The sequence below is a fragment of the Streptomyces rishiriensis genome (assembly GCF_003112535.1).
GTDB classification, from domain to species: domain Bacteria; phylum Actinomycetota; class Actinomycetes; order Streptomycetales; family Streptomycetaceae; genus Streptomyces; species Streptomyces rishiriensis.
In genome coordinates this window covers 57,672-173,014 of the sequence record NZ_BEWA01000030.1, presented here as the reverse complement: position 1 = coordinate 173,014, position 115,343 = coordinate 57,672, and the positions used below count along the sequence as shown (strand labels likewise).

The window sequence follows — 115,343 nt, the reverse complement described above, 5'->3', positions numbered from 1 at the left end:
CAGGAGGCCGCGCCCGACCCCGACACCTTCTGGTCCACCCTGCGCGAGGACCTCGCGCAGGACCGCGAGATCACCGTCTTCCGGCCGGACGGCGGCACGCTCGGCCTGCCCGAGGGCGCGACCTGCGTCGACGCCGCGTACGCGCAGTACGGCGAGGACGCCCACGCCTGCATCGGCGCCCGGGTCAACGGCCGTCTGGCGACCCTCAGCACCGTTCTGCGGGACGGCGACACCGTGCAGCTCCTCATGGGCCAGGACCCGGCGTCGGAGCCGTCCAGGGAGTGGCTGGAGCACGCCCACACCCCGGCCGCCCGGATCGCCATCCAGCGGTGGCTGGCGACGCACCCGGCCCCGGCCGAGCAGGAGGACCCCGCACCGGCGGCCGACCCGGGGGCCGCCAAGGCCGCGGAGGCGACCGCCCGGTCCGCTGCCGACCCCTTCGGCGCCGACGCGCCCGCCGCCCGCCCCGGAGCCGCCGTCACGGTCGCCGACCGGCCCGACGCCGCCGTCCGGCTCGCCGGGTGCTGCACGCCCGTGCCGCTCGACGACATCACCGGGTTCCTGGTACGCGGGGGAGTGGTCACCGTGCACCGCGCGGAGTGCGACGCCGTGGCGCGCATGGCGAGCGCGGGGCGCGAGGAGGCCGAGGTGCGCTGGGGCGACACCACCGGCTGCCGGGTCACCCTGGTCGCCGAATCGTTCGGCCGACCGCATCTGCTGGCCGACCTCACCGAGGCGATGGCACTGGAAGGCGCCGAGATCGTCTCCGCGACCGTCGAGCCCCCGAGCCAGCAGCGGGTGCGTCACACCTACACCGTCCAGCTTCCCGACGCCGCGCACCTGCCCGCCCTCATGCGGGCCATGCGCAACGTGCCCGGCGTGTACGACGTGGACCGTGCGCAGCACCACGCGCAGGCCTCGGCGGAACAGGCGTAGGTCTCGGCGGAACAGGCAAAGGACACACCCGCGCGCGGGTGCGTGAGGGGCGTCCCCGCCTCCGGGGCGACCGCTCACGCGCGCGGGCGCCATCCGTTCGGGTGGGCCGGGAGCGCGTCGCCCACGCGGCCCGCGTCCGCGCTGGTAGCGGTGGTGCATGCTGCTCACCCCCCGCGTCCGGCTCAAGTCCGCGCTGCTCGCCTCGGCCGTCTCCGTCTGCCTCGTCGCCGCGAGCGCTCCGGCGGACCCGCTCGGCCTCGGCGACCGCCTCTTCCCGTACCTGGGCAATCCCGGGTACGACGTCGCCTCGTACGACCTGTCCTTCACCTATTCCGGCGTCAACAGCGAGCCCCTCAAGGCGGTCACCACCATCGACGCCTGGACCACGGCCGCCCTGGACCGGATCAACCTCGACTTCGCCCACGGCAAGGTCGACTCGGTCGAGGTCGACGGCAAGCCCGCCGCCTTCGCCGGCGCAGGCGACGACCTGGTGGTCACCCCGTCGAGCTCGCTGCCCCCGGGCAGCTGGGTCCGGATCACCGTGCGGCACACCAGTGATCCGGTGAGCGCCGACGACCGGGACGGCGGCTGGGTCAGGACCGCGGACGGCCTCGCCATGGCCAACCAGGCGGACGCCGCCCACCTGGTCTTCCCGTGCAACGACCACCCGTCCGACAAGGCGATGTTCACCATCCGCGTCACCGCCCCCAACGACTACACGGCGGTCGCCGGCGGCCTGCCGGCCGGGGTCGAACGCGTCGGCGCGGCGACCACGTGGACCTACCGCACCCAGCACCCCATGGCGACCGAGCTCGCCCAGGTGTCGATCGGCCGCTCCACCGTCGTGCACCGCGAGGGACCGCACGCCCTCCCCGTGAGGGACGTCGTGCCCACCAAGGACCGCGAGGCCCTGGAGCCGTGGCTGAAGAAGACCCCCGAGCAGATCGCCTGGATGGAGGGCAAGGTCGGTCCCTACCCCTTCGAGACGTACGGCCTGCTCATGGCCGACGCCTCGACCGGGTTCGAGCTGGAGACGCAGACCCTGTCCCTCTTCGAGAAGGACCTCTTCACCGAGCCCGGCTACCCCAAGTGGTACGTCGAGTCGATCATGGTGCACGAGCTCTCCCACCAGTGGTTCGGCGACAGCGTCAGCCCGCGCAGCTGGTCCGACCTGTGGCTCAACGAGGGACATGCCACCTGGTACGAGGCGCTGTACGCGCAGGAGAAGGCGGGCCGCACCCTGGAGACGCGGATGAAGGCCGCGTACGGCGCCTCCGACCGCTGGCGCGCCGCCGGAGGCCCCCCGGCGCTGCCCAAGGCGCCCCACCCGGGCCAGAAGATCAGCATCTTCCGGCCCAACGTCTACGACGGCGCGGCCCTCGTCCTGTACGCCCTGCGCCAGGAGATCGGCGTCCCCGCCTTCGAGCGCCTGGAACGTGCCTGGGTGAACAACCACCGCGACTCCACGGCGACCACGGCCGACTTCGAGCGCCTCGCCGAAGGGATCTCCGGCCGCGAGCTGAGCGGGTTCTTCAAGGACTGGCTGTACGGCGAGAAGACGCCGGCGATGCCCGGCCACCCGGACTGGAAGCCCGCGGCGCCGGTCGCCAGGGCCGAACCCAAGGCGGAACCCAAGGGCGTCTCCCACGCCGGACCGAGGACGTCGAAGCCGCAGCCGGCGGCCGCGCGGGCGTCGGAATAAGACGATGACGAGACGGGCCGTACCGTGCGACCATCGTGCGGTCGGCGCGGCACGGTGCACGGGAATCTCCCGGGGTGTTCGTGCGTTGTCCCTCATGAAGGCCGCCGAACCGGCATTCCCAACGACGTAAGGACCCAATGACCTCCTCTTCTTCCGCTTCCCAGGACACCACGCGCGTTGCGCACGCCTACCCCGAAGGTCTTCGGGCCGATGCCCTGATGGAAGAGGACGTCGCCTGGAGCCACGAGATCGACGGAGACCGGGACGGCGACCAGTTCGACCGCTCCGAGCGCGCGGCCCTGCGCCGCGTGGCGGGTCTCTCCACCGAGCTCGAGGACGTCACCGAGGTCGAGTACCGACAGCTCCGCCTGGAGCGCGTCGTACTCGTCGGTGTCTGGACCACGGGAACCTCGCAGGACGCGGACAACTCCCTCGCGGAGCTGGCCGCCCTCGCCGAGACGGCGGGAGCGCTCGTGCTCGACGGCGTGATCCAGCGCCGCGACAAGCCCGACGCGGCCACCTACATCGGCTCCGGCAAGGCGAACGAACTCCGGGACATCGTCCTGGAGACCGGCGCCGACACCGTGATCTGCGACGGAGAGCTCAGCCCCGGCCAGCTCATCCACCTCGAGGACGTCGTCAAGGTCAAGGTCATCGACCGTACGGCCCTGATCCTCGACATCTTCGCCCAGCACGCCAAGTCCCGTGAGGGCAAGGCGCAGGTCGCGCTCGCGCAGATGCAGTACATGCTGCCGAGGCTGCGCGGCTGGGGTCAGTCGCTGTCCCGTCAGATGGGCGGCGGCAAGGGCGGCGGCCTCGCCACCCGCGGCCCCGGTGAGACCAAGATCGAGACGGACCGTCGGCGGATCCGCGAGAAGATGGCGAAGATGCGCCGGGAGATCGCGGAGATGAAGACCGGCCGCGAGATCAAGCGTCAGGAGCGCAAGCGCCACAAGGTGCCGTCCGTCGCCATCGCGGGCTACACCAACGCGGGCAAGTCGTCCCTGCTCAACCGTCTCACGGGCGCGGGCGTCCTGGTCGAGAACGCCCTGTTCGCGACCCTGGACCCGACCGTGCGCCGGGCCGAGACCCCGAGCGGCCGTCTGTACACGCTGGCCGACACCGTCGGCTTCGTCCGGCACCTGCCGCACCACCTGGTCGAGGCGTTCCGCTCCACCATGGAGGAGGTCGGCGAGTCCGACCTGATCCTTCACGTGGTGGACGGCTCGCACCCCGCCCCGGAGGAGCAGCTGGCCGCCGTGCGCGAGGTCGTCCGGGACGTCGGCGCCACGGGCGTGCCCGAGATCGTCGTGATCAACAAGGCGGACGCGGCCGACCCGCTGACGCTCCAGCGGCTCATGCGGATCGAGAAGCGCTCCATCGCGGTCTCGGCCCGCACCGGCCAGGGCATCGCCGAGCTGCTCGCCCTGATCGACGACCAGCTTCCGCGGCCGTCGGTCGAGGTCGAGGCACTGGTGCCGTACACCCATGGCGGCCTGGTGGCCCGTGCCCACACGGAGGGCGAGGTGATCTCCGAGGAGCACACCGCGGAGGGCACCCTGCTGAAGGCCCGGGTGCACGAGGAACTGGCGGCGGACCTCGCGCCGTACGTTCCGGCGCCGGCCGTCTAGGCCGCCGCGACCGGCCCGGTCCGCTGTACGCCGAAGGCCCGTGCCCCGCTCACCGCGGGGCACGGGCCTTCGGCCTGTCCGGCTCACCGGCCGCCGTACGTCACGTTCCCGCCGAGGAGGAGACACTTCCGGGCGGTCGGCGCCGGCGGGCGGGACGAACTTCGGGACGAACGGCGGCGGGACGGCGCGGGCGCCCCCACGGGCCCCCTCGGCGCCCCACCGCCGGTCCGGCTACCGGTCGGCGAACTTCTCGCTCACCGAGTCGTAGACGCCCTTGGCCACGTCGCCGAGCCGCGGGCCGGCGAGCCACCCCGACTTCACCGGGCCGATCGAGGTGTTGGACACCAGCGCAGGCTTGCCGTCCGAGCCCGTCGCGACCCAGCCGCCGCCCGACGAACCGCCGGTCATCGTGCAGCCGATGCGGTACATCGTCGGGTCCGCGGAGTTGATCGAGAACCGCCCCGGCCTGTCCTGGCACTGGTAGAGCTTCTGGCCGTCGTACGGCTTGGCCGCCGGGTATCCGGTCGCCGTGATGCTGTCGACCTTCGGCACCGCCGGGGCCCTGAAGTTCACCGGGAGAGCCGAACCGACCGTCTCCTCCAGGGACTTGCCCGAGCCGCCCTCCTCCGGCGTCACATGGATGACGGCGTAGTCGTAGGAGGCGCCGTCGCCGCCGGTCTGACCGCCCTGCGCGATCCACTGGTCCGAGGTCTTCGTCCAGTCGCCCCACCAGACCCCGTACGGCGCGGCCTGCTCCTTGGTGGCCGTCTGCAACTGCGCGGACGACAGGCCCTGATCGTTGTACGACGGCACGAACGCGATGTTGCGGTACCAGCCGCCGCCCTTGCCCGCGTGCACGCAATGGCCCGCCGTCCACACGAGGTTGGACTTGCCCGGGTGGGCCGGGTCCCGCACGACGGTCGCCGAGCAGACCATCGTGCCCTCGGGAGAGTCGAAGAACACCTTGCCCGCCTCGGGGGCGTTGGCGTGGTACTTCGTCGGCACGGCCTTGGCGTCCACCGCCTGCGGCGTCGGGTCGGTCACGCCCTGGTCACCGGAGAGATCGCTGTCGTCGACGCTGCGGTCCGGGTCCTCCGCCTTGCGCATCCGGTCCGGGTCCCACAGGCCCTTGATGATCGGGTTGACGTAGTCCTGCGCCTCGCGCAGCCAGTCGTCCCTGTCCCAGTTCTTCCAGGCGCCGTTCTTCCACTTGTCGAGATCGATCCCGTGCTCTTTGAGCCTGTCCTTGATGTCGTCCGGGATCGTGATCTTTCCGTCGCCGGTGGCCGGCACGGTGGCTTGGGTCTGGCCGCCCGCGTCGGTGTCGCCCGAGTCGCACGCGGTCGCGGTGAGCGCGAGCACCGAGACGAGGGCCATGGCGCCCAGCACGGGGGAGGTTCCGCGGCGCGTGTTCCTCCTCCGGCGGACGGTGAACGACGGCCGTGTGGATCGCATGGTCTGACTCCCCCTGCTGTGAACGAACTTGAGACACCGGCCGTTCCCCCGGAGCGGAACTCACGGGTAGCGCGTCCCGGGTTCAAGCGGGCCGCGCGGCCAGGTGCGATGCCTCCACACGATATGCGCTCGCTGTGGGGGTCTCCTGACGGAACGGCAACTGTTCGGTCACAGCGGAGATCTTGCGGCAACCCGTAACCGCGAAGACGGTCCGGGGTTGGTAGCGGTGGGGGGTCCGCTGTCCGCGCCCGGCCCCTGAACTGCGGAAGGACGGGAAGCCGTGGTCGTGACCGAGTCAGTGCCCGAGGGCATCCTGAGGCGTCAGTCGGCGCGTGAGTCGGCGGCGCGCACCTATGCGCGTGCCCTGCCCATCGTGCCGGTGCGGGCACGCGGGCTGACGATCGAGGGCGCGGACGGCCGCCGCTACCTCGACTGTCTCTCCGGCGCCGGCGCTCTAGCCCTCGGGCACAACCACCCCGTCGTGCTGGAGGCCATCCGCAAAGTACTCGACTCGGGCGCGCCCCTTCAGGTGCTCGACCTCGCGACCCCCGTCAAGGACGCCTTCGTCACCGAACTCTTCCGCACCCTGCCGCCCGGCCTGGCCGACCACGCGCGCGTGCAGTTCTGCGGACCGGCCGGCACGGACGCGGTGGAGGCCGCTCTCAAGCTGGTCCGGACCGCCACCGGCCGTACGGGCGTCCTGGCCTTCACCGGCGCCTACCACGGCATGACCGCCGGATCCCTCGAAGTCTCCGGGGGCGCCGGCGACGTCCGGGTGGCACGGTTGCCCTACCCGCAGGACTACCGCTGCCCGTTCGGCGTCGGCGGCGAGCGCGGCGCCGAACTCGCCGCCCGCTGGACCGAGTCCGTCCTCGACGATCCCAAGTCGGGGGTGCGGCGCCCCGCCGGGATGATCCTCGAACCCGTGCAGGGGGAGGGCGGGGTGATCCCCGCACCGGACGCCTGGCTGCGCCGGATGCGACAGATCACCGCGGAGCGCTCCATCCCGCTGATCGCCGACGAAATCCAGACGGGCGTCGGGCGGACCGGCGCCTTCTGGGCGGTGGAGCACAGCGGCGTCACCCCCGACGTGATGGTCCTGTCCAAGGCCATCGGCGGCAGCCTGCCGCTCGCCGTCGTGGTCTACCGCGAGGAACTCGACGCCTGGCAGTCGGGCGCCCACGCGGGCACGTTCCGCGGCAACCAGCTCGCCATGGCCGCCGGTACGGCCACCCTCGCCTTCGTCCGCGAGAACGGCCTCGCCGACCGGGCCGCCGTCCTGGGCGCCCGCATACTGCGCGGCCTCCGGCGCCTCGCCGAGGAGTTCCCGTGCATGGGCGACGTACGGGGGCGCGGACTGATGATCGGGGTCGAGATGGTGGACCCGGAAGCGTCATGCGGGAGCCAGGGCGGCCAGGGGAGCCAGGGGATGGAGGGGATCGAGGGGATCCCGGGGAACGACGAGGCCGGTGGGGTCGGCGAGGTCCAGGGGCTCGGCGGTGCGCACCGTCCCTTCCCCGCCGCCCCCGCGCTGGCCCTGTCCCTCCAGCGGGAGTGCCTGCGGCGCGGCCTGATCGTGGAGCTCGGGGGCCGTCACGCCGGCGTCGTACGACTGCTTCCGCCGCTGACCATCACCGACGAGCAGGCCGCCGCGGTGCTGGACCGGCTCGCGGACGCCATGGCAGCGGTGGCCGCGAGCCACGCCCACGGCAGGGACGAGAAAGGGCGCAAGGGACGCGAGAGGCATAGGGAGCAGGCGGGGCAAGCAGAGCAGGCGGGGCAGATGGAGGCCCACTCTCCGAGCAGGCAGAACCCGCCGGACCGGCCTCCCGAGCCGGTCTCACGCCAGGGCAGCAGTGCCGACCGGGCGAGATGATCCGGCCGCCGCTCCCCACCGGAGTCACCGGAGACGGGCGCGCCTGGCGTCCCCCCCCCGGGGCCGGGAGCCGGGAGCGAGCGCGGGCTCCGTGTCAGCGCCTGCTCGCTTCTGCCCCTTCATTCCACGAGGACCGACCGAGGACCGACCTTGACCACCTTCCCGCAACCCGCCGACGCCGACCCCGCACGCCCAGCGGACGCCGCCCCCGCACCCCCCGCGGACGTACCTCCGGCGCCGCCCGAGCGGCCGTCCGCCCTCTCCGCAGGACCCGCCAACCCCTCCGCGCGGTCGCTGCCGACGCCGCGTGAGCCGGGAACGGTCCCACCCGCCGAACCGGCGCCCTCCGCCGCTGACGACCTCCTGGACCACCCCGATCCGCACACCGCCGCCCAGGCCGCAGCCGTGGAGAACCTGCTGCGCTGCTGGGTCCGCGAGACCGGACTGCCCGCCCCCGGCGACGGCGTTCTGCGCGTGCCGTTGCCCGCGAGCGGTGTCAGCCTGCTCGTGCCCGTCCACCACTGGTCCCCGACGGGCTGGCACCGCTTCGGCCTGCCGCGCCTGGCCGACGCTCCCGAGCAGGCCCCGCCCGCGGACGCCGTCACGGTCGCCGCCCTGCTGGCCCGCGAGACGCCCGCCGGCGATGGAGACGGAGGCGATGGAGACGGAGGCGGTGGAGACGGAGGAGGCGGAGGTGGGGGCGGCGAGGGCGTCGACCTCGTCGCGCGCGTCGCCGACTCCGTCCGCCGTACCGCCGTGTTCATCGCCGAGCGCAGAGCGAGCCCCGCCGACGGCCCCGACCTGTTCCTGGCCGCCGAGCAGGCGCTGCTGCTGGGGCACCCGTTGCACCCGACCCCCAAGAGCCGAGAAGGGCTCTCGGACGGCGAGGCGCGCCGGTACTCACCCGAGTCGCGCGGCTCCTTCCGGCTCCACTGGGTGGCCGTCGCTCCCTCCGTGCTCGCCACGGACTCCGCCTGGACCGAGGGCGGCCGCCCCGTCCCCGCCGCCCGGCTGACGGCGCGACTGGCGGCCACGGGACTGCCGCTGCCCGACGGCTTCACCGCCCTGCCCGTGCATCCCTGGCAACTGGCCGAGATGCGACGCCGTCCCGAGGCCGAGGCGCTGTTCGACGCCGGTCTGGTCCGGGATCTGGGCGCGCACGGCCTTCCGTGGCGCCCCACCTCCTCCGTGCGCACCGTGCACCGGTCCGGCGCCCCGGCCATGCTGAAGCTGTCCCTGAGCCTGCGCATCACCAACTCGCGTCGGGAGAACCTGCGCAAGGAGCTCCACCGGGGCGTGGAGGTGCACCGGCTCCTGCGCTCCGGACTCGCCGAGCGGTGGCACGCGGCCCACCCGGGTTTCGACATCGTCCGCGATCCCGCCTGGCTCGCGGTCGACGGCCCGGACGGCCGCCCGCTGACCGGACTCGACGTGATGATCCGCCACAACCCCTTCACCCCGGCGGACGACGTCTGCTGCCTCGCCGGCCTCGTGGCGCCCCGGCCGCACGCACGCGAGGCGGCCGACGCAGCCGACGCGACCGACCGGACGCGCGGGACGCCCCCGGCCCTCGCGGGTGCGGGTCCGGTCCCGCGCTCCCGGCTGGACGTGATCGTCACGCGTCTCGCCGGGCGCACCGGCCGGCCGCCGGGGGCGGTGGCGGCGGAGTGGTTCCTGCGCTACCTGGACCAGGTCGTCCGGCCCGTCCTGTGGCTCGACGGCGTGGCGGGGATCGCCCTGGAGGCGCACCAGCAGAACACGCTCGTCCTGCTGGACCCGGACGGCTGGCCCAGGGGCGGCCGCTACCGCGACAACCAGGGCTACTACTTCCGCGAGTCCCACCGCGCGGAACTCGACGCCCGGCTGCCCGGGGTCGGGGCGCGCAGCGACACCTTCGTCTCCGACGACGTCACCGACGAGCGGTTCTGCTACTACCTGGGGATCAACAACGTGCTGGGGCTCATCGGCGCGTTCGGCTCCCAGGGGCTCGCCGACGAACGCCTCCTGCTCGCGGCCTTCCGGCGCTTCCTCGCCGACGCCGACCAGCCCCGCGCCGACGCCGACGGCGGGGCCGCCTCCGGCCCCGGGCGGACGGGCGGCCGCAGTTCGCTGCCCGCCCGGCTGCTCGACGCACCCGTGCTGCGCTGCAAGGCCAATCTGCTCACTCGGCTGCACGGTCTCGACGAACTCGTCGGACCGGTGGACACCCAGTCCGTCTACGTCACCATCGCCAACCCCCTGCTCTTGTGAACGATCCGGGAGGAGTCAGCCGTGCCCCTTGCCGGGACGCCCGCCGGCCCCGGCGTGCCCCCTGCCCTCGCTCTCGCCCTCGCTCTCGCCGTCGGCGACCGGGGGCGTCGGCACGTCCGCCGGTGCGTTCCGACGCCCCCGGTCGCCGTGCGGATCGAGCGGGACCTCCCGCCCATCGGCCGGTGGAGGCGAGGGCTCTCGGTCCGCCGCTCGACGCCGTCGCCGATCTCATCCTTGACGGGACACCCGCGTGCACCCATGTCGTCGAGCGCCGGTTTCCGGTTCTCCGCGGAGCTCGATCCGCCCGCCGAGCGGGCGGTCCTGATGATCCGAGAACGTCATACGCGTGCTCTGCTGTGAAGCCACCCGGGCGGTGTCGGGCCGGATTCGGCCACCTCTCGCCGTCGAACAGTCACATTCCGCCACGTCCGGCGCGTTCCCTCCTCCACCACCAGGAGACCCACGGTCTTGATCCCTTCCCTCCCGCCCGCCTCGGCGACCCGTTTGTCAGTGCCGCGCCGTAGGGTGGTCGCGCTATGACGAAGCCCTCACTCCCCGAACTCCTGCATGCCGCCGTCGCCGCCGTCGGCGGCACGGAGCGCCCCGGCCAGGTGACCATGGCCGAAGCCGTCGCCCAGGCGATCGACGACGGCTCACACCTGCTGGTCCAGGCCGGCACCGGCACCGGAAAGTCACTCGGCTACCTCGTGCCCGCGCTCGCCCACGGGGAGCGCGTCGTGGTGGCCACGGCCACGCTGGCCCTGCAGCGCCAGCTCGTCGAGCGGGACCTGCCGCGCACGGTCGAGGCGCTGCATCCGCTGCTGCGCCGGCGCCCGGAGTTCGCGATGCTCAAGGGCCGGTCGAACTACCTGTGCCTGCACCGCCTCCACGAAGGCGTCCCGCAGGACGAGGAGGAGGGCCTCTTCGACCAGTTCGAGGCGGCCGCCCCCACCAGCAAGCTCGGCCAGGACCTGCTCCGGCTGCGCGACTGGTCCGACGAGACCGAGTCGGGGGACCGCGACGACCTCACGCCGGGTGTGTCCGACCGTGCCTGGGCCCAGGTGTCGGTGTCCTCCCGGGAGTGCCTCGGCGCCACGAAATGCGCCTATGGCGCCGAGTGCTTCGCCGAGATGGCCCGCGAGCGCGCCAAGCTGGCCGAGGTCGTCGTCACCAACCACGCGCTCCTCGCCATCGACGCCATCGAGGGCGCCCCGGTCCTGCCGCAGCACGAGGTGCTGATCGTCGACGAGGCGCACGAGCTGGTCTCCCGGGTCACCGGCGTCGCCACCGGCGAGCTCACCCCGGGCCAGGTCAACCGGGCCGTGCGCCGAGCGGCCAAACTGGTCGACGAGAAGGCGGCCGACCAGCTGCAGAGCGCCGCCGAGGGCTTCGAGCGGCTCATGGAGCTGGCCCTGCCGGGCCGCCTGGAGGAGATCCCGGAGGACCTCGGCTACGCCCTCATGGCGCTGCGCGACGCCGCGCGGACGGTGATCTCCGCCATCGGAGCCACCCGTGACAAGTCCGTCCAGGACGAGGACGCGGTCCGCAAGCAGGCGCTGGCATCCGTGGAGTCCGTGCACGACGTGGCGGAGCGGATCTGCAACGGCTCCGAGTGGGACGTCGTCTGGTACGAGCGCCACGACCGCTTCGGCGCCTCCCTGCGCGTCGCCCCCATGTCCGTGTCGGGTCTGCTGCGCGAGAAGCTCTTCACCGACCGGTCCGTGACCCTGGCCTCGGCGACGCTGAAACTGGGCGGGGACTTCAACGGGGTGGGCGCGTCGATGGGCCTCGCCCCGGAGGGCACGGAGGGCGACGACGTGCCGCAGTGGAAGGGCCTCGACGTCGGTTCGCCCTTCGACTACCGCAAGCAGGGCATCCTGTACGTCGCCAAACACCTCGCGCGCCCCGCACGGGACGGCGACCGGGCCGACATGCTCGACGAACTGACCGAGCTGATCCAGGCGGCCGGCGGTCGCACGCTCGGTCTCTTCTCGTCCATGCGCGCCGCGCAGCTCGCCGCCGAGGAACTGCGCACCCGTCTCCCGGAGTTCCCGATCCTCCTCCAGGGCGAGGAGACCCTCGGAGAGCTGATCAAGAACTTCTCGGCCGACCCGAAGACCTGCCTGTTCGGCACGCTGTCGCTCTGGCAGGGCGTCGACGTGCCCGGCGCCAGCTGCCAGCTGGTCGTCATGGACAAGATCCCGTTCCCGCGACCGGACGACCCGCTGATGAGCGCTCGCCAGAAGGCGGTGGAGGACGCCGGAGGCAACGGCTTCATGGCCGTCGCCGCGACCCACGCGGCGCTGCTCATGGCCCAGGGCGCGGGCCGTCTCGTTCGGGCGTCGGGGGACCGCGGTGTGGTCGCGGTCCTGGACCAGCGGCTGGCGACGGCGCGTTATGGGAGCTATCTGAAGGCCTCCCTGCCCGACTTCTGGTACACCACGGACCGCAACCAGGTCCGCAGGTCCCTCGCCGCGATCGACGCGAAGGCCAGGCAGTCGGAGTCCGAGGCCCGGACGCAGACGGAGGCGGCGACCGGACCGGAGGCGGCGACCGGACCGGAGGCGGATGCCCAGGCGGAGGCGGAGGCCCAGGCGGAGGCGGAGGCGTAGGGCCCGCGCCGGGGGAGGGGCGGGCCCGCCGGCGCAGCGCAGGGCCCCGGAACCGGCGCAGGGATCCCGGGGCCCAGTCAGGGGGTAGGGCGGGAGAGTCCCGCCCGTCGCCGCGTTCAGATGCGGCGGAGTACGGCCACCACCTTGCCGAGGATGGTCGCGTCGTCGCCCGGGATCGGCTCGTAGGCGGAGTTGTGCGGCAGCAGCCACACATGGCCGTCCTCGCGCTTGAAGCGCTTGACGGTGGCCTCCCCGTCGAGCATCGCGGCCACGATGTCGCCGTTCTCGGCGACCGGCTGGCGGCGGACGGTGACCCAGTCGCCGTCACAGATCGCGGCCTCGATCATCGAGTCGCCGACGACCTTCAGGACGAACAGCTCGCCGTCGCCCACGAGCTGGCGCGGGAGCGGGAAGACGTCCTCCACCGACTCCTCGGCCAGGATCGGACCGCCGGCGGCGATCCGGCCGACCAGCGGGACGTAGGACGCGGCCGGCTTCCCGGCGGTGTCCGTGGGCTGCACGGAGGCGGCCTGGTCGGAGCCGCGCACCTCGTACGCGCGCGGGCGGTGCGGGTCGCGGCGCAGGAAGCCCTTCCGCTCCAGTGCCATCAGCTGGTGGGCGACCGAGGACGTGCTGGACAGGCCGACCGCCTGACCGATCTCCCGCATGGACGGCGGGTAACCTCGCCGCTGTACGGAGTCCCTGATGACCTCGATCACTCGGCGCTGCCGGTCGGTGAGCCCCGAGCTGTCGGCGCGGATGCCTGGAGGTCGACCGGGCAACGAGCGCTTGTGCGCCTCGGGATTCATGGCTTCGTTCATCGCATGCACCGGCTCGAGTCGGCCCTGGGAGCGGTCCTGGGCAGTGATGGTGGCACTGTCTGCGGTGGTGGTCACGTCGGCCCCTCTCGGTTGTCTCCCTGCTGGACAACGGTAGTTGCTTTCGAAAGGTTGCGCCAAACACACGTTCGAGTGAAAAAGCGTGGATAAACGGACTTGATCATGTGTCTGGGTGTATGGCTAACGCGGTCTCCGACGGGCAAAAGGTCTCATTGTTGTAGCCTTCACCGCCGGAGACGGTGACCTTGTGAGGCGTGGCCCCAGTCTGCCATCCGGTCTCCGGCCGACCGAGGACCGGTCCCGCCACTGTGCGAGAGTCCCACTTCTCCTCCTCGTGGCGCTCACGGTATCGCCGTGAGCGCCGCCGCGATACGCCCGTACACGCGCGTGCCGGGGTGGATTTCGTGTGCTCGGCGTGACGGCCGGATCGCGTGCGGTGAGCGCGATGGGCGCGACACGCGATACGGCCTGGAAGGATGCGCCAAGCCCCACATGTAGTGGTTGGATTGGCGCAGCGGCCCAGAAGTTGTGGTCCCCGGTGTCTTCGGATGTCGACGGATCCCCTATGCTTGGGGCTGCTTCGAGGGGCCCGTGAGGCCTGGCGAGGCCATTGAGTCTGCTGTGAGGAGGGTTGGAGTTCATGCACTGCCCCTTCTGCAGGCACCCCGACAGCCGTGTCGTCGACAGTCGTACGACGGACGACGGCACGTCGATCCGCAGGCGGCGTCAATGCCCTGACTGCTCCCGTCGTTTCACGACCGTGGAGACGTGCTCGCTGATGGTGGTCAAGCGGTCCGGGGTCACCGAGCCGTTCAGCCGCACCAAGGTCATCAACGGCGTGCGCAAGGCGTGCCAGGGGCGGCCCGTCACCGAGGACGCTCTCGCCCAGCTCGGCCAGCGCGTCGAGGAGGCGGTGCGGGCCACCGGAAGCGCCGAGTTGACCACCCATGACGTGGGGCTGGCCATACTCGGTCCGCTGCAGGAGCTCGACCTCGTCGCTTATCTGCGGTTCGCCTCCGTCTACCGGGCGTTCGACTCGCTCGAGGACTTCGAGGCGGCGATCGCGGAACTCAGGGACCAGACGGGACCCCCCGCTGCGGACGACGACGACCGCGCGGACGAAGCAGGGGATGTCGTGGGGAGCCGGAAGGACGACGGAGGGCGCACGGGGACCGTTCAGGTCCCCGAGCCCGCCCGGGCCGCCGACTGACCGACGGCCGCACCCGATGCCTCGTCGAGGCGGCAGGGCGGCGGCGGACGAAGACCTGTTGTGGGCGGTAGCGCGTGGGTGCCCACAGCACCAGACAGAACAACGTGTCACGGGAACAACGTGGCATTTCAGGGCGTTTTCGCCCGTAGAGGGAGGCGGCATGACAGAGACGGCGAGCGGTCCGGCACGAGGTTCCCGAGCCAAGGGAGCCAAGAACACCAAGGGCCTGCGCATCGAGCGCATCCACACGACCCCCGGAGTGCACCCTTACGACGAGGTTGCCTGGGAGCGTCGTGACGTCGTCATGACCAACTGGCGCGACGGCTCGATCAATTTCGAGCAGCGTGGCGTCGAGTTCCCCGACTTCTGGTCGGTGAACGCGGTCAACATCGTCACCAGCAAGTACTTCCGCGGTGCCGTGGGCACCCCTCAGCGCGAGACCGGCCTCAGGCAGCTGATCGACCGCATCGTGAAGACGTACCGGAAGGCCGGCGAGGACAACAGCTACTTCGCCTCGCCCGCCGACGCCGAGATCTTCGAGCACGAGCTGGCCTACGCCCTCCTGCACCAGATCTTCAGCTTCAACAGCCCCGTCTGGTTCAACGTCGGGACCCCGCAGCCCCAGCAGGTCTCCGCCTGCTTCATCCTGGCCGTCGACGACTCCATGGAGTCGATCCTCGACTGGTACAAGGAAGAGGGCATGATCTTCAAGGGCGGCTCCGGCGCCGGCCTGAACCTCTCCCGGATCCGCTCCTCCAAGGAGCTCCTCTCCTCCGGCGGCAACGCCTCCGGCCCGGTGTCCTTCATGCGCGGCGCCGACGCCTCCGCCGGCACCATCAAGTCCGGTGGCGCCACGCGTCGCGCGGCCAAGATGGTCGTCCTCGACGTGGACCACCCGGACATCGAGGACTTCATCTCCACCAAGGTGAAGGAGGAGGAGAAGATCCGCGCCCTGCGCGACGCGGGCTTCGACATGGACCTGGGCGGGGACGACATCACGTCCGTCCAGTACCAGAACGCCAACAACAGCGTCCGCGTGAACGACGAGTTCATGACGGCCGTCGAGAACGGCGCCGAGTTCGGCCTGCGCGCCCGCATGACCGGCGAGATCATCGAGAAGGTCGACGCCAAGGCGCTGTTCCGCAAGCTCGCCGAAGCCGCCTGGGCCTGCGCCGACCCGGGCATCCAGTACGACGGTGTGATCAACAACTGGCACACCTGCCCCGAGTCCGGCCGGATCACCGCGTCGAACCCGTGCAGCGAGTACATGCACCTGGACAACACGTCCTGCAACCTCGCCTCGTTGAACCTGATGAAGTTCCTCACGGACGACGGCAAGGGCACCCAGTCCTTCCAGGCGGACCGCTTCCAGAAGGTCGTCGAGCTCGTCATCACCGCGATGGACATCTCCATCTGCTTCGCGGACTTCCCGACCCAGAAGATCGGCGAGAACACGCGCGCGTTCCGCCAGCTCGGCATCGGCTACGCCAACCTCGGCGCCCTGCTGATGGCCACCGGCCACGCGTACGACTCCGACGGCGGCCGCTCCCTGGCCGGCGCCATCACCTCCCTGATGACGGGCACGGCCTACCGCCGCTCCGCCGAGCTGGCCTCCGTCGTCGGCCCGTACGACGGCTACGCCCGCAACGCCGACGCGCACAACCGCGTCATGAAGCAGCACTCGGACGCCAACGGGACGGCCGTCCGCATGGACGACCTGGACACCCCGGTCTGGGCCGCCGCCACGGAGGCCTGGCAGGACGTCCTGCGCCTCGGTGAGAAGAACGGTTTCCGTAACGCCCAGGCGTCCGTGCTCGCCCCGACCGGCACCATCGGTCTGGCGATGTCCTGCGACACCACCGGCGTCGAGCCCGACCTCGCCCTGGTCAAGTTCAAGAAGCTCGTCGGCGGCGGCTCGATGCAGATCGTCAACGGCACCGTCCCGCAGGCCCTGCGCCGCCTGGGTTACCAGGAGGAGCAGATCGAGGCGATCGTCGCCCACATCGCCGAGAACGGCAACGTGATCGACGCCCCCGGTCTCGCGCACGAGCACTACGAGGTGTTCGACTGCGCCATGGGCGAGCGGGCCATCTCCCCGATGGGCCACGTCCGCATGATGGCCGCGATCCAGCCCTGGATCTCCGGCGCCATCTCCAAGACGGTCAACATGCCGGAGACGGCCACCGTCGAGGAGGTCGAGGAGATCTACTTCGAGGCCTGGAAGCTCGGCGTCAAGGCGCTCGCGATCTACCGCGACAACTGCAAGGTCGGCCAGCCCCTCTCCGCGAAGACCAAGGACAAGGAGAAGGCCGAGGTCACCGAGAAGGCCGAGGACACGATCCGCACCGCGGTCGAGAAGGTCATCGAGTACCGCCCGGTCCGCAAGCGTCTGCCCAAGGGCCGTCCCGGCATCACGACCTCCTTCACCGTCGGCGGCGCTGAGGGCTACATGACCGCCAACTCCTACCCGGACGACGGTCTCGGCGAGGTCTTCCTCAAGATGTCCAAGCAGGGTTCGACCCTCGCCGGCATGATGGACGCCTTCTCCATCGCGGTCTCCGTCGGCCTCCAGTACGGCGTGCCGCTGGAGACGTACGTCTCGAAGTTCACCAACATGCGCTTCGAGCCGGCCGGCATGACGGACGACCCGGACGTGCGGATGGCGCAGTCGATCGTCGACTACATCTTCCGCCGCCTGGCGCTGGACTTCCTGCCCTTCGAGACGCGCTCGGCGCTCGGCATCCATTCCGCCGAGGAGCGTCAGCGCCACCTGGAGACCGGCTCCTACGAGCCGAACCTCGAGGAGGAGGACGTGGACGTGGAGGGCCTCGCCCAGTCCGCGCCCCGCCAGACGGACCTGAAGGCCGTTGCCGCCCCGAAGGCCGAAGCCGAGGCGCCCCGACCGGTGCCGCAGCAGGCCCACACCAGCGCCGAGCTGGTGGAGATGCAGCTGGGCATCCAGGCCGACGCCCCGCTGTGCTTCTCCTGCGGGACGAAGATGCAGCGAGCCGGCTCCTGCTACATCTGCGAGGGCTGCGGCTCCACCAGCGGCTGCAGCTAGGTATTGCAGGCCGGGTCCGTGTGATCCGGCGAGGGCGGTGGAGCCGGTCTTCGGCTCCACCGCCCTCGGCGTTCCCGCTCGTTCGCGTCCTACGCGTGGACGTCCCGCCCGTTCAGGACCGGTGGACCTGGCCCATGACTCTGGTGAACGTGACCGGGTCGTCCTCGAAGCCGTGCACACCCGAGTGGAACGACCAGCTGTCGGACGTCTCGCGCACGAACTCCCCGACCGTCGCCGCGGTCGCACCGAGGACGTCGCCGAAGTCCCCCTCGTCCAGGACGGTGTAGCCCTCCCGTATGCGGTAGCCCGGGTTGAGCACCCCGACGAAGGTGCGGTGCTCGGGGTTCTGCTGGATGACGACGCCGAGGACCACGCGCGCGTACCGCGCGTCCAGACGGTCGAGCTCCAGCGTCATGACCTCGTCCCAGCCGAAGCCCTTGCCGTCCTTGCTGTCCCGGTTGAGATAGATCGTGCCGTCGGGCGAGCGGCTGTCGAAGTGCACCACGTAGGCGGGTTCGCCGTGCGGATCGCTCGCCAGATAGGTCGCCGCCACGACGTCCAGATCGGTGGGCGGCTGCCCCGCCGGACTGGGATCCCACTTCAGCGCCATCTCGATCTTGCGGATTCCCTTGTTGAGGCCGCTCACCGGACTTCCCCTCCCCGATTCCCCGTCTGCTGTCGCGCCCGAACGGCCCGTCTCTCACGGCCGGTTGTCCATCCTGCCACGCGCGCGTGCACCGTCGCAGCGGAGCACTGTGTACGAGAGTGACCAACGCCACGCCCGCTGGCCTTACCATGGCGCGGTGCTGGTCAAGTGGATTCGCTGCACCGTGGTGGACCGCCGCGGTTTCGAACGGGGACAGCGAAAGTGGGCGGGGCTTCTGGGGGAGCCGGGGTTCCGGGGGCAGGGCGGGGGCTGGAGCAGGGCACGGCCCTCCGTCGCGCATGTCTTCACGTTCTGGGAGAGCCGCGCCTTCTACGACTCCTTCATGGCCCGCTCCCACGACCGGCTGGCGACGGCCCAGTCGGGCACCTTCAAGGACCCCCAGGTTCGGCTGTTCGACTACCGCTTCGACGTCAAGACGGGCTTCGAGCCCCGCTTCACCGACTCCGACCTGGTGCGGGTCGCCCTCTGCCGGGTCCACGAGGAGCGCGCCGAGCACTTCACGCTCATGCAGGAGAAGGTGTGGAACCCCGCGATGGCCGGCTCTCCCGGCATGATCCGCGGGCTGTTCGCCGAGGGGCCCGGCCCCGAGTTCCTCGTCCTGTCGATGTGGCGCTCGCAGGCCGAGCACGGAAAGTACCGGACGGAACGCGTGGAACGGCTCGCGCTGCGCGCGCAGACGGAGGCCGACGTCTCCTCCCTGACCGGCGACATCGTCGAGCTCGAGGCTGCCTGGACGGTATGAGGGCGCGCTCGTCCGACGTGCGCCGTCCGGGGCCTTCCAGGACAGTATTTGTGTGACCTACGCCGTATGGAGGCCTTACCAGTGCTCGATCGGCCCTCGACCGATCTAGGGTTTTGGCATGGCACGACCACGGCGCATCGTCCTTGTCCGGCACGGGGAGTCAACGGGCAATGTTGATGACACCGTCTACGAGCGTGAACCCGACCACGCACTGGCCCTGACCGAGCGGGGCCGCAGTCAGGCCGAGGAGACCGGAAAGCACCTCCGGGAGGTCTTCGGCCGCGAACGGGTCAGCGTGTACGTCTCCCCCTACCGGCGCACGCACGAGACCCTGCAGGCATTCCACCTCGATCCCGAGCTGATACGGGTGCGCGAGGAGCCCCGGCTGCGCGAGCAGGACTGGGGAAACTGGCAGGACCGCGACGACGTCCAGCTGCAGAAGTCCTATCGCGACGCCTACGGGCACTTCTTCTACCGCTTCGCGCAGGGCGAGAGCGGGGCCGACGTCTACGACCGGGTCGGCGGGTTCCTGGAGAGCCTGTTCCGCAGTTTCGAGGCCCCCGACCACCCGCCGAACGTGCTGCTGGTGACCCACGGCCTGGCGATGCGCCTGTTCTGCATGCGCTGGTTCCACTGGACCGTCGCCGAATTCGAGTCTCTCGCGAACCCGGGGAACGCGGAGATGCGGATGCTCGTTCTCCAGGACGACGACAGGTACGCCCTCGACCGGCCCTTCGACCGCTGGCGGGAACCGGCGCCCTATGGGATCACGGGGGACAGAGTGGGGGAAAGATGACCGCTGACTCCTCTCCCGCCGGGCGCCTGGAGCGTGCCCTGGCCAGCCTGCGCGGCCTCGCCGTGGGCGACGCACTGGGCTCTCAGTTCTTCGTGCCGGTGAACTATCCGCTGCTGCAGCGCCGCGAGCTGCCGCCCGGCCCCTGGCAGTGGACCGATGACACCGAGATGGCCTGTTCCGTGGTGGCGGTCCTGACCGCTCACCACCGCATCGACCAGGATGCGCTGGCCCGCTCCTTCGCCGAGCACCACGACTTCGACCGCGGCTACGGCCCCGCCGTCAACCGGCTGCTCAGGCTCGTCCGGGAGGGCTCCGACTGGCGCGAGCTGTCGTCCGCCCTGTTCAACGGGCAGGGATCCTGGGGCAACGGCGCCGCCATGCGGATCGCGCCCCTGGGCGCCTGGTACGCGGACGACCCCGAGCAGGCGACCCACCAGGCGGAGATCTCCGCCTACCCCACGCATCAGCACCGGGAGGCCGTCGTCGGGGCCATGGCCGTGGCCGCGGCCGCCGCGCTGGCAGGAGCTCCGGACGGGCCGCCCGGAGCCGAGGCCCTGCTCGACGGTGTCATCGCACTGGTCCCGAAGAGCGCCGTGCGGGCGGGCCTCGGCCGTGCCCGGGACATGCTCGACTACGCCGACGCGGGCACCGTCGCGGCCGTGCTGGGCTGCGGCAGGCGCACGTCGGCCCATGACACCGTGCCCTTCGCGCTGTGGTCGGCCGCTCGCGCCCTGGCCGACTACGAGACGGCGTTCTGGACGACCGCGCAGGTGGGCGGGGACGTGGACACCACGTGCGCCATCGTGGGCGGGGTGCTCGCCGCCGGCAAGGCCGGGGCGCCGCCCGTCGCGTGGACGCAGCGGGTGGAGGACCTGCCGGGCTGGGTGTCCACCTCGCCCGTGTGAGGCGACAGCCGGGCGACGGAACGGTAGCGACCGCCCGTTGCGAACTCTGCGTGCTCGACGGGAACTCTGCGTGATGGCTCCGCGTTGTCCGGACGACCGCTGTGCGAGATGTGCCGGCACGGCGGTCGGGAAAGCGGGCGAGAGGGAGGGGGCGGAGTGTGCGGTTTGTGCTGTTCATGATCATGCTCTGGGCCCGGGGAGGCCGGGCGGGCCGACCAGGGAGCGGGGGACGCGCCTCCGCTGTGCGCGGTGGCGACACCCCGGGCGCGGCCCGTCGAGCCGTTCGGTCAGGCCGCCACGGGGTTCGCCGTGCCGGACAGCGCCTCCAGGTCGCTCTTGCGGACCCGGATCACGAACCAGGCGGTCGCCAGAGCGAGGACGGTCATCCCGGAGGCGGGGGCGAAAGCCGAGGAGATGCCGTGGGCGAGCATCTCGTGCCCCCAGGGCGCGGGCAGTTGACGCGTCCGGGCGGAACTCGGCCTTCTGTTCCGCCGAGCCCGCGGCGAGGAACTTGGGCAGTTGCTTCGTCGCCTCGTCCTTGGCGGCCGAGCCGAAGACGGTCGTCAGGATGGACAGACCGAGCGAACGTCCCACCTGCTGCATGGCGTTGAGCAGGCTGGAGGCGGCGCCGGCCTCGTGCGGGGCGACGCCCGCCACTGCGGTGACCGTCGCCGTCACGAAGTTCAGTCCCATCCCGAATCCGAAGATCGGCATCGGCCCGAGCGCGCCGCCGGCAGAGGAGCTGTCCGTCCTGCCGGCGCTGTGCCGCGACGTGCGCGACGTGATGTTCTCCCGGCTAGGCCTGGCGCTGCGCTCAGTGATTCACGAATGCGATCCACTCCAGGCGGAGCGCTTCCAGGTCCTGATCTTCGAGGGCGTGGTCGAGCCGACGGTCAGGCTCCTCCATGACGTCATCAGCAGGGAAATCGGGAGGGGTGAGGTGCGAGCCGACGCGGCGAACAGTTATGTCTTCGACGCCGTACCGGCCGTGATGATGTACCGCTCGAAGATATGCGCCTGCGAATGGAGTGATCGCGAACTCGAGGAGACGGTGGACCGGCTCATGCTGCCCCTGCTGCGGCCGGGCGCGCCCTGAGCGCGGTGCCGACGTCGATGCGGCCGGTCCGAGGGAGATCGGGACCGACCGGGGTGTCGCGACGGGAGGGAGGCGGCGTAATCTAAGGGCGCCATGCCGTACGAACCACCCACTCACACCGTCGAGCGCTCCCTTCGCGCCACGACCGGAGCCAAGGTCATTGCCGGCGTCGACGAGGTGGGCCGCGGTGCGTGGGCCGGACCCGTCACCGTCTGCGCGGCCGTCACCGGACTCCGTCGACCTCCCATAGGCCTCACCGATTCCAAGCTGCTCACCGTCAAGCGTCGCAATGAGCTTTCCGAGGAGCTGCTGAAGTGGGTGACGTCCTACGCCCTGGGGCACGCGTCGCCCGAGGAGATCGACGATCTCGGGATGACAGCCGCACTGCGGCTCGCCGCCGGCCGCGCTCTGGAGGCTCTCCCGGTCCGCCCGGACGCGGTGATCCTCGACGGGAAGCACGACTACCTCGGTTCGCCCTGGCGGGTCCGCACGGTGATCAAGGGCGACCAGTCGTGCGTGGCGGTCGCGGCGGCCTCGGTGATCGCCAAGGTCCGGCGCGACAAAATGATGGCCGAACTGGGTGCCGAACATGCAGACTTCGGCTTTGCGGCCAACGCCGGGTATCCGTCGCCCGTGCACAAGGCCGCACTGGAGGAGCGGGGGCCCACCCCGTACCACCGGTTGTCGTGGGCGTATCTTGATGCGCTGCCCCAGTGGCGGCACCTCAAGAAGGCCCGCAGCTGGGCGAACGAAAGCGTTCCGGAGGTCGAAGGCCAACTCGGTTTCGACTTCTGACCGTTCCGGTCGCACTGATGTGCCACCCGCTGGCGCGTGCCGCACCAAAGTTTGATAGACAACAGCTCATGCCTCTCATTCCCGAGGAGCCTCAGATTCACGAGAGTGCCCAGGGTCCCCGCGCCACTCCGGCCAGCGGCCGCATCGCGCCGACCCCTCGACCTGTACCCGGACCCCGTCCCGCGGCTCCGTCGCGTCCCGGTCGTCCCGGACCCCTCCGGCCCACGCCGCCGGCGCAACGCGCGCCGCGTGACACGGCCGCCAAGCCCGGGCCTTCGGCCCCGGCCGCTCCCGCCGCCGCGCCTGCTCCGGCGAGTGCTCAGGTCCAGCTGATCCCGGCCTCGGCCGAGGGCGCGCTGGACGCCGCCGAGGAGGCCGTGGACCTCCTCCTGGAATCCGGACGCGCTCCGGGGGACGTGCTGGTGGTCACCACCGGCGAACTGCACCCCTGGGCCGCTCACGAGCTGTCCTTCGGCGAAGCGTCCTACTGGGCGCAGCACGACGCCGGGGATGACGTCTTCTACGCCGATGCCGCCGCGGTGACCCGAGCGGGCGTGCGTCCGGTCGTCGTCGTCGCCGTCAACAGCGGATCCGACACCGTCGCCGCCACCGCTCTGCCGCTGGCCCTCGCGCGGGCCTCGGCCCTGCTGATCGTCTGCGGCGACCCGCAGCAGATCAACGGGGTACTGGGCGCGGGCGTCTGACCCGGTTCCGGTAGGCCGCGAGGTCCGGAGCCCAGAGAGGCGTCGCTGCTGCGGCGCCTCTTCGGTGTGCCCGGAAAGGGGGGCGCTTCCAAAGGCGGGCCTTCCCGGTGGTGGCCGTGGGAACCTGATTCCTTGCCGTCCCGGCCCGGTCCGGTCCCGGCCTCGGCCCGCGCCCTGGTGCCGTCGCCGTCGTGATCGCCGTCGTCGTTCCCGTCTGCGTCTGTCTTTGCGTCTGGGTCCATCCCCGCTTCGGCACCTGGTCCCGTCGCCGTCCCCGCCTGCGTCCCAGTCCCGTCGCTGTCCCCGATGGCTCTTCGTCGCCGTCGGCAGGGTCTCGTTCTGGACTGCCGCCGCGCTCCTGCGCCGTGCTCCTGCCGCCGCGCGCGTGTGGCGGCTCAGGCCGTGAGCTGGCGGGTCATGCTCCTCGGCGCTGGTCTCGGCGGGCGGGAGTACGGAGCCGCGAAAACCTTTCGGGCAACCGGTCGCCGTTCAGCGGGCGGCCGCGCGACGCATCACCTCGGAGGCGGAGCCGCCGGTGCGGGGGAGCGGCGGCGGAGCCTCGGACAGGGCGAAGGGCTCCGGAGTCGAATCCGCGTTGGGCCGTCGGCCCCCGCGTCCCTCGCCGAGGACCTGCCAACCGTCCCGGGTGAGAGTGATGTACGCCCCGCAGCGCAGGCCGTGCAACGTACAGGCGTCCCGCAGGCCCCACATCCACGCCCCGTCCTCCTCCGTCCAGCGTGCGTCGCCGTCGCGGCAGTAGAGCAGCACGGCGGTACGCACGGGAGTGCGCAGACGCAGGTCGTGGGGTATGACCCGGCGTAGCTGGGCGAGCAGGGCGTTGCGGAACACCCAGCCGTCACTCGACGCCTGGCGCCGGGTGAACGAAGCGCTGGCCCGCACCCGTTCGTCCGGGTCGAGGACGGCCACGATCGCCGTCGTCGGCCCCGGCCGGTGCCGCGAGTGCAGTCCGCTGACGACTTCCCGTGGGTTGCGCAGCAGGGGTATCCCGGCCGCGGCCCATTCGGCAGGCTCGAGCAAGCGGGTGGCGGAGGCGGCGGACGTGGACGTCGACAACGAAGCCGCCGAGGACGGAGCGAATCCGAAGGTCACGATCCTCCCTTCGGCTACGGCCCACACTGCGGGCGGGTCGGATTCGGGGGAGCGCACGCCGCAGCAGAGCCCAACCGGACTACGGACCGAGCCGTGCGGGGAGCGGACTTCAATTCTTCCTGCCGAACTTGGATGCGGCAACGAGCAATTGGGGCCACCGACCGTTATGTGGCGGTGAGTGGCTTATATCCCTACCCAGTGATTCACGGAAGGATGCGTGAGTCGACGTTCAAGCCTTGTACGTGCCTCAGAGATCAGGGATTCGACGTCAGCCTTGCATGGCCAGCACCAATGGCAACACCCCCTGCGCGCCGGCCCGCCGGAGCATCCGGGCCGCCACCGCGAGTGTCCAGCCCGTCTCGGTGTAGTCGTCCACGAGCAGAACCGGCCCCGGGTTCTCGGCGAGAGCGGCAGCGAGGGCCGGCGGCACCTGCAACATGCCGTCGAGCGCCTTGAGGCGTTGGGCGCTGTTGCTCCGGGAGAGCGGCGAGGCGTCGGCGGTGTATTCCACCGCACCCAGCAGGGGCAGCCGGCCGACGTCCGCGATCCGCGCGCCCAGCGAGTGGACCAGCCGCGGCCGCGTGCGGGAGGCGACGGTGACCACCCCGACCGGGCGCGGTGAGGCGTCGGCCGCTCCGGAGGCCCAACCGCCGGGCCCCTTCGCCCAGTCCGCCAGCACGTCCACCACGGCCCGGGCCACATCGTCCGGAACCTGCCCGTCCGGCGCCTGGGGGGTCAGCATCGGGCGCAGCCGGTTCCCCCAGCCGATGTCCGAAAGGCGCCCCAGGGCCCGCCCGGTCGCGGCCTGCTCGGTCGCCGGAATACGCCCCTTGAGGTCCAAGCCGATCGCCGCCAGGCCGGTCGGCCACATCCGGCGGGGCTCCACCTCCACGCCCGCGCGGCCCAGGTCCACCCGCGCGGCGTCCAGGGCGGCCGAGGAGGTGTCGGCGGTGTAGCGCGCTCCCGCGCAGTTGTCGCATCGTCCGCACGGCTTGGCGCCGTCGTCGTCGAGCTGGCGTTGGAGGAACTCCATCCGGCAGTCCGTCGTGGACGCGTACTGCCGCATCGCCTCCTGTTCGGTCCTGCGCTGGCGCGCGACCCACTCGTACCGCTCGGTGTCGTACCGCCACGGCTGCCCGGTCGACAGCCAGCCGCCCTTGACCCGCTTGACCGCCCCGTCCACGTCGAGGACCTTGAGCATGGTCTCCAGACGGGAGCGGCGCAGTTCCACCAAGGGTTCCAGGGCGGGCAACGACACGGGCCGTTCCGCGTGCGCGAGGACGTCCAGAGTGCGGCGCACCAGGTCTTCGGGCGGGAAGGCGAGCGAGGCGAAGTACTCCCAGATGGCTTCGTCCTCCCGTCCTGGCAGCAGCAGCACCTCCGCGTGCTCGACACCTCGTCCGGCTCGGCCCACCTGCTGGTAGTACGCGATGGGAGAGGACGGCGAGCCGAGATGCACGACGAAGCCCAGGTCGGGCTTGTCGAAGCCCATACCGAGAGCGGAGGTCGCGACCAGCGCCTTCACCTTGTTGGCCAGCAGATCCTCCTCCGCCTGCTGCCGGTCGGCGTTCTCGGTGCGGCCCGTGTACGAGGCGACGACATGACCGCGCTGCCGCAGGAAGGCGGTGACCTCCTCCGCGGCTGCCACGGTGAGCGTGTAGACGATTCCGGAGCCGGGAAGTTCGTCGAGATGGTCGGCGAGCCAGGCCATCCGGTGCGCGGCGTCCGGCAGCCGCAGCACGTTCAGGCTGAGGCTCTCGCGATCCAGCGGGCCACGCAGCACCAAGGCGTCCGAGGCGCCCCCGGTGCCGAGCTGTTCGGCGACGTCGGCGGTCACACGCGCATTCGCGGTGGCGGTCGTGGCGAGGACCGGCACGCCCGGCGGAAGGTCGGTGAGCATGGTCCGCAGCCGGCGGTAGTCCGGCCGGAAGTCATGGCCCCAGTCGGAGATGCAGTGGGCCTCGTCGACCACGAGCAGCCCGGTCGCTGCAGCCAGCGCGGGCAGCACCTGGTCACGGAAGTCCGGGTTGTTCAGCCGTTCCGGACTGACCAGCAGGACGTCGACCTCGCCTGCGGCGATCTCGCTCTGCACGGTCTCCCACTCCTCCGTGTTCGAGGAGTTGATGGTCCGGGCACGGATACCGGCCCGGGCCGCGGCCTCGACCTGGTTGCGCATCAGGGCGAGCAGCGGGGAGACGATCACTGTGGGTCCGGAGCCACGGGCGCGGAGCAGGGAGGTCGCCACGAAGTAGACCGCGGACTTCCCCCATCCCGTCCGCTGGACCACCAGGGCCCGGCGCCGGTCGGCGACCAGCGCCTCGATCGCCCGCCACTGATCCTCGCGCAGCCGGGCCACACCCGAGGCGTCGCCGACGAGGCGGGCGAGGACGGCGTCGGCGTCGGCCCGGAGATCCGTGTTGCTCGTGTGCTCCATGCCTCCATACAACAGGACGGCGCTGACAATCCGGTCACGGCCGTTGGGGGAGCGGGGTCCTCGGCTGGTTCCAGGCCCGACGAGCCAGTCTGCCTGGCATGTCCGTGATCGGAGTTATCCACAGGTCGAGCAGGATTTCGGCATTCGCGAGATCGTCTGCGCATGACGAATCACAGCGAATCCACTGGATCACCCGAAAACGGCGACATCACCCCACGTGACGATCGGGACGCACAGCACGCGCAGCACGCACGGGCCGCTCAGGACACCTCGCGGGAGGCGAGCGCTTCGGGAGCACCGGACGCATCCGGCGGCCCGGACGGGCGGGACGAGCGGGACCGGAAAGGGCGGCTTGACGGAGACCGCCGAGGGGACGGAGGCCTCGAAGAAGGGGGTGGACCAGGAGACGTCGGCTCCGGCGAAGACGAGCCCATGGGCTACCGAGCCCATGGAGCTCATGGAGGCCATGGAGGTGACGGGCGTGGCGGCGGCGACGGAGGTCCTTCCTATGTGAGTCACCCGATGTACGAAGGCGAGGCCGAGTACGGCACCGCTCAGACCGCCCATCAGGTCACCCTGCGCTCCCCGGACGAACTGGCCGATGCGCTGCCCTATCTGCTCGGGTACCGGCCGGAGGACAGCATCGTTCTGGTGGCCCTGCACGACCGCGGCGGACGAGGGCGGTTCGGAGGCCGCGCCCGGCTCGGCATCCCCGCGAACCCCGACGACTGGGGCGCCGTCGCGCAGCAGCTGGCTCAGGGCCTGGTCAAGGGCAGCGAACGCCGAGGCAACCGCCCCGCCCAGATGGTGGCCTACCTCTGTCAGGAGCCGGAGAGGGGAGAGACGGGCCGCCAGGTCATGGAACGGCTGAAACCGCTGGCTGAGCAGCTGCGTCTCGCATGCGGTCGTCTCGACATCCCGGTGATCGAAGCGCTGTGCATTGCGGACGGCCATTTCTGGTCGTACTGCTGCGCGGGCGAGGGCTGCTGCCCGGTCGAGGGCGTCCCGATGGGCCTGCCCGGCACCTCCGTGCTGGCCGCGGCCGCGACCTACGCGGGAATCCAGGTCCGAGGCACCCTGCGCGAACTGCGGGCCCGGCTGCAGCCGTTGGATACCGGCGCGGCGCAGGAGCAGGAGGTCGCCCTGGACACCGTCGCCATGGCGCTCGTCCCGAGGATCCTCGACGACGCGACCCGCGGGGCGGTGGCCGCCGAGACGCTTCAACTGGCCGGACGGGTCATGGGGCGCCTGGCCGTAGCGCCCGCGGTGCCGGGCGTGCTTCTCGCCGATCACCGGGACGACGAGCTGCTCGGATGCGACGAGGCCGCGGCTCTGATCCTCGGCCTTCAGGATCGCGTGACGCGCGACCGGGCGGCCGAGTGGATGGAGGGCGACGAGGCTGCTCCCGCGCTGCGCCTGTGGCGAGCGCTGGCACGGCGGTGCGTCGGACCCTACGGAGAACACGCGGCTGCGCCGCTGACTCTGGCCGGCTGGGTGGCGTGGTCCGGCGGCGACGAACTCGAAGCGAGGGAGGCGTTCGCCATGGCGTTGGGCGCGGACCCGGCGTATCTCTTCGCCCGACTGCTGCATCAGGCGTGCAACGAAGGCCTCGACCCCGAGTCGGTGCGACGTTGCCTGCGCGCCGAACGCGAAGGACGCGCACGGCGCGCAGGGGCGGAGAGTCCGGCCGGGGACGCGCCGACCGTAGGAGCCGCGTGGCCCCCGGACACGACGGCCATCGGCGCGACGTGCGGGACGGGCGCCGCAGGGGCGACCGCCGAGAACGCCGCGACCGCCGGGACCGCGGAGACCGCCGGGACCGCGGAGAACGACGCGACCGGTGAGAACAATTCGACCGGTAAGACAGGCGAGACAGGCGAGACAGGCGAGACCGTCGCGAACGGCTGGGCCGGCGATCCGCACGACGGGGACGACGTCGGTGCAACCGACGGCACGGTCCGCCCCCGCGACGTGAGGGACGCAGCGGACTCCGAGGCGCCCGGTTCACGGGTGGGCCCGCCGGCGCCACTGACGACCTCCGCGCGCCCGACTGCCCGCCGACGCCGCCGTCCCCGTCCCACCGCTGCTGGGGCGGGCCCTGCGCAGGCTACGGAAGGGGGTGTTGAAGGACCGGAGGCGGAGGATCTCCGCTCCCGCCCGACACGGACGCACGCGACACGCCCCACTGCTCCGAGCCGTGCAGGGTCCCGGACGCGCCCTGGAGGAAAACCCTCCGCTCGGCATCATGGCCAGGGCGTGGAAGACGCGCGGTCCCGCACGGGCGAAACCCCAGGCATGTTCTGAGGGCTGGACGGGCGGCTTCCCTGTCGGCTCCCTGCCGGTTCCCTGGCCGGTCCGGGTGGCTTTCGCGACCAGCCGTGCTCCGGCCCCGGTCCGCCGTTCACGGGGGCGACCGCCATTCGGTGGGGCCTGTGGGCCCGGGGCGTGACCTGGGGGAGTCCCGCCCCGTTCACCTGAGTGGCGGAACGCCCGCACGGGGCACGCCGCCACAGCTCACCCGCCCTGCCGGAGCCTTCCATCAGGCCTCGACCACGCCCGAGGCGCACAGAGAGCAGAAGAAGTCATCGCATGCATCAGCCGACTCCGCCCTCCGCCGCCGACGAAGACGTCCGCCCGCCCCGGTTCCTTCAGCCACCTGGCACAGTCGGTCGCCCGTCAGCGTCTGCGGCCAGAGGCAGCGCCCCACCGCCCGTCTCGTCGGCCCCGCCGCGCATCGCGGGCCTGCCGCCTGCTCACACGGCGATGATCTGTGTCGCTCTGCCCGGCCTCGTCATCTCGACGGAACAGGGGCAACTCACAGGACACGGCCTGGAGGGCTTCTACCGGGCGGGCCGGAGGGTCCTGTCCCGTTGCCGGCTGAGGGTGGCAGGACGCGAACCTCTCGTGGTCCAGGCCCGGATGACCTTGGCCGACTCCGCGCGCTTCGTCGGCACCTTGCGTGTCACTCCGCACGGCGGCCCGGACCCGGACGTGATCGTCGAGCGGATCCGGTCCGCGGACGGCACGGAGCGGATCACCCTGCGCAGTACGGCCGCCCGTCCGCTGCGCCTCCCGGTCGAGGTGGCCCTCGGGACCGACCTGGCCGACCTCGGGGCGATCGCCGCCGGCGCCGCCGGTCCCGAACTGCCCGCCAGCGTCTACGACTCGGGGCTGCGCTGGTCCTGTGCCGCCGGGACATCGAGCGTCAGCGCCGACCCCCCGCCCGCCGACGCGATCGCGTCCGCGGGACTGCTGCGCTGGGGATTCGACGTGCCACCCGGCGGCAGCGTCTGCGTGGAGCTGCGAATCCGCCTGGACGGCGCGGGTCCCGTCCGCGCCGTCGGCCGTGCGGCGACAAGCCCCCTGGCGCCCGCGCACGCCACGGGCGACGACCCGCGCGTCCGGGCCCTGCTGGCCACGAGCGTCCAGGATCTGCAGGCCCTGCTCGTGCGCGACCCCGAGCGCCCCGCGGACACCCACCTCGCGGCCGGCGCCCCCTGGCGCTGCGGTCTGGCCCCGGCCGAGGCGCTCGCCGCGGCCCGAATGACGCTGCCCCTGGGCACCCGTCTCGCCGCGGGCACGCTGCGCACCCTCGCCCGCACCCAGGTCACCCTGCCGGGACCGCGGTGCGGCATGATCCCCGGCCCGCGGCGCGACGCGGGCGTGCACCTGCCGCCGGCCTGTACGGGGACGGAGGCCACACTGCTCTTCCCGGTGGTTCTCGCGGAGGCCCGCCGATGGGGTCTGCCCGACAGCGAGACGGAGGAACTGCTGCCGGCGGCCGAACGCTGTCTGACCTGGCTGCGCACCTCGGTCGGCGACGGGCCCTACCTGCGGGACCCGCTGCCCAACGGCCCCGTCCGCTGCGACACCCAGGCCCATGCCCACCGTGCCGCGCTGCTCGGCGCCGATCTGCTCGACGCCTGTGGCGGTCCGGGCCACGGCGGGCTGCGGGAGTGGGCCCGGACGGCGCGCGCGGTGTTCCGTCGGGACTTCTGGATCGACGACCGGGCAGGCGGCCGACCCGCGGCCGCCCTCGGCCCCGACGGGCGGCCGCTGCCCCACCTCTGCGCGACCACCGTCCACATCCTCGACACCGGGCTGCTCGGGGGCGGCGTCCACGCGCCGGGGCTGCTGGACAAGGTGCAGACCGAACAACTGGCCCGGCTGCTCGGCAGCCCCGCCATGGATTCGGGCTGGGGGCTCCGCGGCCTCGGCGCGAAGGAGGCCGGCCACAACCCCTTCGGCCATCGCAGCGGCGCCGTCCGGGTGTACGAGACGGCGATCGCCGTCGCGGGACTGGCGGCCACGGGCTTCGAGAAGGAGAGCGTGGCCCTGTTGCGAGGCGTACTGGCGGCCGCCGACGCCTTCGGCCATCGCCTCCCGGAGATGTATGCGGGGGAGCAGCGCGGAGACGGAAGCGCGCCCCTTCCTCATCCGGCCGCCTGCCGTCCCGCCGCCACCGCGGCGGCCGCCGGGGTCCTGCTGCTGACCACGCTCGTCGGCGTCCGGCCCGACGCCCCGGCCGGAACCGTCACCCTGCGTCCCCTGCCCAGCGCGCCCCTGGGCGAGGTCGGTCTGACGGGTCTGCGGGTCGCCGGCGCGCCCTTCTCCGTACGGGTCAGTCGGCTCGGACTCGCCATGGTGGAGGAGGCGGCCGAAGGGCTTCAACTGGGAGTGTGAACCCATGTGACCTCGGACGACGTGGAGCAGGGCGGACGGCAGCCCGAACGGCGATGGCCGTGCTGGACGGCAGCGGATCAGGCATCGATGCGACCGGCGAAAGGAGTGTTTATCGTCAGGGAGACGACTATGATCACCGCATGCCCTACGACCCGTCAGCCTTTCCGCCTTTCGCCGTCACCGTGGACCTGGTCGTGCTGACCGTGCGCCGTCACGCCCTGTGCGCGCTGGCGGTGCGCAGGGGTGAGTCGCCCTACAAGGGGCGATGGGCGCTGCCCGGCGGCTTCGTGCGGGCCGACGAGGACCTGACGCAGGCCGCGGCGCGTGAACTGGCCGAGGAGACCGGTCTGCACGCCCACGATGCCTCGGCCTCCGCCCAGGACAACGGCGCCCACCTGGAGCAGCTCGCCACCTACGGCGACCCCGGGCGCGACCCCCGGATGCGCGTCGTCAGCGTCGCGCACCTGGCGCTCGCCCCGGACCTCCCGGCTCCGCGAGCGGGCGGCGACGCCAGCAACGCGCGCTGGGCGCCCGTCGAGGAACTGCTGGAGCAGGGAGGACACGGCCGCGACGGCGGGACGGAGGCGCCGCTCGCCTTCGATCATGCGCAGATCCTCGCGGACGGGGTGGAACGAGCCCGCTCCAAGATCGAGTACTCGTCCCTCGCGACCGCGTTCTGCCCCACGGAGTTCACGGTCGGCGAACTGCGCCGCGTGTACGAGGCGGTGTGGGGCGTGGCACTCGACCCGCGCAACTTCCACCGCAAGGTGACGGGCACGCCCGGCTTCCTGGTCCCCACCGGCGGCACCACCACCAGGCAGGGCGGCCGCCCCGCCCAGCTCTTCCGCGCGGGCGGCGCGACGCTGCTCAACCCGCCGATGCTGCGGCCCGAGGTCTGACAGCGGACCGCCGCGGAGACCCGCGCGCGGGAGCGGTGCACGGCAGGCCGGGCACGCTTGCGCGCCCGACCGTGCGGTGAACGGAAAAAACGGACATAGCGCGCTATCTTGCTTCGGGTGATCCAGGCCTTCGGACTGACCAGCAATTCCCGCAAGGCGCTTCCGCCCGCCGTCGACGACGTCTCCTTCGAGGCGCGCGCGGGCCGCGTCACCGTGCTGCTCGGGGCGCCGGGCGCGGGCAAGACCACCGTGCTGAGACTGATGCTCGAACTCCAACAGGGCCGTGGCCTCGCCTACTTCAGAGGCCGCCCCCTGCACCGCATCGCGCAGCCCTCGCGCGAGGTCGGCGTCCTCCTGGGTGATGTGCCGGGGCATCCCGCGCGCACGGTCCGCGGTCATCTGCGCATGCTGTGCGCGGCCGCCGGCGTCCCGGTCCGGCGGGCCGACGAGGTGCTGGAGGTCGTCGGTCTGGTCAGCCTGCGCGACGAGCGCCTCGGCGCCCTCTCCCGCGGCGTCGACCGGCGGCTCGGTCTGGCCTGCGCGCTTCTCGCCGATCCGCACACTCTCGTCCTCGACGATCCCGCCGACGGCCTCTCCGGGCGGGAGAGCCGTTGGCTGTTCGGCATGCTGCGCGCACACGCTGCCCAGGGCGGCACGGTCCTGACGACCACGGCCGACCCCAAGGAGGCGGCCCGCACCGCCGACCGCGTCGTCACTCTCGACCGGGGCAGGCTCGTCGCCGATCAGGAAGCCGCCGACTTCGCCCGCACCCGGCTGCGCCCCCGGGTGGCTGTACGCACCCCCCACGCCGCGCGCCTGGCCGCCCTGCTCACCCAGGAGGCCCGGGCCGGACGACGCTCGGTCGAGGTCGTGCAGGAGGACGGCAACCGGCTCTCCGTGTACGGCAGCACGTGCGCCCACGTCGGTGAGACGGCTTTCCGGCACGGCGTCCTGGTCCATCAACTGGCCGACGAGACAGGGGACATGGGTCCGGGAGCCGGGGCGGACGCGGTGGCCGGGGCGGTCGCGGTGGCCGGGACGGATGCGGGGGCTTCGCTCTCCGTGTGCGCCGAAGCCGGGTCGCGCCTCTCGGGGGCCGCGCAGCCGGGGCCGACGTCCGGCGAGCGAGCCGTCGTCGGCGTCTTCCCGAAGGGTTCGGACGGCCTGGAGTCGTCCGAGGGCGCCGGTGTCGAGGGCGACGCGCGGAAGGCCGCTGCCGCCGTCGCGACGGAGGCGTCCGACAGCGAACCGGCCCCGTTCTCCGTGACCGCGACGCACCGGCCGGCGGAGGGGCCTTCTTCGGACGTTTCCCAGGCCGGGGCGGGCGGCTCCCGGACCGGTCCCGCAGCGGCGGGCGAGGACGGCGCGAGCCCGGACGCGCCGAGCGCGACCTCCTCGGCCCTCGCGGCGTCGACCACGACCGCGTCTCTCGCCGTGGAGGAGCGTCGCCCCGCCGCCGCACCGCTCGTCCTGCCGTCCGCCCGGCGCACCCCGCGGGCCTCCGCCGCGCGCGGTCCCGACGCCCTGCCGGACCTGCCGCCCCCCATCTCCGTATGTTCCGCTCCCGGTCCCCTGCGGCCCCTGCGTTACGAACTCCGCCGCGCCACCGGGATCAGCACCGGCTTCGTCACCGGTGCCGTCGTGCTGCTCGTCTCCGCCCTCACCGCCCTGCTCCTGGCCCACGCCGGCCACACCCGGCAGTCACGTCTGCTGGCCGCGTGGCCCGTGGATCTGCCGCTCCCGCCGGCGGCGCTCGGCGCCGGGCTGCTCGGCGCGCTGGCCTTCGGTGACGAGTTCCGCCACCCCGCCCTGGCCGCGGACCGAGGCACCGTGCCCCGCAGGCTCGGGGTGCTCACCGCCAAGCTCCTCGTCGCCGCCTTCACCGCCCTGATGCTCGCCTTTCTCACGGTGGGCTGCGACGCCGAAGTGCTCTATCTCGTCTACGGACGGGAGCTCGCGCGAGTTCCCGCCGACTGGATGGCGCTGAGCGCGGGTTGGCTCGCACTCGTGGTCGGCTGCGCCTGGGCCGGTGTGCTGGCCGCCGGTGTCTTCCGTTCCACCACGGCCGGGCTGGCGGCGGTGGTGGCCGTGCCGGTGGTCGTCGTGCCCGTCGTACAGCAGCTCGTGGGGAGCACGTCCGTGCGGACGGCGGCCGGTCTGGCCGTGCGGTTGCGGGAGACGCTCCTGGTGCAGTGGCCCTTCGGGGGAGAGCGGTACCTGGCGGCCGCGGCACGCGTGATCGCCCAACCTGTCGGCGGGGCAATGACCTTGTCCCTCACCGCCCTGGTGTGCGCGTATGTGCTCACCACACTACGCAGCAAGGTCCGGTGACGACCGTCCCCGGCCGATCCCGTCCTGGCATGTGCGCAACTCCCCACAGAAAGCCCGTTTCTTTCCGATAAGGCGTCAATTGCGACGAGGTGAGCGATCACCCTTTCGTGTGCTTTTCACCAAAGACCTCAAGGCAGTTGGAGGCAGCGCCGACAAAGGATCCGTGAGTACCCTTGCGCACACCATGATGACCGCCGCCCGCTCTTCCGACTCCGGTCTGGCCGGCCCGGGCGGACTCGACCGCTACCCCTACGCCGAGGCCCCCGCCGCCAGCCGCGTCGGAGCTCCCGTCTGGGAGTCCGCCGATCCCGAACTGGGCCGCGTGGGGCGCCGCGCTGCGGGCAGCCGCGGACGCGGACTGCACGGCCAACTCGTCCAGCAGCTCGGCCAGATGATCGTCTCGGGCGACCTGGGAGCCGACCGCCCGCTGGTGCCCGAGGAGATCGGCCAGCGGTTCGAGGTGTCCCGCACCGTCGTCCGCGAGTCGCTGCGCGTCCTCGAGGCCAAGGGCCTGGTCAGCGCCCGACCGAACGTCGGCACACGTGTGCGTCCCGTGAGCGACTGGAACCTTCTCGACCCGGACATCATCGAGTGGCGGGCCTTCGGCCCCCAGCGTGACGACCAGCGTCGCGAGCTGAGCGAGCTGCGCTGGACGATCGAGCCGCTCGCCGCCCGCCTCGCCGCCGGGCACGGGCGACCCGACATTCAGCAGCGACTCTCCGACATGGTCGAGATCATGGCTCACGCCATGGGGCAGGGCGACGGTCTGACGTACTCCCGGGCCGACGCCGAGTTCCACTCGCTGCTCATCCAGGTCGCGAGCAACCGCATGCTGGAGCACCTCTCGGGGATCGTGTCCTCCGCTCTGCAGGTCTCCGGCGGCCCGATCGCGGGGTGCGAGCGCCCCACCGACGCGTCGCTCTCCCACCACGGCAGGATCGTCGACGCGCTCGCCGCGGGCGACGGGACCGCCGCCGAGACGGCCATGCGGCAGCTGCTCGCCGTGCATCCCGAGGTGGAGCGCGTCGTGCCGGCGCCGCGCGAGCACTGACCGCATCCGCGGGTGGCACGGCCCGCGGACGTCCTGTCCTGCCGCGTCATCCCCGGGCGACGCGCCCGCCCTCTCCGGACCCCGCAGGACCCGCCACGGGCCCTGCGGGGTCCGACGGCCGACAGGGGGAGATCAGGGGGAGACTCGGTCGGGGATGTATGTCGGGACACAAGGGGGATTCGGCCGCGGAGGCTCGGGTAGACACCACGGGTGACCGCCTCTGCCCGTGTCTGACCGTTTTTGCATGCTTACGGGGTGTGACTCGGGCCACGAAGATTGGGCGTAACGCTTGTGGAAACAACGCGATGACCTAAGAGGTGGCTGCCGCGGAGGGAATACGGACGCCGTTCAAGGCGCTGTGAATCCTCCCGGCCCCCGCCCGCACCGTCGGCCCATCCCCAGGCCGGTGGTCGGCTCCTGTTCGTCTGCGAACGGGGCCGGAAGCCGTTTTCCAACGTTCCGAGAGGTTGTTCGTGTCGGCCAGCACATCCCGTACGCTCCCGCCGGAGATCGCCGAGTCCGTCTCTGTCATGGCGCTCATTGAGCGGGGAAAGGCTGAGGGGCAGATCGCCGGCGACGATGTGCGTCGGGCCTTCGAAGCTGACCAGATTCCGGCCACTCAGTGGAAGAACGTACTGCGCAGCCTCAACCAGATCCTCGAGGAAGAGGGTGTGACGCTGATGGTCAGTGCCGCGGAGCCCAAGCGCACCCGAAAGAGCGTCGCAGCGAAGAGTCCGGCCAAGCGCACCGCCACCAAGACGGTCGCTGCGAAGACGGTGACCACGCGGAAGGCCACTGCCACCACCGAGGCCGCCCCTGCCGCCCCCGCTGTGGACGATCCCGCAGAGGAAGCCGCCCCCGCCAAGAAGGCGGCTGCCAAGAAGACGACGACCACGACCGCCAAGAAGGCGGCCGCCAAGAAGACCGTCGCCACGAAGAAGACGGTCGCCAAGAAGACGACCGCCAAGAAGGACGACGCCGAGCTGGTCGAGGAAGAGGTCCTCGAGGACGCTCCCAAGGCCGAGGGCGAGCCCGAGGGCACCGAGAGCGCCGGCTTCGTCCTGTCCGACGAGGACGAGGACGACGCGCCCGCGCAGCAGGTCGCGGCCGCGGGCGCCACCGCCGACCCGGTCAAGGACTACCTCAAGCAGATCGGCAAGGTCCCGCTGCTCAACGCCGAGCAGGAGGTCGAGCTCGCCAAGCGCATCGAGGCCGGTCTGTTCGCCGAGGACAAGCTGGCCAACGCCGACAAGCTCGCGCCGAAGCTCAAGCGCGAGCTGGAGATCATCGCGGAGGACGGCCGCCGCGCCAAGAACCACCTTCTGGAGGCCAACCTCCGTCTGGTGGTCTCCCTGGCCAAGCGCTACACCGGCCGCGGCATGCTCTTCCTGGACCTCATCCAGGAGGGCAACCTCGGTCTGATCCGCGCGGTCGAGAAGTTCGACTACACCAAGGGCTACAAGTTCTCCACCTACGCCACCTGGTGGATCCGGCAGGCGATCACCCGCGCGATGGCCGACCAGGCCCGCACCATCCGCATCCCGGTGCACATGGTCGAGGTCATCAACAAGCTCGCGCGCGTGCAGCGCCAGATGCTCCAGGACCTGGGTCGCGAGCCCACCCCGGAGGAGCTGGCCAAGGAACTCGACATGACCCCGGAGAAGGTCATCGAGGTCCAGAAGTACGGCCGCGAGCCCATCTCGCTGCACACTCCCCTGGGCGAGGACGGCGACAGCGAGTTCGGCGACCTCATCGAGGACTCCGAGGCCGTCGTCCCGGCCGACGCGGTCAGCTTCACGCTTCTGCAGGAGCAGCTGCACTCGGTGCTCGACACGCTCTCCGAGCGGGAGGCGGGCGTCGTCTCCATGCGATTCGGTCTCACCGACGGTCAGCCGAAGACCCTCGACGAGATCGGCAAGGTGTACGGCGTCACGCGCGAGCGCATCCGCCAGATCGAGTCCAAGACGATGTCGAAGCTGCGCCACCCGTCTCGTTCGCAGGTGCTGCGCGACTACCTCGACTAGGTCGCCCGGCTCAACCAGGTCGAAGGCCCGGCTCCCCTCAAGGGAGCCGGGCCTTCGGCGTCGGCGCGCGGGTGCGGGTCCGGGCGCGCTGAATCACTCTGGGTGTTCATCGATCACTTCGAGTGAGGAGCGCGCATGCGTCGTTGTCTGGTCCGGGCGCTGTCCCGGCCGTTGATCCTGGCGGCCGCGGTGATGGCCATACCGTTGGCCTCCGCCGCCCCGGCAGCCTCCGACGGCGTCGTCCTGGGGGGTGTCCCCATCGACGTCTCCCAGGCGCCGTGGGTGGTCGCCCTGTCCAGCCGTGACCGGTTCGGAGGTACGCGCTCGGGCCAGTTCTGCGGAGGCGTGGCCGTCGGCCGGTCCACCGTGCTCACCGCGGCCCACTGCATGGGCGAGGACGTCCTCGGAGCGTCGCCGGGGCAGTTGTCCGACCTGAAGGTCGTCGCGGGCCGTACGGACCTGTACACGAGCGTGGGGCAGGAGATCTCCGTGCGCAGCGTCTGGGTGAACCCGGGCTACGACAGCTCCAGCAACGCCGGCGACTTCGCCGTGCTGAGCCTTGCCGAGCCGCTCGCGGCGACGGCGGTCGCCCCCATGGCCGCCGCGGGCGACACGGCCTACGAGCCGGGCTCGGACGCGGTCGTCTACGGCTGGGGCGACACCTCGGGATTCGGCGCGTACGCCCACAGCCTGCGGGCGGCCCACGTCCACGTCCTGGCCGACACCCTCTGCGAGCGGGCATACCCCGGGTCCACCGACGGCACCTATCAGGCACGGAGCATGGTGTGCGCGGGGGAGGCACGGGGCGGCCCCGACGCCTGTCAGGGCGACAGCGGCGGACCGCTGGTCGCGCAGGGCCGCCTCATCGGGCTCGTCTCCTGGGGCAGCGGCTGCGGGCGCCCGGACAGCCCGGGCGTCTACACACGGGTCTCCGACGCCCTGCGGACACTGCACTGGGACGTCGGCACCCGAAGCCCCCACGAGGCCCCTGGCGGCGCCTGAGCGGGCCTTCTCGGCAAGGTCCGGGCTCCCGGCCGCGCCGTTGTCACACGAGCGGGCGGCCGCCCCTGGGAGCAGGGACGGCCGCCCGTACGCCGGCCTGTGCCGGTCTGGCTCGTCGTCGACGCGTCGGATCAGCGCTCTTCTTCGGAGGCGGACACGGGAACGGTAGTCAGCCGCTCCGTCTCGTCCTGTATCTCAGCGGCGATCTTCTTGAGTTCCGGCTCGAACTTGCGGCCGTGGTGGGCGCAGAAGAGCAGTTCTCCGCCGCTGAGCAGGACGACGCGCACGTACGCCTGGGCGCCGCAGCGGTCGCAGCGGTCAGCGGCCGTCAGCGGGCTCGCGGGGGTCAGAACAGTAGTCACGTCGCCTCTTCTCTAGCTCGACGAGCTGTCGTACCAGGGTCAACATCCAACCAGCCCCAAAACGTTCCCGCTCGTGGCTTTTCCTCGAAAAATCTTTCCGAGGTGGCCGTCTGCTGCCGTTTGGCGGCGAATGTGCCGTATTGCGTGGTCTTCGGTGCTTACGGTTTCGCGCTGTCGGTCAGGGTCCGGTCCTCCCGGCTGGCTTGCCGGTTTGTTCATGAGGACGTGCCCGGAGCCTAAATGGTTCATGCCTCGAAGGGAACGTGACATGTACTTCACTCCATCGAGGGATCGAACATGTATACGACGCTGGACTAGTGTGAGTTCAGACGCGAGGGTGGCGTGGCAACGGCTCTACCAGGCCTCGGTACCCTCGTGGCGGTAACCCAAGCCGCGCCCTTACCCCGAAGGGCCCCAACTGAAATTCAGCGAGGAGCGAACCGCGTGACCGCCGAAATGTCCGTGCCGTCCACAGCGCTGCTGGCAGGAGCAGACCGGGACGGTTCCAATTACACCGCGCGGCACCTGCTCGTCCTCGAAGGCCTCGAGGCCGTGCGGAAGCGCCCGGGTATGTACATCGGCTCGACCGACAGCCGTGGTCTGATGCACTGCCTGTGGGAGATCATCGACAACTCCGTCGACGAGGCCCTGGGCGGTTACTGCGACCACATCGAGGTGATCCTCCACGACGACGCCTCGGTGGAGGTCCGTGACAACGGTCGTGGCATCCCCGTCGACGTCGAGCCCAAGACCGGTCTGTCCGGCGTCGAGGTCGTCATGACCAAGCTGCACGCCGGCGGCAAGTTCGGCGGCGGCTCGTACGCCGCCTCCGGCGGCCTGCACGGCGTCGGCGCCTCCGTGGTCAACGCCCTGTCCGCCCGGCTCGACGTCGAGGTGGACCGCAGTGGCCACACGCACGCGATCAGCTTCCGGCGAGGTGTCCCGGGCTCCTTCGCCGCGATCGGTCCGGACGCCACGTTCGAGACCGGCGGCCTGCGCAAGGTCAAGCGGGTCGCCAAGAACCGCTCCGGCACGCGCGTGCGGTACTGGGCCGACCGTCAGATCTTCCTCAAGGACGCCAAGCTCTCCCTGGAGAACCTCCATCAGCGCGCCCGCCAGACGGCGTTCCTGGTGCCGGGCCTGACCATCGTCGTGCGCGACGAGTACGGGCTCGGTGAGGGCGGCAGCAAGGGCGAGGAGTCCTTCCGTTTCGACGGCGGCATCAGCGAGTTCTGCGAGTACCTGGCCGCCGACAAGCCGGTCTGCGACGTCCTGCGCCTCACCGGCCAGGGCACGTTCAAGGAGACGGTGCCGGTCCTGGACGAGCACGGGCAGATGACCCCGACCGAGGTCACCCGCGAGCTCGGCGTGGATGTGGCGCTGCGCTGGGGGACCGGTTACGACACGACGCTGCGGTCGTTCGTCAACATCATCGCCACGCCCAAGGGCGGCACCCATGTCGCCGGGTTCGAGCAGGCCGTGGCCAAGACGATGAACGAGGTGCTGCGGGCCAAGAAGCTGCTGCGCGTCGCGGAGGACGACATCGTCAAGGACGACGCGCTGGAGGGTCTGACGGCCGTCGTCACCGTGCGCCTGGCCGAACCCCAGTTCGAGGGTCAGACCAAGGAGGTCCTGGGCACCTCGGCGGCCCGGCGCATCGTGAACACCGTGATCTCCAGGGAGCTGAAGGCGTTCCTGACCTCCACCAAGCGCGACGCGGCCGCTCAGGCGCGGGTCGTGATGGAGAAGGCGGTCGCCGCCGCGCGCACGCGTATCGCGGCGCGGCAGCACAAGGACGCACAGCGTCGCAAGACGGCGCTGGAGTCCTCGTCCCTGCCCGCCAAGCTGGCCGACTGCCGCAGCGACGACGTCGAGCGCAGCGAACTGTTCATCGTCGAGGGCGACTCGGCGCTCGGTACGGCGAAGCTGGCCCGCAACTCCGAGTTCCAGGCGCTGCTGCCGATCCGGGGCAAGATCCTCAACGTCCAGAAGTCGTCCGTGACCGACATGCTGAAGAACGCCGAGTGCGGGGCGATCATCCAGGTCATAGGGGCGGGCTCCGGGCGGACCTTCGACATCGATGCGGCCCGTTACGGCAAGATCATCATGATGACCGACGCCGATGTGGACGGTTCCCACATCCGGACGCTGTTGCTGACGCTGTTCCATCGCTACATGCGGCCCATGGTCGAGTCGGGCCGGGTGTTCGCCGCGGTGCCGCCGCTGCACCGCATCGAGCTGGTCCAGCCCAAGAAGGGCCAGGACAGGTACGTGTACACGTACTCGGACCGGGAGCTGCGCGACAGGCTCATGGAGTTCCAGAGCAAGGGCGTGAGGTACAAGGACTCCATCCAGCGCTACAAGGGTCTGGGCGAGATGGACGCCGATCAGCTGGCCGAGACGACGATGGACCCGCGTCATCGCACCCTGCGACGCATCAACCTCTCCGACCTGGAGGCCGCCGAGCAGGTCTTCGACCTGCTCATGGGCAACGATGTGGCGCCGCGCAAGGAGTTCATCTCCAGCTCCGCGGCCACGCTGGACCGGTCCAGGATCGACGCGTAGCCGCGGCGAGGACCGCGCTGGGGCCCTTGCGCGCTCCGGTCTGTACGCGCTCCGGTCTGTACGGGCTCGGTCCTGTACGCGCTCGGCCAGAAGTCCGTGTGACGGTCTGGTCGGGCCCGCGAGCCGTACCGGTCAGGGGCGGCCGACGGGCGTCCGGTCGGGGGTCCGGTTGGCTTCTAGTCGGGCCTCCACCCGTGGGTGGAGGCCTCCGCCGGCGGAGATCCACCCACGTTCCACCCCGGCTCCGATCTGCGGACGGACGGATTTCCGTAGCGTCGAAGGCATCGGCGGCATTCGCTGCCGGCCCCCTTCCCGCTCACGGAGGCTGTGATGTCCGGGCTCGTCGACGCACTGGTGATCGTCGCCGTGATCGCACTCGTGATCGTGCGGCAGTTCCGCGCAAGCCGCGTCGGCACGGACCGGCGATGGTGGCTCCTGCCCGGCGTCCTGGCCGTCCTGGCACTGCGCGAACCGCAACTCCTCGACACGGGTCACCCCACCACGGCGGCGCTGGTGTTCGGTGCCGAAGTGATCGTCGGCCTGGCCATGGGCGCGGCCTGGGCTTGGACCACCCGCATCTGGGTGGAGCCGGACGGTGCCGTCTGGAGCAGGAGCACCAGGGCGAGCGTCGCCGTCTGGGCCGTCGGCATCGGCCTGCGGCTGGGGCTTTTCGGGATCGGCACGCTACTGGGCGTCCACCAGGACGGCTCCGCCCTGATACTCGCTCTCGCGGGCACCCTTCTGGTTCGCTCGGGCCTCCTGATCTGGCGTGCGCAGTCTCTGCGTCCGGCCCCCGTATCCGCCACGGCGTACCGTGACGGCGTGCTCCGGTCCGCGTGGAAGGAGCCGGTGTGACGGAGAACGGCTGGACCCGCTGGCCCTCGCGGGAGGCGCTGAGCCCCAAGGAGGTCTCACGGCCCAGGCGGCTGCTGGCCCGGGCGGTGCGGCTGCTGGTGCTGACCGCGCTGATGTGGGCGGCCTTCCACGACAGCCGTGTCCACGGGTGGATCGCGGTGGCCGGCGCCGTCGGAGCCCTGGTGGCCGGCGGGCTGGCATGGGCCCTGTTCCGGACCACGCTCGAACACCGGCTGTGGCCGTCCCTGGCACTCGTCGTCATGCTGCTGGGGCTGGCGGTCGGGTCCGAGGTTGCCGGATTCCGCTCGCCGGCCATCGTCCTGTGCTGCGGGTGCGCCATCACGGCCCTGGAGAGGCTGCCCTTGATCGCGGCGCTGCCGGTGGCCTCGGCCGGGTTCGCCGCCTTCGCGGCGGTCGACGACGGCAACGGTCTGACCTTGGCGTCCGTCATCGGGGGAATGGCCCTCGCCGGATACGCCCTGCGTCTGGACGCCGAAGCCCGAGGCAACGCGCAGCGACTGCTCGCCCAGGAGCGGGCGGCGCGCGCCGCCGAAGCCGAGTCCGCCGCGCTCGCCGAGCGGGCCCGTATCGCCCGGGAGATCCACGACGTCCTGGCGCACAGTCTCTCGGCGCAGCTCGTGCACCTGGAGGCGGCCCGGCTGCTGATCGAGCGAGGGGCGGACCGCGAGCAGATCCTCGCGCGCGTGGTGGCGGCCCGGGGGATGGCCCGCGACGGCCTGGACGAGACCAGACAGTCGCTGTCCGCCCTGCGGGGAGAAGTGACGCCGCTGGAGGACTTCCTGAGCGATCTCGTCCGCTCGTCCGACGGCGCCGAGGTCACCGTGGGGGGTGAACGCCGGCCGCTGCCGGCCGAGGCGTCACAGGCCGTGCGCAGGGTCGCCCAGGAGGCCCTGACGAACGTCCGGAAGCACGCGCCGGGCGCGAAGGTCTGCGTGCGGCTGGAGTACAGCCCGCGCGAAGTCACCCTGGACGTGCGGGACACGGGTGGCTCGCCGGGCGAACTCGCCGAGGTCGGGGGCGGGTACGGTCTGCTGGGCATGCGGGAGCGCGCCGAGTTGCTGGGCGGGTCGCTCGCCGCGGGACCGGGTGAGGAAGGGTTCGTGGTGACGTTGAAGGTGCCGGTATGACCGAGGAGCCGGAGAGGAAGCCCGCCCGGGTGGTGGTCGCGGACGATCAGACGGTCGTCCGGGAAGGCATCGTGATGCTGCTCGGGCTGCTGCCGGGAGTCGAGGTCGTGGGGGCCGCGGGGGACGGGGACGAGGCGGTGCGACTCGTCGCCGAACTCGCCCCCGACGTGGTGCTGATGGACCTGCGCATGCCCCGCTGCGACGGAGTGGAGGCGACCCGGCGCATCCGCGCGCAGCACCCGGGGACGCAAGTGGTGGTGCTCACGACCTACGCGGACGACGAGTCCCTGTTCCCCGCGCTGAAAGCGGGAGCACGCGGCTACCTCACCAAGGACGCCGGCGGGGACGAGATCGTACGGGCTGTGCACAGCGTGCTGTCGGGGGACGCGGGGCTGTCGCCGAGCGTCCAGCGAAGGCTGCTGGAGCGCCTGTCGGCCCCCGAGCCGGAACCGGCGGAGCCCGCGACCCCGCCCGACGGGCTGACCACACGGGAGGCGGAGGTGCTGATGCTGATCGCCGACGGGCTCAGCAACCAGGAGATCGCACGCAGGCTCAACGTGTCCACCGCCACCGTGAAGACCCACATCAACAACATGTTCACCAAGACGGGGCTCAAGGGCCGGGCCCAGGCGGTGCGTTACGCGTATCGAAAGGGGTTGGTACGACCGCCCACAGGGTGATTGGCCCATTGGTCACCTGATGGGGTGAAGTGTTCGGGGAAGAAGAGTCAGGGATCTTCCCGTTCTGTCCATCCTTGGGCATGCAGTCAAGCAACGGTCGTGCCCGTGCTGACGGGGACGGTGCCGAGACCGGCGTTCCCACGTCGCACGCGCGTGCGCAGCACGAAGATTTGGGCCGGGCATTCGGCGAGGCGGCAGGGGACCTGCACTACGAGGACCCGTGGTACGACGCTCTCGCCTCCGGCTGGGGCGAGTCGGCAGCTGCAGGCCCGCATGAGGGCGAGGTGCCGGCGGCCCGCCGGGAGCGGGAGCCCGGCGCCGCCGCGGCGGCCCAGGTCTACCTCGAGGTGCAGCGCAGCGCGGCCTTCCAGGAAGTCCGTCGCCGGTACCGGCGCTTCGTGCTGCCCGCCGTCCTCGGGTTCTTCCTCTGGTACGTGGCCTATGTCGTGGCCGCGACGACCGCGCCCGGGTTGATGGCGCGGCCCGTGGTGGGGGCGGTGAACATGGCGTTGCTCGCCGGCCTCGGGCAGTTCCTCAGCACGTTCCTGCTCACCTGGGCCTATGCCCGCCACGCGCGGTTGCGTCGGGACCGGGCGGCGCTCGAACTGCGCTGGGACACCCAGGAGCTGACCCGCGGAGCGAGAGGCGGTGTGTCGTGACCGGCAACCATCAGGCTCCGGCGTTGCTGCTGTTTGGCGTCTTCGTCGCGGTGACACTGGGGATCACCACCTGGGTGAGCCGCAACCGACGTGGTTCGGCTGAGGAGTTCTACGCAGGCGGACGGCTGTTCTCCCCGATAGAGAATGGTTTTGCCATCGCGGGCGACTACATGTCGGCCGCCTCCTTCCTGGGCGTCGCCGGGCTCATCGCGCTGTTCGGGTACGACGGGCTGCTGTACGTGGTGGGCTTTCTCGTCGCCTGGCTGGTGGTGCTGTTCCTCGTCGCCGAACTGGTGCGCAACTGCGGTCGGTTCACCCTCGCCGACGTGGTCGCCGCGCGCATGAGCGAGCGTCCGGTGCGCATCGCGGCGGGAACTTCCTCGGTCACCGTGTCCGTTCTCTACCTGGTGGCACAGATGGTGGGCGCGGGCAGTCTGGTCGCACTGCTCCTGGGCAACACGGGCGAGGCGGCACGGTCCTGGGCCGTCATCGGGGTCGGCGCGCTCATGGTCGTCTATGTGTCGCTGGGAGGGATGCGGGCCACCACCTGGATCCAGATCGTGAAGGCGGTGCTGCTGCTCGGCGGCACGGTCGTCCTCACCGTGCTCGTGTTGGTGCGCTTCCACGGTGACTTCGACCAGGTGCTGCGCACCGCCGCCGAGCGCAGCGGACACGGCGCCGCGTTCCTGGCCCCCGGGCTGAAGTACGGCGGGGACTGGACCGCGCGGTTCGACTTCATGAGTCTGGGGCTCGCGCTGGTGCTGGGCACGGCGGGTCTGCCGCACATCCTGTCCCGCTTCTACACCGTGCCGACCGCACGGGCCGCCCGGCGGTCCACCGTCTGGGCGATCGGCCTGATCGGCGGCTTCTACCTGATGACCATCGTGCTCGGCTTCGGCGCGGCGGCGATCGTCGGCCCGCAGGCCTTGCGCGGTTCGAACGCGTCCGGGAACACCGCGGTGCCCCTCCTGGCACTCGACCTCGGGGGCGGCGCAGACTCCACGGGAGGGACGGTGCTGTTCGCGGTCGTGACGGCCGTCGCCTTCGCCACGATCCTCGCCGTCGTGGCCGGCATCACCCTTGCCTCCTCGGCCTCGGTGGCGCACGACCTGTACGCCTCGCTGCGCCGACGGGACGCCGAGCCCCGCAGCGAGGTCACGGTGGCGCGGGTCGCCGCGGTGGGCGTCGGTGTGGTCGCGATCGGTCTCGGCCTGCTGGCCCGCGATCTCAACGTCGCCTTCCTGGTCGGGCTGGCCTTCGCCGTCGCCGCGTCCGCGAACCTGCCGGCCCTGCTGTATTCGCTGTTCTGGCGGAGCTTCACCACCCGGGGCGCCGTTTGGGCGGTGTACGGCGGGCTGATCCCCGCCCTGACGCTCGTCGTGCTGTCGCCGGTGGTGTCGGGCAGTCCCGAGTCGCTCTTCCCGGACATGGACTTCCAGTACTTCCCCCTGCAGAACCCCGGACTGGTCTCGATCCCGCTGGGCTTCGTGGCGGGCTGGCTGGGCACCGTGACCTCGACCGAGATCGCGGACGAGGCCAAGCACGCGGAGACCGAGGTGCGGTCGCTGACCGGGGCCGGGGCCGCGTGACGGGCGATGGACGACGGACCCGCCGGTCGTCGTGTCGTCCGGGTGTGCCGAGTCACGGCTACGGCGCAACCCACGCGTACCGGTGTTCCGGGCGGCCCGTGTCGCCGTACCGGAGGGAGAGGTGCAGCCGTCCGGCCTGTTCCAGCTGGCGGAGGTAGCGCTGGGCGGTGGAGCGGCTGAGGCCGGTCTCGGCGGCGACTTCGTGGGCCGACAGCGGGTGGCTCGCGCGGTGCAGGACGGTGCAGATCAGGTCGGCGGTGGGTTCGGAGTGACCGCTCGGCAGGCCTGGGGAGGACGGCCCCGGGCCGGTGCGCAGGGCGCCGAAGATGCGGTCGACCTGTTCCTGTCCGGCGACGCCGTGGCCGCCGACCCGGTCGACCGTGCGGCGCAGCGCCGCGTAGGAGTCCAGGCGGGTGCGCAGCGCTGCGAACGTGAAGGGTTTGACCAGGTAGTGCAAGGCGCCCAGCCGCATAGCGGTCTGCACCGTCGTCACGTCGCCGGCCGCTGTGATCATGATGACGTCGGTGCCGTGGCCCTGCTCCCGCATGCGGTGGACGAGGTCGAGACCGGTCCCGTCGGGCAGGTAGTGGTCGAGCAGGACCAGGTCGATGTTCCCGCGCTGCACGGAGGCGAGCCCCTGGGCAGCACTGTGGGCGCGGGCGGCGACCCGGAATCCGGGAACCTTTCCCACGTACTTGGCGTTGATCTCGGCGACACGGAAGTCGTCGTCCACCACCAGGACGTCAATCATGGGGCCTCTCTCCTGAGGGCCGGGCGGGCGTCGAGCCCGCGTTCCGGCCTCGCTGTTGTAGCGCGAGCAAAACGAGCACAACAGGCCTTTGCAGGCAAAAGAAGCGCATGCGCTCAGAAGGCTGATGCTGTCTCGCAGGTCACCTCTACCGTCCCCGGCCATGAGCGCACACACCAGCCCCGCCATCGAGATGCGGGGCGCGAGCAAGGTCTTCAGGACCCCGTCGGGAGCTCCGCACACCGCCGTGCGGGAACTCGACCTCACCGTCGGTCACGGCGAGTTCGTGGCCGTCGTCGGACCGACCGGTTGCGGGAAGTCCACCACGCTGACCCTGATCAGTGGGCTGGAGGAGCCCACCCGGGGCGAGGTCCTGGTCGCCGGGCAGCCCGTGCGTGGCGTCGGTGACAAGGTCGGCTTCGTCTTCCAGCAGGACGCGACCTTTCCCTGGCGCACGGTCCTGTCGAACGTCATGGCCGGCCCCCGCTTCCGCGGGGTGCCCAAGGCGGAGGCGAAGAGCAGGGCCCGTGAGTGGCTCGCCCGGGTCGGACTCGCCGCATTCGAGGACCGCTACCCGCACCAGCTCTCCGGCGGCCAGCGCAAACGCGTCGCCCTCGCCGCGACGTTCGTCAACGACCCCGAGATCCTGCTCATGGACGAGCCGTTCTCCGCGCTCGACGTACAGACCAGGGCACTGATGTCGGACGAGCTGCTCGAACTGTGGGAGGGCACGGGCGCCTCCGTCGTGTTCGTCACCCACGACCTGGAGGAGTCCATCGCGCTGGCCGACAGGGTCGTCGTGATGACCGCCGGTCCCGCGACCGTGAAGCAGGTCTTCGACATCGACCTGCCGCGGCCGCGCAAGGTCGAGTCGGTGCGCCTGGAACCGCGGTTCATCGAGATCTACCGCGAGATCTGGGAGTCCCTCGGCGAAGAGGTCCGCATCACCCGCGAAAGAGGTGCCGCTCATGTCGCCTGATCTCCTCAGCGCACCGGTGGCCGACGCGGTCCCGGCGCCGGATCGCGCCCGCTCGCGCGCACGTGCCGCACGCAGACGCAAGATCGTCGTCACGGTGTTCCGCGTCCTGCTCCTCGTCGCCGTGCTCGCCCTGTGGGAGGGGCTGTCCCGCGCCAAGGTCATCGATCCGTTCAACTTCTCGATGCCGAGCAAGATCTGGGATCAGATCTACACCTGGCTGACGCACGGAACCGCGCTCGGCTCACTGGGCGAACAGATCTGGTACACGCTCTACGAGGCGTTGCTCGGCTGGATCATCGGCGTGGTCGCCGGCGTCGTGTGCGGCATCGCGCTGGGGCGGATCACCTTTCTCGCCGACATTCTTGGTCCATACATCAAGGTGCTCAACTCCATACCCAGGATCGTGCTGGCCCCGATCTTCGTGATCTGGTTCGGGCTCGGCCCGGCCTCCAAGGTCGCCTCGGCCGTCGTCCTGGTGTTCTTCCCGGTCTTCTTCAACGCCTTCCAGGGTGCCCGCGAGGTCGACCGCAACCTGGTCGCCAACGCCCGCATCCTCGGCGCGAGCGACCGCAGGGTGACCCTCCAGGTGGTCATCCCGTCCGCCACCTCCTGGATCTTCACCAGCCTGCACGTGAGCTTCGGCTTCGCCCTCATCGGCGCGATAGTCGGCGAGTACATCGGCGCGACCAAGGGCATCGGGCTGCTCGTCGCCCAGTCGCAGGGCACCTTCAACGCGGCCGGCGTGTACGCGGCCATGGTCATCCTCGCCGTCGTCGCCCTGGTCGCCGAGGGGCTGCTGACCTTCGCCGAGAGCCGCATCTTCCGCTGGAAGCCGTCGGGCTCGGACGGCTGACCCTCCTCGAAAGCCCCCGGAACGCCCCCGGTGACCTCCTTCCCGCGCCGTTCCTCCCACGCGCCGTTCCTCCCGCGCGCCGTTCCCCATGCTCCGCATCGCCTTCTCACAAGGACGTGAACCCCGCCATGCGCACAACCGCCAGATTCGCGGCCGTGGCCGCCGCCGGCCTGCTCGGCCTCTCCTCGCTCACCGCCTGTGCCAACGACGCCGCCTCGGCGTCCAGCGGCGCCGACACCAAGGGCGACGGCAAGGGCACCAAGGTCAAGATCATGGTCGGCGGCCTGGACAAGGTCATCTACCTGCCCGCCATGCTCACCCAGCGGCTGGGCTACTTCGACGCCGAGGGACTCGACGTCGAGCTGCTGAGCGAACCGGCCGGTGTGCAGGCCGAGACCGCGCTCGTCTCCGGCCAGGTGCAGGGCGCCGTCGGCTTCTACGACCACACCCTCGACCTCCAGGTGAAGGGCAAGGAGGTGGAGTCCGTCGTCCAGTTCTCGCATGCGCCCGGTGAGGTGGAGATCGTGTCGACGAAGGCCGGGGGCGACATCACCTCGCCCAAGGACTTCAAGGGCAAGAAGCTCGGCATCACGGGCCTCGGCTCCTCGACCGACTTCCTCACCAAGTACCTCGCCGTCAAGAACGGCGTGAAGGTCAGCCAGTTCACCCCGGTCGCCGTGGGCGCGGGGCCGACGTTCATCGCGGCGCTGCAGCAGGGCGCCATCGACGGCGGTATGACGACCGATCCGACCGTCGCGACGATCCTGGACAAGAAGGCCGGCAAGGTCCTCCTCGACATGCGGACGCCGAAGGGCTCCCAGGAGGCGCTCGGCGGACCGTACCCGTCGTCGAGCCTGTACATGCAGACGAGCTGGGTCAACAGCCACAAGGACACCGTCCAGAAGCTGGCCAATGCATTCGTCAAGACGCTCAAGTGGATGTCCACCCACAGTGCGAGCGACATCGCCGGCAAGATGCCTGCCGACTACTCGCAGGGCAACAAGATGCTGTACGCGGTGGCCATCAAGAACACGCTGCCCATGTTCACCAAGGACGGCGTGATGCCCAAGAACGGCCCCGAGACCGTGGAGAAGGTCCTCAAGGCGTTCAACCCGAACATCCAGAACGCCGAGGTGGACCTCGACAAGACGTACACCACCGAGTTCGTCCAGAAGGCGACGGGCTGACGGTCGAGCGCCTCAGGCGCGGGTCGCCCACACGTAACGGTGTTCCGGGCGGCCCGCGTCGCCGTACTTCAGGGTCAGACGGGCCCTTCCCGTGCGCTCCAGAAGCTTCAGATAGCGCTGGGCGGTCTGCCGGCTCACCCCCGTCCGGTCGGCGATCTCCTGGGCCGACAGGGGCCCTTCGGCGCTCATCAGCGACTGGCGTACGAGTTCGGCGGTGGTGGGGGAGTGCCCCTTGGGCAGGCCGGGCTCCGAAGGGGCGGACAGGGCGCCGAAGATCCGGTCGACATCGGCCTGTTCGGCCTCGCCGCCGCCGTCCAGGGTGCGGCGCAGATCCGCGTACGCCTCCAGCTTGGCCCGTAGTCCGGCGAAGGCGAACGGTTTCACCAGATACTGCAGCGCGCCCTGGCGCATGGCGGCCTGCACCGTCCCGACGTCCCGCGCGGCAGTCACCATGATCACGTCGGTCTGGTGGCCGCGCCGGCGCATCTCCTGGACGACCGCCAGACCCGTCTCGTCGGGCAGGTAGTGGTCCAGCAGGACGAGGTCCACGCGGGGCAGCGTCTCCAGCCGGAGCAGCGCTTCGGCCGCGCTGTGGGCCTCGCCCACGACATGGAACCCGGGCACCTTCCCGACATAGGCGGCGTTGACGCGGGCGACCCGGGTGTCGTCGTCCACGACCAGGACCTCGATCATCACGGCCCCTCCTCGGCGGCGCCCGTCGCCGGTGCGGCCATGGCGCGTTCCGAGCCGGGCCGCGGACCGGGCGGACCCGGCTGGGGGCCGGGCTCGGTCAGCGCCTCCGGCAGGACGACGGTGAACTCGGCGCCCCCGCCGGCCGCTTCGCCCACCGTCGCACTGCCGCCCTGTCGCTCGGCGAGCCTGTGCACCAGGGAGAGTCCGATCCCGCGTTTGCCGTGCGCCGGCGGTTTCTTCGTGGACCAGCCCTCCGTGAAGATCAACTCATGCTGCTCGGCGGGGATGCCGGGGCCGGTGTCCCGCACCCGCAGCACGGCCGTACGGCCCTCGGTGCGCAGTTCGACCTCCACGCGCGCGTGCGGCTTGCCCGCGACGGCGTCGAGCGCGTTGTCCACGAGGTTGCCGACGACGGTGACCAGTCCGCGCGGGTCGACCAGCCGGTCGGGCAGCCGGGTCCGGTCGGAGACCCACAGGGCGACGCCCCGCTCGGCCGCGACGGTCGCCTTGCCCACGAGCAGGGCGGCGAGCAGGGGATCCCCGATCTTCTCGGTCACCTGCTCCGCGGTGGCCCGGTGATCGCCGACCACCTCGCCGACGAACTCCACGGCGTCGTCGTACATCTCCAGTTCCAGCAGGCCCAGCAACGTGTGCATACGGTTGGCGTGCTCGTGGTCCTGGGCCCGCAGCGCGTCGATGAGACCGTGCGTCGAGTCGAGTTCCCGGCCGAGCTGCTCCAGCTCGGTGCGGTCGCGCAGCGTGGCCACGGCGCCCCCGTCGTCGGTGGGCATGCGGTTGACGACCAGGACGCGCTGGCCCCGGACGGCGATCAGATCCGTGCCGGTCACCCGGCCGGCCAGCACGTCGGCCGTGCGCCCTTCGCCGAGCACCTCGTCGGGCAGCCCGCCCACGGCCTCGTCGCCGATGCCCAGGAGGCGCTGCGCCTCGTCGTTGAGCAGGCGGACGCGGCCGGCCCGGTCCAGGGCGACGACGCCCTCCCGGATGCCGTGCAGCATCGCCTCGCGCTCGGCGAGCAGGGCGGAGATGTCCGAGAAGGCCAGGTCACGGGTCTGCCGCTGAACCCGCCGGGAGATGATCCAGGCGGCCAGCGCACCCACGGCGAGCGCGCCTCCGGCATAGGCGAACAGTCCCGGGATCGCGTGGATGAGACGGGCGCGCACACTGTCGTACTCGATACCGACCGAGACCGCGCCGACGATCCTGCCCCGGTCGTCGCGCAGCGGCACCTTGCCGCGTGCCGAGCGGCCCAGGGTGCCGCTGTCGATCTCCATGACGTCCCGGCCGCTCAGGGGCTGACGCGGGTCCGTCGAGACATGGCCGCCGACCTGGGCGGGGTCCTTGTGCGACCAGCGGATGCCGTTCAGGTCCATCACGACGACGTACTCGGCGCCGCTGGCCTTGCGGATCCGCTCGGCCTCCCGCTGCACCGGCCCGCCGACCGTCGGCCGCGAACGCTGGAGGTCCTCGGCGATCTGCGGGACCGCCGCGGTCGTCTGCGCGATGGCCAGCGCGCGGCGCATCGCCTGGTCGTCCAGCTGGTTGCTGAGCGGGGCGAGGAACAGTCCGGTGGCGAGCACCACGACTCCCGCGGCGATCGCCAGCTGCATGAGCAGGAGCTGCGAGAACATGCGCCGCGGCATTCCGAGGCGCAGGCGACGAGCGGGGGGAGTGGGGCTCATACCCAAGACGGTACGTGGACGGTGCCGCGCAACCGTAGGGGCGGGTGGTGTGGATCTCTTGACTCGCTCAAGGGGAAACGGTTCGGCTGCACCGGCACGGAGCGCGGCACGTCCGCCGGGACGACGCGGCCGCGCACCGGGACACCCCTGCTCAGAGGGCGCTCATCCCGTCGACGCCGCGCCCGTCAGCTCCCGCACGGCCACGACATCCATCCGCGCGGGCGCTCCGAGGACCGACGTTCCACAGCTCTCCGGCCGGGGCGGCGACGAAGCGCTCTGGTCCACCGCCACCTCCCAGTGGCGTCCGTCCCTGTGCGCGACGGTCACCTCCCAGCGAGGCGCGCCCCCGGCGGTCCGCACGACGCTCAGCGCCTCCGCCGCGTCCTCGCCGGTCGCCGCGCGCACCGCCAGCTCCGCCGCCTGGCCGGGCCGCTCCCAGGCGGAGCTCCCCCGACAGCCCTGCAGGACGATCCGGCCCTCCTGGACACCGTGCAGGACGTCCTCGACGGTGTGGGCCCCGACGCGGCCGTACGCGTATCCGTGCGGCAGGACGAGCACGGTGGGGGAGAAGCGGTGGCCTCCCAGATGGGTGACCTCCCAGGCGCCCCCTACCCCGGAGGCGGCCAGCTGCGCGGCCAGCGGACGGCCGAGGAGCGCGCAGCAGCGGTCGCGTCTGCCGTTCGTGCAGACGAGGGCGAGCGGGTCGCCCGTGTGGGGTCCGCCCCGCAGCGCGTCGTCGAAGGTGCGGTGCTCGCCCCGGCCGAGCGCGGCGAAGTCGAGGTCCAGCAGCCGGTGCGGATCGTGGGTCGTGGCGCCGTGCAGCCACACCCGGCCGGGGACGGTGTGGGCCGCGTACACCTGCCGGAGCGCCGGACCGCCGAAGTCCGCGTGGCGGCCGGGACGCCGGATGAGCGCGACACGCACCCCGGTGCCGTGCGCGGCCGCTTCCAAGGCGCGGCCCAGGGAGGGATCCAGGTGGCTGGAGACCAGCGCTCTGGCGCCCCAGGGGCCGGGCTGCTCCAGGAGCAGCCAGGTGGTTGCCGTGGCCGCGGTTCCGGAGAGGGGCTCGTCGAGGTCCCGCGAGACGGTCGCGCACGTACTCACAGAGGTGAGCCTAACCTGACTCGGCTCGGAACGGCCTACGGCCCGGTCGGACGGCCGCCGTCTGCCGCGGCCGCGCGGGTGCGCGCACCCGCGCGTGCGGTTGCGGGGGCTACGCCTCGCCTGCGCGACGCGTAGCCCCCCGGGACGTGACGACCGGGACGACCGGCCTTCCGGATCCGGCAGACGAAACGGCGGGCCGTGGCGGAGCGTCCGCCGGGATCCGGCTCGCCGTCCTTCGCGGCTGCACTCGGTCGCCTGGTCGGCGTGCCCGTCGCGCCCGGGACGGCTCGCCGTCGTGCCCGTCTCGCCCCGGACGGCCGGCCCCTCACCCGGGCAGCGGTTGGGGCGGCCTCGGGCCCACGTAGTGTCCGCTCGGGCGCATCCTCAGGGGGCGTTCGCCGTACTCCTCCAGGGCGTGGGCGATCCAGCCCGCCGTACGGGCGACGGCGAAGATCGTCTCAGCGGCCGAGGCCTCCATGCCGCTCGACGCGGTGAGGACGGCGAGCGCCAGGTCCACGTTGGCGTGCAGCGGCGCGTGGCGGGCGGTGGTGGCCACGACGTCCCGGGCAGCGGCGAGGGCGGGCGCGGCCTCCGGAATCTCCTCCAGGAGGGCGAACAGGGCTCGCGCGCGCGGGTCCTCGCCGGGGTAGAGCCGGTGACCGAGGCCGGGGACGCGACGTCCGGCCCGCAGCTCCTGCGCGATCACGGGCCCGGCGCTGCCGAGGTCCAGCACGTCGAGCAGCATGCGGTGGGCGAGCCCACCGGCCGCGCCGTGCAGCGGTCCCTCGATCACGCCGAGGCCGGCGGACACGGCCGCGTAGGGGTGCGCGCGAGCCGAGGCGGCGACGCGCACCGCGAGCGTCGAGGCGGCGAGATCATGGTCGGCGAGCAGACCGAGAGCCATGTCGAGAACGCGCAGCTGCGCCTCGCCGGCAGGCCGCCCGCTGAGCCGCCCCCACAGACGGCCGGCGAGTGAGCCCCCGTCGCGGTGGGTGAGTCGCTTCGGACGCAGGGCGGCGACCAGAGTGGGGATCAGCACGCGCGCGGTGGCGAGCACAGCTTCCTCGGACAGGTCGAAACGCAGCGGGTCCGCGGCCGCGGCGGCGACGGCCGCCACCCGCAACCGGTCGGTGGGACCTGTGTGTTCGGGCAGCGCGTCCACGACCCGGCGGGCGGCCTCCACCGACGCCTCGGGCGCGGTGAAGGCGGCCCCGGCGTGCAGCCGTCCCGTCCACAGCCACTCCGCGACCTCCTCGTAGGAGTGCCGGGCGGCCAGGTCGACCGCGTCGACGCCCCGGAAGTAGTAGCGGTCCGCGTCGATGAGCGTGAGATGCGTGCGCACGGACGGCTCCGCCCCCGGACCCGGGCCCCCCTCGCGCCTGGTGCGCCGCGCGAGAGCCTCGACCTCCCGGGCGTCGAAGGTGCTGCCCCGGCCGCCGGGCGTGCGCCTGCTGCTCAGCCGGCCGCGGCTGACGTACGCGTACACGGTGTCGGGTTTCACCCCGAGCAGATCGGCGGCCTCCCTGGTGCTCAGCCGTCGTTCGGGGTGGCCGTGGCCGGGTTCCTGATCGCGCATGGGGATCACGGTATCCACAAGCGCAGGTGTGGATTCCGTGCCTGTGGACAACGGTGTTCGAGCGTGGGTCGTGCCTGGCTGCCGCGCGTCCCGGTGCGGGGATGCGGGGCCGACGGCGCACGGCGGACGTGCACTTCGTGGGGTTCCTCCGCGGCTCGTATTCTGGGCCGCAGTCCATCCTCGTGGGTGCGCCGGGCCGCGAACCGGCGCACGCGCAGGCGCAAGAGAGGTCGTACGTGTCACACAGCCGCAGTCCGCAGCAGATCCCGGTCGTCGTGCTCGCCGGATTCCTCGGCTCCGGCAAGACGACCTTGCTCAACCATCTCCTGCACCGCAGCGGAGGCAGCCGTATCGGGGCGATCGTCAACGACTTCGGCGCCATCGAGATCGACGCCATGGCCGTGGCCGGCGCGCTCGGCGACTCCACGGTCTCCCTCGGCAACGGCTGTCTGTGCTGCGCCGTCGACACCAGTGAGCTGGACGTCTACCTCGAACGGCTCGTCCGTCCGGCGGCGGGCGTCGACGTCGTCGTGATCGAGGCCAGCGGCCTCGCCGAACCGCAGGAACTCGTGCGGATGGTGCTGGCCTGCGAGCACCCTCGGATCGTGTACGGCGGACTCGTCGAGGTCGTCGACGCGGCCGAGTTCGACGGCACCCGGGTGAAGCACCCGGAGATCGACCGTCACCTCGCCCTGGCCGACCTGGTCGTGGTGAACAAGCTCGACCGCGCGCCCGACGCCGGCCGGGTCCTCGGGCTGGTCCGCTCGCTGACCGACCGCGCCGCCGTCGTCCCGGCCACGTACGGACGCATCGATCCCGAGTTCCTCTTCGACTGCAGGCCGAGTGAGGAGCGCGTCGGGCAGCTCACCTTCGACGACCTGCACGAGCGCGGAGCGGACGATCACGCCGACCATCTCCACACCGCCTACGACAGCCTCTCCTTCACCTCCGACGTGCCCTTGGGCCCACGTCGGCTGATGGAGTTCCTGGACAGCCGGCCGGACGGGCTGTACCGGATCAAGGGGTATGTCGACTTCGGCCCGCACGATCCGGCCAACCGGTACGCCGTGCACGCCGTCGGACGCTTCCTCCGCTTCCGCCCGGAGCCCTGGCCGGCCGGCGACTCCCGCCGCACCGAGCTCGTCCTGATCGGCTCCGGCATCGACGCCGCCGCCCTCGGCGGGGCGCTGGAGGCCTGCGTGAGTGACGCCCCACCCGCCGGCGAACACGACATGTGGGGCGTCCTGCGCTTCGTACAGGACCCCGAGGGCCTCGAGGGCCCCGCGGACCCTGAGGACCCGGATGATCCCGAGGACCTCGGGGAGCCCGACGAACCCGGCGGATTCGAACCGTCCGCGGAACCCGGCGGATCCGCGCCGTCCACGGAAGCCCGGGACGGCGCGTTCCAGCAGGCCGGAGGGGCCGGGGCCTAGACCGGTCCCGCCACCACCGACACCGTCTTCGGCAGCGACACGCCCGAGCCGTCACGGCGCGGGTCGATCTCCGGGAGGTCGGCCGGCAGGCCGTTCTTCTGTGCCGCCTTGGCCGGGACCGGGCCCGCCCAGGCCAGGGACAGACAGTCCTCGCCCTTCAGGAACCGCTGGCAGCGCACACCGCCGGTGGCCCGGCCCTTGCGCGGATACTGGTCGAAGGGGGTGAGCTTGGCGGTCGTCTGGACCGAGTCGTCCAGGGTTCCGCGCGAACCCGCGATGGTGAAGACGACCGCGTCCGCCGCGGGATCCACGGCCGTGAACGAGATCACCTTCGCGCCCTCGGTGAGCTTGATGCCCGTCATACCGCCCGCCGGCCGGCCCTGCGGCCGCACCTGCGCGGCCTGGTACCGCAGCAGTTGCGCGTCGTCGGTGATGAAGACCAGGTCCTCCTCGCCGGTGCGCAGTTCGACGGCGCCGACGATCCGGTCGCCGTCCCGGAGGCCGATGACCTCCAGTTCGCCCTTGTTGCTCGGATAGTCGGGCACGACGCGCTTGACGACGCCCTGTTCCGTGCCGATGGCCAGACCGGGGGACGACTCGTCGAGCGTGGTCAGACAGATCACCGTCTCGTCGCCCTCCAGGGAGACGAACTCCGCCAGCGGGGCGCCGCCCGAGAGGTTCGGCACCGACGCGGTGTCGGGGAGCTGCGGCAGATCGACGACGTTGATCCGCAGCAGACGGCCCGAGGAGGTGACCGCGCCGATCTCCCCGCGCGCGGTGGCCGGGACGGCCGAGACGATCACATCGTGCTTGGTGCGACGGCCGTCCGCGTCCTCCGAGTCCTCGGTGAAGGGCTCGCCGTTCGCGGTGCGGGCCAGCAGACCCGTGGAGGACAGCAGCACGCGGCAGGGGTCGTCGGCGACCTGCAGGGGCACGGCGGCGGCGGTGGCGCCGGAGGACTCCAGCAGCACCGTACGGCGCTCGGTGCCGAACTTCTTCGCCACCGCGGCCAGTTCGGCCGAGACCAGCTTGCGCAGCTCCGCGTCCGAATCCAGGATCCGGGTCAGCTCGGCGATCTCCTCGTTGAGCCGCTCCTTCTCCGCCTCCAGCTCGATGCGGTCGAACCGGGTCAGCCGGCGCAGCGGGGTGTCCAGGATGTACTGGGTCTGGATGTCCGACAGCGAGAAGCGCTCCATCAGGCTCTCCTTGGCCTGCGCGCTGTTGTCGCTGGACCGGATCAGCCGGATGACCTCGTCGATGTCGACGAGCGCCGTCAGCAGGCCCTCCACCAGGTGCAGCCGGTCGCGGCGCTTGGTGCGGCGGAACTCGCTGCGGCGGCGCACGACGTTGAAGCGGTGGTCGAGGTAGACCTCCAGCAGCTCCTTCAGGCCCAGCGTGAGCGGCTGGCCGTCGACCAGGGCGACGTTGTTGATGCCGAAGGACTCCTCCATGGGCGTCAGCTTGTACAGCTGCTCCAGGACCGCCTCCGGCACGAAGCCGTTCTTGATCTCGATGACCAGACGCAGGCCGTGCGCGCGGTCGGTGAGGTCCTTGACGTCGGCGATGCCCTGGATCTTCTTCGAGCCGACGAGATCCTTGATCTTGGCGATGACCTTCTCGGGTCCGACCGTGAAGGGCAGTTCGGTGACGACCAGACCCTTGCGGCGGGCCGTGACGGTCTCCACCGCCACCGTCGCGCGGATCTTGAAGGTGCCGCGGCCGCTCTCGTAGGCGTCCCGGATGCCGGAGAGGCCGACGATCCGGCCGCCGGTGGGCAGGTCGGGGCCCGGGACGAACTTCATCAGGGCGTCGAGATCCGCGCCCGGATAGCGGATCAGATGGCGGGCGGCCGCGACGACCTCGCCGAGGTTGTGCGGCGGCATGTTGGTGGCCATGCCGACCGCGATCCCGGAGGCGCCGTTGACCAGGAGGTTCGGGAAGGCGGCGGGCAGCGCGACCGGCTCCTGCTCCTGGCCGTCGTAGTTGGGCGCGAAGTCGACGGTGTCCTCGTCGATCGACTCCGTCATCAGGCTCGTCGCCGCGGCCTGGCGGCATTCGGTGTACCGCATGGCGGCCGGCGGGTCGTCGTTGCCCAGCGAGCCGAAGTTGCCGTGGCCGTCGACCAGCGGGAGCCGCATGGAAAAGGGCTGGGCCATCCGCACCAGGGCGTCGTAGATCGACGCGTCGCCGTGCGGGTGCAGCTTGCCCATGACCTCGCCGACGACACGGGCGCACTTGACGTAGCCGCGCTCCGGGCGCAGGCCCATCTCGTTCATCTGGTAGACGATGCGGCGGTGCACCGGCTTCAGACCGTCACGGGCGTCCGGCAGGGCGCGGGAGTAGATGACCGAGTACGCGTACTCGAGGAAGGAGCCCTGCATCTCGTCGACGACGTCGATGTCGAGGATGCGCTCCTCGTACGAGTCGTCGGGCGGCGGGGTCTTCGTGCTGCGGCGGGCCATCGCTGCCGGCTCCTTGCTGGGGCGTGTGACGGGATCTGATGCGGACCATTGTGGACCGTGGCACTGACAGAGCGGGCGAGGGCCCGGCGTCGGCTGTCCGGGCCCGTACGCAGAGGCACCTCCTCCACGGCTGCCCGCAGGCTACGCGATCTCGCTCTCGGCGTACGTCGCCCGGGAACTTCGCCGCCCGTCCGCACGCTTGCATACAGTGGCAGGACCGGCAGGAAAACCGCGGTTTCGACGACCGCGTCCGCGATCGGAAGGGACGTACATGCCCATGGGTCACACGGCCACAGCCCAGGCAGGCTCCGGGGGCCTGACAGCGACCGAGCACCGGCTGGCCAACGGCCTGCGCGTGGTGCTGTCGGAGGACCACCTGACCCCCGTCGCGGCGGTGTGCCTCTGGTACGACGTCGGCTCACGCCACGAAGTCAAGGGGCGTACCGGCCTTGCTCACCTTTTCGAGCACCTGATGTTCCAGGGATCGGGCCAGGTCAAGGGCAACGGACACTTCGAACTGGTCCAGGGCGCGGGCGGGTCCCTCAACGGCACCACCAGTTTCGAGCGCACCAACTACTTCGAGACCATGCCCGCGCACCAGCTGGAGCTCGCCCTCTGGCTGGAGGCGGACCGCATGGGCTCCCTGCTCACCGCGCTCGACGACGAGTCGATGGAGAACCAGCGCGACGTCGTCAAGAACGAGCGCCGCCAGCGCTACGACAACGTCCCCTACGGCACGGCCTTCGAGAAGCTGACCGCTCTCGCCTACCCGGACGGCCACCCGTACCACCACACGCCGATCGGCTCGATGGCCGACCTGGACGCGGCGACGCTGGAGGACGCGCGCGCGTTCTTCCGCACGTACTACGCGCCCAACAACGCGGTGCTCTCCGTGGTGGGCGACATCGACCCGGAGCAGACCCTCGCGTGGGTCGAGAAGTACTTCGGCTCCATCCCCGGCCACGACGGCAAGCCCGCGCCCCGTGACGGCGGGCTGCCCGACGTGATCGGCGAGCAGCTCCGCGAGGTCGTCGAGGAGGAGGTGCCGGCCCGCGCCCTGATGGCCGCCTACCGGCTGCCGGAGGACGGCACGCGCGCGTGCGACGCCGCGGACCTGGCGCTCACCGTCCTCGGCGGCGGCGAGTCCTCCCGCCTGTACAACCGACTGGTGCGCCGCGACCGTACGGCTGTGGCGGCCGGCTTCGGCCTGCTGCGGCTCGCCGGCGCCCCCTCGCTGGGCTGGCTGGACGTGAAGACGTCCGGCGACGTCGAGGTGCCCGTGATCGAGACCGCCATCGACGAGGAGCTCGCCCGGTTCGCCGAGGAGGGCCCCACGGCCGAGGAGATGGAGCGGGCGCAGGCCCAGTTGGAGCGCGAGTGGCTCGACCGCCTCGGCACGGTCGCGGGCCGCGCCGACGAACTGTGCCGGTTCGCCGTCCTGTTCGGCGACCCGCAGCTCGCCCTCACCGCCGTCCAGCGCGTGCTGGACGTGACGCCCGAGGAGGTGCGGGAGGTCGCCAAGGCCCGCCTGCGCCCCGACAACCGCGCGGTGCTCGTCTACGAGCCGACCGAGCCGACCGCCGCCGAAGCCCCCGCCGACCAGGACGAGAACGAGGAGGCGGCCCGGTGACCGAGCTCGCCACGATGGACTTCCACTCCCAGCCCCCGGCGGGCGAGGCCAAGCCGTGGGCGTTCCCGGCGCCCGAGCGCGGCACGCTGGCCAACGGCCTGACCGTCCTGCACTGCCACCGCCCCGGCCAGCAGGTCGTCGCCGTCGAAATCATCCTCGACGCGCCCCTGGACGCCGAACCGGCCGGTCTCGACGGCGTCGCCACGATCATGGCGCGCGCCTTCTCCGAGGGCACCGACAAGCACTCCGCCGAGGAGTTCGCCGCCGAACTGGAGCGCTGCGGCGCCACCCTGGACGCGCACGCCGACCACCCCGGCGTCCGCCTCAGCCTCGAAGTGCCGGCCTCGCGCCTGGCCAAGGGCCTCGGTCTGCTCGCCGACGCCCTGCGCGCCCCCGCGTTCGCCGACAGCGAGGTGGAGCGCCTCGTCCGCAACCGCCTGGACGAGATCCCGCACGAGCTCGCCAACCCGGCCCGGCGCGCCGCCAAGGAGCTCTCCAAGGAGCTGTTCCCGGCCGGCACGCGCATGTCGCGCCCGCGCCAGGGCAGCGCGGAGACCGTCGAGAAGATCGACTCCGCCGCCGTACGCGCCTTCTACGACCGGCACGTCCGCCCGGCGACGGCCACCGGCGTGATCGTCGGCGACCTCACCGGTGTCGACCTGGAGGCGCTCCTGGGCGACACCCTGGGCGCCTGGACGGGCTCCGCGGCCGAGCCGCGGCCCGTGCCGCCGGTGACCGCCGACGACACCGGCCGGGTCGTCATCGTGGACCGTCCCGGCGCCGTCCAGACGCAGCTGCTGATCGGCCGGATCGGCGCCGACCGGCACGACCGCGTGTGGCCCGCGCAGGTGCTCGGCACGTACTGCCTCGGCGGCACCCTGACCTCCCGCCTGGACCGCGTCCTGCGCGAGGAGAAGGGCTACACCTACGGCGTCCGCGCCTTCGGGCAGGTCCTGCGGTCCGCGCCGGACGGCTCGGGCGCCGCGATGCTCGCCATCAGCGGCTCCGTCGACACCCCCAACACCGGTCCCGCGCTGGACGACCTGTGGAAGGTGCTGCGCACGCTCGCCGCCGACGGTCTGACCGACGCCGAGCGGGACGTCGCCGTGCAGAACCTGGTCGGCGTGGCGCCGCTGAAGTTCGAGACCGCCGCGGCCGTGGCGGGCACGCTCGCCGACCAGGTGGAGCAGCACCTGCCCGACGCCTTCCAGGCGACGCTGTACCAGCAGCTCGCCGCGACGGGCACGGTGGAGGCCACCGCGGCGGCCGTGAACGCCTTCCCGGTGGACCGGCTGGTGACGGTCCTGGTGGGTGACGCGGCGCAGATCAAGGAGCCGGTCGAGGCCCTCGGCATCGGCGCGGTGAAGGTCGTCTCCGCGGAGTAGCCCGGCAACGGCACGCGCGCGGGGGCCCTGGTCGGCATGCACGCCACCAGGGCCCCCGCGTGTGGGAATTGAGACCTCCGTGTGTCCGAATTGGGGCGGAGACACCCGTCTGTGCTGTGGCATGCGCTACAAAACCCGTGATTCGTTTGAGGATTGAAACCCGTCCCGCTTAGCGTCATCCGGGCTGTTCGTCAGGCACTGCGCCGCACCCGCGGCACCGGACAGTCATCGCCGAGTCCCCGCATGGCGCGAGCCAGGGGAGCCGGGGACCCACTTGTGAAGTCCCTGGGGTGAATCGGACGCCCGCGCGCAGGCGAGGGGGTCCGTAGGAGACCTTCCTGCTCCGAACCCGTCAGCTAACCCGGTAGGCGAGAGGGAAGGAAAGGACACCGCTGACTTCATGGCGTTCACCTGCGCCACCGGGAAGCATCGTCGGCCCAGCCGGATGCAGCGCACCACGGCCCGCGCGGCGGGCGTCGCGGCGCTCACCACCACCGGTGTGATGGCCACCGTCGCCTCCGCCCCGGCTTTCGCCGCCGAGCCCGTCCCCGAGCAGACCGGGCTGATCCCCGTCGTCACCGCCGGCGAGTCCGTCGTCGAGCAGATCGACGACCAGGTCGCCGTGCAGAAGCAGGCGGCCTTCGAGGAGGCCGCCCGGCAGGCCGCCGTCAAGAAGGCCGTGGAGGAGCGCGAGGCGCGCGTGCGTGCCGCTCGTGAGGCCGAGCGCAAGCGCCTGAACACCTTCGTGATCCCGATCACCGGCTCCTACGTCTCCACCGGCTACCAGGCCAGCAGCTCGCTGTGGTCCTCCGGCAGCCACACCGGCATCGACTTCCACGCCGCCAGCGGCACCACCGTGCACGCGGTCGGCTCCGGCACCGTGGTCGAGACCGGCTGGGGCGGGGCCTACGGCAACCAGATCGTCATCCGGATGAACGACGGGACGTACACCCAGTACGGCCACCTGTCGTCGATCGAGGTGTCGGTGGGACAGCACGTCACCCCGGGGCAGCGCATCGGCCTCTCCGGTGCGACCGGCAACGTCACCGGCCCGCATCTGCACTTCGAGGCCCGCACCACGCCGGACTACGGCTCGGACATGGACCCGGTCGCCTATCTCCGTAAGCACGGCGTGAACGTCTGACGACGCACACGGCAGATCGTACGGCCCCGGCCCTTCGGCCGGGGCTTTGCCGTTTCCCGGGGCCCGCTGTCCAAAAAATATCCATGGATTCCGGCTCGCCATCGGAAATTCCCGTTCATTGCAATAGAGTCGCTGAACACACGTCAATCGTCGACGTTTCACGGGGATTAAGGCGGAGGTCCGTCATGCGTATTCCGGCGCACTCGGTGTGCACGGCCGTTCGGGACGACATCGTCGCGGGCGTCTACGAGCGCGGCAGCCGCCTCACCGAGGAACTCCTCGCCCGCCGCTACGGCGTCTCCCGTGTCCCGGTCCGGGAGGCGCTTCGCACGCTGGAGGCCGAGGGCTTCGTGGTCACGCGGCGGCACGCCGGCGCGTGCGTCGCGGAGCCGACCGAGCAGGAGGCCGGCGACCTGTTGGAGATGCGCATGCTGCTGGAGCCGCTCGGCGCCTCCCGGGCCGCCCAGCGGCGCACCGAGGCTCACCTGAAGGTGCTGCGCGGACTCGTCCGGCTGGGCCAGGAGCGGGCCAGGAGGGGCAGCAGTGACGATCTGCGCTCCTTGGGCGGCTGGTTCCACGAGACGCTCGCGCAGGCCTCCGGAAGCCCCGCCCTGACGTCGATGCTCACCCAGCTGCGCCACAAGATCGCCTGGATGTACACGGTGGACGCCCCGGCCGACCCGATGGAGTCCTGGGCGGAGCACGGCGCGATCGTGGACGCGGTGACGCGCGGGGACGGGGAGCGCGCGCGGGCGATCACGGCGCTGCACACCGAGCGCTCGACGCCGGCGCACCGACTGCGTTTCACCGTCGGTGCGGAGCGGGCCGACCGTGTGAGAACTTCGCAACCTCCCGTAAACATGTCGGGCCTGCGGCATTAACACGGGGGCCGTATACAAAGAAGGGGGTAATTCGCAGGGGATTATTTCCGCTGCCCGTCGACGGGAAATGCGAAGGGCTCGCCCGGTAATTCGGACGAGCCCTTCACTGAATATGGCGACGCGCTCAGACGGTTTCGGGGAGTTCCTCGAGACCCTCGGCGACCAGCTTGGCCAGCCGGTCGAGGGCGACGTCCGCACCCTCGGCGTCGGAGGCGAGGACGATCTCCTCGCCGCCCTGGGCGCCCAGGCCGAGCACGGCCAGCATGGAGGCCGCGTTGACGGGGTTGCCGTCGGCCTTGGCGATCGTCACGGGGATGCCTGCGGCCGTGGCGGCCCGGACGAAGATGGAAGCGGGGCGGGCGTGGAGGCCCTCGGCCCAGCCGACGTTGACGCGGCGCTCAGCCATGTGATGCTGCCCTTCAGTGTTCAGGTTGTCTAGACCAGTGTTCCACACGTGAAGCGTGTGAGGGAGAGTCCGGATCGTCCTCTCCCGAGCGGTCGTCGGATCGCGGCCTCGACCCGACGTCCGTCCTGCACAGACTGCCTCGCGCCGTTGTCGTACGCGAGCCGTACTCTGGGCCCCATGCAGAGCGCGTCGGACCGGCACGAGTACCCCTCCCACTGGGAGGCCGACGTGGTGCTGCGCGACGGCGGCACCGCACGCGTCCGCCCCATCACCGTCGATGACGCCGAGCGCCTGGTCAGCTTCTACGAGCAGGTGTCGGACGAGTCGAAGTACTACCGCTTCTTCGCGCCCTACCCGCGCCTGTCCGCCAAGGACGTCCACCGCTTCACGCACCACGACTTCGTGGACCGGGTGGGACTCGCGGCCACGGTCGGCGGCGAGTTCATCGCCACCGTACGCTACGACCGCATCGGGGCCGACGGCATGGCCGCCTCCGCGCCCGCCGACGAGGCCGAGGTCGCCTTCCTCGTGCAGGACGCCCACCAGGGGCGCGGTGTCGCCTCGGCGCTCCTCGAACACATCGCGGCCGTCGCGCGCGAGCGCGCCATCCGCCGCTTCGCCGCCGAGGTGCTCCCGGCCAACACCAAGATGATCAAGGTGTTCACGGACGCCGGCTACACCCAGAAGCGCAGCTTCGAGGACGGCGTCGTCCGCCTGGAGTTCGACCTCGAACCCACCGAGCGGTCCCTCGCGGTGCAGCGCGCGCGGGAGCAGCGCGCGGAGGCGCACTCCGTGGGACGGCTGCTGGCGCCGGGCTCGGTCGCCGTCGTCGGCGTCGGCCGCGGCCCGGGAGGCGTCGGCCGCAGCGTCCTCGGCAACCTCCGGGAGGCCGGGTTCACCGGCCGCCTGTACGCCGTGAACAAGGCCTTCCCGGAGGACCTGAAGGAACTCGACGGGGTCCCCGCCCACCGCTCGGTGCGTGACGTGGAGGCGCCGGTCGACCTCGCGGTCGTCGCCGTCCCCGCCGAGTACGTGCCCGAGGCCGTCGCCGAGTGCGGCGAGCACGGCGTCCAGGGGCTCGTCGTCCTCTCCGCCGGCTACGCCGAGAGCGGCCCCGACGGGCGCGAGCGCCAGCGCCGACTCGTGCGCCAGGCCCGCGCGTACGGGATGCGGATCATCGGGCCCAACGCCTTCGGCGTCATCAACACCTCCCCGCAGGTGCGCCTGAACGCCTCCCTCGCCCCGGAGATGCCCAGGGCCGGCAGGATCGGCCTGTTCGCCCAGTCGGGGGCCATCGGCATCGCCCTGCTGTCCCGCCTCCACCGGCGCGGCGGAGGCGTCACCGGCGTCACCGGCGTGTCCACCTTCGTCTCCTCCGGCAACCGCGCGGACGTCTCCGGCAACGACGTCCTGCAGTACTGGTACGACGACCCCGACACCGACGTCGCCCTCATGTACCTGGAGTCCATCGGCAACCCGCGCAAGTTCACCCGCCTCGCCCGGCGCACGGCGGCGGCCAAGCCCCTGGTCGTCGTCCAGGGCGCCGGATCCGCCCCGCAGGGCCACGCCGTGCGGGCCACCCGGCTGCCGCACGCGACCGTGTCGGCGCTGCTGCGGCAGGCCGGCGTGATCCGCGTCGACACCATCACCGAGCTGGTCGACGCCGGCCTGCTGCTGGCCCGCCAGCCGCTGCCGCCGGGACCGAGGGTGGCGATCCTCGGCAACTCCGAGTCGCTCGGACTGCTCACCTACGACGCCTGCCTGTCCGAGGGACTGCGTCCGCTGCCGCCGGCCGACCTGACGACGGAGGCCTCGGCGGAGGACTTCCACGCGGCGCTGGCGCGGGCCCTGGCCGACGAGACGTGCGACGCGGTCGTCGTGACGGCGATCCCGGCGATCGGGGAGCGCTCGCCCGGGGACGCGGAGCTCGCACAGGCCCTACGTTCGGCCGCCGCCGCCGCTCCCGCCAAACCGGTCCTCGTCGTGCACGTGGAACTCGGCGGCCTCGCGGCGGCCCTGTCCGCCGCGACGAGCACCGCACCACGCGCGGAAGGCGCCGCACGCACGCGTGCGGCGGCCGAGAACGCCACGACGTCCCAGCCCGCCGCCGTCGAGGCGCCCGAGGGAGCACACCTCATCCCCGCCTACCCCGCCGCCGAACGGGCCGTCCGCGCCCTCGCCGAGGCGGTGAAGTACGCCCAATGGCGACGCGAGGCGGCCGACCCCGGCAAGGTCCCCGAGTACGAGGACATCGACGAGAAGGGCGCCGCCCGGCTGATCGGCGGGCTCCTCGCGCGCGGGCAGGGTCTCACCCTCGGCGCCGAGGAGACCTGCGAGCTGCTCGGCCGCTACGGCATCAGCACCCGCCGGGCGATCCCCGCACCCACCCCCGACGAGGCCGCCCGGGCCGCGGGCGTCCTCGGCTACCCCGTGGCCCTCAAGGCGACCGCCCCGCACCTGCGGCACCGGGCCGACCTCGGCGGCGTACGCCTCGACCTGGCCGACGAGGAGCAACTGCGCAGGGCCTACGCCGAGTTGACCGAGCTCTTCGGCAAGCCGCAGGAACTGCGTCCGGTCGTCCAGGCGATGGCGCCGCGCGGGGTCGACACGGTCGTGCGCGCGGTGATCGACCCGGCGGCGGGAGCGGTGCTGTCCTTCGGGCTCGCCGGGGCCGCCTCGCAACTGCTCGGGGACATGGCGCACCGGCTGGTCCCGGTCACCGACCGAGACGCCACGTCGCTGGTCCGCTCCATCCGCACCGCCCCGCTCCTGTTCGGCTGGCGCGGCTCGACGCCCGTCGACACCCCGGCCCTGGAAGAGCTCCTGCTGCGCGTCTCGCGGCTGGTCGACGACCACCCCGAGGTCGTCGCCGTCACCCTGGAGCCGGTCGTCGTCGCCCCGCACGGAGTCAGCGTCCTCGGCGCGTCGGTCCGCCTCGCGCCCCCGCCCGCGCGCGACGACCTCGGACCGAGAACCCTGCCCACGTACTGAACGCCGGCGCGCTGAGCGGACCGGGCGGCGCTTCGCGCCGGGAGCGCGGTCCGCGCACGCGGTCCACGGACGCGGCCGCCGGAACGCCGGCGGAGGGACCGCGGGCGTTTCGGGCCCATCGGAGCCCTCCCGAGCGGTGCCTCGCAGTCAGTGGGTCCCCGTAGGATGGAGGGCATGGCCAAGACCAGTACGACGACCCAGGGGCTGCGCGCGGCGATCGAGCGCAGCGGCTACTACCCGGCCCTCGTGGCCGAGGCGGTGGAGGCCGCCGTGGGCGGCGAGCCGATCCGGTCGTTCCTGGTCCACCAGGAGACCACGTTCGACCAGAACGAGGTGCGCCGGCATGTGACCGTGCTGGTGCTCACCGGCAACCGCTTCATCGTCAGCCACACCGACGAGCAGGCCGCCGACAGCACCTCCCCGACGCCGTACGCCACGACGTCCACGGAGTCCGTCAAGCTCGGCAGGATCTCTTCGGTCGTGCTCAGCCGTGTGGTCGCCAACCCGGAGTCGTACACGCCGGGCTCCCTGCCGCGCGAGGTCGTGCTCACCATCGGCTGGGGCGCCGTCTCCCGCATCGACCTGGAGCCGGCCGCCTGCGGGGACCCCGACTGCGACGCCGACCACGGCTACACGGGCAGCTCGACGGCGGACGACCTCAGCCTGCGCGTCAGCGAGGCCGGGGACGGTCCGGAGACGGTGCGCCAGGCCCTCGCCTTCGCACAGTCGCTCTCCGAAGCCACTGCGGACGTCACCCGCTGATGGATCGGTCCGCCCCCTGGGACTACCCCGAACCGCTCGCCCTGGGCTCCGCACCCGTACCCGAGTACGGCTCCGGCTCTCTCGCCGACCTGCTGCCCACGCTGGCGGCGGGCATGTCCGTGCCCGGCATGACCGCGGCGATCCCGGAGCTCGTCCCGGCGGACCGCAACTGCGTCTTCCTGGTCGACGGCCTCGGCTGGGAGCAGATCAAGGCCCACCCCGACGAGGCGCCGTACCTGCACCGGCTGCTCGGCAGCTCGCGCGGCGGCACCGGACGCCCGCTGACCGCCGGTTACCCGGCGACCACCGCGACCTCCCTCGCCTCGGTCGGCACCGGCCTCCCGCCGGGCGCGCACGGTCTGCCCGGCTACACCGTGCGCAACCCGGCCACCGGCGAGCTGATGAACCAGCTCCGCTGGCAGCCGTGGACCGCGCCGGGCGCATGGCAGCCGTACCCGACCGTGTTCCAGCTCGCCCACCAGGCGGGCGTGCACGCCGCCCAGGTGTCGTCCCCCACGTTCCAGAACACCCCGCTGACGAAGGTCGCGCTCAGCGGCGGAACGTTTCACGGGCGGCTCAGCGGCGAAGAGCGGATGGACCTGGCAGCCGAACAACTCGCCGCCGGCGACCGCTCCCTCGTCTACACCTACTACGCCGAACTGGACGGCGCGGGCCACCGCTACGGCGTCGCCTCCGACACCTGGCGCGGTCAGCTCATGTACGTCGACCGGCTCGTCCAGCGTCTCGCCGAGCAACTGCCGCCGCGCAGCGCGCTCTACGTCACCGCCGACCACGGCATGGTCGACGTGCCCTTCGACGAGGAGCACCGCATCGACTTCGACGCGGACTGGGAGCTGCGCGCCGGCGTCGCCCTGCTCGGCGGCGAGGGCCGCGCCCGCCATGTCTACGCCGTTCCGGGCGCCGTGGACGACGTGCTGACCTGCTGGCGCGAGGTGCTCGGCGAGCAGTTCTGGGTGGCCTCGCGCGACGAGGCGGTCGCGGCGGGCTGGTTCGGTCCGCAGGTCGACGAGCGGGTGTACGCCCGCCTGGGCGACGTGATCGCGGCCGCGCGGGACGACGTCCTGATCGTCGCCTCCGAACGGGAGCCCAAGGAGTCGGCCATGGTCGGCAACCACGGTTCGATGACCCCTGCCGAGCAGTTCGTCCCTCTGCTCGAAGTACGCTCCTGAATCCGGACCGTCTCTTCCCGCTCCTCCTCCCTCTCCTTGACCGAAAGGCGCTCGACTTCCCATGCCCGAGCTGGTGTTCTTCTCCGGAACCATGGACTGCGGGAAGTCGACCCTGGCTCTCCAGATAGAGCACAACCGCTCCGCGCGCGGTCTGCAGGGCATGATCTTCACGCGGGACGACCGCGCGGGCCAGGGGAAGCTGTCCTCCCGCCTCGGCCTGGTCACCGACGCGGTCGAGGTCGAGGACGGCCAGGATCTCTACGCCTACCTGGTGGAACACCTCTCGCAGGGCGGCCGCGCGGACTACGTGATCGCGGACGAGGCGCAGTTCCTGGCCGAGGAGCAGATCGACCAGCTCGCGCGCGTGGTCGACGACCTCGGCATAGACGTCTACGCCTTCGGCATCACCACCGACTTCCGCTCCAAGCTGTTCCCCGGCTCCCAGCGGCTCGTCGAACTCGCCGACCGCGTCGAGGTGCTGCAGGTCGAGGCGCTGTGCTGGTGCGGCGCGCGCGCCACGCACAACGCCCGTACGGTGGGCGGCGTCATGGTCGTCGAGGGCGCGCAGGTCGTCGTCGGCGACGTCGACCAGGCCGACACGGTCGGCTACGAGGTCCTGTGCCGACGCCACCACCGGCGCCGGATGACGGCGTCGTCGGCGCGGGCGGCGGTCCTGTCGCCGGACGTGCTGCCGGTGCCCCCGGTCTAGCCCGGCGCATCCGGCAGGTCAGGCGGGTCAGGCGGGTCAGGCGGGTCAGGTGAGCGTGCTCAGCGCGCGTCCTGGACGAGGGAGAAGTGGGCCCCCTCGGGATCGGCCACGGCCGCCACACGCCCGTGCACGCTGTCATGCGCCGGTTCGAGGACGCGCCCGCCGAGACCCGCGACGAGGCTGAGCGCCGCGTCCACGTCGGCCACCTCGAAGTACGTCGTCCAGTGCGGTCCCAGATCCCGGGCCAGGCCGGCGCCCACTCCATGGACGCCGGCGACCGGCAGGCCGCCGACGCGCAGGGTCACGTGGTCGAAGTCGGCCGCCGGGGCCGCCTCCTCCTGGTAGCCGAACACCGTCGCGTAGAACTTGCGGACGCTCGCGGTCTCGTAGGTCGTCAGCTCGTACCAGACGGGCGTGCCGGGAACGCCGGCGATCTCGGTGCCCACGTGAGCGCCGGCCTGCCAGACGCCGAAGACGGCGCCGGAGGGGTCGGAGCCGATCGCCAGACGCCCGGCCTCGGCGGCCTCCAGCGGACCGACCCCGATCGTGCCGCCGCACAGCCGGACCGTTTCGGCGGTCGAGTCCACGTCGTCCGAGGCGAAGTAGGGCGTCCATGCGACAGGGAGATGACGGTCCGGGGCCAGCTGGCCGATGCCGGCCACCTCGCGGCCGTCGAGCAGCGCCCGCACATAGGGGCCGAGCTGCTGCGGACCGGGTTGGAACTCCCAACCGAACAGCTCACCGTAGAACTCCTGAGTCGCCGTCAATCCGTGCGCCATCAGACTCACCCAGCAGGGTGTACCGGGCGCATGGTGTGCGTGTGCTGCGCCGATCGGGCCGGCCGGCCCGCCTGCCTCGGTCATCGTCACTCTCTCCTCGGCCACTCGTGGTGGCCGTGTCGCTTCGGCCCTCGGAGGATGCCTGATGGGGGTACTCATCGGTTTACGCGCGGGTGTCGCCGTATGTCGATCGCGCGTACGGCACGTGTTCGTTCCCGCACGCCTCGTGATCGAGCGTGTCCGGCGGAGCAGAGTAGCCGGACCTGAGCGACGGGGCCACCCCGTACGCGAGGATGGGGGACATGAACGCCATCATCACCGCATCGGAACTGGCCGGCGAGCTGGCCGGGGACAATCCGCCCGTGGTCCTCGACGTCCGCTGGCAGCTCAGCGTGGCGAAGGCGGCCGGGGAGCCGCCCTTCGACGGCCGGGCCGCGTACGCGGCGGGGCACGTGCCCGGCGCGGTCTACGTAGACCTGGACAAGGAGCTGGCAGGACCGGCGGGCGACCGCGGCCGGCATCCGCTGCCGGACCTCGCGGAGTTCGGCGCCGCCATGCGCCGGGCGGGCGTCTCGGCAGGCACGCCCGTGGTCGTGTACGACGGCGGGCAGGGCTGGGCGGCGGCCCGCGCGTGGTGGCTGCTGCGGTGGACGGGTCACCCGGACGTGCGAGTCCTCGACGGGGGGTTGCCGTCGTGGCGGGGAGGGCTCTCGACCGACGTCCCCGCACGCGGGGAGGGCGACTTCGCGCCGGTGCCGGGCGCCGCGGGGCTGCTCGACGCGGACGGCGCGGCGGGCCTCGCCCGCACCGGCGTGTTGTTCGACGCCCGCGCGGGGGAGCGGTACCGGGGCGAGGTCGAGCCGATCGACCGGGTCGGCGGGCACATCCCGGGCGCGGTGTCCGCGCCCACCAACGACAACGTCGCTCCGGACGGCCGTTTCCTGCCCGCGGAGGAGCTGCGGGACCGCTTCAAGGCGCTGGGGGCCTCCGACGGCGTCGAGGTGGGCGTGTACTGCGGCTCGGGCGTCTCCGGCGCCCACGAGGTGCTGGCCCTGGCGGTGGCGGGCATCCCGGCGGCTCTGTACGTCGGATCCTGGTCGGAGTGGTCCGCGGACCCGGCCCGGCCGGTCGCCGTGGGCCCCGACCCTCGGTGACCCGTCACGCCTGAACCGCCGCACGGCCGGTTGCGGGACACACCGCCGCTATAGGGAGGCACGGCCGGTTGAGGGACGGACGGCCGGGTGAAGGACGGACGGAGAAGGGCCGGCGAGGGGGCGAAGGGCGGACGGCGGAACGACGGGCGGGAGAAAAGGGCCGCACCCGACGGGTGCGGCCCTTCGCGCCTGCGCGGGGGCGTGCGAACCGGCGCGCGCCCCGGGGGATTCGCCGCCCGGGGGCTTTACTCCTGCTTCTTCCGCCGGGTCCCGAACACGATCTCGTCCCAGCTCGGCACCGCGGCCCGGCGGCCCGGACGGACGCCGTCCGCCTCGGCCTGACGGTCGGTGGCGCCGGTCAACCGGTCGCGGTGACTGCCGACGGAACGCGGCATGAGGACGTCCGCGTATGCGGAACCGGCGGAGGCGGCGGGCGCCGGGGGCTCCTCGGCGACGGCCTCCTGCTCGTCGGGTTCCTCCGTGACGGGCTCCGCCGTCGGGCGCTCCGGGACGACCATGTCGCCGCGGAAGCTCGGCACCGCCTCCAACAGGCTGGTCAGCGAGTCGCGTTCGCGCTCGCCGGCGCTCTCGTCCGGCTCGGACGGCGGGGCCGGCAGGCTCGGTCGGTCGAGGGTGCGGTCCAGCGGGCGGTCGCGGGGCAGCCGGGCGATACGCGGGACGAACGGAAAGCTGGGTTCCGGGGCGGCCAGGTCGTCGGACTCGCCGATCAGCGAACGGGCCTCGTCGTCGACGGCCTGGACGAGCCGCCGGGGCGGGTCGTACGTCCAGCTCGCCGAGTGCGGCTCGCCCGCGACCAGGTAGACCAGCAGGACCTCCCAGGTGCCGTCGTCGCGGCGCCACGAGTCCCACTGGACGGTGTCCTTCTCGGCCCCGCGGAGCAACAGCCGTTCCTGGACGGCCTCGCCGAGCTGCGGACCGGCGTTCTCGCCGGGCCGGCGGACCGGCGTCTTGCGGGCGCGCTCGGCCATGAAGGCGCGCTCGGCCAGCACGGGGCCCTCGAACCGGCGCACGCGGTCGACGGGGATGCCGGCCATCTGCGCGACTTCTTCCGCTGTCGCACCGGCACGTATGCGCGCCTGGATGTCGCGGGGGCGGAGATGGCTCTCCACTTCGATCTCGATCTGGCCGAGGCGGGGACGGTCGCCGCGTACGGCGGCGCGCAGACGCTCATCGATCGGAAGCGTGTACTCCGTGCTGTCCGCAGCCTTCAGCACCAGCCGTGTGCCGTCATTCGAGACGGCCACGACACGCAGTTCGGGCATGGGGACCTCCCGGGTGGTGCCTGCCGACGTCACGTGCGTCGCTGCTTCCGCTAGTCGAGTGTGGCCTGCCCGGGTGCAGCCTGCCACAACCTTGCCGAGTTGCCCGGCGTGTCGGGCACAGGCCCTGCGTCGCCGTTATGGCACGGTCACCTATTCGCCACGCTGAGTGACCAACATCGTCACCCTGTGCGACTAGCCCCCTCCAGGCGGCCCAGCGAGGCCCCGGACATCCTGGCGGGAGACCGGGCCCAGGGCTCGCAACAGTACTCCATTTGGGCCACGTGCGTGGATTGGCGCGCCACCCAACTTCTGGCAAGAGAGGGGTTCTGGCCCTCCGTCACACGCCTTCCCGATCTTGGGCACGGCACACGTCCCGCGCTTCCCGCGGAGCCGGCCGACGGTTTCGTCCGGGCCGGGGACGTCATGGTCCGCGACGTGCGAGGGGGGCGACGGCCCTGCCGCCCGACGCGCCCGCGCGACCCGTCACGTCCCCAGAACCCTCCGCAGGTAGTCGTTCTGGAACAGGCGATCGGGGTCCAGCCGGTCCCTCAGCGCGGTGAACTCCCCGAAGCGGGGATAGACGCCGGCGAAGTACTCCGCGTCCCGCGTGTGGACCTTCCCCCAGTGCGGACGGCCCTCGTGCGCGGTGAAGATGCGCTCGGCCGCGGTGAAGTACCCCTGATAGGGCGTCCCCCTGACCATGTGGACGGCGATGTACGCGCTGTCGCGGCCGGAGGCGGTGGACAGGGTGATGTCGTCGGCGGGAGCGGTGCGCACCTCGATGGGGAAGCTGATCCGCAGCCCCGAACGCTCGACCATCGTCTTCAGCTCGCGCAGCGTCTCGGTCACCGCCTCGCGGGGGACCGCGTACTCCATCTCCACGAACCGCACCCGGCGCGGCGACGTGAACACCTTGTAGGGGATGTCGGTGTAGGTGCGCGCGGACAGGGCCCTGCTGGAGAGCCGGGCGATCGCCGGGACGGTGCCGGGCGCCGCCCGGCCGACCCACTGGGCCACCTGGAAGACGCCGTTGGAGAGGAACTCGTCCTCGATCCAGCCCGCGACCCGGCTCACCGGCTTCGCGGGGCCGGCGCTGCGGTTGTTGCGCTTGGTGTTGGTGCTGCCGGTGTGCGGGAACCAGTAGAACTCGAAGTGCTCGTTCTCGGCCCACAGCTCGTCGAACTCCGCGAGGACCTTGTCGAAAGGCATCGGCTCCTCGCGCGCCGTGAGCAGGAACACGGGCTCCACGGCGAAGGTGAGGGCGGTGACGACGCCGAGGGCGCCCAGGCCGATCCGGGCGGCCGCGAAGACCTCGGGGTTCTCCTTCTCGGAGCAGACGAGCACCGAGCCGTCCGCGGTGACGAGTTCGAGGCCCTTGATCTGGGCGGCGATGGAGGCGGACTCGCGGCCGGTGCCGTGGGTGCCGGTGCTGGTGGCTCCGGAGACCGTCTGCTCCATGATGTCGCCCATGTTCGTGAGGGACAGACCCTCGCGCGCCAGGGCCAGGTTGAGTCTCTTGAGCGGCGTTCCGGCCTCGACCGTGACCGTCATGTTGTCGCGATCAACCTTGCGGATGCCGGTCAGGAGTTGAGGGCGGATCAAGACGCCGTCGGTCGCCGCGATCGACGTGAAGGAGTGGCCGGTGCCGACCGCCTTCACCTTCAGACCGTCCTCGGCGGCCCGGCGCACCGCCTCGGCCAGCTCGTCGACGGAGGCGGGCGTGACCTCCCGCGCGGGGCGTGCGACGACGTTGCCGCCCCAGTTACGCCACGTGCCGTTCTTCGCGCTCGCTGTGCTGCTCAACGGTGCCTCCCCGACCCGGAGCCGGCCTGCTCAGCCGGCGGTAGCCCAGGAAACCGACCGCGACCGCGACGGCTCCGGACACCGCCGGAACCCCGTACCCGGCCCGCGCCCCGGCCGCGTCGATGACCCAGCCGGCGATGGAGGAGCCGAGCGCGACCCCGACCGCGAGCCCGGTGCTAATCCAGGTCATGCCCTCGGTCAGTTGTGCGCGCGGTACGTGCACTTCGATGAGGGACATGGTGGTGATCATCGTGGGAGCGATGGCCAGTCCCGCTACGAAGAGCGCCACGGCCAGGAACGGCAAGTTTCCGACCAGTAGGAGGGGGATCATACTCACGCCCATCATGAACACGCCCAGCAACCAGCGACGTTCCGGCGTCCCCTTCAACCGCAGCAGACCGAACACGATGCCCGCCAGACAGGAACCGGCCGCGTACACCGCCAGGACGACGCTCGCGGCGCCCTTGTGGCCGCGCTCGTCGGCGAAGGCCACGGTGACCACGTCGACCGCCCCGAAGATCGCTCCGGTCGCCACGAAGGTGGACACCAGGACCTGCAGCCCCGGTGAGCGCAGCGCCGAGCCCCGCTCGCGCTGCTCGCGCGGATGGGGCTCGGGCTCGGTGGCCCGCTGGGCGGTCAGCCAGAAGACGCCGACGGCCAGGAAGCAGGCCGCGAGCAGCGGCCCGGCCTCCGGGAACCACACCGTGGACAGGCCGATGGAGATGATCGGCCCGAAGATGAAGCACACCTCGTCCACCACGGACTCGAAGGAGTACGCGGTGTGCAGCTGCGGGGTGCCCCGGTACACGGCAGCCCAGCGGGCCCGGACCATGGCGCCGAGGCTGGGCACGGCGCCGACGCCCACGGCGCACACGAACAGCACCCAGTCCGGCCACCGGAAGTGCGAGGCCAGCAGCAGCCCGGCCGCGGCCGCGAGCGCGACCAGCGTCGCGGGGCGCAGCACCCGGCGCTGCCCGTGCAGGTCCACCATGCGCGAGATCTGCGGGCCGAGAGCCGCGGCCGCCAGCGCGATGGTCGCCGACAGCGCGCCCGCGAGCCCGTAACGGCCGGTGACCTGGGAGACCATCGTGACCACGCCGATGCCCATCATCGACAGCGGCATCCGGCCGAGGAATCCTGCGGCGGAGAAACCCTTGGAGCCGGGGGCTGCGAACAGAGCGCGGTACGGGCTGGGCACAGGGGTCTCCGGTGGTCCGGTCACGCGCGCGTGACGGCTCGGCGCGGCGTGAGGGAAGGCGGCTCGGCAGGACTCGGGGGCGTACGGGCCCGGCAGAACCGGTAAGGCGTGAATACAGCTCATACAGCTGACGAGCGAACTTAGGCAACCCTAACGCACCCTCGGGAGCCGGGTTCGCGTCCGGGCGCGCCGGGCCCCCGCCGTTTACCGGCCGCCGGAGCCGGGTGGCAGGATCGACTCATGCCAGACGCGCTCGATGCCACCCCCTACGACGCCCTGCTCCTGCTCTCGTTCGGCGGCCCGGAAGGCCCGGACGACGTGGTCCCGTTCCTGGAGAACGTGACGCGCGGGCGCGGCATCCCCAAGGAACGCCTCAAGGAAGTGGGGCAGCACTACTTCCTGTTCGGCGGGGTCAGCCCCATCAACGACCAGAACCGCGCCCTGCTGGACGCCCTGCGCAAGGACTTCGCCGACCACGGCCTGGACCTGCCGGTCTACTGGGGCAACCGCAACTGGGCCCCGTACCTCACGGACACCCTGCGCGAGATGACCGCCGACGGCCGCCGCCGCGTCCTCGTCCTCGCCACCAGCGCCTACGCCTCCTACTCCGGCTGCCGCCAGTACCGCGAGAACCTCGCCGACTCGCTGGCCGCGCTGGAGACCGAGGGCCTCGCACCGCCCCGGGTCGATAAGCTGCGGCACTACTTCAACCACCCCGGCTTCCTGGAACCCATGATCGACGGCGTGCTGCGCTCGCTCGCCGACCTCCCCGAGGACGTCCGCGACGGCGCGCACCTGGCCTTCTCGACCCACTCCATCCCGCTCACGGCCGCGGACGCCTCCGGCCCCGTCGAGGACCACGGCGACGGCGGCGCGTACGTGAAGCAGCATCTGGAGACCGCGCGGCTGGTCGCCGACGCCGTCCGCGAGCGCACCGGCGTGGACCACCCGTGGCAGCTCGTCTACCAGTCCCGCTCCGGCGCCCCGCACATCCCCTGGCTGGAGCCGGACATCTGCGACCACCTGGAGGAGCGGCACGCGGCCGGCGTCCCGGCGGTCGTCGTCGCCCCCATCGGCTTCGTCTCCGACCACATGGAGGTCCTCTACGACCTCGACACGGAGGCCGAGGCCAAGGCGCGCGAGCTGGGCCTGCCCATGCGCCGGTCCGCCACCGTCGGAGCCGACCCCCGCTTCGCCGCCGCGATCCGCGAGCTCGTCCTGGAGCGCGCCGCGGTGGAGAGCGGCCTGGACGTCACCCCGTGCGCCCTCGGAGCGCTCGGGCCGAGCCACCACCTGTGCCCGGTCGGATGCTGCCCCGCCCGCGCCCCCAAGCCCGCCGCCGCGGGCGCCGACAGCCCCTACGCGTGAGGAACGGCGTGACCGACCCCCTGCACACCGAACTGCTCGCACTCGCCCGGGAGGCCGCCCGCCGCGCCGGTGAGCTCCTGCGCGACGGCCGCCCGGCCGACCTCGCGGTCGCCGCCACCAAGTCCAGCCCCATCGACATCGTCACCGAGATGGACATCGCGGCCGAGAAGCTGATCACCGGCCTGATCTCCGACCGCCGCCCCGACGACGGCTTCCTCGGCGAGGAGGGCGCCTCCAGCGAGGGCAGCAGCGGCGTCCGCTGGGTGATCGACCCCCTCGACGGCACGGTCAACTACCTCTACGGGCTGCCCACGTGGGCCGTCTCCATCGCGGCCGAGCAGGACGGCGAGGCCGTGGTCGGCGTCGTCGAGATCCCCATGCGCGGCGAGACGTTCCACGCCGTGCGCGGCGGCGGCGCCCGGGGGACCGGCGCCTGGGCAGGGGAGCGCGTGCTGGCCTGCCGCGCGGCGGCCCCCCTCGACCAGGCCCTGGTCTCGACCGGCTTCAACTACGTCACCGAGGTCCGCGCCCACCAGGCGGACGTCGCTCAGCGGCTGATCCCGCTGCTGAGGGACATCCGGCGCAGCGGCTCGGCCGCCGTCGACCTGTGCGACGTGGCCGTCGGCAGGCTCGACGGATACTACGAGCGCGGTCTGCACGCCTGGGACCTCGCCGCGGGCGACCTGATCGCCCGGGAAGCGGGCGCGCTGACCGGTGGACGGCCCGCAGAGCGCCCCGGACGCGATCTCGCGATCGCCGCCACCCCGGGCGTCTTCGAGCCCCTCCAGCGCCTGCTGGAGGACTTCGGCGCCTGGCACGACTGAGCACGGCCGGGCCGCCGTCGCGCGGACACGCGGAGGGGCCCCGGCGCTGGATTCGCCGGGGCCCCTCCGCGTACGCGCCTACCGCTAGACGCTCGTCGCGCCGACCTCCACACCGTGCTCGGCGGCGAGGCGACGCAGGTCGTCGAGCTCGGCCTGCTCCACCTCGACGAGGAAGTCGTCGCCCTCGTCGCGAGCCCGCGTCAGGTCGGTCTCGGTCGCCCTTATGCGCTGCAGAAGTCCTGCGGTGAATGCGTCCATGCTGCGCCCCCTCGTCCTGGGTCGTGGGTCGGTGGCACGGGGGTGTGCCGGGTTGGGAAGGGGCGATCACGTCTCTCACAGGTGCCCAGCGCTGCCCTGCCGGGCGGCGACGGTGCCGGACACCCACGCCCGCTCTGCGGCAAGCGGATCGCGGAGTGCCACATGGTGCAGCGGCACATGCAGAGGGTGATCGCGGGATGTAAAGCCGTCCTCCCCTCGCTCCCTTCCGCGGAAACCTCAACCGGACGAGAAAATCTCGCATTCCCGGGCCTCACATCCGCCCTTCATGTACCGCCCACCCGTCTTACCGCCGACTTATGGCCGAAAAGGGCAGGATGGACGCAACACTCACCGAGACCCCCGCCCGCGTGCGTCCAAGGACGCTACGCGGGTGGACACAGGAAGGACTGCGACGTGCGCGTACTCGTCGTCGAGGACGAGCAACTGCTCGCCGATGCGGTGGCCACCGGACTGCGCCGGGAGGCCATGGCCGTCGACGTCGTGTACGACGGTGCGGCCGCCCTGGAGCGCATCGGCGTCAACGACTACGACGTGGTCGTCCTCGACCGCGACCTCCCCCTCGTGCACGGCGACGACGTCTGCCGCAAGATCGTCGAACTCGGCATGCCCACACGCGTGCTGATGCTCACGGCCTCCGGCGACGTCAGCGACCGGGTCGAGGGCCTCGAGATCGGCGCCGACGACTACCTCCCCAAGCCCTTCGCCTTCAGCGAGCTGATCGCCCGCGTGCGCGCGCTCGGCCGGCGCACCAGCGTGCCGCTGCCGCCCGTCCTGGAGCGGGCCGGCATCAAGCTCGACCCCAACCGCCGCGAGGTCTTCCGTGACGGCAAGGAGGTGCAGCTCGCGCCCAAGGAGTTCGCCGTCCTGGAGGTGCTCATGCGCAGCGAGGGCGCCGTGGTCTCCGCGGAGCAGCTCCTGGAGAAGGCGTGGGACGAGAACACCGACCCGTTCACCAACGTCGTGCGCGTGACCGTCATGACGCTCCGCCGCAAGCTGGGCGAACCGCCGGTGATCGTCACGGTCCCCGGTTCGGGTTACCGGATCTGACCGCCGTGGCATCGACACCCGCGCCGCCCCAGGCGCCCCCCAAGCCCACCTGGGACCCCCGGAGCCCGCAGCTGCCCTTTCCGTGGCTCCGCCCGACCATCCGCATACGGCTGACCCTGCTGTACGGCGGCATGTTCCTGATCGCCGGCATCATGCTGCTGTCGATCATCTACCTGCTGGCGGCGCAGGCACTCCACGAAGGCAGCGGCCAGGCGTTCACGGTGACCGGGAGCGACTACGACGTCAGCAGCCCCACGTGCCCTCAGCTGGACGCGGCGACCAGCCAGGCGCAGTTCAGCGCGTTCCTCAAGCAGTGCGACGCCGTCCAGCGCCAGCACGCTCTCGACGATCTGCTGAGCCGCTCCCTGCTCGCCCTCCTGGGCCTGGCGATCATCGCCTTCGCCTTCGGCTACGCCATGGCCGGCCGCGTGCTGTCACCGCTCGGCAGGATCACCCGCACCGCGCGCGCGGTGGCGGGCTCGGACCTGTCCCGTCGTATCGAGCTGGACGGCCCGGACGACGAGCTCAAGGAGCTGGCCGACACCTTCGACGACATGCTGGAGCGCCTGCAGCGCGCGTTCACCGCCCAGCAGCGCTTCGTGGGCAACGCCTCGCACGAGCTGAGAACACCGCTGGCGATCAACCGCACCCTGCTGGAGGTGCATCTCTCCGACCCGGGAGCGCCGGTGGAGCTGCAGCAGCTGGGCAAGACGCTGCTGGCGACCAACGAGCGCAGCGAGCAGCTCGTAGAGGGCCTGCTGCTGCTCGCCCGCAGCGACAACCAGATCGTCGAGCGCAAGCCGGTGGACCTCGCGGAGGTCGCCGAGCAGGCCGTCGACCAGGTGCACGGGGAGGCGGCGGCCAAGGGGGTGGTGATCCGCGGTGAGCAGAAATCCGCGGTCGTTCAGGGCAATGGCGTCCTTTTGGAGAGGATCGCGCTGAATCTCGTGCAGAATGCCGTGCGGTACAACGTGCCCGAGGACGGCTGGGTCGAGGTGACCACCGACGTCCGGCACGGCCAGGCGGTTCTGGTCGTGTCGAACACCGGCCCGGTCGTGCCGGCGTATGAGATCGACAACCTGTTCGAGCCGTTCCGTCGGCTGCGTACCGAGCGGACGGGCAGTGACAAGGGGGTCGGGCTCGGTCTGTCCATCGTGCGGTCCGTGGCCCGGGCGCACGGCGGCCATATCGTGGCCGAGCCGCGCGAGGGGGGTGGGCTCGTGATGCGGGTCACCTTCCCTGTCTGAGACCATGTCGCCGACACACGCGGGGATGTTCGCTTTGCGCGGAATTTTCCGGGCCTACGACCAGCCTCTCCATGTGTGATCGATCACAGGGGCGAATTTCCGGCCATCTACTCTCCGTGATCATTAAGGCCCGTGCAAAGCCCGGAAAATCCGGGTTTTCGGGGGTCCCGATCACGGGAAGTACACGGTGAGACGCCTTTGAAGTGCGGCATTCGGACCGTGTACGGTCCCGATCGCCATCCAAGCCGATCACTCGTGAGGAGTTCGGTTGGGTGTCGATTGAGTAACAGACCTTGATGTGAGGCAAAATCTCCGCCTCGAGGCGGGCACAAGTCCGGCCTCTCACGCGTTACGTGCGCTGGAGACACCGCAGACACCCAGAGGGGGAGAGGCGAAATGGCTACCGATTACGACACCCCACGCAAGACCGACGACGACGTCGACTCAGACAGCCTTGAGGAGCTGAAGGCCAGGCGGAACGACAAGTCCGCCTCCGCAGTCGATGTCGACGAATTCGAGGCCGCCGAAGGTCTCGAACTGCCCGGCGCAGACCTCTCGAACGAGGAGCTGGCCGTCCGGGTGCTGCCGAAGCAGCAGGACGAGTTCACTTGCATGAGCTGCTTCCTGGTGCACCACCGCAGCCAGCTGGCCCGGGAGAAGAACGGCCAGCCGATCTGCCGCGACTGCGACTGAGGCGGGGTCGGCCGTGACTGGCTCGACCCCTCCCCGGAAGCGCCGCTTCCCCCTGCGGGGAACGGACAAAGGGCCGTCCGACGGCCCTCACGGCGTGCGTGACGACGAGCGAGGCTCATCCGGTACGGGAGCAGTCCCGGCGGGATCTGCCTCGCTCGAACCCGCGGCGGACCGGAATGACCACCCGGCGCCCGCGCAGAGCGCCGCCCCCGTCGCAAGGCGGAGGGCGGCGGTCATCCGGGACAAGGCCACGGGCCTGGCCCGGGAAGGCGCCCGACAGGGCGGCAAACGGGCCAGGGCGGGCCTCGGGCACCTGGCCGACCGGATCATCGACATCGCCCCCCGGGTCCCCGTACGCGACCTCCAGACGCTTCGACGGCAGTTCCCCGGTCTGGGGCCGGAAGAGATCGCGGACAAACTCGTGACCGGCGCGGCCAACGCCACGTCCACCGTGGGCGCGGGCATCGGTGCGGCGGCGATGCTGCCCGTGCCGCCCGCGATGCCGACCGAACTGGCCGCGGAGATCACGGGGGTCGCGGCGATCGAACTCAAGCTGATCGCCGAACTCCACGAGGTCTACGGCCTGCGGCCGGCGGGCAGCCTCAAGGACCGCAGCACCGCGTATCTGCGCTCGTGGTCGGGCGAACGCGGAGTCGACGTGCTGAAGCCGTCCTCGATCAACTCGGCCCTGGGCGGCCAGATGAAGCGCGAGCTGCGGCAGCAGATCATGAAGCGCATGGTCCGCGACCTGCCGAACCTGATGCCCTTCATGGTGGGCGCCCTCGTCGGCGCGGTCATGAACCGGCGGGACACCAGAAGGGTCGCCGCGAAGGTCCGGGCCGATCTGCGCAAGATGCAGGTGCCCTGGGAGGAACTGCGGGAACTGCCGGCGCTGGAGAAGCCCGCGGACCCGCTGACCATGGAGGAGATCCCCGGAATCCGCGGGATCCCCGGAATCCCCGACGAGCCCGGCCGCTGACGTCCGGGGCCGCACGGGTCTGCCGACGGCGGCCGGGGTTCCCGGTTACGCCTTCGCTTCCCGTGCCGCCGCGAGGGCCTGCGCCAGGCGCTCCGGCTCCCGCGTCGACAGATACAGGTAGGGCGTGGGGTCGTCCGGGTCGGTGACCTCCACCTTCAGGGCCGTGGGGATGTACGAGCGCAGCAGCAGGAAGGCGCGGGTGTCCGCCTTGTGGGTGCGCCAGGCGCGCGCCTCCTCCGCGTCCAGGACCTCCGCCTCGCCCAGGGCGGCGACCGGGATCTTCGCCTCGCCCGCGATGAGGGAGTCGCCCACGACCCGGATGCGCAGGGAGCCGTAGGAACTGCCCACGACGGCCGCGACGGCGGTGCCGCCCACCAGGCCGCCCAGCAACGGCAGGGTGCCGAAGGGCAACAGGATCAGGGCCATGGAGACGCCCACCAGGAACGAGACGAACCACCACGAGCGCGGGGCCGTGAGGCGTTCTTCGTAAGGGGCGGCGGAGAGCTGCATGGAGCCAAGCTTGGCACGGTGTCCGGATATCACGGACGCGCGGGTAAGGTCTGCGGCTGTGAGTGGTACTTCCGCAGCTCTTGAGCCTCCGGCCGACGCCGTGAAACCCGTGCGTCACCCCGACGCTCCCGCACCCGGTGAGCTTCTCGGCGCCCACTACGAACACTGTTTCGGATGTGGCGGCGGGCAGGTTCACGGGCTGCACCTGGAGACGCGGGCCGGCGAGGGGGTGAGCGTCACCGCCGAGTTCACCGTGCAGCCCGCTCACCAGGGTGCGCCCGGTCTCGCGCACGGCGGGATCCTGGCGGCGGCTCTCGACGAGACGCTCGGCTCGCTGAACTGGCTGCTGCGGACGGTCGCGGTGACCGGACGGCTGGAGACCGACTTCGTGCGGCCCGTCCCCGTCGGCGCCACGCTCCACCTGGAGGCCGAGGTGACGGCGGTGGCCCGCCGCAAGATCTACTCGAGTGCCACCGGCCGGATCGGCGGGCCCGACGGACCCCTCGCCGTCCGCGCCCAGGCGCTCTTCGTCGAGGTCGCGGTCGAGCACTTCGTGCATCACGGCCGCGAGGAGGAGATCCGGGCCGCCATGAGCGACCCGGACCGGATCAGGCGCGCCCGCGCCTTCGAGGTGAACCCGTGAGCCGTGACGCGCTGAACGTCCTGATCCGGCGCGTCGACCCCGACGTACCGCTTCCGGCGTACGAGCACCCCGGGGACGCGGGGGCCGATCTGCGCACCACTCGGAGCCGGGAACTGGCGCCGGGGGAGCGGGCCGTACTGCCCACGGGGGTGTCCATCGCCCTGCCCGAGGGGTACGCGGCCTTCGTGCACCCCCGTTCGGGGCTGGCCGCCCGATGCGGCGTCGCCCTCGTGAATGCCCCGGGGACGGTTGATGCCGGGTACCGTGGGGAGATCAAGGTGATCGTGGTGAATCTCGACCCGCACGAGTCCGTGCGGTTCGAGCGCTTCGACCGGATTGCCCAACTGGTCGTCCAGCAGGTCGAGAGGGTCCGCTTCCAGGAGGTGGCGGAGCTTCCCGGATCGGCGCGGGCCGCAGGGGGCTTCGGGTCCACCGGCGGCCATGCCGCTGTGGGCGGTGCAAGCGGTACAAGCGGTCAGGCCGCCGAGGGCGGCGCGACGGGTGGGAATCGATACGCTTCGGTCGTATCCGACCGGGAAGGACAGTGACGTGTTCGGACGTCGCAAGAAGAAGGGTGCCGCCGAGGACGCGGCCGGCGAGGCCGAGCAGGTCGTCGACAGTGTCGACGCTGAGGCGGACGACGTAGAGGGCGAGCGCGAGCGCGTGCGGCTCGAGCCGGAGCCGCGGCCCGACGGGCCCTGGGACGACTCCGAGGTGCGCGACCCCGCTGAGGGCCGTGTCGACCTCGGCGGGCTCTTCGTGCCCGGGGTCGATGGCATGGAGCTGCGGGTCGAGGTCGCCGGTGACGCGATCGTCGCCGCGACCGTCGTGCTGCGCGACAGCGCCATCCAGCTGCAGGCCTTCGCCGCTCCCAAGCGCGAGGGCATCTGGGGTGAGGTGCGCGAGGAGATCGGCTCCGGCATCACCCAGCAGGGCGGCATCGTCGACGAGGTCGAGGGCCCGCTGGGCTGGGAGCTGCGGGCCCAGGTGCCGGTGCAGCTGCCCGACGGCACGAGCGGCTTCCATGTCGTGCGGTTCGTCGGCGTGGACGGCCCCCGCTGGTTCCTGCGCGGGGTGATCTCGGGTCAGGGTGCGGTGCAGCCGCAGGCGGCGGGTCTGCTGGAGCAGATCTTCCGCGACACGGTCGTGGTGCGCGGCGAGGGTCCGATGGCGCCTCGCGACCCGATCGTCCTCAAGCTGCCGAACGACGCGCAGATGGTGCCCGAGGGCATCCAGCAGCAGGACGAGAGCTCCCGCTTCTCCGGCGGCATGGGCCAGCTGCAGCGCGGACCGGAGATCACCGAGGTCCGCTGACCCGCCTGCCCACTGAAACGCCGACTGCCCGACTCGTCGGCGGAACGCACGGCTGACAGGGCCGCATCCCCACCGGGGGTGCGGCCCTTCGGCATGCTCCCCGCCGCCGTTGCACAACCGGCTGGGCATCGCGATGAGCCCGCGTGAACCGATGCGGGGGGCTCGACCGATGAAGGGCTGAGGGGCGCAGGCGTCCGCCAGGCGTCAGGGTTGCGTCAAAGGCGCGCCCCGCCCCTCGGCTCGCCCCTCGTCCCGGAAATGTTGGCCGTAAGGTCGACGCTGCGTAGGCAGCAATGACAGGAAGACAATGAGGCCATGGCACGCGGCAAGCTTCGGATCTACCTCGGCGCCGCACCTGGCGTGGGCAAGACGTACGCCATGCTGTCCGAGGCCCATCGCCGGGTGGAGCGCGGCACGGACTGCGTGGCGGCGTTCGTCGAGCATCACGGCCGCCGGCGCACCGAGGTGATGCTGCACGGGCTGGAGGAGATCCCGCGCCGCGAGCTGGAGTACCGGGGCGCCGTCTTCACCGAGATGGACGTGGACACCGTCCTCGCCCGCGCCCCGAAGGTCGCCCTGGTGGACGAACTCGCCCACACCAATGTTCCGGGCTCGCGCAACGCCAAGCGCTGGCAGGACGTGGAGGAACTGCTCGCCGTCGGCGTCGACGTGATCTCCACGGTGAACATCCAGCACCTGGAGTCCCTGGGCGACGTCGTCGAGTTCATCACGGGCGTCCGCCAGCAGGAGACGGTGCCCGACGAGTTCGTCCGGCGAGCCGACGAGATCGAGCTGGTGGACATGTCGCCGCAGGCCCTGCGCCGGCGGATGGCGCACGGCAACGTCTACCAGCCGGACAAGGTCGACGCGGCCCTGTCCAACTACTTCCGGCCCGGGAACCTCACGGCGCTGCGCGAGCTGGCCCTGCTGTGGGTCGCCGACCGGGTCGACGAGTACCTGCAGCAGTACCGCAGCGAGCACCGGGTGTCGGCGATCTGGGGTTCGCGCGAGCGGATCGTGGTCGGGCTGACCGGCGGACCGGAGGGGCGCACCCTCATCCGGCGGGCGGCGCGGCTGGCGGAGAAGGGCGCCGGCGGCGAGGTGCTCGCCGTGTACATAGCGCGCAGCGACGGGCTCACCTCGGCCTCGCCCAAGGAGCTGGCGGTGCAGCGCACCCTCGCGGAGGACCTCGGCGGCACCTTCCACCACGTGATCGGCGACGACATACCGGCCGCGCTGCTCGACTTCGCCCGCGGGGTCAACGCCACCCAGATCGTGCTCGGCTCCTCGCGCCGCAAGGCCTGGCAGTACGTCTTCGGGCCCGGGGTCGGCGCGACGGTCGCCCGGGAGTCCGGGGCCGACCTCGACGTCCACATCGTCACCCACGAGGAGGCCGCCAAGGGGCGCGGGCTGCCCGTGGCCCGCGGGGCCCGGCTCGGGCGGGCCCGGATCATGTGGGGCTGGCTGGTCGGCGTGGCCGGCCCGGCGCTGCTTGCGCTGCTGCTGAGCACCGTCCATCTCGGTCTCGCCAACGACATGCTGCTGTTCCTGGCGCTCACGGTGGCGGCGGCGCTGCTGGGCGGCCTGCTGCCCGCGCTGGCCTCGGCCGCCGTGGGCTCGCTGCTGCTGAACTACTTCTACACGCCGCCCCTGCACCGCTGGACCATCGCCGACCCCAAGAACATCGTCGCCATCGTGATCTTCGTCGGCGTGGGGATCTCGGTGGCGTCGGTGGTGGACCTCGCCGCCCGGCGCACCCACCAGGCGGCCCGGCTGCGGGCCGAGTCGGAGATCCTGTCCTACCTGGCGGGCAACGTCCTGCGGGGCGAGACCAGCCTGGAGGCGCTGCTGGAGCGGGTGCGGGAGACCTTCGGGATGGAGTCGGCGGCGCTGCTGGAGCGGGCGGACGACCGCTCGCCGTGGACCAGGGCCGGCCACGTCGGCTTCGGGCGACCGGTCGAACGGCCCGACGACGCCGACGTCGAGGTGCCGGTCGGCGACCGCACGGCCCTGGCGCTCACCGGGCGGGTGCTGCCCGCGGAGGACCGCCGCGTGCTGGCCGCGTTCGCCGCGCAGGCGGTCGTCGTGCTGGACCGGCGGCGGTTGCAGGAGGAGGCCGACCAGTCCCGCGCGCTGGCCGAGGGCAACCGCATCCGCACGGCGCTGCTGGCCGCCGTCAGTCATGACCTGCGCACACCGCTGGCCGGGATCAAGGCGGCCGTGTCGAGCCTCAGGTCCGACGACGTGGCCTGGTCCGAGGAGGACCGGGCGGCGCTGCTGGAAGGCATCGAGGACGGCGCGGACCGCCTCGACCACCTGGTGGGCAACCTGCTGGACATGTCCCGCCTCCAGACGGGCACGGTCACGCCGATCATCCGCGAGACCGACCTCGACGAGGTGGTGCCGATGGCGCTGGGCGGAGTGCCCGACCCGCAGGCGAGCGTCGAGCTCGACATCCCCGAGACGCTGCCGATGGTCGCCGTCGACGCCGGGCTGCTGGAGCGGTCGGTCGCCAACCTGGTGGAGAACGCCGTCAAGTACAGCCCGGGCGACGCACCCGTCCTGGTCTCGGCGAGCGCCCTGTCCGACCGGGTGGAGGTGCGGGTCGTGGACCGCGGGCCCGGCGTCCCCGACGAGGCCAAGGAGCGGATATTCGCCCCCTTCCAGCGCTACGGCGACGCTCCGCGCGGGGCCGGAGTGGGGCTGGGCCTCGCGGTCGCCCGGGGCTTCGCCGAGGCCATGGGCGGCACCCTCGAGGCGGAGGACACCCCCGGCGGAGGGCTCACCATGGTCCTCACCCTCCGCGCGGCCGGACGGGGCCCCGGGGCACCGCCAGGCCCGGACGCCGGGTCGCACCCCGGCCCGGACCCCGCGTCGCAACCCGTTGGACCAGTAAGGCCCGGAAGACCAGTAGGACCCGTAGGACCTGAAAGGCAGGCCTCATGCTGAGCCCGGCTGGGGGGACACCCCAGGCCCCCACGAGGGTGCTCGTGATCGACGACGAGCCGCAGATCGTGCGCGCCCTCGTGATCAACCTCAAGGCCCGCAAGTACGAGGTCGACGCCGCCCACGACGGCGCCACCGCCCTCCGGCTCGCCGCCGCCCGTCACCCGGACGTGGTCGTCCTGGACCTCGGACTGCCGGACATGGACGGCGTGGAGGTGATCAAGGGGCTGCGCGGCTGGACCAGGGTGCCGATCCTGGTGCTGTCCGCCCGCCACTCCTCCGACGAGAAGGTCGAGGCGCTCGACGCGGGCGCCGACGACTACGTCACCAAGCCGTTCGGCATGGACGAGCTGCTGGCCCGGCTGCGGGCCGCCGTCCGCCGCGCCGAGCCCGGCGGGGGCGGCGAGGACGAGGTCCTGGTGGAGACCGACGAGTTCACCGTGGACCTCGCCGCGAAGAAGGTCAACCGGGCCGGGAGAGACGTCCGGCTGACGCCCACGGAGTGGCATCTGCTGGAGGTCCTGGTGCGCAACACCGGCCGCCTGGTCAGCCAGAAGCAGCTGCTGCAGGAGGTGTGGGGGCCGTCGTACGGGACGGAGACGAACTATCTGCGGGTGTACATGGCACAGCTCAGACGCAAGCTGGAGGCGGATCCCTCGCATCCGAGGCACTTCGTCACGGAGCCCGGGATGGGATACCGGTTCGAGCGGTAGGTCGTGGGGAGGCCGTGCGGAAGGCCCCGTGGCCTCGGACCCGGACCCGGAGCCGGACCCGGACGCGGGACAGGGACACGGGTGCGGGTACGGCGGGCCGCCATGGCGACGGCCTCCGGTGCGGCAGGGGCGCGGCCGCGGGTACGGCTCTGTCGGCGGGCCCCGGTACGCTTCAGATATGAGCGCTGTTCCTCGTTCCGAAAAGCCGGTCGGCCGGTTCCGGCGCATGCTCGACCGGCTCTCCTCGTCGCAGGAGGACCTGGAGTCCGAGGAGCTGCGAGAGGACGCCGAGACGGCCGGCTGCACGCGGATCGGGGACTGCCAGGACCGGCAGATCGTCACCGTTACTGGTACCTTGCGCACGGTTACCCTGCGGCCGCGCGCCGGAGTCCCGGCCCTGGAGGCCGAGCTGTTCGACGGCACCGCGGCACTCGACGTGGTGTGGCTGGGCAGGCGCTCCATCGTGGGCATAGAACCGGGGCGCAAGCTCATCGCATCGGGCCGGGTCTCCATGAGCCGTGGCCGTCGGGTGCTGTTCAACCCCAAGTACGAACTGAGACCCCTGGGTAGGGAGTAGCCGGTGACGTCGCTCGACAAGCCGACCGAAGACACGACCGCGCAGGACGCGGCCGACGCCCGGGCGGTGACCGAGGCCGCGCTGTTCGAGGCGTTCGGCGGCGTCCGCGGAATGGTCGAGACGGTGGTGCCCGGCCTGCTCTTCGTCACGATCTTCACGATCAACAAGGACCTGCACATGTCCGCGATCGCCGCGCTCGCGGTGTCGCTGGTCCTGGTCGTGGTCCGCCTGGTCATGAAGGACACGGTCAAGCACGCGTTCAGCGGGGTCTTCGGCGTCGCGTTCGGCGTCGTCTTCGCGATGATGACCGGTAACGCCAAGGACTTCTACCTGCCGGGCATGCTCTACACGCTGGGCCTGGCCCTTGCCTACATCGTCACGACCCTGTGCGGGGTACCGCTGATCGGGCTGATCCTGGGCCCCGTCTTCAAGGAGAACCTCTCCTGGCGGACCCGCAATCCCGGGCGCAAGAAGGCCTACGCCAAGGCCAGTTGGGCGTGGGGGCTGATCCTGCTGGCCAAGTGCGCGATCCTCTTCCCGCTCTACTGGTGGGCGAACACCGCGCAGCTGGGCTGGGTGCTCGTGGCGCTGAAGATCCCGCCGTTCCTGCTCGCCGTCTGGCTGACCTGGGTGTTCCTGGCGAAGGCGCCCGCGCCGATCGACGTGTTCGCGGAGATGGAGGCGGAGGAGAAGGCCGCAGCCGCTGCCGCGGAGGCTGAGGCGTCGGAGGCCGGTGGGCGGCACCGTCGGGACGGATAGTTGCCGGTGGCCCGGTGGCCCGGTGGCCCGGTGGCCCGGTGGCCCGGTGGCCCGGTGGCCCGGTGGCCGTCCCCGGGGGCTGCCGCCCCCGGACCCTCGCTCCGGCCCTGAACGGGCCTCGTCCTCGATCGCCGGACGGGTTGAGCGGTGCGGATCGGGGCGCTGAAAGGGGCAGCGGCGAGGCCGCAAGGAAGACCGCATGACGAGGGGGCGCCCGGAGATCTCCGGGCGCCCCCTCATCGTCGTATCCCTCGGACCGGGCTCAGCCGCCGGTGTCCTCCTTGCGGACCGACAGCAGGTCCTCCAGCTGCTCCTCCCTGGCCTGGGCGGCCACGAAGAGCAGCTCGTCGCCCGGTTCGAGCGAGTCCTCCCGGGTCGGCGTCAGGACCCGGGTGCCGCGGATGATGGTGACCAGGGAGGTGTCCTCCGGCCACTCCACGTCGCCGACCTGGGTGCCGGCCAGCGCCGACTCCTCGGGCAGGGTCAGCTCGACGAGGTTGGCGTCGCCGTGGCTGAAGCGCAGCAGCCGGACCAGGTCGCCGACGCTCACCGCCTCCTCGACCAGGGCCGACATCAGGCGCGGGGTCGACACGGCCACGTCCACGCCCCAGGACTCGTTGAAGAGCCACTCGTTCTTCGGGTTGTTGACGCGGGCGACGACGCGCGGGACGCCGTACTCCGTCTTGGCCAGCAGCGAGACGACGAGGTTGACCTTGTCGTCGCCGGTGGCGGCGATCACCACGTTGCAGCGCTGGAGCGCGGCCTCGTCCAGCGAGGTGATCTCGCAGGCGTCGGCCAGCAGCCACTCCGCCTGGGGGACGCGCTCGACCGAGATGGCGGTCGGCGCCTTGTCGACGAGCAGGACCTCGTGGCCGTTCTCCAGCAGTTCGCCGGCGATCGAACGGCCGACGGCGCCGGCTCCGGCAATGGCGACCCTCATCAGTGACCGTCCTCCTTGGGGCCCTCGGCGAACGAGGCCTCGACCTTCTCGACCTCGTCGGTGCGCAGCATCACGTGCACCAGGTCGCCCTCCTGGAGGACCGTCTGCGAGGTGGGCAGGATCGCCTCGCCGAGGCGGGTCAGGAACGCCACGCGGACGCCCGTCTCCTCCTGCAGCTTGCTGATCTTGTGGCCGACCCAGGACGCGGCGGCGTGCACCTCGGCGAGCTGGACGCCGCCGGTGGGGTCGCGCCACAGCGGCTCCGCACCCGAGGGCAGCAGCCGGCGCAGCATCTGGTCGGCCGTCCAGCGGACGGTGGCGACGGTGGGGATGCCCAGACGCTGGTAGACCTCGGCGCGACGCGGGTCGTAGATACGGGCGGCGACGTTCTCGATGCCGAACATCTCGCGGGCCACGCGGGCGGCGATGATGTTGGAGTTGTCGCCGCTGGAGACGGCGGCGAACGCACCGGCCTCCTCGATCCCGGCCTCGCGCAGGGTGTCCTGGTCGAAGCCGACCCCGGTGACACGACGGCCGCCGAAACCGGAGCCGAGTCGTCGGAAGGCGGTGGGGTCCTGGTCGATCACGGCGACCGTGTGCCCCTGTTGCTCCAGGGTCTGCGCGAGAGCGGAACCCACTCTGCCGCAGCCCATGATGACGATGTGCACGACCGTCCTTCCGAGGTCAAGAAGTAAAGAAGTCCATAAGTTTTCTGGCCTGGCCATGGCGCTCGGCCCTGAACAGGGTCTCAGACCGCCGCCCAAGCTACACACGCGCGGTCCTCGCAGGGCACCCCTGTGCACGGTCGGCGCGCGGTTCGCCCGATCTAACGCCGGCTGATGCTCCAGACACTCAGGTAGGTAAGGATTCCAAGGCCGACGAGGGTGCCGACGGCGCCGATGATCTCCGCGGTCGTGTGCATGGACCCTCCGAAGGGCGTCAGCGGGCGGGGGATTGTCATATAGCCATGCCGATCGACGGGCCTGCGGAATCCGCAACCCGGGGCCGGCCGATTTCACTCGGGAGGCAGACGCGGCGACCTGTCACCCGGCTGAGCCCGGGGGAGGGTGGGCGGTCCCGTGTTCGAAGGCCTACGATCCTCTGTTGTGTCCAAACTGACCGACGTGCCCAAACGGATTCTGATCGGGCGTGCACTGCGCAGTGATCGACTAGGAGAAACGCTCCTGTCGAAGCGCATCGCCCTACCCGTTTTCGCTTCCGACCCGCTGTCCTCCGTGGCCTATGCGCCCGGGGAGGTGCTGCTGGTCCTGTCCATCGCGGGCGTGTCGGCCTACCACTTCAGCCCGTGGATCGCCCTCGCGGTCGTCGTGCTGATGTTCACGGTGGTCGCCTCCTACCGACAGAACGTCCACGCCTATCCCAGCGGTGGCGGCGACTACGAGGTCGCCACCACCAACCTCGGCCCCAAGGCCGGGCTGACGGTGGCCAGCGCGCTGCTCGTCGACTACGTCCTCACCGTCGCCGTCTCCATCTCCTCCGGCATCGAGAACCTCGGCTCCGCGATCCCGTTCGTCGTCGAGCACAAGGTGGCCTGCGCGGTCGCCGTCATCGTGCTGCTGACGCTGATGAACCTGCGCGGCGTCAAGGAGTCCGGCAAGCTCTTCGCGATCCCCACCTACGTGTTCGTCGCGGGCGTCTTCATCATGATCGCCTGGGGGGCCTTCCGCGGGCTGGTCCTCGGCGACACGATGCATGCCCCGACCTCCCAGTACACGATCAAGGCCGAGCACCAGGGCCTGGCCGGTTTCGCCCTGGTCTTCCTGCTGCTGCGCGCCTTCTCCTCCGGCTGCGCCGCGCTCACCGGCGTCGAGGCGATCTCCAACGGCGTGCCGGCCTTCCGCAAGCCCAAGTCGAAGAACGCGGCGACCACGCTCGCGGCGATGGGGCTGCTGGCCGTCACCATGTTCTGCGGGATCATCGTCCTGGCCCTGGTCACCAAGGTCCGGATGGCCGAGAACCCGGCCACCGACCTGCTGAAGAACGGGGTCGGCGTCGGCGCCGGCTACGTGCAGAACCCGGTGATCACCCAGGTCGCCGAGGCCGTCTTCGGCAAGGGCAGCTTCTTCTTCGTCGTGCTCGCCGCCGCCACCGCCCTGGTGCTGTTCCTGGCGGCCAACACCGCCTACAACGGCTTCCCGGTGCTCGGCTCGATCCTCGCCCAGGACCGCTACCTGCCTCGCCAGCTGCACACCCGCGGCGACCGTCTCGCCTTCTCCAACGGCATCGTGCTGCTCGCCGGCACGGCCATGCTGCTGGTCGTCATCTACGGCGCCGACTCCACCCGGCTGATCCAGCTCTACATCGTCGGCGTGTTCGTGTCGTTCACGCTGAGCCAGACCGGCATGGTCCGCCACTGGAACCGCCTCCTGGCCACCGAGACCGACCAGGCCAAGCGCCGTCACATGGTCCGCTCGCGTGCGATCAACACCTTCGGCGCCTTCTTCACCGGCCTGGTGTTGGTCGTCGTCCTCCTCACCAAGTTCACGCACGGCGCCTGGGTCGCCCTGCTCGGCATGGTGATCTTCTACGGGACGATGACCGCGATCCGCCGCCACTACGACGGCGTCGCCGCCGAGATCGCCGCCCCCGAGGGCCCCAGCGACGACAGCGTCCGCCCCTCGCGCGTCCACTCGGTGCTGCTGATCTCCAAGATCCACCGCCCGACGCTGCGCGCCCTCGCCTACGCCAAGCTGATGCGCTCCGACACCCTGGAGGCGCTCACCGTCAACGTCGACCCGACCGAGACCAAGGCGCTGCGCGAGGAGTGGGAGCGGCGCGGGATCGACGTGCCGCTGAAGGTGCTGGACTCGCCCTACCGCGAGGTCACGCGACCGGTCATCGAGTACGTCAAGAGCCTGCGCCGGGAGTCGCCGCGCGACGCGGTGTCGGTGATCATCCCCGAGTACGTGGTGGGCCACTGGTACGAGCACCTGCTGCACAACCAGAGCGCACTGCGGCTCAAGGGGCGGCTGCTGTTCACGCCGGGCGTCATGGTCACGTCCGTCCCCTACCAGCTGCAGTCGTCCGAGGCGGCGAGGAAGCGGGCGCGCAAGCGGCAGGAGTGGAACGCCCCGGGTTCGGTGCGGCGCGGCCCCGCGCAGGTGGGCCGCCCCAAGGAGCCGTCGGGTTCCGCCTCCGGCTCCGCCTCGGGCTCCGGCACCGCGCCGGGCTCCCCGGGGCCGGACGACAAGCACTGACCCCCGCGCGCACCGGCGCGTGGTGAACGGCCGGACGACAGCCACGTAGACTGGTGGGCTGTTGTCCGGCCGTTCCTCGTTCGACGTTGTGGAGTCCCCCCGCCATGCAGGCAGAACCGAAGAAGTCGCAGGCGGCGTCCCTCGTCGGCGAGGAGTACGAGGTCGAGGTCGGTCCCGTCGCCCACGGCGGCCACTGCATCGCCCGTACCGAGGCCGGTCAGGTGCTGTTCGTCCGGCACACGCTGCCCGGTGAGCGGGTCGTGGCCCGGGTCACCGACGGCGAGGAGGGCGCGCGCTTCCTGCGGGCCGACGCCGTACGGATCCTGGAGCCGTCCAAGGACCGCGTCGAGGCCCCCTGCCCCTACGCCGGCCCCGGCCGCTGCGGCGGCTGCGACTGGCAGCACGCCAAGCCCGGCGCGCAGCGCCGCCTCAAGGGCGAGGTGATCGCAGAGCAGCTGCAGCGGCTCGCGGGCCTCACGCCCGAGGACGCCGGCTGGGACGGCACCGTGATGCCGGCCGAGGGCGACAAGCTGCCCGCCGGACAGGTGCCGCAGTGGCGCACCCGCGTGCAGTACGCGGTGGACGCCGACGGCAACGCCGGCCTGCGACGCCACCGCTCGCACGAGGTCGAGCCGATCGAGCACTGCATGATCGCCGCGGAGGGCGTCAGCGAGCTGGGCATCGAGCAGCGTGACTGGTCGGGGATGGAGTCCGTCGACGCCATCGCCGCGACGGGCTCCCAGGACCGCATGGTGATCCTCGAACCCCGGCCGGGCGCCCGCCTGCCGCTCGTCGAGCTCGACAAGCCCGTCTCCGTCATGCGCGTCGAGGAGCACGACGGCGGCATCCACCGCGTCCACGGCCGCGCCTTCGTCCGCGAGCGCGCCGACGGCCGGACGTACCGCGTCGGCAGCGGCGGCTTCTGGCAGGTCCACCCGCAGGCCGCCGACACCCTCGTCAAGGCGGTCATGCAGGGCCTGCTCCCGCGCAAGGGCGACATGGCGCTCGACCTGTACTGCGGCGTCGGCCTCTTCGCCGGAGCGCTCGCCGACCGCCTCGGCGAGAAGGGGGCGGTGCTCGGCATCGAGTCCGGCAAGCGCGCGGTCGAGGACGCCCGGCACAACCTCGCGGGCTTCGACCGGGTGCGGATCGAGCAGGGCAAGGTCGAGAGCGTCCTCCCGCGCACCGGGATCACCGAGGTCGACCTCATCGTCCTGGACCCGCCGAGGGCGGGGGCCGGCAAGAAGACGGTGGAGCACCTGTCGTCCCTGGGCGCCCGGAAGATCGCCTACGTGGCCTGCGACCCGGCGGCCCTGGCACGGGACCTGGGGTACTTCCGCGACGGCGGATACCGGGTACGGACGCTGCGGGCTTTCGACCTGTTCCCGATGACGCACCACGTGGAGTGCGTGGCGATTCTGGAGCCAACCCGATAGGGCTTCTGACCTGGGGTCTTCTGGGTCTGCTCCGTCTGTTCGACCTGTTTCCGCCTGAGCGCGACGTGGAGCGAGTCGCTGGTTGAGCCTACGGTCCTGACCTGCGGTTTCACCCCGTGGTGGGGAGGATGCACCCGTGTGTCAGGGTGCCTAAAGGGGCGGCGTGGAGCATTCTTGACGCTCCGGCGACGCTCGTCCTGATGGAGTGTCATGACGGGATTCCGGGGCGATTTGTGACGCGGAAGGTGGCGGTCACCTGTTGACGGATGGGACTTCCTCGGGCCGGTGCTCAGTCGTCGGTGCTCCGCTGCGATACCTCACCGACCGTGCCATCCAGGCCCGCCACGACACCGTCTTCCCGGGGGACCTTCAGCGTCAACGTCGCCGCCTGCGCCGGCCTTGGCTTCCTCACCGGTGCCACGACCGCCGCCTCCGTCCCCCAAGCACTGCAGCATCTCACCGGCTCCTTCGAGAGCCTGCGCCTGGCCGAGACCGGCGCGAAGTACTCCGCCGCGGCCAACGCCGTCGTTAGCGTTGCCGAGGACGGCTGCTCCCAGGCCGGCGGACTGCTTCCACAGTGCTGGCCGCTCGCAGATGGCCGTCGGATTCCTCTCCCACCTCGCGGGCGACCGCATCGAGGTCCGCTCGCCGGATCCATCCCAGGCGACCTGGCCGATCCCGTCGCTGTCGAGACGATGGCCGCGGTCGGCATCGACATCTCCGCCACCACGCCGAAGATCCTCACCACCGAGGCCGTCCAGGCGCCGGTCACGCCACCACCATGGGCTGCGGTGACGCCTGCCCGTCCCCGGCAAGAAATACCTCGACTGGGCCCTGCAAGACCCGGCCGGTAAGGGCGTCGACGCCGTCCGCCCGAGCCGCGACGAGATCAAGACCAGCATCGAGGCCCTCGTCGCCGAGATCGATGCCAAGCAGGAGGCGTGAGCGCCGCGACGCAGCCCGGCCAAGTGCGCGAGGTAGTCATGATCGGCTCCGGCCCCGTCGGCTACACCGCCGCTCTCTGCACTGCCCGCGCCCAACTCAATCCCCTGCTCTTCGGCCGCTCCATCTTCGTCGGCGGCTCGCTGACGACCACGATCGAGGTGGAGAACTCCCCGGCTTCCCCGACGGTGTCGACGGCCCCGTCCTGATGGAAGACATGCCGGCCCCGGCCGAGAACCTGGGTGCCGACGACGACATCGCGGCCGTCGACCTCACCGGCGACATCAAGCTCCTCACTGACTCCGCAGGCACTGTGCACCGGGCCAGGACGGTGATCATCGCGACCGGTTCCCGCTAAACAGCTCCTTCGGCGGTGTCGTCCTGCGTGACGTCTTCACCGGCGCCACCCGCGACCTCGACGTCACGGGTCTGTCCATCGCCATCGGCCAAGACCCGTGCACCGAACTCTTCACCGATCAAACTCGACCTCGACGCGAGGGCTACATCATTGTCGCCTCCCCGACGACGCGCACCAGCCTGCCCGGGTGTTCGCCGCCGGCGACGTCGTCGACCACGCCTACCGCCCCTAAACCATCACCGCCGCAGGCACCGGCGCCGCCTCAGCCCTGGACGCCGAGCGCTACCTCGCCGCCCGCAGCGCAGCAGAGGTTCCCGTACGATCTCGTCGATCAGGGAGCGGGACTGCGTGGAGTCGTCGTCGGTGACTACGCTGAGCACGGGCGTGGCTTCCTGACCCGCGCTGCAACGCGGGCCTACTGAGGTTGAACTCGTGGTGTCGTAAGGGCTGATGGCTCGTCGCCCGTGCGGTATCACCGGGGCATGCGGTATCCACAAGGAGGCGGGCTGACTGCCGAACGGCAGCAGTTCCGCGAGGAGTTACGGCTCAAGGCGGCCGAGCGGTTCGCCCAAGGCGAGGCGAGCTCGGTCATCGCCAAGGCGCTGCGCGTCAACGTCCGCTCGGTACAACGGTGGCGACAGAAGTGGGAGGAGGGCGGTCCGCGGGCCCTGCGGTCGCAGGGGCCAGCATCGCTGCCGAGGCTGAGCCAGGAGCAGTTCGCGCAGCTGGAGGCGGAGCTGGCCAAGGGGCCGGCCGCGCACGGCTGGGAGGACCAGCGCTGGACACTGGCGCGGATCAAGACGGTGATCGGTCGGCGCTTCCACATCGCCTACACGATCCAGGGCGTGCGGAAACTGCTGGCGCGCAACGGCTGGTCCTGGCAAGTCCCGGCCCGACGGGCCATGGAGCGGGACGACGAGGCTGTGGCCGGGTGGGTCAAGGAGGTGTGGCCCTGCGCGGAAGACTCGCGGCGGCCCGTGGAGCCTGGCTCGTCTTCGAGGACGAAGCCGGATTCTCCATGACGCCGCCGCACGCGAAGACCTGGTCACAACGCGGCCGGACCCCGGTGGTGCGGGTCCGCGGCCGCTCCCGCAGACGGATCTCCATCGCCGCGCTGACCTGCTACAAACCCGGCCACCGCTCAAGGCTCATCTACCGGCCCCGCCATGACGACGGCCGTCGCGATGGGCGCAAGAGCTTCTCCTGGCGCGACTACCGGGACCTGTTGATCGCAGCACACCAGCAGCTCGGCGGCCCGATCGTGCTCGTCTGGGACAACCTCAACGTCCACAAGGCCGCCGACCTGCAAAAGTTCGCCGAGGCCCGGGACTGGCTGACCATCTACTATCTGCCGCCCTACGCACCCGACCTCAACCCAGTCGAGGGGATCTGGTCCCTCCTACGACGCGGCTGGCTCTCCAACGTCGCCTTCAGCACCCCCGAACACCTCGTCCAGCGCATCCGGCGCGGCCTACGGCACATCCAGTACCGCAGCGAACTCATAGACGGCTGCCTCGCCGAGACCGGCCTGACAATCAGACCCACCTGAGTGACCCGGCCACATCACAAGTTCAGCCTCAGTCATGCAGGGCGACCGCGAGTGCCTCGGCCAGGGTCACGGGCGGGCGGCCGATCAGGCGGCGCAAGTCGCCAGAATCGGTGTACATCTCGCCGCGGTTCATGCCGCGGTCAGCGTCGGCGAGGACCTCCGCCAGCTCGGCGGGTAGGCCCGCGGCGGCCAGTCCCTTGGCGAAGTCGGTCACCGGGAGGTGAGCGTAGGAAACCTGCTTCCCGGCCGCAGCGGAGATCGCGGCGGCGAGCTCAGTCAGGGTGAAGGATTCGTCGCCGCCGAGCTCGTACACGGCGCCGGTGTGGCCTTCGGCGGTGAGGACGACCGCTGCGGCCTCGGCGTAGTCGGCGCGGGACGCGGCGCTGATCCGCCCCTCGCCTGCGGCGCCGACGACGGCGCCGTTCTGCAGGATCTGCGGCAGTTGGCTGGTGTAGTTCTCCAAGTACCAGCTGTTGCGCAGCAGCACGCTGGGGATTCCGCGGTCCCGCAGATACTTCTCCGTCTCGCCGTGCGTGGCGCCGATGATGGTGGTGGCCGTGTCCGCGTGCGTCGTGCTCGTGTACGCCACCAGCGACACGCCTGCGGACGCTGCGGCGTCGATCACGCGGCGGTGGTTGGCGACCCGCTCGCCCACGGGGACCGAGGCCGAAATCAGCAGCAGCCTGTCCGCCCCCGCGAATGCCTCGGCCAGGCCGTCCGTGTCCGCGAAGTCGGCGCGGCGTACCGTGATGCCTCGGTCGGCCAAATCCTTGATCCCGGCGATGTCCCGGCCGGTCGCGATGATGTCCGCGGCCGGGATCCCGCGCCGCAGCAGTGCCTCTACGGTGAGCCTGCCCAGCTGGCCGGTGGCTCCGGTGACGACGATCGGCATGGTGGTCATTCCTTCCATCCGCGCGTGCCTCGCACGCCTGCCGCGGTCCGTCCGCGGCGGGATGGAAAACAGAATGACCTGGACACTCTCTGTTGGGGAGTAGCCACTTATTGGTAGGGTACTTACCCGACCGATAGCATTGAGGTGAGCCCTATGGCTGCTGTCGAGAACGTGAGCGGGCCCACACAGTCATTCGATCCGTACGAACGCGGGTGCCCGTCGCGGGACCTGCTCGACCAGATCGGCAGCAAGTGGGCGGTCCTCGTGCTGGGCGAACTCGGCCGGAACGGGACCTCCCGGTTCGGCCAGCTCCGGCAGGCGCTGGCGGGCGTGAGCGAGAAGATGCTCACCCAGACGCTGCGCACCCTCGAACGCGACGGGCTGGTCAGCCGGACCGTCTACCCAGAGGTGCCGCCGCACGTGGAGTATGAGCTGACCGCGCTCGGCCAGACGCTGCGGGAACCGCTGAAGTCGCTCACGGAGTGGTCCGTGCTGCACATCGAAGAAGTCATCACCGCCCGCGAAGAGTACGACGACCGCACTGAGCGCACCCGGTAATCGCGGCGGCCGACAGTCTGGTCATAGACGGCTGCCTCGCCGAGACCGGCCCGACAATCAGACTCACCTGAGCAACCCGGCGACACCACGAGTTCAACCTCAGTAGTCAGAGACCTTACGGATAATTCGGGAAGATACGCCATCCGCATGGCGCCCCGGAATCGATCCGTCCTGAGCATTGCTCTGCGGAGGCGTCATCGTAGGACAGGAAAGGAGTGTGCGTTGTCACAGGAGGTACGGATACAGCATGCGTGGACGCGAATCACCAAATGGTTGCAAGAAAATGCGCCGCGCCATGCTGAAGCAATTAATCCTGGGGTTGACCAGAGCATGATCGATGCGGCTGAGGAGGAAATGGCGACCACGCTTCCCCCCGAGCTTCAGGCGTGGCTGCTGCTGAACAATGGCAGTACTGCCAAGGACGTGCTGGAGGGATGCCTCTATCAACCGCACCCGGACTCGGTTTTCCTGCCCGGCGACAATGTCTTCCTCGACCTCGGCCAGGTCGTGGACGAGTATCGGGATCTCCTCGCTGGTGGGGCGGACTGGCAGCCCGAGTGGATCCCCTTTGCTCAGCAATCCGACGCCCCCTACGGATACTTTCTCGATTCCGGTGCGGGCTCGGCACAGGCTCCGGTGATGTACTTTGCGGAGGCAGCCCTTCCGAAGCTTGCCTTCCCCTCTCTGGCCGACTTCCTCGAGGCGACGGCCGACACCCTGGAGGGCAGGGGCGGGATCCGCGCTCTGGGGAATCGGGTTCCGTACGAGCCGGCCGTTGGCGAGGGATTTCTGCGCTGGAAGCGAGCGGAGACTGCTCCCTGAAGCTGCGTCAGAGGTTTCGCAGAAAAGGGCTCCGGAAGCACACTTGCACTTCCGGAGCCCTTTTCTATGCGTATGTCATATCACGTCGCAGACATCGGCGCTCATCGCGCAGTTGTCGAAACCCGGTAGGCCGACCCAGTAGTCGTCCTTGTTCTGTAGCCGGTTCCGGTTGATGAAACCCCCAAAGAACGACATCGACTGACTGTTCTGGTTACTGGACATGCTGGAACGGCCGCACACCTCCCCGCCGACTGGTAGGTCGTAGTTGTCGTCGCTGAGAAGCGTCCAATGTCCGCTCGACTGCTTGACCGCGTACGTCGAAAGACATTGAGCCTTTTCCAATCTCAGACCCATGTTATGTGAAGGGCGAGGACGGCCTGTACGAGGCCGGTAATGCGGGTGGTGCTGCACCGCAGTTTGCGCAGGAGACGCCAGCTCTTCAGGGTGGCCATGGCCTGTTCGCCGACGGCACGGATGCGCGCGTGGGCGACATTGACGGCCTGCTGGCCGACTGGAAGGTTACGGTGTTTGCCACGGAAGGGCACCCGTACGGTGCCGCCAGCGCCCTGGTAGCCCTTGTCTCCGTAGCAAACGAGGCCGACCTCGGCCAAGGCGTCGATGATGCCGTGGGTGCGCGCGGCCTTGATGTCGTGCACGGCGCCGGGCAGCGCGGCGGAGGCCCACAGCAGGCGGCCGAACGGGTCGGCGAGGACTTGGACATTCATGCCGTGCTTGCGGTGCTTGCCTGAGTAGAAGGGCCGGTCGGCGGCGATCCGGTCAATGGGCAACAGGGTGCCGTCCAGGATCACGAACGCCTTGGCTGCCGCGCGCTTGAGGGCCTGTTGAAGCGTGGGGACCAGCGCGGCCAGGAGGTCCACGGCCTCGCGGATGTAGCGGTAGACCGTGGCCACACCTATGCCGAAGGAGGCCGCGAGTCGGGTGTAGGTGTCACCGCAGCGCAGGTGGGCCAGGACGAGCAGGGCCTGCCGATTGGGGGGCAGGCGACGCCAGCGGGTGCCGACCTGTCGGCGGCGCTCGGCGAGCTTCCCGGTCAGGAAGCGCAAGTGTGAGCTGGACAGGTCGATCGCGGACGGGTAGGCAAGCACGACGGCGCTCCTGTTCAAGCGAGTGATCTTGGTTGTGAAGCCGCCTACCAGGAGCTTCATGTCTTTATGCGACCAGGACGCAGCTCAACTCACCGCAGTCGGCGTCAGGTTGAATGATGCGTGTATCGATCAATCCTCGTTGGGACGCGACAGCCAGCGCAGAGCGTCCGGAAGCAGGACCCCGCCGTGGTTGGGACTGTGTCCGCCGTCCCCCAGGACAAGGCGGAAGTCGTAGCCCGCTTCAGCGAGAGCGGCTGCCACGCGCAGGTTTTCGGCGAGCCAGTTCCACTGTGGCTCATTCCAGTGCAGGTCGCGGTGGCCGCCTTGCATGAAGATGCGCAGCGGCTTGCGGGGGACGCGGGAGATGAGGTCTGGGTAGGGGTTGCCGGCCGGCATCTGCGCGAAGCTGGAAAGGTAGCCGATGACGCGGCGGAACTTGTCCGGACGCAGCCAGGCGGCCGTGAAGGCGCAGTTGCCGCCGCTGCTCCCGCCGCAGATACCCCACCTTTCGGGCGACTGGGCGATGGTATAACGCTCCGCAACCTGCGGGATGATCTCGGTGAGGAGGAAGGTGACGTACCGGTCGTCGAAGGCGTCGTACTCGTTGTTGCGGTTCTTCGGCTTCTCCGCATCGGGGAAGACACCAGGATCGACGAACACACCGATGGTGACGGGGATGTCGCCGCTGTGGACGAGGTTGTCCAGGACGATCGCGCCGCGTACCTCCCCTGCGGGGTCCAGGTACCACCATCCGTCCTGGAACACGATCAAGGATGCCGGTACCGCTGGGTCGTACTGTGCAGGCAGGTGTACCCAGAACTTCCGGAAGGTTCCCGGGTAGACCTCGCTGGCCCTCCACTCGAACTCGACCGTCTCACCGGCGGGCACGCCCGGCTGTAGAGAGGAATCGGGCCCGTGAACGTAGCGCACGTCGGACTGGTCGATCGGAAGTGGCTGGTAGGGCATCTCCATGGTCACGGGGAGCAACCGTAGAGCGATCACCACCCTTGACCGCAAGGGATTTTCGTCCGGATGCTCCGCCTCGCAGCTTCAGCACGAGGTTGGAAAAGGCTCATTTAGTCGGGTCGTCCACCGGCTTGGTTCCGTCCTTGTTGGCAGGCATGCCCGCACTCTGGTAGCTGTTGGCGAAGGCGAACTCGTCGCAGGCTGAGCTGTCCTCGCCGGACGAGCTCAACTCCGGGGACATGCCGATGTCTGTACGCCGGATGTAGGCGGGCGTGGGCGGGCAGATCACGTTCCGGCTGTCTGTGGTAGTCGAGTCGTCTCGGTTCATGTATGTGAGCGACGTACCCCCGTTCTTGCGGCCGAAGTATTTGTTGTTGCGTGTCTGGACGAGCCAGGCATGGGCGGCGGCGGCCGGGAATTGTTTGGCGTTCATGACGTAGGTCGGCTTGTAGTACTCGAACACGCAGCCGGGATTGGTTGTGACCGTCCTGTCACAGCGAAGCTGCGAGTACCGGTCTGTGCTGACGGCGACCACGTTCTTGGACGGCGCCCCTGCGACGGTGGCTCCGAGCTTCCAGGTCACACCGACCAGCTCTGAGGTGCGGGCCTGCTGCCAGAACAACCCCATCTGCGCGTCGCCGACGTGCCGGTCGCCGGCTCCCCACTCCCAGGTGGAGGGGGTCTTCCAGATGACATTGCTGGTAGTGCAGTCGAACGCGCAGGTCTCGGCGAGGGTGATGGTGACCGGTGCCGTAGTCGCCACACCGGTGGCGCTGGTCGGGACGAGCTTCAGCGTGGTGTTCATGCCGTTCTCGTCGTTGTGCGCCTTGATCTCCGCCTGGACGTCGAAGTCCATGGTGCCGATGATCTCCCCGTCCTCGTTGCTGATGACGACGGGTATGTGCTCCTTCAGGCATGCTTCAGTGCGGTTGATCCACTGCACATGGTTGTTGAAAGGCTTCGCGTCGCACCATTCAACGAAGCTCCCGGAACCGGCCGCCTTGACGGCCGCGACAGAGGCTGCCGACGTGGCCGAGGGACCGGCCGGTCCGGTTCCGTTGATCACACTCAGGCTGACGTCGGTGGGAGTGGTGTCGTCAGCGGGCTGTTCGACGCTCTTGTCCGGATCACCGAAGATGACCTCTGGCAGCTTCGACTGGTCGCCAGGCGCGAAGGCGATCGCGTCCCACGCGATGTCCTTGTCGCCGGTGCCACCGCTGTTGAAGTTGGATAGCCGCACCTCGGGCAGCTTGTCCGGAAAGCGGTAACCACCCAGGGACTGAGGTTCCCCCGAGATGCGGAGTGTGTTGACAGAGGGTCAGATGGTTCTCATGAGAGGAACATCGACCATGGCTGCCCCCAGGAAGTACTCGCTGGAGTTGCGTGAGCGTGCGGTGCGGATGTACCGGGCCTCCGAGCCGAAGCCGCAGATCAAGAAGCTGGCCGTCGATCTCGGTGTGCGCCCGGAGGCCCTGCGGGGCTGGATCCGGCAGGCCGATGCCGGCGAGCGCGACGACCGGCTCACCACTGACGAGCGGGCCGAGCTCGTGGCGCTGCGCAAGGAGAACGCCCAGCTCAAGCGGGCCAACGACGTGCTGCGGACGGCCTCGGCTTTTTTCGCGGCGCAGCTCGACCCGACCCGGCCCAGGTGACGGGGCTCCTCGACGAGCATCCCCGCCTGGGGGTCGAGCGCGTACTGCGGGAACTGCACATCGCCTCCTCCGCCTACTACCGCTGGCGCCGCGCGGAGAAGGAGCCGTGCGAACGGCGTCGCCGCGACGTCGAGCTGACCGAGCGGATCAAGGAGATCCACGCGGAGTCCGGCGGCAACTACGGCTCGCCGCGCGTGCACGCTGTGCTGAAACGCGAGGGCGTCCATGTCGGCCGCAAACGGGTCGAACGCCTGATGCGCGAGGCCGACATCGCGGGCGTCAGCCCGCGGCGCAAGGGCTTCACGCGCCGGGATCCGCAGGCCACGCCCCGCCCCGGACCTGGTCGAGCGGGACTTCACCGCACCGGCGCCGAACCGGCTGTGGGTCACCGACCTGACAATGATCCCGACCGGCGAGGGACCGTTGTGGCTCTCGGCGATCCGGGACGCGTTCTCCCGCCGGGTGGTGGCCTGGGAGACCTCTGCCCGCGCGGACGCCGACCTGGTCCTGACCACGCTGGAGTACGCCCTCGCGTCCCGCGAGGCCGAGCCCGGCAAGCTCGTCCATCACGCCGACCACGGCTGTCAGTACACGTCCATCAAGCTCACAACTCGTCTGGTGCGAGCGGGGGTTCAGGCGTCCATGGGGTCGGTCGGGGACTCGTTCGACAACGCGCTCGCGGAGAACCTGTGGATGCTGATCAAGACGGAGTGCGTGCGCGGCCGGGTCTTCGCCACACGTGCCGAGGCGAACCTCGCGCTCTTCGAGTACATCGACGGTTTCTACAACTCCCGCCGCATCCAGGAACGGCTCGGCTTCCTCAGCCCGATCGAGTTCGAGGAGAAGCACTACGCCGAGCAGGCGACGGCCGATCCAACGAATCTGAACACCCGTCAACCCTCTCTGACCAGCTGATCAGCACCTCCCGCGTGACGGGGGAACCTCAACCCGGTGCTCGTGCTCGTGCAGCCCGGCTCGGCGCAGAGCCTGGGCGATCTGCTGGGCCACCGCTGTCACATCTCGGGAGCGGTCGGGCCGTCTGAGCCGTAGACGATCAGCATGCCCAGTTGGACGCCGTCCGCCTCCAGGGACAGGGCAAAGGGAACCGCGTCCGCGGCTTCATCGGGGAACGGGCCGTCCGAGGAAGAGGGCCGATCCAGGTCGGTCCAGCCGCCCGCGCCGGCCGGAAGGCCGTTGTCCTCCGGCTGCAGGGGCGGAACCAGCCGCGCCGAGTGCAGATAGAGCTCCGCCGCTGTGGCCCCCAGGGCGGCCGGCGCCACGTCCCTGACGGCGTGGGAAACCTGGGCGAGGGTGATCGCTCCGGCCAGGGCGGCTGTCAGGTCGTACAGGTGCTGCAACTGGGCGCGGGCGGCCTGTTCGGCGGCCAGCAGCCGCGTCCGGTCGACCTCGGTGGCCCAGCGGAACGCCACCTCCCGGTTCAGTGCCTCCACCTGCTGGCTGGGCACGACGAACCCGTCGGACGCTCCGGCCTCGACGAGATGCAGTTGCAGAGCCGGCTGTGGGCCGTCCCACCAGGTGGCCCGTGCCCCGTAACAGCGAAACCGCCGTATGCGGCCGTCGGCGTCCTTGAAGACCAGCGCGCCGGGCACGGGACTTCCGCTCCGTAGCCACGCAGCCAACTGCTGACGCAACTGCGCGGTGTCGTCCGGCCGTAGGTCGAACACGCCGGCGCCCGGGCGCAGCCGGTCGTCGCAGCGGACGGCTGCGGGGTTGGCGGCCAGGACGCGGCCGTCGGCCCCGCAGAGCAGCACCGGATGGGGCAGTGGTCTGGTGATGGCCCGGAAGAGGCCAAGGGTCATGGAGCCACAGCCCGGTCGCCGAAGTACTCACGGCCGCTCACCGTCTCGACGTCCACGTCGGGGACCAGGTGCACCACCAGGCACGGGCCTTCCTCTGTGCCACGCGACCGGCACGATCCGCCGGCTGCTCCTACGGCGGCGGCCGGTCGCGGTCAGCTGAGGGGGGAGGAGGCCGGCAGGTCCTGGTCGGCAGCCCAGGAGGCGAGGATGCGCAGTCGTTCGTGGGTGGGGGAGCCCGGGGCGGCGGTCCAGACGGTGAGGTGCTGGTCGGGGTCGGTGTTGGCGGTGAGGGTGTCCCAGTCCAGGACGAGTTCGCCGACGACCGGATGGTTGAGGGTCTTCGTGCCGACGGTGCGGGCGGCGACGTGGTGTTCGCCCCACCACCGGGCGAACTCCTTGTCGCGCAGGGATAGTTCACCAACCAATTCGATCAGGCGGGGGTCCTCGGGATACTTCGCGGCTTCCATCCGCAGCTGGGCAACGGCGATCTGCGCCGAGGTCTCCCAGTCGGCGTACAGGTTGCGCATCGCGGGAGTGGTGAAGATGATCCGCGGATAGTTGCGGTGCTTTTCCGGGACGCGGGAGAAGTCGGTGACCAGCGCGGCGGCCAGCGCGTTCCAGGCCAGGATGTCGCCGCGCCGGCCCTGCACGATGGCCGGGGTGGCGGTGAGGTCGTCCAGGACACGCTGGAGCTGCGGCTGGACCTTCTGCCGGCCTCGGCGCCGGGCGCGGGTGGTGGTCTTGCCCGCGAGCTGGAAGAGGTAGCCGCGTTCGTCGTCGTCCAGATGGAGCACCCGGGCGAGGACATCCAGCACGGGCGCCGATGCCTGCATGCGGCCCTGTTCGAGTCTGGTGTAGTAGTCGGTGCTGATGCTGGCGAGCTGGGCGACCTCCTCGCGGCGCAGCCCGGCAACCCGGCGGGGCTTGCCGGTTTCGGGCAGTCCGACCGTGCGGGGGCTCAGCTCGGAGCGGCGCTTCTTGAGGAATTCTCCCAGCTCATTGAGGGGGACGTTGGCGGTCATGCTTCCCAGCATGACACCGATTCCACCCGGAAAAGGGGGGAGGATTTACTCCCAGGATGTTCTCATCCCAGGATGAATTTCTCCGCTTTTCGTGCTTGCCCTCGCGTGTGAGGCTCGATGTCGAGCAGCCGATCGCGATCACCGGCTGCGCGCTCACCGATCCTCGCACCGAAGGAAGCCCCCCATGCGCGGAGCAGTCATCTACGCCCCCGGCGACGTCCGCTTCGAGAACCTCGACGACCCGAAGATCCTCAACCCGACAGACGCGATCATTCGCACGGTCGCCACCTGTGTGTGCGGCTCGGACCTGTGGCCCTACCGCGGCGCGGAACCCATCGGCGACCCGCACCCGATGGGGCACGAGTACGTGGGCATCGTCGAGGAGGTCGGCAGCGAGGTCGCCAACGTCAAGCCGGGCCAGTTCGTGGTCGGCTCCTTCGCCACCTCGGACAACACCTGCGTGAACTGCCGTAACGGCTGGCAGTCGTCCTGTCTGCACCGCGAGTTCATGAGCACCTGCCAGGCCGACTACGTGCGCATCCCCAACGCTCACGGCACCCTCGTCGCCACCGACGAGCACCCGGACGCCGAGTTCGTGCCGAGCCTGCTCGCCGTGTCCGACGTGATGGGCACCGGCTGGTACGCCGCCCTCGCCGCCGAGGTGAAGCCCGGCTCGACGGCCGTGGTCGTCGGTGACGGAGCGGTCGGCCTGTGCGGCGTCATCGCCGCCAAGGAGCTCGGCGCCGAGCGGATCATCGCCATGAGCCGCCATGCGTCCCGGCAGCGGCTCGCCCTCGAATTCGGCGCCACCGACGTCGTCAGCGAACGCGGCGACGAAGGCATCGCCCGCGTCAAGGACCTCACCGGCGGCATCGGCGCGGACTCCGTGCTGGAGTGCGTGGGCACCGCCGAGTCCATGCGGCAGGCCCTGCACTCCACCCGGCCCGGCGGCAACGTCGGCTTCGTCGGTGTCCCGCACGACGTGTCGGTTGACGGCGAGGAGCTGTTCTTCTCCCACGTCGGCCTGCGCGGCGGCCCCGCCCCGGTCCGCCGTTACCTGCCCGACCTGATCGACCGCGTCCTGTCCGGCCGGATCAACCCGGGCAAGGTCTTCGACCTCACCCTGCCCCTGGACCAGGTCGCCGAGGGCTACAAGGCCATGGACGAGCGCCGCGCCATCAAGGCGCTCCTCAAGCCCTGACCCCCACCCCCCCCCGTGACCGGCTGCCCCTGTCAAGCGCCACAGAAGTGAGACAAGAATGCCTGCAGCAGACAACTACATCTTCGACCTGGACGAGAACGTCACCCGCAAGCCGGTGTCGTACGAGAACAGGTACGGGATCACCATCTCCGCGGACCACTACCAGCCGAAGGACTTCGACGCCTCGCAGGAACACCCCGCGATCATCGTCGGCGCGCCGTACGGCGGCGTGAAGGAGCAGGGCCCGGGCATCTACGCCCAGAACCTGGCCCGGCGCGGATTCGTGGCCCTCGCCTTCGACCCCTCCTACAACGGCTACAGCGGCGGCGACCCGCGACACGTCTCCTCCGCCGACGTCTTCAGCGAGGACTTCCATGCGGCCGTCGACTACCTGGGCACCCGTGACTTCGTGAACCGGGACCGTATCGGCGTCGTCGGCATGTGCGGCAGCGGCGGCTTCGCGCTCAGCGCGGCCCAGGTCGACCGGCGCATCAAGGCGGTCGCCACGGTCGTCATGTACGACATCGCCCGGATCGCCTCGGAGGGCTGGCAGGGCTCTCTCACCGCGGAGGAGCGAGGCGCCATGCTCGACGCGATCGCCGAGCAGCGGTACGCGGACTTCGAGGCCAACGCCCCCGCCCTGACCCCGCGCGGCGCGCCCATCGGATTCGACGAGAACAGCAACCCGGTCGGCCGTGAGTTCGGCGAGTTCTACTCCACTCCCCGGGGCTACCACCCGAACTCCATCACCCAGTTCACGCTGACGAGCAGCATGTCGCTGATGAACTTTCCGCTGCTGTCGAAGATCGAGTGGATCTCGCCGCGACCCATCCTGTTCATCGTCGGCGAGAAAGCCCACTCGCGGTACTTCAGCGAGGACGCCTACGAACTCGCGGCCGAGCCCAAGGAGTTCTACGCCGTCCCGAACGCCGGCCACGTCGATCTGTACGACAGGACGGACCTGATCCCGTTCGACAGGCTGGAGGAGTTCTTCAGCAAGAACCTCGCCTGATCGCACGCCGCCCTCGCGTACGGCCGCACCGGACGGCGCCGGGCGCACATCGTCCCTGCCTCGGCCCCCTCCCGCCCAGCATCCACACCGTCGGGCCCGCATCACGGTAGCGCGAATGCGGGCGGGAGCCACCGCCTCACACAAGGAACGACGAACCCCATGACGACCTTCGCTCTCATCGGCGCCGGCCCCGGTCTCGGGCTGGCCACCGCCCGCCGCTTCGGAAGCGCCGGACACGCCGTCGCCCTCATCGCCCGCAACGCCGAGCGTTTGGAGGAGATGACCACCGAGCTGGCCCGTGACGGTGTTCAGGCGCGCGGTTTCCCCGCCGACGTCCTCGACATCGAGTCACTGGACGCGGCCCTGTACGCGGCCGCCAAGGACCTTGGCCCCATCGAGATCCTCCAGTACAGCCCGGTGCCGCGCGCCGACTTCATGAAGCCGGTCCTCGACACCGGCGCCGACGACCTGGACGCGCCGCTCGCCTTCTCCGTCAACGGCCCCGTCGCCGCCGTGAACGCCGTTCTGCCCGGCATGCGCGAACTCGGCCGCGGCACCCTGCTGTTCGTCAACGGCTCCAGCGCCGTACGCCCCAACCCGAACGTCGCCGGCACCTCGATCGCCTTCGCCGCCGAGAGCGCCTACGCCCGCATGCTCCACGACACGCTGGCCGCGGAGAACATCCACGCCGCCCAGCTGATCATCCCCGGAGCCATCCGGCCCGACGCCGAGCACAGCAGCCCCGACGCCCTGGCACAGCGGCTGTACGACATCCACCAGCAGCGGGACGGCTTCCGCCACTACTGCGAGCCCCTGCCCGACTAGGCCACAGGACGACCCGTGAAACCGGCACCCCGTCGCGCTCTCGCGCGTGTGGTCCCGGCCGCCGCCCTGCTGCTGGTCGCGACCGCCTGCACCAACGATTCCTCCTCTTCCTCCTCTTCCTCCTCTTCCTCCTCCTCTCCTTCCGAGCCCGCGTCGCCGCAGGCTTCGACAGCTGCGGCCGCCACCACCTCACCCAGCAGGACAACCGCCATGAACATCCGGCTCACGCTCAACGGCCACCACGTCGCCGCCACCTTGAACGACAGCCCCACCGCCCGCGACTTCGCCGCCCAGCTCCCCCTCACCCTGTCCCTGCGCGACTTCAACCAGGCCGAGAAGATCGCCGACCTGCCGCGAAAGCTGTCCACCTCCGGCGCCCCGGAAGGCGCCGACCCCGAGGTTGGTGACCTGGCGTACTACGCGCCCTGGAACCAGCTCGCCACCTACTACCGCGACGCCCCCTACGCGGCCGGCCTGGTCCCCCTCGGGCACATGGCCGACGGCGGCACCGAGCAGCTCGCCACCGCCGACGAGATCACCATCGAAGCCGCGCCCTGACCCACCCCACCTCTCGCCCGTCACGGAGAGCAGCCGAAAGAAGGGGGAGGAGATCATCCCCTTTTCGCCCGTTCCGTTCCATGGAACCGTCGAAGACCTGGCTGCGCCGTCCGTCCATCCGCCGTGACGACTTCAGCCGCCCCCGATCCGCCGAATTCCACCCAAGGAGTGACCACACGTATGCCTTCCGCGTCCGGGACCACCCCCGGCAAGCTTCCCTTCGTCGTCTGGGTGCTCGCCGCCGGCACGTTCCTGATGGGGACCACCGAGTTCGTCGTCGCCGGACTGCTGCCGGAGCTGGCCGGTGACCTCGGAGTCAGCGTCTCCCACGCCGGCCTGCTGATCACCGCCTTCGCCGTCGGCATGATCATCGGCGCACCCGCCATGGCCATGGCGACCCTGCGCCTGCCTCAGCGCCGGACGCTGGTCCTGGCCCTGTCCGTGTTCTGCCTCGGACATCTGGTCGCCGCCCTCAGCGCGTCCTTCACGATCGTTCTCGTGGCCCGGGTCGTCACGGCCCTTGCCACCGGTGCGTTCTGGTCAGTCGGGTTCGTCGTCGCCACCAGCGCCGCGGGCCCGCACAGCGCCACCCGGGCCACGGGCGTCATGATCGGCGGCCTGACCCTGGCCAACGTCGTCGGCGTGCCGGTCGGCTCCTTCGCCGGACAGTTCACCGGCTGGCGCGGCCCCTTCTGGGCCCTGGCCGTCCTGTCCGGGCTCGCCGCCGTGTTCATCGGGCGCTTCATCCCGGCCCAGCAGGAGCGCGCCGAGGTGTCCATGCGGGCCGAGGTCCGGGCTCTGCGGCACGGCAGGCTGTGGCTGGCGCTGGGCGCCGCGATGCTGATCATGGGCGGTGTGCTGGCGACGTACACCTATGTCACGCCGCTGCTGACCGACCGCGCGGGCATCCCGGCAGACGCCGTACCGCTCGTCCTGATCGCCTTCGGTGTCGGCGCGCTGGGCGGCACCACCACGGGAGGCCGCCTGGGCGACCGACGTCCGACGGTCACCACCATCACGGCCGCCGCGGCCACCGCCCTGGTCCTGCTCCTGATGATCCCGCTGTCCGGCAACCCGGTGACGGCCACCCTGCTCGTCTTCCTCATGGGCCTGACCGGCTTCACGGTCAACCCGGTCGTCACCGCGCTTGCCATGCGCTTCGCCGGCGACGCCCCCACCCTCACCTCGGCGCTGACCACCTCCGCCTTCAACACCGGTATCGCCGCGGGCTCGGCGATTGCCGGTACGGCCCTGGACTCCTCCCTCGGCCTGACCGGGCCGCCCCTGGTCGGCACCGTCATCGCCGCCCTCACACTGCTGCCCCTGATTGCCCTCGCCGTCCATGGCACTTCCCGCAAGGGCCGGATCGTGGCCCGGAGCAGCGCTCCCACGCAGACGCGACACGACGAACCCGCGCAGGTGTCGTCGCAGCACTGACTCAAGCCCGGATCCGCGTCCTGCCGATCCGAACCCGACGATGTACCAGCATGCGAGAGGAATCTGCACATGACTGCGAACACCGCGGACTTCACCGGCAAGGTGGCCTTCGTGACCGGAGCCGGCTCCGGCATCGGCCGAACCACCGCCGTCGCCTTCGCCCGCGCGAGCGCCCGCGTCGCCCTCGCCGACCGGTCCGAGGACGGCCTGCGGGAGACCGCACGGCTCATCGAGGAGGCGGGCGGGCAGGCTCTGGCCCTCACCTGTGACGTCACCAGCGAAGACGACGTGCGGTCCGCGCTGGACGACACCATTCAGGCATTCGGACGCCTGGACGTCGCCTTCAACAACGCCGGCGTCGAGCAGCCAGTCAAGCCGGCGGTGGACATTGCGAAGGACGAGTGGGACCGCGTCATCGGCGTCAGCCTGACCGGGATGTTCCTGTGCATGAAGCACCAGATCCCCCTGCTGCTCCAGCAGGGAGGTGGCGCGATCGTCAACGCCTCGTCGGGCGCCGGCGTCAAGGGTTTCAAGGGACAGGCGGCCTACGCCGCGGCCAAGCACGGCGTCATCGGCCTGACCCGTTCGACCGCCCTCGACTACGCGTCGTCCAACGTCCGGGTCAACGCCGTCTGCCCCGGCATCATCGACACCGAGATGATCCAGCGCTTCGCTGAAAGCACACCCGGAGGACGGGAGGCCCTGATCGCGGATGAGCCCATCGGGCGCCTCGGCACACCGGACGAGATCGCGGCCGCCGTGCTCTGGCTCTGCTCGGACGCCGCCTCCTTCACCACCGGCCACGCCCTGGTCGTCGACGGCGGCCAGACCGTCTGACGGGGGTTCATGGCCAGGCGTCGTGCTGCCGCAGCGCATCCGGGCAGCCCGACGCCACTCGCGCCACCCGTACCTCTGCACTGAACGGAGACCACGACGTGAATCCCACCTACGACTTCACCGGCCAGGTCGCCCTCGTCACCGGGGCAGGCGCCGGCATGGGCCTGGCGACCGCCCGCGCGTTCGCCGAGTCCGGGGCCGCCGTCGCCCTCACCGACGTCGACGAAGCGGCCCTGAACGCGGCCGCGAAGGAACTCGCCGACGCCGGGCACCAAGTCCTCGCCCGCACCTGCGACGTCAGCGACGAGGACCAGGTCGCCGCCGCGGTCGACCGCACCGTCGAGACCTTCGGGCGCCTCGACATGGCCTACAACAACGCCGGCATCCAGATCCCGCCGAGCGACGCGGCCGACGAACCCGCCGAACGCTTCGACCGCGTCAACGGAATCAACCTCCGTGGCATCTGGGCCTGCATGAAGCACGAACTTCGGCACATGCGCGCCCAGAGCAGCGGAGCCATCGTCAACTGCTCCTCCCTCGGCGGCTTGGTCGGCCTCCCCGGCCGAGCCTCGTACCACGCCTCCAAGCACGGCGTGATCGGTCTGACGAGCAGCGCGGCACTCGAATACGCCCCGCGCGGCATCCGCATCAACGCCATCTGCCCCGGCACCATCGACACCCCCATGGTCAGCGACATGATCGCCAAGGGAGAACTCGACCGCGCCGAGGCCGAGGCCAACCAGCCCATCAACCGGCTCGGCACCGCCGAGGAGATCGCCCAGGCGGTCCTGTGGCTGTGCAGCCCCGGAGCCGGCTTCGTCGTCGGCGTCGCCCTTCCTGTGGACGGCGGCTACGTCGCCCGCTAGGGAAACCACCGGCGAAAAGAGAGCGGAGAGACACCATGGAATTCATCAAGCAGCAGCCCAGCAGCAAGGCCCCGGCGGACTGGTTCACCGGCGACGTGTGGTGGGACGTCATCGTGGCCGGCCAGGCCCCGTCTCGGATGCGCGCCAACCTGGTCCGCTTCTCGCCGGGCGCCCGCACGAACTGGCACTCCCATGCCTTGGGCCAGACCCTGCACGTGGTCTCCGGTATCGCCCTGATCGGCACCCGGGACGGCACGGTCTTCGAGGCCCACCCCGGCGAGACCGTAGCCTGCCCGCCGAAGGAGGAACACTGGCACGGCGCCGCCCCCGACCGGTTCATGGAGCACATCGCCCTGTGGGAGGGCACGGGCGACGACACCCCCGAGACCGCTTGGGCCGAGCCGGTCACCGACCAGCAGTACAACGGCCCCCGCACCCGCAACCAGTAACCCCGCCCCTCGATCACTCACCCCGGGCCGACACCGGATGTCACGGTGTCCCGGGGGAGGGGCCGTGTCGGCGACCTGCTCGGAGCAGACGATCAGCCCGTCACACGCGACGACGTGGTGAGCGACGCGGACGCACCCATAAGCGGGGAGGCGACGCGGTTCTGTCCGCCTCGCCCCGCGCGCAAGTACCCCCGATGACGTGGGCCACTCGCTCCTGACGGAGCGTAAAGGGGGAGGAAAGTCTCCCTGCCACGAGGGT

At 71.1% G+C, this 115,343-nt stretch carries 95 protein-coding genes, 6 pseudogenes and 1 riboswitch (1 of these 102 only partly in view); of the genes and pseudogenes, 73 read left to right on the top strand and 28 right to left on the bottom strand.

Going from position 1 to position 115,343, the window contains the following annotated elements; genetic code table 11:
* From Sri02f_RS38090 to hflX, 3 genes are all read left to right on the top strand, one after another.
* Nucleotides 1-936 carry the 3' end of a RelA/SpoT family protein gene (locus tag Sri02f_RS38090; protein ID WP_109005876.1) on the top strand. 1,251 nt of this gene lie to the left of the window's left edge, so the window shows 936 of its 2,187 coding nt (coding positions 1,252-2,187); its start codon lies beyond the left edge, outside the window; the stop codon is at nt 934-936.
* 157 nt (nt 937-1,093) lie between these two features.
* A complete protein-coding gene (locus Sri02f_RS38085; RefSeq protein WP_109005875.1) occupies nt 1,094-2,638 on the top strand; it encodes a M1 family metallopeptidase in 1,545 nt (514 codons plus the stop codon).
* A gap of 137 nt (nt 2,639-2,775) precedes the next feature.
* Nucleotides 2,776-4,269, top strand: a complete 1,494-nt coding sequence (hflX, locus tag Sri02f_RS38080; protein WP_109005874.1) for a GTPase HflX — start codon at nt 2,776-2,778, stop codon at nt 4,267-4,269.
* A gap of 231 nt (nt 4,270-4,500) precedes the next feature.
* Here the strand turns inward: hflX and Sri02f_RS38075 are convergent, their stop codons facing one another.
* Nucleotides 4,501-5,724: a trypsin-like serine peptidase gene (locus Sri02f_RS38075; protein ID WP_109005873.1), complete on the bottom strand. Its 1,224-nt coding sequence runs from the start codon at nt 5,722-5,724 to the stop codon at nt 4,501-4,503.
* 280 nt (nt 5,725-6,004) lie between these two features.
* Here Sri02f_RS38075 and Sri02f_RS38070 point away from each other — a divergent pair, with 280 nt between their 5' ends.
* The 3 genes from Sri02f_RS38070 (at nt 6,005) to Sri02f_RS38055 (ending at nt 12,462) form a co-directional block, all read left to right on the top strand.
* Nucleotides 6,005-7,600, top strand: coding sequence for a diaminobutyrate--2-oxoglutarate transaminase family protein (locus Sri02f_RS38070; RefSeq protein ID WP_109005872.1), 1,596 nt, complete (start codon nt 6,005-6,007; stop codon nt 7,598-7,600).
* 150 nt (nt 7,601-7,750) lie between these two features.
* Nucleotides 7,751-9,850, top strand: coding sequence for an IucA/IucC family protein (locus tag Sri02f_RS38065; RefSeq protein ID WP_373865167.1), 2,100 nt, complete (start codon nt 7,751-7,753; stop codon nt 9,848-9,850).
* A gap of 536 nt (nt 9,851-10,386) precedes the next feature.
* On the top strand, nt 10,387-12,462 hold the full coding sequence (locus tag Sri02f_RS38055) for an ATP-dependent DNA helicase (RefSeq protein WP_167467698.1): 2,076 nt from the start codon (nt 10,387-10,389) through the stop codon (nt 12,460-12,462).
* Between the two features lie 116 nt (nt 12,463-12,578).
* Here the strand turns inward: Sri02f_RS38055 and lexA are convergent, their stop codons facing one another.
* Nucleotides 12,579-13,358, bottom strand: coding sequence for a transcriptional repressor LexA (gene lexA, locus Sri02f_RS38050; protein ID WP_109005871.1), 780 nt, complete (start codon nt 13,356-13,358; stop codon nt 12,579-12,581).
* Nucleotides 13,359-13,941: 583 nt separating this feature from the next.
* On the opposite strand from lexA, the gene nrdR reads away from it, so the two are divergent.
* The gene (gene nrdR, locus Sri02f_RS38045) at nt 13,942-14,511 is read left to right on the top strand and encodes a transcriptional regulator NrdR (RefSeq protein ID WP_109005870.1); all 570 of its coding nucleotides are present in this window, start codon (nt 13,942-13,944) and stop codon (nt 14,509-14,511) included.
* Nucleotides 14,512-14,671: 160 nt separating this feature from the next.
* Nucleotides 14,672-17,572, top strand: a complete 2,901-nt coding sequence (locus tag Sri02f_RS38040) for a vitamin B12-dependent ribonucleotide reductase (protein ID WP_109005869.1) — start codon at nt 14,672-14,674, stop codon at nt 17,570-17,572.
* A gap of 112 nt (nt 17,573-17,684) precedes the next feature.
* On the opposite strand, the gene Sri02f_RS38035 is transcribed toward Sri02f_RS38040, so the two are convergent.
* A complete protein-coding gene (locus tag Sri02f_RS38035) occupies nt 17,685-18,218 on the bottom strand; it encodes a TerD family protein (RefSeq protein ID WP_109005868.1) in 534 nt (177 codons plus the stop codon).
* Between the two features lie 157 nt (nt 18,219-18,375).
* Between Sri02f_RS38035 and Sri02f_RS38030 the strand changes: the two genes are divergently transcribed.
* The 3 genes from Sri02f_RS38030 to Sri02f_RS38020 all read left to right on the top strand — a co-directional run bounded on the left by Sri02f_RS38030 (nt 18,376) and on the right by Sri02f_RS38020 (nt 20,682).
* Entirely contained in the window at nt 18,376-18,981 is a 606-nt protein-coding gene (locus tag Sri02f_RS38030) for a YdbC family protein (protein ID WP_109005892.1), read from the top strand.
* 118 nt (nt 18,982-19,099) lie between these two features.
* Nucleotides 19,100-19,777: a histidine phosphatase family protein gene (locus Sri02f_RS38025; RefSeq protein WP_109005867.1), complete on the top strand. Its 678-nt coding sequence runs from the start codon at nt 19,100-19,102 to the stop codon at nt 19,775-19,777.
* A complete protein-coding gene (locus tag Sri02f_RS38020; RefSeq protein ID WP_109005866.1) occupies nt 19,774-20,682 on the top strand; it encodes an ADP-ribosylglycohydrolase family protein in 909 nt (302 codons plus the stop codon). Before Sri02f_RS38025 ends, Sri02f_RS38020 begins: the two co-directional genes overlap by 4 nt.
* A gap of 287 nt (nt 20,683-20,969) precedes the next feature.
* Here Sri02f_RS38020 and Sri02f_RS43945 read toward each other — a convergent pair.
* Nucleotides 20,970-21,432, bottom strand: a pseudogene (locus tag Sri02f_RS43945) (MFS transporter); the annotation flags it as partial.
* Here Sri02f_RS43945 and Sri02f_RS38015 point away from each other — a divergent pair.
* From Sri02f_RS38015 to Sri02f_RS38005, 3 genes are all read left to right on the top strand, one after another.
* On the top strand, nt 21,344-21,778 hold the full coding sequence (locus Sri02f_RS38015; RefSeq protein ID WP_307721071.1) for a TetR-like C-terminal domain-containing protein: 435 nt from the start codon (nt 21,344-21,346) through the stop codon (nt 21,776-21,778). The pseudogene Sri02f_RS43945 and the gene Sri02f_RS38015 sit on opposite strands and share 89 nt — an antisense overlap.
* Before the next feature lie 93 nt (nt 21,779-21,871).
* Nucleotides 21,872-22,573 carry a ribonuclease HII gene (rnhB, locus tag Sri02f_RS38010; RefSeq protein WP_109005865.1) on the top strand — a complete coding sequence of 234 codons (702 nt, stop codon included), beginning with the start codon at nt 21,872-21,874 and terminating at the stop codon, nt 22,571-22,573.
* A 68-nt stretch (nt 22,574-22,641) separates the two neighbouring features.
* Nucleotides 22,642-23,277, top strand: coding sequence for a hypothetical protein (locus Sri02f_RS38005; RefSeq protein ID WP_109005864.1), 636 nt, complete (start codon nt 22,642-22,644; stop codon nt 23,275-23,277).
* A gap of 489 nt (nt 23,278-23,766) precedes the next feature.
* Here the strand turns inward: Sri02f_RS38005 and Sri02f_RS38000 are convergent, their stop codons facing one another.
* A complete protein-coding gene (locus Sri02f_RS38000; RefSeq protein WP_109005863.1) occupies nt 23,767-24,387 on the bottom strand; it encodes a hypothetical protein in 621 nt (206 codons plus the stop codon).
* A gap of 268 nt (nt 24,388-24,655) precedes the next feature.
* Nucleotides 24,656-26,821, bottom strand: a complete 2,166-nt coding sequence (locus Sri02f_RS37995) for a RecQ family ATP-dependent DNA helicase (RefSeq protein ID WP_109005862.1) — start codon at nt 26,819-26,821, stop codon at nt 24,656-24,658.
* A gap of 352 nt (nt 26,822-27,173) precedes the next feature.
* Between Sri02f_RS37995 and Sri02f_RS41520 the strand changes: the two genes are divergently transcribed.
* From Sri02f_RS41520 to Sri02f_RS37955, 8 genes are all read left to right on the top strand, one after another.
* Nucleotides 27,174-27,335, top strand: coding sequence for a hypothetical protein (locus tag Sri02f_RS41520; RefSeq protein ID WP_159106855.1), 162 nt, complete (start codon nt 27,174-27,176; stop codon nt 27,333-27,335).
* Between the two features lie 8 nt (nt 27,336-27,343).
* Nucleotides 27,344-29,125, top strand: a complete 1,782-nt coding sequence (locus Sri02f_RS43375) for a DUF4192 domain-containing protein (protein WP_245970976.1) — start codon at nt 27,344-27,346, stop codon at nt 29,123-29,125.
* A 459-nt stretch (nt 29,126-29,584) separates the two neighbouring features.
* Nucleotides 29,585-31,504: a glycogen debranching N-terminal domain-containing protein gene (locus Sri02f_RS37980; RefSeq protein ID WP_245970968.1), complete on the top strand. Its 1,920-nt coding sequence runs from the start codon at nt 29,585-29,587 to the stop codon at nt 31,502-31,504.
* Between the two features lie 140 nt (nt 31,505-31,644).
* Complete coding sequence (locus tag Sri02f_RS37975; protein ID WP_109005860.1) at nt 31,645-32,403, top strand: NUDIX hydrolase; 759 nt, start codon at nt 31,645-31,647, stop codon at nt 32,401-32,403.
* A gap of 117 nt (nt 32,404-32,520) precedes the next feature.
* Entirely contained in the window at nt 32,521-34,734 is a 2,214-nt protein-coding gene (locus Sri02f_RS37970) for an ABC transporter ATP-binding protein (RefSeq protein ID WP_109005859.1), read from the top strand.
* 163 nt (nt 34,735-34,897) lie between these two features.
* Nucleotides 34,898-35,785, top strand: coding sequence for a FadR/GntR family transcriptional regulator (locus tag Sri02f_RS37965; protein WP_109005858.1), 888 nt, complete (start codon nt 34,898-34,900; stop codon nt 35,783-35,785).
* Nucleotides 35,786-36,258: 473 nt separating this feature from the next.
* Nucleotides 36,259-37,809, top strand: coding sequence for an RNA polymerase sigma factor (locus Sri02f_RS37960; RefSeq protein WP_109005889.1), 1,551 nt, complete (start codon nt 36,259-36,261; stop codon nt 37,807-37,809).
* A gap of 135 nt (nt 37,810-37,944) precedes the next feature.
* A complete protein-coding gene (locus tag Sri02f_RS37955) occupies nt 37,945-38,811 on the top strand; it encodes a serine protease (protein ID WP_109005857.1) in 867 nt (288 codons plus the stop codon).
* A gap of 131 nt (nt 38,812-38,942) precedes the next feature.
* Here the strand turns inward: Sri02f_RS37955 and Sri02f_RS37950 are convergent, their stop codons facing one another.
* Nucleotides 38,943-39,173, bottom strand: a complete 231-nt coding sequence (locus Sri02f_RS37950; RefSeq protein WP_069767438.1) for a DUF7455 domain-containing protein — start codon at nt 39,171-39,173, stop codon at nt 38,943-38,945.
* A 444-nt stretch (nt 39,174-39,617) separates the two neighbouring features.
* Between Sri02f_RS37950 and Sri02f_RS37945 the strand changes: the two genes are divergently transcribed.
* From Sri02f_RS37945 to Sri02f_RS37920, 6 genes are all read left to right on the top strand, one after another.
* A complete protein-coding gene (locus tag Sri02f_RS37945; RefSeq protein ID WP_109005856.1) occupies nt 39,618-41,738 on the top strand; it encodes a DNA gyrase/topoisomerase IV subunit B in 2,121 nt (706 codons plus the stop codon).
* A 330-nt stretch (nt 41,739-42,068) separates the two neighbouring features.
* Nucleotides 42,069-42,593 (top strand): DUF1453 family protein, encoded by a 525-nt coding sequence (locus tag Sri02f_RS37940; RefSeq protein WP_109005855.1) that lies wholly within the window; start codon nt 42,069-42,071, stop codon nt 42,591-42,593.
* Entirely contained in the window at nt 42,590-43,741 is a 1,152-nt protein-coding gene (locus Sri02f_RS37935; protein WP_109005854.1) for a sensor histidine kinase, read from the top strand. Before Sri02f_RS37940 ends, Sri02f_RS37935 begins: the two co-directional genes overlap by 4 nt.
* Nucleotides 43,738-44,421 (top strand): response regulator transcription factor, encoded by a 684-nt coding sequence (locus Sri02f_RS37930; RefSeq protein WP_109005853.1) that lies wholly within the window; start codon nt 43,738-43,740, stop codon nt 44,419-44,421. The genes Sri02f_RS37935 and Sri02f_RS37930 overlap by 4 nt, the downstream gene beginning before the upstream one ends.
* Before the next feature lie 80 nt (nt 44,422-44,501).
* Complete coding sequence (locus tag Sri02f_RS37925; protein ID WP_109005852.1) at nt 44,502-45,080, top strand: DUF485 domain-containing protein; 579 nt, start codon at nt 44,502-44,504, stop codon at nt 45,078-45,080.
* Complete coding sequence (locus Sri02f_RS37920) at nt 45,077-46,669, top strand: monocarboxylic acid transporter (protein WP_109005851.1); 1,593 nt, start codon at nt 45,077-45,079, stop codon at nt 46,667-46,669. Before Sri02f_RS37925 ends, Sri02f_RS37920 begins: the two co-directional genes overlap by 4 nt.
* Before the next feature lie 58 nt (nt 46,670-46,727).
* Here the strand turns inward: Sri02f_RS37920 and Sri02f_RS37915 are convergent, their stop codons facing one another.
* Nucleotides 46,728-47,420, bottom strand: coding sequence for a response regulator (locus Sri02f_RS37915; RefSeq protein WP_109005850.1), 693 nt, complete (start codon nt 47,418-47,420; stop codon nt 46,728-46,730).
* A gap of 160 nt (nt 47,421-47,580) precedes the next feature.
* On the opposite strand from Sri02f_RS37915, the gene Sri02f_RS37910 reads away from it, so the two are divergent.
* The 3 genes from Sri02f_RS37910 (at nt 47,581) to Sri02f_RS37900 (ending at nt 50,436) form a co-directional block, all read left to right on the top strand.
* Nucleotides 47,581-48,396: an ABC transporter ATP-binding protein gene (locus Sri02f_RS37910; RefSeq protein ID WP_109005849.1), complete on the top strand. Its 816-nt coding sequence runs from the start codon at nt 47,581-47,583 to the stop codon at nt 48,394-48,396.
* Nucleotides 48,386-49,249 (top strand): ABC transporter permease, encoded by an 864-nt coding sequence (locus tag Sri02f_RS37905; RefSeq protein ID WP_109005848.1) that lies wholly within the window; start codon nt 48,386-48,388, stop codon nt 49,247-49,249. The genes Sri02f_RS37910 and Sri02f_RS37905 overlap by 11 nt, the downstream gene beginning before the upstream one ends.
* Nucleotides 49,250-49,377: 128 nt before the next feature.
* On the top strand, nt 49,378-50,436 hold the full coding sequence (locus Sri02f_RS37900) for an ABC transporter substrate-binding protein (RefSeq protein ID WP_109005847.1): 1,059 nt from the start codon (nt 49,378-49,380) through the stop codon (nt 50,434-50,436).
* A gap of 12 nt (nt 50,437-50,448) precedes the next feature.
* Here Sri02f_RS37900 and Sri02f_RS37895 read toward each other — a convergent pair whose 3' ends face one another.
* The 4 genes from Sri02f_RS37895 to Sri02f_RS37880 form a co-directional block, all read right to left on the bottom strand.
* Complete coding sequence (locus Sri02f_RS37895; protein ID WP_109005846.1) at nt 50,449-51,129, bottom strand: response regulator; 681 nt, start codon at nt 51,127-51,129, stop codon at nt 50,449-50,451.
* Nucleotides 51,129-52,829 (bottom strand): ATP-binding protein, encoded by a 1,701-nt coding sequence (locus Sri02f_RS37890; protein ID WP_245970966.1) that lies wholly within the window; start codon nt 52,827-52,829, stop codon nt 51,129-51,131. The genes Sri02f_RS37895 and Sri02f_RS37890 overlap by 1 nt, the downstream gene beginning before the upstream one ends.
* 162 nt (nt 52,830-52,991) lie before the next feature.
* Nucleotides 52,992-53,933, bottom strand: a complete 942-nt coding sequence (locus tag Sri02f_RS37885) for a ferredoxin family protein (RefSeq protein ID WP_109005845.1) — start codon at nt 53,931-53,933, stop codon at nt 52,992-52,994.
* A gap of 325 nt (nt 53,934-54,258) precedes the next feature.
* A complete protein-coding gene (locus Sri02f_RS37880) occupies nt 54,259-55,509 on the bottom strand; it encodes a citrate/2-methylcitrate synthase (protein WP_109005844.1) in 1,251 nt (416 codons plus the stop codon).
* 236 nt (nt 55,510-55,745) lie between these two features.
* On the opposite strand from Sri02f_RS37880, the gene Sri02f_RS37875 reads away from it, so the two are divergent.
* Nucleotides 55,746-56,942: a CobW family GTP-binding protein gene (locus tag Sri02f_RS37875; RefSeq protein ID WP_245970965.1), complete on the top strand. Its 1,197-nt coding sequence runs from the start codon at nt 55,746-55,748 to the stop codon at nt 56,940-56,942.
* On the opposite strand, the gene Sri02f_RS37870 is transcribed toward Sri02f_RS37875, so the two are convergent.
* A complete protein-coding gene (locus Sri02f_RS37870; protein ID WP_109005842.1) occupies nt 56,939-59,404 on the bottom strand; it encodes a DNA gyrase/topoisomerase IV subunit A in 2,466 nt (821 codons plus the stop codon). The two genes, Sri02f_RS37875 and Sri02f_RS37870, sit on opposite strands and share 4 nt — an antisense overlap.
* Nucleotides 59,405-59,675: 271 nt before the next feature.
* Here Sri02f_RS37870 and Sri02f_RS37865 point away from each other — a divergent pair, with 271 nt between their 5' ends.
* From Sri02f_RS37865 to Sri02f_RS37850, 4 genes are all read left to right on the top strand, one after another.
* Entirely contained in the window at nt 59,676-61,034 is a 1,359-nt protein-coding gene (locus Sri02f_RS37865; protein ID WP_109005841.1) for a M16 family metallopeptidase, read from the top strand.
* Entirely contained in the window at nt 61,031-62,419 is a 1,389-nt protein-coding gene (locus Sri02f_RS37860) for a M16 family metallopeptidase (RefSeq protein WP_109005840.1), read from the top strand. Before Sri02f_RS37865 ends, Sri02f_RS37860 begins: the two co-directional genes overlap by 4 nt.
* A 219-nt stretch (nt 62,420-62,638) precedes the next feature.
* Nucleotides 62,639-62,805: riboswitch (cyclic di-AMP (ydaO/yuaA leader) on the top strand.
* A gap of 14 nt (nt 62,806-62,819) precedes the next feature.
* Nucleotides 62,820-63,563: a M23 family metallopeptidase gene (locus Sri02f_RS37855; RefSeq protein WP_109005839.1), complete on the top strand. Its 744-nt coding sequence runs from the start codon at nt 62,820-62,822 to the stop codon at nt 63,561-63,563.
* A 185-nt stretch (nt 63,564-63,748) separates the two neighbouring features.
* A complete protein-coding gene (locus Sri02f_RS37850) occupies nt 63,749-64,444 on the top strand; it encodes a GntR family transcriptional regulator (RefSeq protein ID WP_109005838.1) in 696 nt (231 codons plus the stop codon).
* 124 nt (nt 64,445-64,568) lie between these two features.
* Here Sri02f_RS37850 and Sri02f_RS37845 read toward each other — a convergent pair whose 3' ends face one another.
* A complete protein-coding gene (locus tag Sri02f_RS37845; RefSeq protein WP_069767459.1) occupies nt 64,569-64,850 on the bottom strand; it encodes an HPr family phosphocarrier protein in 282 nt (93 codons plus the stop codon).
* Nucleotides 64,851-65,027: 177 nt separating this feature from the next.
* Between Sri02f_RS37845 and Sri02f_RS37835 the strand changes: the two genes are divergently transcribed.
* From Sri02f_RS37835 to Sri02f_RS37820, 4 genes are all read left to right on the top strand, one after another.
* Nucleotides 65,028-67,841 carry a bifunctional acetate--CoA ligase family protein/GNAT family N-acetyltransferase gene (locus Sri02f_RS37835; RefSeq protein ID WP_109005837.1) on the top strand — a complete coding sequence of 938 codons (2,814 nt, stop codon included), beginning with the start codon at nt 65,028-65,030 and terminating at the stop codon, nt 67,839-67,841.
* Between the two features lie 165 nt (nt 67,842-68,006).
* Entirely contained in the window at nt 68,007-68,603 is a 597-nt protein-coding gene (locus tag Sri02f_RS37830; protein ID WP_109005836.1) for a DUF5998 family protein, read from the top strand.
* A complete protein-coding gene (locus Sri02f_RS37825; protein WP_109005835.1) occupies nt 68,603-69,793 on the top strand; it encodes an alkaline phosphatase family protein in 1,191 nt (396 codons plus the stop codon). Before Sri02f_RS37830 ends, Sri02f_RS37825 begins: the two co-directional genes overlap by 1 nt.
* 61 nt (nt 69,794-69,854) lie before the next feature.
* Nucleotides 69,855-70,502 (top strand): thymidine kinase, encoded by a 648-nt coding sequence (locus tag Sri02f_RS37820; RefSeq protein ID WP_109005834.1) that lies wholly within the window; start codon nt 69,855-69,857, stop codon nt 70,500-70,502.
* A 59-nt stretch (nt 70,503-70,561) separates the two neighbouring features.
* On the opposite strand, the gene Sri02f_RS37815 is transcribed toward Sri02f_RS37820, so the two are convergent.
* Complete coding sequence (locus Sri02f_RS37815) at nt 70,562-71,365, bottom strand: VOC family protein (protein WP_109005833.1); 804 nt, start codon at nt 71,363-71,365, stop codon at nt 70,562-70,564.
* A gap of 218 nt (nt 71,366-71,583) precedes the next feature.
* Here Sri02f_RS37815 and Sri02f_RS37810 point away from each other — a divergent pair, with 218 nt between their 5' ends.
* Nucleotides 71,584-72,435 (top strand): sulfurtransferase, encoded by an 852-nt coding sequence (locus Sri02f_RS37810; RefSeq protein WP_109005832.1) that lies wholly within the window; start codon nt 71,584-71,586, stop codon nt 72,433-72,435.
* Nucleotides 72,436-72,680: 245 nt separating this feature from the next.
* Here the strand turns inward: Sri02f_RS37810 and sepH are convergent, their stop codons facing one another.
* The 3 genes from sepH to Sri02f_RS37795 form a co-directional block, all read right to left on the bottom strand.
* The gene (gene sepH / locus Sri02f_RS37805) at nt 72,681-73,718 is read right to left on the bottom strand and encodes a septation protein SepH (protein ID WP_109005831.1); all 1,038 of its coding nucleotides are present in this window, start codon (nt 73,716-73,718) and stop codon (nt 72,681-72,683) included.
* A gap of 483 nt (nt 73,719-74,201) precedes the next feature.
* A complete protein-coding gene (locus tag Sri02f_RS37800; RefSeq protein ID WP_109005830.1) occupies nt 74,202-75,521 on the bottom strand; it encodes a D-arabinono-1,4-lactone oxidase in 1,320 nt (439 codons plus the stop codon).
* Nucleotides 75,481-76,719 (bottom strand): MFS transporter, encoded by a 1,239-nt coding sequence (locus Sri02f_RS37795; protein ID WP_109005829.1) that lies wholly within the window; start codon nt 76,717-76,719, stop codon nt 75,481-75,483. Before Sri02f_RS37795 ends, Sri02f_RS37800 begins: the two co-directional genes overlap by 41 nt.
* A gap of 240 nt (nt 76,720-76,959) precedes the next feature.
* Between Sri02f_RS37795 and Sri02f_RS37790 the strand changes: the two genes are divergently transcribed.
* A complete protein-coding gene (locus tag Sri02f_RS37790; protein ID WP_109005828.1) occupies nt 76,960-78,087 on the top strand; it encodes a ferrochelatase in 1,128 nt (375 codons plus the stop codon).
* Between the two features lie 8 nt (nt 78,088-78,095).
* Nucleotides 78,096-78,911 (top strand): inositol monophosphatase family protein, encoded by an 816-nt coding sequence (locus tag Sri02f_RS37785; protein WP_109005827.1) that lies wholly within the window; start codon nt 78,096-78,098, stop codon nt 78,909-78,911.
* A gap of 84 nt (nt 78,912-78,995) precedes the next feature.
* Here the strand turns inward: Sri02f_RS37785 and Sri02f_RS41935 are convergent, their stop codons facing one another.
* Nucleotides 78,996-79,169 carry a hypothetical protein gene (locus tag Sri02f_RS41935; RefSeq protein ID WP_167467697.1) on the bottom strand — a complete coding sequence of 58 codons (174 nt, stop codon included), beginning with the start codon at nt 79,167-79,169 and terminating at the stop codon, nt 78,996-78,998.
* A 414-nt stretch (nt 79,170-79,583) separates the two neighbouring features.
* Between Sri02f_RS41935 and Sri02f_RS37780 the strand changes: the two genes are divergently transcribed.
* The 4 genes from Sri02f_RS37780 (at nt 79,584) to Sri02f_RS37765 (ending at nt 83,156) form a co-directional block, all read left to right on the top strand.
* On the top strand, nt 79,584-80,237 hold the full coding sequence (locus Sri02f_RS37780) for a response regulator transcription factor (protein ID WP_003993508.1): 654 nt from the start codon (nt 79,584-79,586) through the stop codon (nt 80,235-80,237).
* A gap of 5 nt (nt 80,238-80,242) precedes the next feature.
* Nucleotides 80,243-81,484 carry a sensor histidine kinase gene (locus tag Sri02f_RS37775; protein ID WP_109005826.1) on the top strand — a complete coding sequence of 414 codons (1,242 nt, stop codon included), beginning with the start codon at nt 80,243-80,245 and terminating at the stop codon, nt 81,482-81,484.
* A gap of 396 nt (nt 81,485-81,880) precedes the next feature.
* Nucleotides 81,881-82,177, top strand: a complete 297-nt coding sequence (locus tag Sri02f_RS37770) for a DUF4193 domain-containing protein (protein ID WP_003993510.1) — start codon at nt 81,881-81,883, stop codon at nt 82,175-82,177.
* A gap of 13 nt (nt 82,178-82,190) precedes the next feature.
* Nucleotides 82,191-83,156, top strand: a complete 966-nt coding sequence (locus Sri02f_RS37765; protein ID WP_109005825.1) for a hypothetical protein — start codon at nt 82,191-82,193, stop codon at nt 83,154-83,156.
* 45 nt (nt 83,157-83,201) lie between these two features.
* On the opposite strand, the gene Sri02f_RS37760 is transcribed toward Sri02f_RS37765, so the two are convergent.
* A complete protein-coding gene (locus tag Sri02f_RS37760; protein WP_109005824.1) occupies nt 83,202-83,666 on the bottom strand; it encodes a DUF3093 domain-containing protein in 465 nt (154 codons plus the stop codon).
* 58 nt (nt 83,667-83,724) lie between these two features.
* Here Sri02f_RS37760 and Sri02f_RS37755 point away from each other — a divergent pair, with 58 nt between their 5' ends.
* From Sri02f_RS37755 to Sri02f_RS37725, 7 genes are all read left to right on the top strand, one after another.
* On the top strand, nt 83,725-84,309 hold the full coding sequence (locus Sri02f_RS37755; RefSeq protein ID WP_109005823.1) for a PaaI family thioesterase: 585 nt from the start codon (nt 83,725-83,727) through the stop codon (nt 84,307-84,309).
* The gene (gene dut / locus Sri02f_RS37750) at nt 84,306-84,857 is read left to right on the top strand and encodes a dUTP diphosphatase (RefSeq protein WP_109005822.1); all 552 of its coding nucleotides are present in this window, start codon (nt 84,306-84,308) and stop codon (nt 84,855-84,857) included. Before Sri02f_RS37755 ends, dut begins: the two co-directional genes overlap by 4 nt.
* A 1-nt stretch (nt 84,858) precedes the next feature.
* Entirely contained in the window at nt 84,859-85,623 is a 765-nt protein-coding gene (locus Sri02f_RS37745; protein WP_109005821.1) for a DUF3710 domain-containing protein, read from the top strand.
* Between the two features lie 315 nt (nt 85,624-85,938).
* Nucleotides 85,939-88,572 carry a DUF4118 domain-containing protein gene (locus tag Sri02f_RS37740; RefSeq protein WP_109005820.1) on the top strand — a complete coding sequence of 878 codons (2,634 nt, stop codon included), beginning with the start codon at nt 85,939-85,941 and terminating at the stop codon, nt 88,570-88,572.
* Nucleotides 88,566-89,282: a response regulator gene (locus Sri02f_RS37735; protein WP_109005819.1), complete on the top strand. Its 717-nt coding sequence runs from the start codon at nt 88,566-88,568 to the stop codon at nt 89,280-89,282. Before Sri02f_RS37740 ends, Sri02f_RS37735 begins: the two co-directional genes overlap by 7 nt.
* A gap of 178 nt (nt 89,283-89,460) precedes the next feature.
* A complete protein-coding gene (locus tag Sri02f_RS37730) occupies nt 89,461-89,859 on the top strand; it encodes an OB-fold nucleic acid binding domain-containing protein (protein WP_109005818.1) in 399 nt (132 codons plus the stop codon).
* 3 nt (nt 89,860-89,862) lie between these two features.
* The gene (locus Sri02f_RS37725; RefSeq protein ID WP_109005817.1) at nt 89,863-90,618 is read left to right on the top strand and encodes a DUF3159 domain-containing protein; all 756 of its coding nucleotides are present in this window, start codon (nt 89,863-89,865) and stop codon (nt 90,616-90,618) included.
* 262 nt (nt 90,619-90,880) lie between these two features.
* Here the strand turns inward: Sri02f_RS37725 and Sri02f_RS37720 are convergent, their stop codons facing one another.
* The gene (locus Sri02f_RS37720) at nt 90,881-91,558 is read right to left on the bottom strand and encodes a potassium channel family protein (protein ID WP_109005816.1); all 678 of its coding nucleotides are present in this window, start codon (nt 91,556-91,558) and stop codon (nt 90,881-90,883) included.
* Nucleotides 91,558-92,226, bottom strand: coding sequence for a potassium channel family protein (locus Sri02f_RS37715; protein ID WP_069767482.1), 669 nt, complete (start codon nt 92,224-92,226; stop codon nt 91,558-91,560). The genes Sri02f_RS37720 and Sri02f_RS37715 overlap by 1 nt, the downstream gene beginning before the upstream one ends.
* 438 nt (nt 92,227-92,664) lie before the next feature.
* Here Sri02f_RS37715 and Sri02f_RS37710 point away from each other — a divergent pair, with 438 nt between their 5' ends.
* The 6 genes and pseudogenes from Sri02f_RS37710 (at nt 92,665) to Sri02f_RS44385 (ending at nt 99,061) form a co-directional block, all read left to right on the top strand.
* Nucleotides 92,665-94,776, top strand: a complete 2,112-nt coding sequence (locus Sri02f_RS37710) for an APC family permease (protein WP_109005815.1) — start codon at nt 92,665-92,667, stop codon at nt 94,774-94,776.
* A gap of 104 nt (nt 94,777-94,880) precedes the next feature.
* Entirely contained in the window at nt 94,881-96,212 is a 1,332-nt protein-coding gene (locus Sri02f_RS37705) for a class I SAM-dependent RNA methyltransferase (RefSeq protein WP_109005814.1), read from the top strand.
* Between the two features lie 259 nt (nt 96,213-96,471).
* A pseudogene (locus tag Sri02f_RS43370) lies at nt 96,472-96,748 on the top strand (fluoride efflux transporter FluC); the annotation flags it as partial.
* A 58-nt stretch (nt 96,749-96,806) separates the two neighbouring features.
* Nucleotides 96,807-97,157, top strand: a pseudogene (locus tag Sri02f_RS43365) (low molecular weight phosphatase family protein).
* 38 nt (nt 97,158-97,195) lie between these two features.
* Nucleotides 97,196-97,879, top strand: a pseudogene (locus Sri02f_RS37690) (NAD(P)/FAD-dependent oxidoreductase).
* 115 nt (nt 97,880-97,994) lie between these two features.
* Nucleotides 97,995-99,061, top strand: a protein-coding gene (locus Sri02f_RS44385; protein WP_445009694.1) for an IS630 family transposase whose coding sequence is annotated in 2 segments (ribosomal slippage) — nt 97,995-98,438 and nt 98,441-99,061 — 1,065 coding nt in all. Because the reading frame shifts where the segments join, the coding sequence is not laid out codon by codon here.
* 28 nt (nt 99,062-99,089) lie between these two features.
* Here Sri02f_RS44385 and Sri02f_RS37675 read toward each other — a convergent pair.
* Entirely contained in the window at nt 99,090-99,962 is an 873-nt protein-coding gene (locus tag Sri02f_RS37675; RefSeq protein ID WP_109005811.1) for an SDR family oxidoreductase, read from the bottom strand.
* A gap of 144 nt (nt 99,963-100,106) precedes the next feature.
* Between Sri02f_RS37675 and Sri02f_RS37670 the strand changes: the two genes are divergently transcribed.
* Nucleotides 100,107-100,511, top strand: a complete 405-nt coding sequence (locus Sri02f_RS37670; RefSeq protein WP_109005810.1) for a winged helix-turn-helix transcriptional regulator — start codon at nt 100,107-100,109, stop codon at nt 100,509-100,511.
* A 222-nt stretch (nt 100,512-100,733) separates the two neighbouring features.
* Nucleotides 100,734-101,333: an SMI1/KNR4 family protein gene (locus Sri02f_RS37665; protein ID WP_159106853.1), complete on the top strand. Its 600-nt coding sequence runs from the start codon at nt 100,734-100,736 to the stop codon at nt 101,331-101,333.
* Between the two features lie 344 nt (nt 101,334-101,677).
* Here Sri02f_RS37665 and Sri02f_RS37660 read toward each other — a convergent pair whose 3' ends face one another.
* The 3 genes from Sri02f_RS37660 to Sri02f_RS37650 form a co-directional block, all read right to left on the bottom strand.
* Entirely contained in the window at nt 101,678-102,439 is a 762-nt protein-coding gene (locus tag Sri02f_RS37660) for a transposase family protein (RefSeq protein ID WP_109005808.1), read from the bottom strand.
* Nucleotides 102,440-102,568: 129 nt separating this feature from the next.
* The gene (locus Sri02f_RS37655) at nt 102,569-103,411 is read right to left on the bottom strand and encodes an alpha/beta hydrolase (RefSeq protein WP_245970974.1); all 843 of its coding nucleotides are present in this window, start codon (nt 103,409-103,411) and stop codon (nt 102,569-102,571) included.
* Nucleotides 103,412-103,511: 100 nt separating this feature from the next.
* Complete coding sequence (locus tag Sri02f_RS37650) at nt 103,512-104,645, bottom strand: hypothetical protein (protein WP_109005806.1); 1,134 nt, start codon at nt 104,643-104,645, stop codon at nt 103,512-103,514.
* 109 nt (nt 104,646-104,754) lie between these two features.
* On the opposite strand from Sri02f_RS37650, the gene Sri02f_RS37645 reads away from it, so the two are divergent.
* From Sri02f_RS37645 to Sri02f_RS37635, 3 genes and pseudogenes are all read left to right on the top strand, one after another.
* Nucleotides 104,755-105,057, top strand: coding sequence for a transposase (locus tag Sri02f_RS37645; RefSeq protein WP_159106852.1), 303 nt, complete (start codon nt 104,755-104,757; stop codon nt 105,055-105,057).
* Nucleotides 105,054-105,341, top strand: a pseudogene (locus tag Sri02f_RS44285) (IS3 family transposase); the annotation flags it as partial. The gene Sri02f_RS37645 and the pseudogene Sri02f_RS44285, both read left to right, overlap by 4 nt.
* A 19-nt stretch (nt 105,342-105,360) precedes the next feature.
* Nucleotides 105,361-105,972 (top strand): annotated as a pseudogene (locus tag Sri02f_RS37635) (IS3 family transposase); the annotation flags it as partial.
* Between the two features lie 98 nt (nt 105,973-106,070).
* Here Sri02f_RS37635 and Sri02f_RS37630 read toward each other — a convergent pair.
* Entirely contained in the window at nt 106,071-106,877 is an 807-nt protein-coding gene (locus Sri02f_RS37630; RefSeq protein WP_109005803.1) for a nitrogen regulation protein NR(II), read from the bottom strand.
* Nucleotides 106,878-107,029: 152 nt separating this feature from the next.
* A complete protein-coding gene (locus tag Sri02f_RS37625) occupies nt 107,030-107,911 on the bottom strand; it encodes a helix-turn-helix domain-containing protein (protein ID WP_109005802.1) in 882 nt (293 codons plus the stop codon).
* A 172-nt stretch (nt 107,912-108,083) separates the two neighbouring features.
* Here Sri02f_RS37625 and Sri02f_RS37620 point away from each other — a divergent pair, with 172 nt between their 5' ends.
* The 8 genes from Sri02f_RS37620 (at nt 108,084) to Sri02f_RS37580 (ending at nt 115,084) form a co-directional block, all read left to right on the top strand.
* Nucleotides 108,084-109,100: a zinc-dependent alcohol dehydrogenase family protein gene (locus tag Sri02f_RS37620; protein ID WP_109005801.1), complete on the top strand. Its 1,017-nt coding sequence runs from the start codon at nt 108,084-108,086 to the stop codon at nt 109,098-109,100.
* Nucleotides 109,101-109,158: 58 nt separating this feature from the next.
* The gene (locus Sri02f_RS37615; protein ID WP_109005800.1) at nt 109,159-110,112 is read left to right on the top strand and encodes an alpha/beta hydrolase; all 954 of its coding nucleotides are present in this window, start codon (nt 109,159-109,161) and stop codon (nt 110,110-110,112) included.
* A 159-nt stretch (nt 110,113-110,271) separates the two neighbouring features.
* The gene (locus Sri02f_RS37610) at nt 110,272-110,937 is read left to right on the top strand and encodes an SDR family NAD(P)-dependent oxidoreductase (protein ID WP_109005799.1); all 666 of its coding nucleotides are present in this window, start codon (nt 110,272-110,274) and stop codon (nt 110,935-110,937) included.
* A 210-nt stretch (nt 110,938-111,147) separates the two neighbouring features.
* Entirely contained in the window at nt 111,148-111,495 is a 348-nt protein-coding gene (locus tag Sri02f_RS37600) for a cyclophilin-like fold protein (RefSeq protein WP_109005797.1), read from the top strand.
* A gap of 180 nt (nt 111,496-111,675) precedes the next feature.
* A complete protein-coding gene (locus tag Sri02f_RS37595; protein WP_109005796.1) occupies nt 111,676-112,932 on the top strand; it encodes an MFS transporter in 1,257 nt (418 codons plus the stop codon).
* Between the two features lie 69 nt (nt 112,933-113,001).
* The gene (locus tag Sri02f_RS37590) at nt 113,002-113,769 is read left to right on the top strand and encodes an SDR family oxidoreductase (protein ID WP_109005795.1); all 768 of its coding nucleotides are present in this window, start codon (nt 113,002-113,004) and stop codon (nt 113,767-113,769) included.
* A gap of 98 nt (nt 113,770-113,867) precedes the next feature.
* Nucleotides 113,868-114,635 carry an SDR family NAD(P)-dependent oxidoreductase gene (locus Sri02f_RS37585; protein ID WP_109005794.1) on the top strand — a complete coding sequence of 256 codons (768 nt, stop codon included), beginning with the start codon at nt 113,868-113,870 and terminating at the stop codon, nt 114,633-114,635.
* Nucleotides 114,636-114,670: 35 nt separating this feature from the next.
* A complete protein-coding gene (locus Sri02f_RS37580; RefSeq protein WP_109005793.1) occupies nt 114,671-115,084 on the top strand; it encodes a (R)-mandelonitrile lyase in 414 nt (137 codons plus the stop codon).
* The last annotated feature ends 259 nt before the right edge of the window (nt 115,085-115,343 follow it).

Excerpts from the sequence above, each read along its gene's own strand:
- sepH (WP_109005831.1), bottom strand. The coding sequence starts at position 73,718 with ATGCCCGAACTGCGTGTCGTGGCCGTCTCGAATGACGGCACACGGCTG.
- nrdR (WP_109005870.1), top strand. The coding sequence starts at position 13,942 with ATGCACTGCCCCTTCTGCAGGCACCCCGACAGCCGTGTCGTCGACAGT.
- Sri02f_RS37730 (WP_109005818.1), top strand. The coding sequence starts at position 89,461 with ATGAGCGCTGTTCCTCGTTCCGAAAAGCCGGTCGGCCGGTTCCGGCGC.
- Sri02f_RS37845 (WP_069767459.1), bottom strand. The coding sequence starts at position 64,850 with ATGGCTGAGCGCCGCGTCAACGTCGGCTGGGCCGAGGGCCTCCACGCC.
- Sri02f_RS38025 (WP_109005867.1), top strand. The coding sequence starts at position 19,100 with ATGGCACGACCACGGCGCATCGTCCTTGTCCGGCACGGGGAGTCAACG.
- Sri02f_RS37670 (WP_109005810.1), top strand. The coding sequence starts at position 100,107 with ATGGCTGCTGTCGAGAACGTGAGCGGGCCCACACAGTCATTCGATCCG.
- Sri02f_RS38075 (WP_109005873.1), bottom strand. The coding sequence starts at position 5,724 with ATGCGATCCACACGGCCGTCGTTCACCGTCCGCCGGAGGAGGAACACG.
- Sri02f_RS37835 (WP_109005837.1), top strand. The coding sequence starts at position 65,028 with ATGCAGAGCGCGTCGGACCGGCACGAGTACCCCTCCCACTGGGAGGCC.
- Sri02f_RS37940 (WP_109005855.1), top strand. The coding sequence starts at position 42,069 with ATGTCCGGGCTCGTCGACGCACTGGTGATCGTCGCCGTGATCGCACTC.
- Sri02f_RS37590 (WP_109005795.1), top strand. The coding sequence starts at position 113,002 with ATGACTGCGAACACCGCGGACTTCACCGGCAAGGTGGCCTTCGTGACC.
- Sri02f_RS37655 (WP_245970974.1), bottom strand. The coding sequence starts at position 103,411 with ATGGAGATGCCCTACCAGCCACTTCCGATCGACCAGTCCGACGTGCGC.
- Sri02f_RS37820 (WP_109005834.1), top strand. The coding sequence starts at position 69,855 with ATGCCCGAGCTGGTGTTCTTCTCCGGAACCATGGACTGCGGGAAGTCG.
- Sri02f_RS37910 (WP_109005849.1), top strand. The coding sequence starts at position 47,581 with ATGAGCGCACACACCAGCCCCGCCATCGAGATGCGGGGCGCGAGCAAG.
- Sri02f_RS38005 (WP_109005864.1), top strand. The coding sequence starts at position 22,642 with ATGCCTCTCATTCCCGAGGAGCCTCAGATTCACGAGAGTGCCCAGGGT.
- Sri02f_RS37810 (WP_109005832.1), top strand. The coding sequence starts at position 71,584 with ATGAACGCCATCATCACCGCATCGGAACTGGCCGGCGAGCTGGCCGGG.
- Sri02f_RS37770 (WP_003993510.1), top strand. The coding sequence starts at position 81,881 with ATGGCTACCGATTACGACACCCCACGCAAGACCGACGACGACGTCGAC.
- Sri02f_RS37900 (WP_109005847.1), top strand. The coding sequence starts at position 49,378 with ATGCGCACAACCGCCAGATTCGCGGCCGTGGCCGCCGCCGGCCTGCTC.
- Sri02f_RS37600 (WP_109005797.1), top strand. The coding sequence starts at position 111,148 with ATGAACATCCGGCTCACGCTCAACGGCCACCACGTCGCCGCCACCTTG.
- Sri02f_RS41935 (WP_167467697.1), bottom strand. The coding sequence starts at position 79,169 with ATGGACGCATTCACCGCAGGACTTCTGCAGCGCATAAGGGCGACCGAG.
- Sri02f_RS37645 (WP_159106852.1), top strand. The coding sequence starts at position 104,755 with ATGGCTGCCCCCAGGAAGTACTCGCTGGAGTTGCGTGAGCGTGCGGTG.
- Sri02f_RS37815 (WP_109005833.1), bottom strand. The coding sequence starts at position 71,365 with ATGACCGAGGCAGGCGGGCCGGCCGGCCCGATCGGCGCAGCACACGCA.
- Sri02f_RS37610 (WP_109005799.1), top strand. The coding sequence starts at position 110,272 with ATGACGACCTTCGCTCTCATCGGCGCCGGCCCCGGTCTCGGGCTGGCC.
- Sri02f_RS37925 (WP_109005852.1), top strand. The coding sequence starts at position 44,502 with ATGCAGTCAAGCAACGGTCGTGCCCGTGCTGACGGGGACGGTGCCGAG.
- Sri02f_RS37895 (WP_109005846.1), bottom strand. The coding sequence starts at position 51,129 with ATGATCGAGGTCCTGGTCGTGGACGACGACACCCGGGTCGCCCGCGTC.
- Sri02f_RS37620 (WP_109005801.1), top strand. The coding sequence starts at position 108,084 with ATGCGCGGAGCAGTCATCTACGCCCCCGGCGACGTCCGCTTCGAGAAC.
- Sri02f_RS37615 (WP_109005800.1), top strand. The coding sequence starts at position 109,159 with ATGCCTGCAGCAGACAACTACATCTTCGACCTGGACGAGAACGTCACC.
- Sri02f_RS37855 (WP_109005839.1), top strand. The coding sequence starts at position 62,820 with ATGGCGTTCACCTGCGCCACCGGGAAGCATCGTCGGCCCAGCCGGATG.
- Sri02f_RS37825 (WP_109005835.1), top strand. The coding sequence starts at position 68,603 with ATGGATCGGTCCGCCCCCTGGGACTACCCCGAACCGCTCGCCCTGGGC.
- Sri02f_RS37625 (WP_109005802.1), bottom strand. The coding sequence starts at position 107,911 with ATGCTGGGAAGCATGACCGCCAACGTCCCCCTCAATGAGCTGGGAGAA.
- hflX (WP_109005874.1), top strand. The coding sequence starts at position 2,776 with ATGACCTCCTCTTCTTCCGCTTCCCAGGACACCACGCGCGTTGCGCAC.
- Sri02f_RS37995 (WP_109005862.1), bottom strand. The coding sequence starts at position 26,821 with ATGGAGCACACGAGCAACACGGATCTCCGGGCCGACGCCGACGCCGTC.
- Sri02f_RS37705 (WP_109005814.1), top strand. The coding sequence starts at position 94,881 with ATGCAGGCAGAACCGAAGAAGTCGCAGGCGGCGTCCCTCGTCGGCGAG.
- Sri02f_RS37595 (WP_109005796.1), top strand. The coding sequence starts at position 111,676 with ATGCCTTCCGCGTCCGGGACCACCCCCGGCAAGCTTCCCTTCGTCGTC.
- Sri02f_RS37850 (WP_109005838.1), top strand. The coding sequence starts at position 63,749 with ATGCGTATTCCGGCGCACTCGGTGTGCACGGCCGTTCGGGACGACATC.
- Sri02f_RS37980 (WP_245970968.1), top strand. The coding sequence starts at position 29,585 with ATGATCTGTGTCGCTCTGCCCGGCCTCGTCATCTCGACGGAACAGGGG.
- Sri02f_RS37790 (WP_109005828.1), top strand. The coding sequence starts at position 76,960 with ATGCCAGACGCGCTCGATGCCACCCCCTACGACGCCCTGCTCCTGCTC.
- Sri02f_RS37915 (WP_109005850.1), bottom strand. The coding sequence starts at position 47,420 with ATGATTGACGTCCTGGTGGTGGACGACGACTTCCGTGTCGCCGAGATC.
- Sri02f_RS37630 (WP_109005803.1), bottom strand. The coding sequence starts at position 106,877 with ATGACCCTTGGCCTCTTCCGGGCCATCACCAGACCACTGCCCCATCCG.
- Sri02f_RS37890 (WP_245970966.1), bottom strand. The coding sequence starts at position 52,829 with ATGAGCCCCACTCCCCCCGCTCGTCGCCTGCGCCTCGGAATGCCGCGG.
- rnhB (WP_109005865.1), top strand. The coding sequence starts at position 21,872 with ATGCCGTACGAACCACCCACTCACACCGTCGAGCGCTCCCTTCGCGCC.
- Sri02f_RS38040 (WP_109005869.1), top strand. The coding sequence starts at position 14,672 with ATGACAGAGACGGCGAGCGGTCCGGCACGAGGTTCCCGAGCCAAGGGA.
- Sri02f_RS37905 (WP_109005848.1), top strand. The coding sequence starts at position 48,386 with ATGTCGCCTGATCTCCTCAGCGCACCGGTGGCCGACGCGGTCCCGGCG.
- Sri02f_RS37740 (WP_109005820.1), top strand. The coding sequence starts at position 85,939 with ATGGCACGCGGCAAGCTTCGGATCTACCTCGGCGCCGCACCTGGCGTG.
- Sri02f_RS38055 (WP_167467698.1), top strand. The coding sequence starts at position 10,387 with ATGACGAAGCCCTCACTCCCCGAACTCCTGCATGCCGCCGTCGCCGCC.
- Sri02f_RS37675 (WP_109005811.1), bottom strand. The coding sequence starts at position 99,962 with ATGACCACCATGCCGATCGTCGTCACCGGAGCCACCGGCCAGCTGGGC.
- Sri02f_RS37975 (WP_109005860.1), top strand. The coding sequence starts at position 31,645 with ATGCCCTACGACCCGTCAGCCTTTCCGCCTTTCGCCGTCACCGTGGAC.
- Sri02f_RS37870 (WP_109005842.1), bottom strand. The coding sequence starts at position 59,404 with ATGGCCCGCCGCAGCACGAAGACCCCGCCGCCCGACGACTCGTACGAG.
- Sri02f_RS37735 (WP_109005819.1), top strand. The coding sequence starts at position 88,566 with ATGCTGAGCCCGGCTGGGGGGACACCCCAGGCCCCCACGAGGGTGCTC.
- Sri02f_RS37830 (WP_109005836.1), top strand. The coding sequence starts at position 68,007 with ATGGAGGGCATGGCCAAGACCAGTACGACGACCCAGGGGCTGCGCGCG.
- Sri02f_RS37955 (WP_109005857.1), top strand. The coding sequence starts at position 37,945 with ATGCGTCGTTGTCTGGTCCGGGCGCTGTCCCGGCCGTTGATCCTGGCG.
- Sri02f_RS37760 (WP_109005824.1), bottom strand. The coding sequence starts at position 83,666 with ATGCAGCTCTCCGCCGCCCCTTACGAAGAACGCCTCACGGCCCCGCGC.
- Sri02f_RS43375 (WP_245970976.1), top strand. The coding sequence starts at position 27,344 with ATGTACGAAGGCGAGGCCGAGTACGGCACCGCTCAGACCGCCCATCAG.
- Sri02f_RS37580 (WP_109005793.1), top strand. The coding sequence starts at position 114,671 with ATGGAATTCATCAAGCAGCAGCCCAGCAGCAAGGCCCCGGCGGACTGG.
- Sri02f_RS37865 (WP_109005841.1), top strand. The coding sequence starts at position 59,676 with ATGCCCATGGGTCACACGGCCACAGCCCAGGCAGGCTCCGGGGGCCTG.
- Sri02f_RS38085 (WP_109005875.1), top strand. The coding sequence starts at position 1,094 with ATGCTGCTCACCCCCCGCGTCCGGCTCAAGTCCGCGCTGCTCGCCTCG.
- Sri02f_RS38020 (WP_109005866.1), top strand. The coding sequence starts at position 19,774 with ATGACCGCTGACTCCTCTCCCGCCGGGCGCCTGGAGCGTGCCCTGGCC.
- Sri02f_RS37930 (WP_109005853.1), top strand. The coding sequence starts at position 43,738 with ATGACCGAGGAGCCGGAGAGGAAGCCCGCCCGGGTGGTGGTCGCGGAC.
- Sri02f_RS37720 (WP_109005816.1), bottom strand. The coding sequence starts at position 91,558 with ATGAGGGTCGCCATTGCCGGAGCCGGCGCCGTCGGCCGTTCGATCGCC.
- Sri02f_RS37880 (WP_109005844.1), bottom strand. The coding sequence starts at position 55,509 with ATGCGCGATCAGGAACCCGGCCACGGCCACCCCGAACGACGGCTGAGC.